The organism is Lentzea sp. NPDC036949 (assembly GCF_055608075.1).
This window is the reverse complement of the sequence record NZ_JBVJRA010000012.1, coordinates 1-112,088: the sequence shown is the minus strand read 5'-3', so window position 1 is coordinate 112,088 and position 112,088 is coordinate 1. Positions and strand designations below refer to the sequence as shown.

The 112,088-nt window shown below is 70.6% G+C and carries 108 protein-coding genes, 3 tRNA genes, 1 rRNA gene and 1 other RNA gene (1 of these 113 running past the window's edge); 48 read left to right on the top strand and 65 right to left on the bottom strand.

The window, feature by feature from the left end; genetic code table 11:
- Window positions 1-426, bottom strand: the 5' portion of a protein-coding gene (locus ACZ7CD_RS29935) for a DinB family protein (RefSeq protein ID WP_470380198.1). Its footprint begins 114 nt before the window's first position; 426 of the gene's 540 nt are visible here — the first part of the coding sequence; the start codon lies at window positions 424-426; the stop codon falls past the left edge of the window.
- A 56-nt stretch (window positions 427-482) separates the two neighbouring features.
- Here ACZ7CD_RS29935 and ACZ7CD_RS29930 point away from each other — a divergent pair, with 56 nt between their 5' ends.
- The 3 genes from ACZ7CD_RS29930 (at window position 483) to ACZ7CD_RS29920 (ending at window position 2,345) form a co-directional block, all read left to right on the top strand.
- Window positions 483-1,451, top strand: coding sequence for a peptidase (locus ACZ7CD_RS29930; RefSeq protein ID WP_470371367.1), 969 nt, complete (start codon window positions 483-485; stop codon window positions 1,449-1,451).
- A 35-nt stretch (window positions 1,452-1,486) separates the two neighbouring features.
- Window positions 1,487-1,681 carry a hypothetical protein gene (locus ACZ7CD_RS29925; protein ID WP_458434166.1) on the top strand — a complete coding sequence of 65 codons (195 nt, stop codon included), beginning with the start codon at window positions 1,487-1,489 and terminating at the stop codon, window positions 1,679-1,681.
- Window positions 1,682-1,826: 145 nt separating this feature from the next.
- The gene (locus tag ACZ7CD_RS29920; protein ID WP_360398020.1) at window positions 1,827-2,345 is read left to right on the top strand and encodes a DinB family protein; all 519 of its coding nucleotides are present in this window, start codon (window positions 1,827-1,829) and stop codon (window positions 2,343-2,345) included.
- Between the two features lie 81 nt (window positions 2,346-2,426).
- Here the strand turns inward: ACZ7CD_RS29920 and ACZ7CD_RS29915 are convergent, their stop codons facing one another.
- The gene (locus ACZ7CD_RS29915) at window positions 2,427-4,007 is read right to left on the bottom strand and encodes a sulfatase-like hydrolase/transferase (protein ID WP_470380197.1); all 1,581 of its coding nucleotides are present in this window, start codon (window positions 4,005-4,007) and stop codon (window positions 2,427-2,429) included.
- A 77-nt stretch (window positions 4,008-4,084) separates the two neighbouring features.
- Between ACZ7CD_RS29915 and ACZ7CD_RS29910 the strand changes: the two genes are divergently transcribed.
- Window positions 4,085-4,750 carry a RibD family protein gene (locus ACZ7CD_RS29910; protein ID WP_470371369.1) on the top strand — a complete coding sequence of 222 codons (666 nt, stop codon included), beginning with the start codon at window positions 4,085-4,087 and terminating at the stop codon, window positions 4,748-4,750.
- Here the strand turns inward: ACZ7CD_RS29910 and ACZ7CD_RS29905 are convergent.
- On the bottom strand, window positions 4,728-5,132 hold the full coding sequence (locus ACZ7CD_RS29905; protein WP_360398014.1) for a DoxX family protein: 405 nt from the start codon (window positions 5,130-5,132) through the stop codon (window positions 4,728-4,730). The two genes, ACZ7CD_RS29910 and ACZ7CD_RS29905, sit on opposite strands and share 23 nt — an antisense overlap.
- Window positions 5,125-5,940, bottom strand: a complete 816-nt coding sequence (locus ACZ7CD_RS29900) for a CDP-alcohol phosphatidyltransferase family protein (RefSeq protein WP_470380196.1) — start codon at window positions 5,938-5,940, stop codon at window positions 5,125-5,127. Before ACZ7CD_RS29900 ends, ACZ7CD_RS29905 begins: the two co-directional genes overlap by 8 nt.
- A 32-nt stretch (window positions 5,941-5,972) precedes the next feature.
- Here ACZ7CD_RS29900 and ACZ7CD_RS29895 point away from each other — a divergent pair, with 32 nt between their 5' ends.
- Window positions 5,973-6,956 carry a zinc-dependent alcohol dehydrogenase gene (locus ACZ7CD_RS29895; protein ID WP_360398012.1) on the top strand — a complete coding sequence of 328 codons (984 nt, stop codon included), beginning with the start codon at window positions 5,973-5,975 and terminating at the stop codon, window positions 6,954-6,956.
- Window positions 6,943-7,635 (top strand): creatininase family protein, encoded by a 693-nt coding sequence (locus ACZ7CD_RS29890; RefSeq protein ID WP_470380195.1) that lies wholly within the window; start codon window positions 6,943-6,945, stop codon window positions 7,633-7,635. The genes ACZ7CD_RS29895 and ACZ7CD_RS29890 overlap by 14 nt, the downstream gene beginning before the upstream one ends.
- On the opposite strand, the gene ACZ7CD_RS29885 is transcribed toward ACZ7CD_RS29890, so the two are convergent.
- From ACZ7CD_RS29885 to ACZ7CD_RS29870, 4 genes are read right to left on the bottom strand one after another with little or no spacing between them, the layout of a single operon-like run.
- Window positions 7,549-8,511: a lysylphosphatidylglycerol synthase transmembrane domain-containing protein gene (locus ACZ7CD_RS29885; RefSeq protein ID WP_470375551.1), complete on the bottom strand. Its 963-nt coding sequence runs from the start codon at window positions 8,509-8,511 to the stop codon at window positions 7,549-7,551. The genes ACZ7CD_RS29890 and ACZ7CD_RS29885 overlap by 87 nt on opposite strands.
- Window positions 8,511-9,293: a class I SAM-dependent methyltransferase gene (locus tag ACZ7CD_RS29880; protein WP_470380194.1), complete on the bottom strand. Its 783-nt coding sequence runs from the start codon at window positions 9,291-9,293 to the stop codon at window positions 8,511-8,513. The genes ACZ7CD_RS29885 and ACZ7CD_RS29880 overlap by 1 nt, the downstream gene beginning before the upstream one ends.
- The gene (locus ACZ7CD_RS29875; RefSeq protein ID WP_470380193.1) at window positions 9,290-10,261 is read right to left on the bottom strand and encodes a glycosyltransferase family 4 protein; all 972 of its coding nucleotides are present in this window, start codon (window positions 10,259-10,261) and stop codon (window positions 9,290-9,292) included. The genes ACZ7CD_RS29880 and ACZ7CD_RS29875 overlap by 4 nt, the downstream gene beginning before the upstream one ends.
- Entirely contained in the window at window positions 10,239-10,649 is a 411-nt protein-coding gene (locus ACZ7CD_RS29870; RefSeq protein WP_360398258.1) for a 6-pyruvoyl trahydropterin synthase family protein, read from the bottom strand. The genes ACZ7CD_RS29875 and ACZ7CD_RS29870 overlap by 23 nt, the downstream gene beginning before the upstream one ends.
- A gap of 75 nt (window positions 10,650-10,724) precedes the next feature.
- Between ACZ7CD_RS29870 and ribA the strand changes: the two genes are divergently transcribed.
- A complete protein-coding gene (gene ribA / locus ACZ7CD_RS29865) occupies window positions 10,725-11,375 on the top strand; it encodes a GTP cyclohydrolase II (protein WP_360398002.1) in 651 nt (216 codons plus the stop codon).
- Window positions 11,376-11,417: 42 nt separating this feature from the next.
- Here the strand turns inward: ribA and ACZ7CD_RS29860 are convergent, their stop codons facing one another.
- The 3 genes from ACZ7CD_RS29860 to ACZ7CD_RS29850 are packed head-to-tail and all read right to left on the bottom strand — an operon-like array spanning window position 11,418 to window position 13,005.
- A complete protein-coding gene (locus ACZ7CD_RS29860) occupies window positions 11,418-12,362 on the bottom strand; it encodes an NAD(P)-dependent alcohol dehydrogenase (RefSeq protein WP_470380192.1) in 945 nt (314 codons plus the stop codon).
- On the bottom strand, window positions 12,359-12,583 hold the full coding sequence (locus ACZ7CD_RS29855; protein ID WP_360397998.1) for a helix-turn-helix transcriptional regulator: 225 nt from the start codon (window positions 12,581-12,583) through the stop codon (window positions 12,359-12,361). Before ACZ7CD_RS29855 ends, ACZ7CD_RS29860 begins: the two co-directional genes overlap by 4 nt.
- Entirely contained in the window at window positions 12,580-13,005 is a 426-nt protein-coding gene (locus ACZ7CD_RS29850) for a hypothetical protein (protein WP_360397996.1), read from the bottom strand. Before ACZ7CD_RS29850 ends, ACZ7CD_RS29855 begins: the two co-directional genes overlap by 4 nt.
- A gap of 168 nt (window positions 13,006-13,173) precedes the next feature.
- Between ACZ7CD_RS29850 and ACZ7CD_RS29845 the strand changes: the two genes are divergently transcribed.
- Window positions 13,174-14,040: a serine hydrolase gene (locus ACZ7CD_RS29845; protein ID WP_360397994.1), complete on the top strand. Its 867-nt coding sequence runs from the start codon at window positions 13,174-13,176 to the stop codon at window positions 14,038-14,040.
- On the opposite strand, the gene ACZ7CD_RS29840 is transcribed toward ACZ7CD_RS29845, so the two are convergent.
- Window positions 14,037-14,396: an MmcQ/YjbR family DNA-binding protein gene (locus ACZ7CD_RS29840; protein ID WP_458434180.1), complete on the bottom strand. Its 360-nt coding sequence runs from the start codon at window positions 14,394-14,396 to the stop codon at window positions 14,037-14,039. The genes ACZ7CD_RS29845 and ACZ7CD_RS29840 overlap by 4 nt on opposite strands.
- A gap of 58 nt (window positions 14,397-14,454) precedes the next feature.
- Complete coding sequence (locus ACZ7CD_RS29835; protein ID WP_470380191.1) at window positions 14,455-15,345, bottom strand: DMT family transporter; 891 nt, start codon at window positions 15,343-15,345, stop codon at window positions 14,455-14,457.
- A gap of 43 nt (window positions 15,346-15,388) precedes the next feature.
- On the opposite strand from ACZ7CD_RS29835, the gene ACZ7CD_RS29830 reads away from it, so the two are divergent.
- The 3 genes from ACZ7CD_RS29830 to katG are packed head-to-tail and all read left to right on the top strand — an operon-like array spanning window position 15,389 to window position 19,505.
- Window positions 15,389-16,753, top strand: coding sequence for an aminotransferase-like domain-containing protein (locus ACZ7CD_RS29830; RefSeq protein ID WP_360397990.1), 1,365 nt, complete (start codon window positions 15,389-15,391; stop codon window positions 16,751-16,753).
- 37 nt (window positions 16,754-16,790) lie between these two features.
- The gene (locus ACZ7CD_RS29825; RefSeq protein WP_360397988.1) at window positions 16,791-17,225 is read left to right on the top strand and encodes a Fur family transcriptional regulator; all 435 of its coding nucleotides are present in this window, start codon (window positions 16,791-16,793) and stop codon (window positions 17,223-17,225) included.
- An 18-nt stretch (window positions 17,226-17,243) separates the two neighbouring features.
- Complete coding sequence (gene katG, locus ACZ7CD_RS29820) at window positions 17,244-19,505, top strand: catalase/peroxidase HPI (RefSeq protein ID WP_470380190.1); 2,262 nt, start codon at window positions 17,244-17,246, stop codon at window positions 19,503-19,505.
- A gap of 62 nt (window positions 19,506-19,567) precedes the next feature.
- On the opposite strand, the gene ACZ7CD_RS29815 is transcribed toward katG, so the two are convergent.
- Window positions 19,568-20,605 carry a DUF6461 domain-containing protein gene (locus ACZ7CD_RS29815; protein ID WP_470380189.1) on the bottom strand — a complete coding sequence of 346 codons (1,038 nt, stop codon included), beginning with the start codon at window positions 20,603-20,605 and terminating at the stop codon, window positions 19,568-19,570.
- A gap of 212 nt (window positions 20,606-20,817) precedes the next feature.
- Between ACZ7CD_RS29815 and ACZ7CD_RS29810 the strand changes: the two genes are divergently transcribed.
- Together ACZ7CD_RS29810 and ACZ7CD_RS29805 are read left to right on the top strand one after the other, a co-directional pair.
- Window positions 20,818-22,320, top strand: a complete 1,503-nt coding sequence (locus tag ACZ7CD_RS29810; RefSeq protein WP_470380188.1) for a glycoside hydrolase family protein — start codon at window positions 20,818-20,820, stop codon at window positions 22,318-22,320.
- A gap of 46 nt (window positions 22,321-22,366) precedes the next feature.
- The gene (locus ACZ7CD_RS29805) at window positions 22,367-23,668 is read left to right on the top strand and encodes a hypothetical protein (protein ID WP_470380187.1); all 1,302 of its coding nucleotides are present in this window, start codon (window positions 22,367-22,369) and stop codon (window positions 23,666-23,668) included.
- Between the two features lie 145 nt (window positions 23,669-23,813).
- Here the strand turns inward: ACZ7CD_RS29805 and ACZ7CD_RS29800 are convergent, their stop codons facing one another.
- The gene (locus ACZ7CD_RS29800; RefSeq protein WP_360397978.1) at window positions 23,814-24,854 is read right to left on the bottom strand and encodes an NAD(P)-dependent alcohol dehydrogenase; all 1,041 of its coding nucleotides are present in this window, start codon (window positions 24,852-24,854) and stop codon (window positions 23,814-23,816) included.
- Window positions 24,855-24,996: 142 nt separating this feature from the next.
- On the opposite strand from ACZ7CD_RS29800, the gene ACZ7CD_RS29795 reads away from it, so the two are divergent.
- Window positions 24,997-25,872, top strand: a complete 876-nt coding sequence (locus ACZ7CD_RS29795) for a helix-turn-helix transcriptional regulator (protein ID WP_360397976.1) — start codon at window positions 24,997-24,999, stop codon at window positions 25,870-25,872.
- Between the two features lie 50 nt (window positions 25,873-25,922).
- Here the strand turns inward: ACZ7CD_RS29795 and ACZ7CD_RS29790 are convergent, their stop codons facing one another.
- The gene (locus tag ACZ7CD_RS29790; protein WP_360397974.1) at window positions 25,923-26,699 is read right to left on the bottom strand and encodes an SDR family NAD(P)-dependent oxidoreductase; all 777 of its coding nucleotides are present in this window, start codon (window positions 26,697-26,699) and stop codon (window positions 25,923-25,925) included.
- A 76-nt stretch (window positions 26,700-26,775) separates the two neighbouring features.
- On the opposite strand from ACZ7CD_RS29790, the gene ACZ7CD_RS29785 reads away from it, so the two are divergent.
- The 6 genes from ACZ7CD_RS29785 (at window position 26,776) to ACZ7CD_RS29760 (ending at window position 34,618) form a co-directional block, all read left to right on the top strand.
- Complete coding sequence (locus ACZ7CD_RS29785; RefSeq protein ID WP_470380186.1) at window positions 26,776-27,363, top strand: TetR/AcrR family transcriptional regulator; 588 nt, start codon at window positions 26,776-26,778, stop codon at window positions 27,361-27,363.
- A 207-nt stretch (window positions 27,364-27,570) separates the two neighbouring features.
- Window positions 27,571-31,458, top strand: coding sequence for a non-ribosomal peptide synthetase family protein (locus tag ACZ7CD_RS29780; RefSeq protein ID WP_470380185.1), 3,888 nt, complete (start codon window positions 27,571-27,573; stop codon window positions 31,456-31,458).
- Window positions 31,455-32,375 (top strand): pseudouridine-5'-phosphate glycosidase, encoded by a 921-nt coding sequence (locus ACZ7CD_RS29775; protein WP_458434189.1) that lies wholly within the window; start codon window positions 31,455-31,457, stop codon window positions 32,373-32,375. Before ACZ7CD_RS29780 ends, ACZ7CD_RS29775 begins: the two co-directional genes overlap by 4 nt.
- Entirely contained in the window at window positions 32,372-33,037 is a 666-nt protein-coding gene (locus tag ACZ7CD_RS29770; protein WP_360397966.1) for an HAD family hydrolase, read from the top strand. The genes ACZ7CD_RS29775 and ACZ7CD_RS29770 overlap by 4 nt, the downstream gene beginning before the upstream one ends.
- Complete coding sequence (gene upp, locus ACZ7CD_RS29765) at window positions 33,034-33,699, top strand: uracil phosphoribosyltransferase (RefSeq protein ID WP_458434191.1); 666 nt, start codon at window positions 33,034-33,036, stop codon at window positions 33,697-33,699. Before ACZ7CD_RS29770 ends, upp begins: the two co-directional genes overlap by 4 nt.
- A 13-nt stretch (window positions 33,700-33,712) precedes the next feature.
- Complete coding sequence (locus tag ACZ7CD_RS29760) at window positions 33,713-34,618, top strand: EamA family transporter (protein WP_360397962.1); 906 nt, start codon at window positions 33,713-33,715, stop codon at window positions 34,616-34,618.
- Here the strand turns inward: ACZ7CD_RS29760 and ACZ7CD_RS29755 are convergent.
- Window positions 34,600-35,172, bottom strand: a complete 573-nt coding sequence (locus tag ACZ7CD_RS29755; protein WP_458434192.1) for a dihydrofolate reductase family protein — start codon at window positions 35,170-35,172, stop codon at window positions 34,600-34,602. The two genes, ACZ7CD_RS29760 and ACZ7CD_RS29755, sit on opposite strands and share 19 nt — an antisense overlap.
- 179 nt (window positions 35,173-35,351) lie before the next feature.
- Between ACZ7CD_RS29755 and ACZ7CD_RS29750 the strand changes: the two genes are divergently transcribed.
- Together ACZ7CD_RS29750 and ACZ7CD_RS29745 are read left to right on the top strand one after the other, a co-directional pair.
- Window positions 35,352-35,555, top strand: a complete 204-nt coding sequence (locus ACZ7CD_RS29750; protein ID WP_360397958.1) for a hypothetical protein — start codon at window positions 35,352-35,354, stop codon at window positions 35,553-35,555.
- A 69-nt stretch (window positions 35,556-35,624) separates the two neighbouring features.
- Window positions 35,625-36,248: a leucine-rich repeat domain-containing protein gene (locus ACZ7CD_RS29745; protein WP_470380184.1), complete on the top strand. Its 624-nt coding sequence runs from the start codon at window positions 35,625-35,627 to the stop codon at window positions 36,246-36,248.
- Between the two features lie 41 nt (window positions 36,249-36,289).
- On the opposite strand, the gene ACZ7CD_RS29740 is transcribed toward ACZ7CD_RS29745, so the two are convergent.
- From ACZ7CD_RS29740 to ACZ7CD_RS29720, 5 genes are read right to left on the bottom strand one after another with little or no spacing between them, the layout of a single operon-like run.
- On the bottom strand, window positions 36,290-36,907 hold the full coding sequence (locus tag ACZ7CD_RS29740) for a thioesterase II family protein (RefSeq protein ID WP_458434194.1): 618 nt from the start codon (window positions 36,905-36,907) through the stop codon (window positions 36,290-36,292).
- Window positions 36,885-38,642: an asparagine synthase (glutamine-hydrolyzing) gene (gene asnB / locus ACZ7CD_RS29735; protein WP_470380183.1), complete on the bottom strand. Its 1,758-nt coding sequence runs from the start codon at window positions 38,640-38,642 to the stop codon at window positions 36,885-36,887. The genes ACZ7CD_RS29740 and asnB overlap by 23 nt, the downstream gene beginning before the upstream one ends.
- The gene (locus ACZ7CD_RS29730) at window positions 38,642-40,234 is read right to left on the bottom strand and encodes a non-ribosomal peptide synthetase (protein ID WP_470380182.1); all 1,593 of its coding nucleotides are present in this window, start codon (window positions 40,232-40,234) and stop codon (window positions 38,642-38,644) included. The genes asnB and ACZ7CD_RS29730 overlap by 1 nt, the downstream gene beginning before the upstream one ends.
- 37 nt (window positions 40,235-40,271) lie before the next feature.
- Window positions 40,272-41,108, bottom strand: a complete 837-nt coding sequence (locus ACZ7CD_RS29725) for a fumarylacetoacetate hydrolase family protein (protein WP_470380181.1) — start codon at window positions 41,106-41,108, stop codon at window positions 40,272-40,274.
- Window positions 41,109-41,120: 12 nt separating this feature from the next.
- The gene (locus tag ACZ7CD_RS29720; protein WP_458434199.1) at window positions 41,121-42,158 is read right to left on the bottom strand and encodes a beta/alpha barrel domain-containing protein; all 1,038 of its coding nucleotides are present in this window, start codon (window positions 42,156-42,158) and stop codon (window positions 41,121-41,123) included.
- Window positions 42,159-42,352: 194 nt separating this feature from the next.
- Here ACZ7CD_RS29720 and ACZ7CD_RS29715 point away from each other — a divergent pair, with 194 nt between their 5' ends.
- Window positions 42,353-43,126 (top strand): SDR family oxidoreductase, encoded by a 774-nt coding sequence (locus tag ACZ7CD_RS29715; protein WP_470375534.1) that lies wholly within the window; start codon window positions 42,353-42,355, stop codon window positions 43,124-43,126.
- Between the two features lie 24 nt (window positions 43,127-43,150).
- Here ACZ7CD_RS29715 and ACZ7CD_RS29710 read toward each other — a convergent pair whose 3' ends face one another.
- A complete protein-coding gene (locus ACZ7CD_RS29710) occupies window positions 43,151-43,702 on the bottom strand; it encodes an LmbU family transcriptional regulator (protein WP_360398254.1) in 552 nt (183 codons plus the stop codon).
- Between the two features lie 576 nt (window positions 43,703-44,278).
- On the opposite strand from ACZ7CD_RS29710, the gene ACZ7CD_RS29705 reads away from it, so the two are divergent.
- On the top strand, window positions 44,279-46,384 hold the full coding sequence (locus ACZ7CD_RS29705; protein WP_470371391.1) for a M6 family metalloprotease domain-containing protein: 2,106 nt from the start codon (window positions 44,279-44,281) through the stop codon (window positions 46,382-46,384).
- A gap of 58 nt (window positions 46,385-46,442) precedes the next feature.
- The gene (locus ACZ7CD_RS29700; RefSeq protein WP_360397940.1) at window positions 46,443-47,102 is read left to right on the top strand and encodes a DNA alkylation repair protein; all 660 of its coding nucleotides are present in this window, start codon (window positions 46,443-46,445) and stop codon (window positions 47,100-47,102) included.
- Window positions 47,103-47,199: 97 nt separating this feature from the next.
- On the opposite strand, the gene ACZ7CD_RS29695 is transcribed toward ACZ7CD_RS29700, so the two are convergent.
- Complete coding sequence (locus tag ACZ7CD_RS29695) at window positions 47,200-48,087, bottom strand: VldE C-terminal domain-containing protein (RefSeq protein WP_360397938.1); 888 nt, start codon at window positions 48,085-48,087, stop codon at window positions 47,200-47,202.
- Between the two features lie 124 nt (window positions 48,088-48,211).
- Between ACZ7CD_RS29695 and ACZ7CD_RS29690 the strand changes: the two genes are divergently transcribed.
- A complete protein-coding gene (locus ACZ7CD_RS29690; protein WP_470380180.1) occupies window positions 48,212-51,022 on the top strand; it encodes a hypothetical protein in 2,811 nt (936 codons plus the stop codon).
- 11 nt (window positions 51,023-51,033) lie between these two features.
- Here the strand turns inward: ACZ7CD_RS29690 and ACZ7CD_RS29685 are convergent, their stop codons facing one another.
- A complete protein-coding gene (locus ACZ7CD_RS29685; protein ID WP_360397934.1) occupies window positions 51,034-51,780 on the bottom strand; it encodes an AfsR/SARP family transcriptional regulator in 747 nt (248 codons plus the stop codon).
- Between the two features lie 396 nt (window positions 51,781-52,176).
- On the opposite strand from ACZ7CD_RS29685, the gene ACZ7CD_RS29680 reads away from it, so the two are divergent.
- Together ACZ7CD_RS29680 and ACZ7CD_RS29675 are read left to right on the top strand one after the other, a co-directional pair.
- Window positions 52,177-53,115, top strand: coding sequence for a hypothetical protein (locus ACZ7CD_RS29680; RefSeq protein ID WP_360397932.1), 939 nt, complete (start codon window positions 52,177-52,179; stop codon window positions 53,113-53,115).
- Window positions 53,116-53,439: 324 nt separating this feature from the next.
- On the top strand, window positions 53,440-55,362 hold the full coding sequence (locus ACZ7CD_RS29675; protein WP_470371393.1) for an RICIN domain-containing protein: 1,923 nt from the start codon (window positions 53,440-53,442) through the stop codon (window positions 55,360-55,362).
- Window positions 55,363-55,499: 137 nt separating this feature from the next.
- On the opposite strand, the gene ACZ7CD_RS29670 is transcribed toward ACZ7CD_RS29675, so the two are convergent.
- Window positions 55,500-56,351 (bottom strand): HD domain-containing protein, encoded by an 852-nt coding sequence (locus ACZ7CD_RS29670; protein WP_470371394.1) that lies wholly within the window; start codon window positions 56,349-56,351, stop codon window positions 55,500-55,502.
- A gap of 248 nt (window positions 56,352-56,599) precedes the next feature.
- On the opposite strand from ACZ7CD_RS29670, the gene ACZ7CD_RS29665 reads away from it, so the two are divergent.
- Genes ACZ7CD_RS29665 through sufU form a run of 3 tightly spaced genes read left to right on the top strand, consistent with a single transcriptional unit; the run spans window position 56,600 to window position 59,099 of the window.
- A complete protein-coding gene (locus ACZ7CD_RS29665) occupies window positions 56,600-57,373 on the top strand; it encodes a hypothetical protein (protein ID WP_470371395.1) in 774 nt (257 codons plus the stop codon).
- Window positions 57,370-58,674, top strand: a complete 1,305-nt coding sequence (locus tag ACZ7CD_RS29660) for an aminotransferase class V-fold PLP-dependent enzyme (RefSeq protein ID WP_470380179.1) — start codon at window positions 57,370-57,372, stop codon at window positions 58,672-58,674. The genes ACZ7CD_RS29665 and ACZ7CD_RS29660 overlap by 4 nt, the downstream gene beginning before the upstream one ends.
- Window positions 58,671-59,099 (top strand): Fe-S cluster assembly sulfur transfer protein SufU, encoded by a 429-nt coding sequence (gene sufU / locus ACZ7CD_RS29655; RefSeq protein WP_470371397.1) that lies wholly within the window; start codon window positions 58,671-58,673, stop codon window positions 59,097-59,099. Before ACZ7CD_RS29660 ends, sufU begins: the two co-directional genes overlap by 4 nt.
- Window positions 59,100-59,333: 234 nt before the next feature.
- Here the strand turns inward: sufU and ACZ7CD_RS29650 are convergent.
- The 5 genes from ACZ7CD_RS29650 to ACZ7CD_RS29630 form a co-directional block, all read right to left on the bottom strand.
- Window positions 59,334-59,406, bottom strand: a tRNA-Ala gene (locus ACZ7CD_RS29650).
- Window positions 59,407-59,681: 275 nt separating this feature from the next.
- Window positions 59,682-60,458, bottom strand: coding sequence for a DsbA family protein (locus tag ACZ7CD_RS29645; RefSeq protein WP_360397920.1), 777 nt, complete (start codon window positions 60,456-60,458; stop codon window positions 59,682-59,684).
- Between the two features lie 46 nt (window positions 60,459-60,504).
- Entirely contained in the window at window positions 60,505-61,791 is a 1,287-nt protein-coding gene (locus ACZ7CD_RS29640) for an MFS transporter (RefSeq protein WP_360397918.1), read from the bottom strand.
- Window positions 61,792-61,843: 52 nt separating this feature from the next.
- A complete protein-coding gene (locus ACZ7CD_RS29635) occupies window positions 61,844-62,653 on the bottom strand; it encodes a GNAT family N-acetyltransferase (protein WP_360397916.1) in 810 nt (269 codons plus the stop codon).
- On the bottom strand, window positions 62,646-63,695 hold the full coding sequence (locus tag ACZ7CD_RS29630; RefSeq protein WP_470380178.1) for a glycosyltransferase family 2 protein: 1,050 nt from the start codon (window positions 63,693-63,695) through the stop codon (window positions 62,646-62,648). The genes ACZ7CD_RS29635 and ACZ7CD_RS29630 overlap by 8 nt, the downstream gene beginning before the upstream one ends.
- 26 nt (window positions 63,696-63,721) lie before the next feature.
- Between ACZ7CD_RS29630 and hrpB the strand changes: the two genes are divergently transcribed.
- Together hrpB and ACZ7CD_RS29620 are read left to right on the top strand one after the other, a co-directional pair.
- Entirely contained in the window at window positions 63,722-65,995 is a 2,274-nt protein-coding gene (gene hrpB, locus ACZ7CD_RS29625; protein ID WP_470375521.1) for an ATP-dependent helicase HrpB, read from the top strand.
- A 94-nt stretch (window positions 65,996-66,089) separates the two neighbouring features.
- A complete protein-coding gene (locus ACZ7CD_RS29620) occupies window positions 66,090-66,692 on the top strand; it encodes an HD domain-containing protein (RefSeq protein WP_458434218.1) in 603 nt (200 codons plus the stop codon).
- Here the strand turns inward: ACZ7CD_RS29620 and menC are convergent.
- Genes menC through ACZ7CD_RS29600 form a run of 4 tightly spaced genes read right to left on the bottom strand, consistent with a single transcriptional unit; the run spans window position 66,677 to window position 70,859 of the window.
- On the bottom strand, window positions 66,677-67,780 hold the full coding sequence (gene menC / locus ACZ7CD_RS29615) for an o-succinylbenzoate synthase (protein WP_470380177.1): 1,104 nt from the start codon (window positions 67,778-67,780) through the stop codon (window positions 66,677-66,679). The genes ACZ7CD_RS29620 and menC overlap by 16 nt on opposite strands.
- On the bottom strand, window positions 67,777-68,496 hold the full coding sequence (locus tag ACZ7CD_RS29610) for a hypothetical protein (protein WP_458434220.1): 720 nt from the start codon (window positions 68,494-68,496) through the stop codon (window positions 67,777-67,779). Before ACZ7CD_RS29610 ends, menC begins: the two co-directional genes overlap by 4 nt.
- On the bottom strand, window positions 68,474-69,886 hold the full coding sequence (locus tag ACZ7CD_RS29605) for an amino acid permease (protein ID WP_470380176.1): 1,413 nt from the start codon (window positions 69,884-69,886) through the stop codon (window positions 68,474-68,476). The genes ACZ7CD_RS29610 and ACZ7CD_RS29605 overlap by 23 nt, the downstream gene beginning before the upstream one ends.
- 28 nt (window positions 69,887-69,914) lie before the next feature.
- Window positions 69,915-70,859 (bottom strand): GlxA family transcriptional regulator, encoded by a 945-nt coding sequence (locus tag ACZ7CD_RS29600; protein WP_360397902.1) that lies wholly within the window; start codon window positions 70,857-70,859, stop codon window positions 69,915-69,917.
- Between the two features lie 53 nt (window positions 70,860-70,912).
- On the opposite strand from ACZ7CD_RS29600, the gene ACZ7CD_RS29595 reads away from it, so the two are divergent.
- Window positions 70,913-71,830 (top strand): saccharopine dehydrogenase NADP-binding domain-containing protein, encoded by a 918-nt coding sequence (locus tag ACZ7CD_RS29595; protein WP_470380175.1) that lies wholly within the window; start codon window positions 70,913-70,915, stop codon window positions 71,828-71,830.
- A 159-nt stretch (window positions 71,831-71,989) separates the two neighbouring features.
- Here ACZ7CD_RS29595 and ssrA read toward each other — a convergent pair.
- Window positions 71,990-72,362: a transfer-messenger RNA gene (ssrA, locus tag ACZ7CD_RS29590) on the bottom strand.
- Between the two features lie 121 nt (window positions 72,363-72,483).
- Here ssrA and ACZ7CD_RS29585 point away from each other — a divergent pair.
- Both ACZ7CD_RS29585 and ACZ7CD_RS29580 read left to right on the top strand, forming a co-directional pair.
- A complete protein-coding gene (locus ACZ7CD_RS29585) occupies window positions 72,484-73,722 on the top strand; it encodes a sensor histidine kinase (protein ID WP_470380245.1) in 1,239 nt (412 codons plus the stop codon).
- Entirely contained in the window at window positions 73,710-74,351 is a 642-nt protein-coding gene (locus tag ACZ7CD_RS29580; protein ID WP_360397896.1) for a response regulator transcription factor, read from the top strand. Before ACZ7CD_RS29585 ends, ACZ7CD_RS29580 begins: the two co-directional genes overlap by 13 nt.
- Window positions 74,352-74,424: 73 nt before the next feature.
- On the opposite strand, the gene smpB is transcribed toward ACZ7CD_RS29580, so the two are convergent.
- The 5 genes from smpB to ACZ7CD_RS29555 form a co-directional block, all read right to left on the bottom strand.
- Complete coding sequence (smpB, locus tag ACZ7CD_RS29575; RefSeq protein WP_360397894.1) at window positions 74,425-74,901, bottom strand: SsrA-binding protein SmpB; 477 nt, start codon at window positions 74,899-74,901, stop codon at window positions 74,425-74,427.
- Window positions 74,902-74,931: 30 nt separating this feature from the next.
- Entirely contained in the window at window positions 74,932-75,834 is a 903-nt protein-coding gene (ftsX, locus tag ACZ7CD_RS29570) for a permease-like cell division protein FtsX (protein WP_360397892.1), read from the bottom strand.
- Window positions 75,835-75,874: 40 nt separating this feature from the next.
- Window positions 75,875-76,564 carry a cell division ATP-binding protein FtsE gene (ftsE, locus tag ACZ7CD_RS29565; RefSeq protein ID WP_030470385.1) on the bottom strand — a complete coding sequence of 230 codons (690 nt, stop codon included), beginning with the start codon at window positions 76,562-76,564 and terminating at the stop codon, window positions 75,875-75,877.
- Between the two features lie 185 nt (window positions 76,565-76,749).
- Window positions 76,750-77,853 carry a peptide chain release factor 2 gene (gene prfB, locus ACZ7CD_RS29560; RefSeq protein WP_360397890.1) on the bottom strand — a complete coding sequence of 368 codons (1,104 nt, stop codon included), beginning with the start codon at window positions 77,851-77,853 and terminating at the stop codon, window positions 76,750-76,752.
- 118 nt (window positions 77,854-77,971) lie between these two features.
- Window positions 77,972-78,472, bottom strand: a complete 501-nt coding sequence (locus ACZ7CD_RS29555; RefSeq protein ID WP_360401364.1) for a PadR family transcriptional regulator — start codon at window positions 78,470-78,472, stop codon at window positions 77,972-77,974.
- A gap of 340 nt (window positions 78,473-78,812) precedes the next feature.
- On the opposite strand from ACZ7CD_RS29555, the gene ACZ7CD_RS29550 reads away from it, so the two are divergent.
- Window positions 78,813-79,073: a hypothetical protein gene (locus tag ACZ7CD_RS29550; RefSeq protein ID WP_360401367.1), complete on the top strand. Its 261-nt coding sequence runs from the start codon at window positions 78,813-78,815 to the stop codon at window positions 79,071-79,073.
- An 84-nt stretch (window positions 79,074-79,157) separates the two neighbouring features.
- Here ACZ7CD_RS29550 and ACZ7CD_RS29545 read toward each other — a convergent pair.
- From ACZ7CD_RS29545 to ACZ7CD_RS29535, 3 genes are all read right to left on the bottom strand, one after another.
- Window positions 79,158-79,231: transfer RNA gene (locus ACZ7CD_RS29545), tRNA-Met, on the bottom strand.
- A gap of 302 nt (window positions 79,232-79,533) precedes the next feature.
- Window positions 79,534-79,607, bottom strand: a tRNA-Met gene (locus ACZ7CD_RS29540).
- A gap of 53 nt (window positions 79,608-79,660) precedes the next feature.
- A complete protein-coding gene (locus ACZ7CD_RS29535; protein WP_360401370.1) occupies window positions 79,661-82,675 on the bottom strand; it encodes a UPF0182 family protein in 3,015 nt (1,004 codons plus the stop codon).
- 94 nt (window positions 82,676-82,769) lie between these two features.
- Between ACZ7CD_RS29535 and ACZ7CD_RS29530 the strand changes: the two genes are divergently transcribed.
- The gene (locus ACZ7CD_RS29530; protein WP_458434226.1) at window positions 82,770-83,309 is read left to right on the top strand and encodes a PPA1309 family protein; all 540 of its coding nucleotides are present in this window, start codon (window positions 82,770-82,772) and stop codon (window positions 83,307-83,309) included.
- Window positions 83,310-83,413: 104 nt separating this feature from the next.
- Here ACZ7CD_RS29530 and ACZ7CD_RS29525 read toward each other — a convergent pair whose 3' ends face one another.
- Window positions 83,414-84,493, bottom strand: a complete 1,080-nt coding sequence (locus tag ACZ7CD_RS29525; RefSeq protein WP_360401374.1) for a YlbL family protein — start codon at window positions 84,491-84,493, stop codon at window positions 83,414-83,416.
- A gap of 44 nt (window positions 84,494-84,537) precedes the next feature.
- On the opposite strand from ACZ7CD_RS29525, the gene ACZ7CD_RS29520 reads away from it, so the two are divergent.
- Window positions 84,538-85,881 (top strand): zinc-dependent metalloprotease, encoded by a 1,344-nt coding sequence (locus ACZ7CD_RS29520; protein WP_458434227.1) that lies wholly within the window; start codon window positions 84,538-84,540, stop codon window positions 85,879-85,881.
- Window positions 85,882-85,954: 73 nt separating this feature from the next.
- On the opposite strand, the gene ACZ7CD_RS29515 is transcribed toward ACZ7CD_RS29520, so the two are convergent.
- Window positions 85,955-86,482 carry a M48 family metallopeptidase gene (locus ACZ7CD_RS29515; RefSeq protein ID WP_360401378.1) on the bottom strand — a complete coding sequence of 176 codons (528 nt, stop codon included), beginning with the start codon at window positions 86,480-86,482 and terminating at the stop codon, window positions 85,955-85,957.
- Window positions 86,483-86,677: 195 nt separating this feature from the next.
- On the opposite strand from ACZ7CD_RS29515, the gene ACZ7CD_RS29510 reads away from it, so the two are divergent.
- The 4 genes from ACZ7CD_RS29510 to ACZ7CD_RS29495 all read left to right on the top strand — a co-directional run bounded on the left by ACZ7CD_RS29510 (window position 86,678) and on the right by ACZ7CD_RS29495 (window position 89,671).
- Window positions 86,678-86,833, top strand: coding sequence for a DUF5679 domain-containing protein (locus tag ACZ7CD_RS29510; protein ID WP_360401381.1), 156 nt, complete (start codon window positions 86,678-86,680; stop codon window positions 86,831-86,833).
- Between the two features lie 44 nt (window positions 86,834-86,877).
- Window positions 86,878-87,678 (top strand): TOMM precursor leader peptide-binding protein, encoded by an 801-nt coding sequence (locus tag ACZ7CD_RS29505; protein ID WP_470380174.1) that lies wholly within the window; start codon window positions 86,878-86,880, stop codon window positions 87,676-87,678.
- Window positions 87,675-88,988 (top strand): ABC1 kinase family protein, encoded by a 1,314-nt coding sequence (locus ACZ7CD_RS29500; protein ID WP_470380173.1) that lies wholly within the window; start codon window positions 87,675-87,677, stop codon window positions 88,986-88,988. The genes ACZ7CD_RS29505 and ACZ7CD_RS29500 overlap by 4 nt, the downstream gene beginning before the upstream one ends.
- Before the next feature lie 101 nt (window positions 88,989-89,089).
- Window positions 89,090-89,671, top strand: coding sequence for a type IV toxin-antitoxin system AbiEi family antitoxin (locus ACZ7CD_RS29495; RefSeq protein WP_360401390.1), 582 nt, complete (start codon window positions 89,090-89,092; stop codon window positions 89,669-89,671).
- Window positions 89,672-90,415: 744 nt separating this feature from the next.
- On the opposite strand, the gene ACZ7CD_RS29490 is transcribed toward ACZ7CD_RS29495, so the two are convergent.
- The 4 genes from ACZ7CD_RS29490 to ACZ7CD_RS29475 all read right to left on the bottom strand — a co-directional run bounded on the left by ACZ7CD_RS29490 (window position 90,416) and on the right by ACZ7CD_RS29475 (window position 94,458).
- Complete coding sequence (locus ACZ7CD_RS29490) at window positions 90,416-91,288, bottom strand: class I SAM-dependent methyltransferase (protein WP_470371457.1); 873 nt, start codon at window positions 91,286-91,288, stop codon at window positions 90,416-90,418.
- Between the two features lie 287 nt (window positions 91,289-91,575).
- Window positions 91,576-91,902, bottom strand: coding sequence for a WhiB family transcriptional regulator (locus ACZ7CD_RS29485; protein ID WP_360401396.1), 327 nt, complete (start codon window positions 91,900-91,902; stop codon window positions 91,576-91,578).
- Window positions 91,903-92,001: 99 nt separating this feature from the next.
- Complete coding sequence (locus tag ACZ7CD_RS29480; protein WP_360401399.1) at window positions 92,002-92,244, bottom strand: hypothetical protein; 243 nt, start codon at window positions 92,242-92,244, stop codon at window positions 92,002-92,004.
- Between the two features lie 138 nt (window positions 92,245-92,382).
- A complete protein-coding gene (locus tag ACZ7CD_RS29475; protein WP_470380172.1) occupies window positions 92,383-94,458 on the bottom strand; it encodes an ATP-dependent DNA helicase UvrD2 in 2,076 nt (691 codons plus the stop codon).
- A gap of 63 nt (window positions 94,459-94,521) precedes the next feature.
- On the opposite strand from ACZ7CD_RS29475, the gene ACZ7CD_RS29470 reads away from it, so the two are divergent.
- Entirely contained in the window at window positions 94,522-95,250 is a 729-nt protein-coding gene (locus ACZ7CD_RS29470) for a DUF4191 domain-containing protein (protein ID WP_360401405.1), read from the top strand.
- A 109-nt stretch (window positions 95,251-95,359) separates the two neighbouring features.
- Here the strand turns inward: ACZ7CD_RS29470 and ACZ7CD_RS29465 are convergent, their stop codons facing one another.
- On the bottom strand, window positions 95,360-95,833 hold the full coding sequence (locus ACZ7CD_RS29465; protein ID WP_360401408.1) for an RDD family protein: 474 nt from the start codon (window positions 95,831-95,833) through the stop codon (window positions 95,360-95,362).
- A gap of 169 nt (window positions 95,834-96,002) precedes the next feature.
- Here ACZ7CD_RS29465 and glnA point away from each other — a divergent pair, with 169 nt between their 5' ends.
- On the top strand, window positions 96,003-97,427 hold the full coding sequence (gene glnA, locus ACZ7CD_RS29460; protein ID WP_360401411.1) for a type I glutamate--ammonia ligase: 1,425 nt from the start codon (window positions 96,003-96,005) through the stop codon (window positions 97,425-97,427).
- Window positions 97,428-97,563: 136 nt separating this feature from the next.
- Here the strand turns inward: glnA and ACZ7CD_RS29455 are convergent, their stop codons facing one another.
- From ACZ7CD_RS29455 to ACZ7CD_RS29445, 3 genes are all read right to left on the bottom strand, one after another.
- Complete coding sequence (locus ACZ7CD_RS29455; protein WP_470380171.1) at window positions 97,564-97,848, bottom strand: hypothetical protein; 285 nt, start codon at window positions 97,846-97,848, stop codon at window positions 97,564-97,566.
- A gap of 88 nt (window positions 97,849-97,936) precedes the next feature.
- On the bottom strand, window positions 97,937-99,895 hold the full coding sequence (locus tag ACZ7CD_RS29450; RefSeq protein WP_470380170.1) for a hypothetical protein: 1,959 nt from the start codon (window positions 99,893-99,895) through the stop codon (window positions 97,937-97,939).
- Window positions 99,892-100,776, bottom strand: coding sequence for a 5'-methylthioadenosine/S-adenosylhomocysteine nucleosidase family protein (locus ACZ7CD_RS29445; protein WP_470380169.1), 885 nt, complete (start codon window positions 100,774-100,776; stop codon window positions 99,892-99,894). The genes ACZ7CD_RS29450 and ACZ7CD_RS29445 overlap by 4 nt, the downstream gene beginning before the upstream one ends.
- Before the next feature lie 210 nt (window positions 100,777-100,986).
- Between ACZ7CD_RS29445 and ACZ7CD_RS29440 the strand changes: the two genes are divergently transcribed.
- Entirely contained in the window at window positions 100,987-101,703 is a 717-nt protein-coding gene (locus ACZ7CD_RS29440; protein ID WP_470380168.1) for an NUDIX hydrolase, read from the top strand.
- A 31-nt stretch (window positions 101,704-101,734) separates the two neighbouring features.
- Here the strand turns inward: ACZ7CD_RS29440 and ACZ7CD_RS29435 are convergent, their stop codons facing one another.
- On the bottom strand, window positions 101,735-102,235 hold the full coding sequence (locus ACZ7CD_RS29435; protein WP_470380167.1) for an NADAR family protein: 501 nt from the start codon (window positions 102,233-102,235) through the stop codon (window positions 101,735-101,737).
- Window positions 102,236-102,285: 50 nt separating this feature from the next.
- On the bottom strand, window positions 102,286-102,825 hold the full coding sequence (locus ACZ7CD_RS29430; RefSeq protein ID WP_458434237.1) for a hypothetical protein: 540 nt from the start codon (window positions 102,823-102,825) through the stop codon (window positions 102,286-102,288).
- 137 nt (window positions 102,826-102,962) lie between these two features.
- Between ACZ7CD_RS29430 and ACZ7CD_RS29425 the strand changes: the two genes are divergently transcribed.
- The gene (locus ACZ7CD_RS29425) at window positions 102,963-103,196 is read left to right on the top strand and encodes a hypothetical protein (RefSeq protein ID WP_360401432.1); all 234 of its coding nucleotides are present in this window, start codon (window positions 102,963-102,965) and stop codon (window positions 103,194-103,196) included.
- A 67-nt stretch (window positions 103,197-103,263) separates the two neighbouring features.
- On the opposite strand, the gene ACZ7CD_RS29420 is transcribed toward ACZ7CD_RS29425, so the two are convergent.
- The 6 genes from ACZ7CD_RS29420 to ACZ7CD_RS29395 all read right to left on the bottom strand — a co-directional run bounded on the left by ACZ7CD_RS29420 (window position 103,264) and on the right by ACZ7CD_RS29395 (window position 109,734).
- Window positions 103,264-104,196: an NADP-dependent oxidoreductase gene (locus ACZ7CD_RS29420; RefSeq protein WP_458434238.1), complete on the bottom strand. Its 933-nt coding sequence runs from the start codon at window positions 104,194-104,196 to the stop codon at window positions 103,264-103,266.
- On the bottom strand, window positions 104,193-107,087 hold the full coding sequence (locus ACZ7CD_RS29415; RefSeq protein ID WP_470380166.1) for a bifunctional [glutamine synthetase] adenylyltransferase/[glutamine synthetase]-adenylyl-L-tyrosine phosphorylase: 2,895 nt from the start codon (window positions 107,085-107,087) through the stop codon (window positions 104,193-104,195). The genes ACZ7CD_RS29420 and ACZ7CD_RS29415 overlap by 4 nt, the downstream gene beginning before the upstream one ends.
- Before the next feature lie 32 nt (window positions 107,088-107,119).
- Window positions 107,120-107,305: a hypothetical protein gene (locus ACZ7CD_RS29410; RefSeq protein ID WP_360401441.1), complete on the bottom strand. Its 186-nt coding sequence runs from the start codon at window positions 107,303-107,305 to the stop codon at window positions 107,120-107,122.
- The gene (locus ACZ7CD_RS29405) at window positions 107,302-108,435 is read right to left on the bottom strand and encodes an inorganic phosphate transporter (RefSeq protein ID WP_360401444.1); all 1,134 of its coding nucleotides are present in this window, start codon (window positions 108,433-108,435) and stop codon (window positions 107,302-107,304) included. The genes ACZ7CD_RS29410 and ACZ7CD_RS29405 overlap by 4 nt, the downstream gene beginning before the upstream one ends.
- A gap of 86 nt (window positions 108,436-108,521) precedes the next feature.
- Window positions 108,522-109,277: a type 1 glutamine amidotransferase gene (locus tag ACZ7CD_RS29400; protein WP_470380165.1), complete on the bottom strand. Its 756-nt coding sequence runs from the start codon at window positions 109,275-109,277 to the stop codon at window positions 108,522-108,524.
- Window positions 109,278-109,302: 25 nt separating this feature from the next.
- A complete protein-coding gene (locus tag ACZ7CD_RS29395) occupies window positions 109,303-109,734 on the bottom strand; it encodes a rhodanese-like domain-containing protein (RefSeq protein ID WP_360401450.1) in 432 nt (143 codons plus the stop codon).
- Window positions 109,735-109,814: 80 nt separating this feature from the next.
- On the opposite strand from ACZ7CD_RS29395, the gene ACZ7CD_RS29390 reads away from it, so the two are divergent.
- The gene (locus ACZ7CD_RS29390; protein ID WP_470371473.1) at window positions 109,815-110,264 is read left to right on the top strand and encodes an Lrp/AsnC family transcriptional regulator; all 450 of its coding nucleotides are present in this window, start codon (window positions 109,815-109,817) and stop codon (window positions 110,262-110,264) included.
- On the opposite strand, the gene ACZ7CD_RS29385 is transcribed toward ACZ7CD_RS29390, so the two are convergent.
- From ACZ7CD_RS29385 to rrf, 3 genes are all read right to left on the bottom strand, one after another.
- Window positions 110,261-111,076 (bottom strand): GNAT family N-acetyltransferase, encoded by an 816-nt coding sequence (locus tag ACZ7CD_RS29385; protein ID WP_470380164.1) that lies wholly within the window; start codon window positions 111,074-111,076, stop codon window positions 110,261-110,263. The genes ACZ7CD_RS29390 and ACZ7CD_RS29385 overlap by 4 nt on opposite strands.
- The gene (locus ACZ7CD_RS29380) at window positions 111,064-111,891 is read right to left on the bottom strand and encodes a GNAT family N-acetyltransferase (RefSeq protein ID WP_470380163.1); all 828 of its coding nucleotides are present in this window, start codon (window positions 111,889-111,891) and stop codon (window positions 111,064-111,066) included. The genes ACZ7CD_RS29385 and ACZ7CD_RS29380 overlap by 13 nt, the downstream gene beginning before the upstream one ends.
- Window positions 111,892-111,997: 106 nt before the next feature.
- Window positions 111,998-112,088 (bottom strand): 5S ribosomal RNA (gene rrf / locus ACZ7CD_RS29375); the annotation flags it as partial.

Here is a 112,088-nt window from a genome sequence, read left to right as displayed (position 1 = left end):
GGCCGTCTCCGAGACCACGCGGACCAGCAGGTGCCCGAACGTGGTCTGCCGCTTGTGCTCGGCCCACCACGGCACGGAGGCGGGTGCGTCCAGCGGCAGCACGGCGATCGCCTCGTCGGTGTGGCGCCAGGCCGTGCGGTAGAGGTCGAGCAGGTACTCGCGGCTCTCGTCCGGTTTCGCCCACATGTCGGCGCCCTCCCAGATCGAACCGTCCTCGACCCACGGCAGCACGACCGGAGCGGGCCTGCCCACGCAGTCGCCGAGGTAGCCGAGCTCGATGCCGGCCAGGTGCTTGACGAGGCCGAGCAGGTTGGTGCCGCTGGGCACGAGCGGGCGGCGCACGTCGTACTCGGCCAGTCCGTCCAAAGAGGACACCACGGAGTCGCGGGTCTGCTGGAGGTAGTGGCGCAGGTCGTCGGCGATCATGCGACGAGTCTCGCAAAACCCGCCGGTGGGGCGCAGCGGGATGAGAGTGTCGGAGCGTGCAGAAACTCATCGTCGCCGCCGTCGTCGGCGTCTCGCTCGTCACCGCCGTCCCGGCCCACGCCGGCACCGCCCACCGCGTCGACGCCGCCGCGGGGTGGCTGGCCGCGCAACTGGTGGACGGCGAGCGGCTGGAGACCGACTTCGGTGGCGTGAAGTACCCGGACCAGGGCCTGACGATCGACGCGGTGCTCGCGTTCTCGGCCGCCCGCTCGGCCGACGGCCACGCCGACCGGGCCATCGCGTGGCTCGCGAAGCCCGAGATCGCCGGCGCCTACCTCGGCACGGACGGCGAGGCGTACGCCGGTGCGCACGCCAAGCTCGCCGTCGCCGCACGGGTGAAGGGCAAGGACCCGCGGGCGTTCGCCGGGCGTGACCTGCTCGCCGGGCTCACGGCCTTGCAGGCGCCCTCCGGCCGCTACACCGACCGGTCGCAGTTCGGCGACTTCTCCAACGCGTTCACGCAGTCGTACGGGGTCATCGCGCTGAAGGACGGCAAGGCCGCCGGGTACCTCGCGGCGAGCCAGTGCCCCGACGGCGGGTTCCCGGTGGCGTTCGAGACCTCGCCGTGCGTCAGCGACGTGGACGCGACCGCGATCGTCGTCCAGGCCCTGCGCTCGACCGGCAGGCCCACCGGCAGCGCCCTGACGTGGCTGCGGGGCCGGCAGCAGGCCGACGGCGGGTTCCCGAGCGCCCAGTCCGGTTCCAACGCCAACAGCACGGGCCTCGCCGCCCAGGTGCTGTCCGGTCAGAGCGCGGCGAAGGCCCGCGCGTACCTGCGGTCGCTGCAGGTCGGCTGCTCGGCACCGGTCGCGGACCGGGGCGCGATCGCGTTCGACGCGACCGGTTTCACCCCGGCGACGGCGACCCGTGCGACCGCCCAGGCCGTGCTCGGGCTGACCGGCGCGAACCTCGCCACGCTGCGCGGCGGCGGCCGGGACACGGCCGTGCGGCTGCACTGCCGATGAGTTTGCGGGCCCCGATCACCGGAAACCACCAGGGCATGACCGAACCCCAGCAGTTCACGACGCCCGAGGGCGGTGGCGAGCCCGTCGACGACGAGCCGGACGCGGTCGCGGTCGCGGCGGGCGAGGGCGGCCACGTCACCGCGCCCGAGGAGACCGCCATGCACGTCGAGGAGACCGAGGAGGGCGGCGGCCGGGTCGATCGCCCGGACGACGGTTACCTGAACCGGTGAACCACCGACGGTGACGACCACGTCACCGCCCTGTCGCTCGAACGCCGCTCAAGTTCCGCTTGAGCGGCGTTCGTCTAGGACACAAGCTGACCTCAAGTGGTCATAGAGTCCTTCGTGTCGGACAAACGAGCGAAGGACACAGGCGATGACCACCACCGAGATCCTCACCGGCGAGCGCGCGGACCTGCTCGAGAGCCTGCGGCAGCACCGCTGGTTCCTGACGTTCACCGCGCAGGGCCTCACCGACGAGCAGGCGGCGTCCAGCCCGACGGCCAGCGCGCTGTGCATCGGCGGCCTGATCAAGCACGTCGCGACGGTCGAGGAGAGCTGGGTCCGGTTCATCGAGCACGGCACGTCGGCCATGGAGGTCGACCACGAGTCGACGGACTACGAGAACCACGCCGCGAACTTCCGGATGGCGCCGGGCGAGACGCTGGAGGGCGTCCTGGCCCGCTACCAGGAGGTCGCGGCCTACACCGACCGGCTCGTCGAGACGGTCGACCTCGACCTGACGCACGCGCTGCCCACGGCGCCGTGGTTCCCCGAGGGCGCGACCCGGTCGGCGCGGCGGGTGCTGGTGCACATCGTCGCCGAGACCGCGCAGCACGCCGGCCACGCGGACATCATCCGCGAGACCATCGACGGCCAGAAGACGATGGGCTGAGCACGACGGTCCGGGGGACGACGGTCCGGGCTCGCGGTCGGCGCCGCGGCCCGGAGGAGCTTGAGTTCGGGCGCACCCCGGCTACGCCTCCGGCGGGGAGAACGTCGAGAGGAACTGGTCGCGGAAGTCGCTCATCCGCGACACCGGTGCCGTCGCGCCCGGACGGAGCCCGTCGTCCCACCCCCACTCCCCGACCCGCTCCAGCACGGCCGGGTCCCTGGCGACGACCGTGACCGGCACGTCCTTCGAGGCGCCCTCACCGGTCACCACCTGCGCGGGCTGGTGGTCGCCGAGGAACACGAACACCAGGTCGTCATCGCCGTAGCGCTCCAGGTAGGACACGACCGACTCCAGCGAGTACGACACCGAGTGCGCGTAGTCGGCGCGCACCGCGGCCGGGTCTCGGCCGAAGATCGACTCGGGCGGGTCGTCCGAGGCGGGCATGCCGGCGTAGACGGCGCCGTCGCCGAGGCGGTCCCAGTCGACGAGGTCCGGTGTGGGCGACCAGGGTGCGTGCGAGGACACCAGCGGGATCGCGGCCATCACCGGGCCCTGCCGCTTCCCGCGGACGTTGCGCTGGAACGACTCCAGCGTGAACTGGTCCGGTGTGGTCGCGTACCCGAAGCGCGGGCCGGTGTAGCCGAGGTCCTGCGCCGCGTAGACCTCGTCGTAGTGGAAGAAGCCGCCCTCCGGCCACGCCTGCGTGATGCCCGGCACGACGCCGGCCGAGTGCCACGACGCCTCGCGGAACGCGCGCGGCAGCGTGAGCCGGTCGCTCGCCACGAGGTTGCGGTAGCGCTGCTGGTTGTCGATCCACAGCCCGGACAGCAGCGTCGCCTGCGCCATCCAGCTGCCGCCGCCCGCGGTCGGCGAGGTCAGGTAGGCCGACTTCGCGGTGTACCCGCGGGCGTTCAGCCGCGCGCCGCCGTCGGCGAGCTTCGCGGCCACGTCGGGCAGGTCCAGCGCCGACCTGCCGTAGCTCTCCACGAAGGTGAACACGACGTCCTTGCCCTGCAACGCCGACAGCAGTCCCTGGCGGCCGCGGAACGCGTCGACCGCGGCCTCCCTCGCGAACACGTCCTGGTCGCGCAGCCCCGCCTGGAAGCGCCGCGCGTGGTCGGCCACCGAGGTCGCCGCCGCGTCGGAGTAGACCGGGACTCCCGGCACCGCAAGGGAAACGCACCCCACGACGGCGAGCGCGACGACCCGGACGACGACCGGGCGCCGTCCGGCGGCCACCGATCCCAGGCGCTGCACGGACACCGCGGCCAGCACCACGATCCCGGCGACCAGCGCGACCGCGAGCGCCACGGCCAGCACCGAGGCGAAGCGGCCGAACGTCACGTCCACGAAGTCGACCGCGGGCACCAGCAGCGGCCAGTCGAGCACGAGGTCGAACGGCCGGTACAGCACCGCGTCGAACCCGATGTCCATGACCTTCACGACGGTGAAGAGCCCCAGCGTCACACCGAGGACGAGCGCGGCGGGCCGGCGGAACCGGTCCGGCAGCAGCACGAGCAGCAGCACGCCGACGAGACCTTCGAGCGGCACCCGCAGGAACGCCTCGACCGTGAACCTCTCCAGGTCGCTCGGTGCGATGAGCACGAACAACACGAACAGCCCCGCCAGCACCGTGGCCGTCCGCCGCAACACCGTCCGCACCGAGTTTCCCCTTTCCCTGCTCCTGGGTTAAACGCGGCGCGACCCCGGACCGGTTCAACTGCACTAGCATCGGATGCGTGACCCGCCCGCACGTTCTGCTCAGCGTGGCCGTCAGCCTCGACGGCCACATCGACGACCGCGGCACCGAGCGCTTCCCGCTTTCCAACGCCGAGGACTTCGACCACGTCGACCGGATGCGCGCGGAGTCGGACGCGGTCCTGGTCGGGGCCGAGACGTTGCGGCGCGACAACGCGCGACTGCTCGTCTACAGCGAGGAGCGGCGCGCGCGCAGGGTTGCCGGGGGAAAGCCGGAGTTCCCGTTGCGGGTGACCGTGACCAGGAGCGGCCGGCTGGACCCCGGGCTGCGCTTCTGGCACTGCGGCGGGGAGCGCCTGGTGTACTCGCAGGCCCCGGTCACCACGGTCGGCCACCTGGCGGAGACGAAGACCTTCAGCGAACTCCCCGAGATCCTGGACGACCTCGGCGAACGCGGTGTGCGGAAGCTGATGGTCGAGGGCGGCACGAGCATCCACACGGCGTTCCTGAGCGCCGGGCTGGCCGACGAGGTCAGGGTGGCCGTCGCGCCGATGCTGATCGGGCAGGCGACGGCCCCGCGTTTCGTGAACCCCGCCGAGTTCCCCGGTGGACCGGCCCGCCGGTTCCACCTGGAGGACGTCGAGAAGGTCGGGGACGTCGCCGTGCTGCGCTACTTCCCGAAGGTCACTTCTTCTTCGCGAGGCTGAGCGCGCCGAGGACCTGCTCGCGGCGGTAGACCGCGATCACCAGCGCCCACACCATGAACAGGAGCGGCATCTTCGCGTCGTCGAGGCCGCCGTTGGTCACGAGGAACACCTCGGTCAGCGCGGCGCCGGCCATGATGCCCGCCAGCGCGAGCGCCGCGAGGCCGCAGATGCGCGGGACCAGCAGACCGACCGCGGTGGCGATCTCCAGCACGCCGGTGAAGTACCGGAACCACTGGCCGAGGCCGATGTCGTCGAACTTCGCGACGAACTGGTCGGTGAACAGCGAGTAGCCGTTCAGGAAGAACTGCACGGCGAGCGCGATCTGCAAGATCCAGACGACGACGTTGCCGACCTTCGCCGCGGTGGAGGTCTGCTCAGACATGGCGGGATTCTCCCACCACGGCAGCGCCGTTGTGCCACAGCCAGAGCACATCGCGACCGAACGACCACACCAGCGACACCAGCGCGAGACCGACGAGCACGCCCGCGAACGGCAGCAGCCCCGACGCCGCCACGACGAGGACGATGCCCTGCACCGCCGCCACGACCTTGCGCGCGTAGCTGGCCGGAAGTGGCGCGTTGAGCCAACGGAACTTCCACGACGCGGCGACGAACGCGTACCGCATGAGCCCGATCGCGAGCACCCACGGACCCGTGTGGACGGCCACGTACGCGCTCAGCACCAGGATCAGGAACGCGTCGACCTCCATGTCGAACCGGGCGCCCAGCGCGGTCGACGTGCCCGTGCGGCGCGCGACCTGGCCGTCCACCCAGTCCAGCGACAACGCGACCACCGCCAGCGCCACGACCAATGTGACCGGCACATCCTGCCCCGCGCGGTCGGCGACCAGCGCCGTGACCGCGCCGACCAGCAGGCCGCGCGCCAGCGTGACCCGGTCAGCGGGCCCGAGGGAGGCGATGCGGTGCCGCTGCACGCCATAGCCGAGGAACGCCCAGGTGGCGAACCCGTAGGCCAACCCTGCGGCCCACCCGAGCGGCCCGAGCCCGACCGCCGCCGCCACGACCACCAGCAACGCCACCTGCACCCCCGCCCACACCCCCGGTTCGAGGGGAACGCGGGACTCCCGCGTGCCCCTCAGGGGAACGTAGGACTCCCGCGTGCCCCTGAGGGGAACGCGGGGCCCCCGCGTGACAGCGGCGGAGGTGCGGGTGTGCTGGAGTGTGGTCATCAGTGGCCCCTAGCGCGGCGGAGGTGTTGTGAGTGACACGTACGGCGGATGCCTTTTGGCTCAATGAGTCCGGAAAAGGGGAGGTTCGGCCGGTCGAGCTGGCCGGACCGGGTCCGGGTGAGGTCGAGGTGCGCACGCTGTTCTCGGGGGTCAGCCGGGGCACGGAGACGCTCGTGCACCGCGGCGGGGTGCCGGAGAACCAGTACGCCACGATGCGGGCCCCCTTCCAGGACGGTGACTTCCCGTGGCCGGTCAAGTACGGGTACCTCAACGTGGGCGTCGTCGAACACGGACCGGCGGACCTGCGCGGGCGGACGGTGTTCTGCCTCTATCCACACCAGACCCGTTACGTGGTCCCGGAATCCGCGGTCACCCCGGTGCCGGACGGCGTTCCCGCCGCTCGCGCGGTGCTCGCGGGGACCGTGGAGACGGCCGTGAACGCCGTGTGGGACGCACGCCCGTTGATCGGCGACCGGATCGCGGTGGTCGGCGGTGGCATGGTCGGGTCGAGCATCGCGGCGGTGCTCGCGACGTTCCCCGGCGCGCGGGTCGAGCTCGTCGACGCCGACCCCGGCCGCGAGTCGGTCGCCCGGCGGCTCGGGGTCGGGTTCGCGCTGCCGGACGCCGCTCTCGACGGCTGTGACCTCGTCTTCCACGCGAGCGCGACGGAAGCCGGGCTCACCACGGCGTTGAACCTGCTGGCGCCGGAGGGCCGGGTGATCGAGCTGAGCTGGTACGGCGACCGGCGCGTCGCCGTGCCGCTGGGCGAGTTCTTCCACTCGAAGCGGCTCACGATCCGCAGCAGCCAGGTCGGCGTGGTCGGCCGGCCCGACCGGTCGTACGCCGAGCGCATGGCGCTCGCCCTGGACCTGCTCGCCGACGAGCGGTTCGACGCGCTGATCACGGGTTCCAGCGCGTTCGAGGAGCTGCCCGAGGTCATGCCGAAACTGGCCGCCGGGGAGATTCCTGCGCTGTGCCACCGGATTGACTACGGTCGGGGCCATGTTCCCCAGTGACACCACCGCCGACGTCCGCGGGCAGCGCGTGGCCGTGCTCCCGGTCGGCAGCACCGAGCAGCACGGCCCGTTCCTGCCGCTGGCCACGGACGCGGTGATCGCCTGGACGATCGCGTCGAGGATCGCCGAGGCGTACGACGTCCGGCTGCTCGCGCCGGTCCAGTTCTCCTGCTCACAGGAGCACGCCGACTGGCCGGGGACCGTCAGCATCTCCGCGCGCACGCTGGTGTCACTGGTCACGGACATCGCGGACTCGTTGCGGCGCAACGGGGTGGAGCACCTCGTGCTGGTGAACGCGCACGGCGGCAACTACGTGCTGTCGAACGTGGTGCAGGAGTCGACCGGGATGGCGCTGTTCCCCGGCCGCGACGACTGGGCGTTCGCGCGGGAGAAGGCGGGCATCGAGACCTCGGCGTACAGCGACATGCACGCGGGTGAGCTGGAGACCTCGATCCTGTTGCACGCCCACCCCGATCTGGTCCGTCCCGGCTTCGAGTCCGCCGACCACCTCGCGGAGGACCGGCGGCACATGCTCACCCTGGGCCTGAGGCCGTACACGTCCTCCGGTGTCGTCGGGCGGCCGTCACTGGCCTCAGCGCGCAAGGGCGAGCTGGTGCTCGCGGGGCTGGTCGAGTCGTTCCGGCACCACCTCGACCTGGCCGACGGCCTTGCGCCGTGAGGTGAGCAGGACGACCGCGCCGGGCAGGCTCGCGACGAGGGCGAGCACGCCGTAGACGATGCCGGTGGTGAACCCCTGCTGGGCGCCCAGCCCGGCGGCGCCGAACGCCACCGCGAGGAACGCCTCGCGCGGGCCGAACCCGCCGATGTTGACCGGGATCGCCATCACCAGCAGCGCGACGACCACGACCGGCGCGAGCTGCGTGACCGTGGCGTCCGACCCGGCGGCGCGAGCGGCGACGAGGAACAGCGCGACGTACCCGGCGACCGCTCCGGCGGAGAGCACGACGACCGCGGGCCAGGTCTTGAGCGACAGCAGCCGGATGCCGTCCGCGAGCGTGTCGACCAGCACCCTCTTGACCGGTCCGACGTGCCAGCCGAGGACGGCGAGCGCGGCCAGGCCGGTGAGCACGACGGCGACCGTGGTCACGTCCGGTGCGAAGCCGAGGCCGGGGGCGGGGTGGGTGAGGAACACCGCGACCCCGATCCCGATCAGCACGAACTGGCCAGCGAACCGTTCGAAGAACACGGCGCGCACGCCCCGTCCCACGTCACCGGACTCGCGCCCGTGGTGCACCGCGCGGTGCACGTCGCCGAGAACGCCCGCGGGCAGCACGGCGTTGACGAGCTGAGCGCGGTAGTAGTCGCCGACCGCGGTCCGCACGGTCAGCGGCAGGCCGAGGCGGCGCGCGACGAGCACCCAGCGACCCGCGCTGAGCAGCGTCGTCGCGAACCCGATCGCGAGGGCTGCGGCGACGGAGAACGCGTCGATCGCGCGCAGCCCGTCGAGGAACGCCCCGGTGCCCAGGCGCAGGCCCAGCCCCACGAGGATCGCCACCGCCACCAGCAGGCGGAGCCACGGCCAGAAACGTTTCATCACACAGCTCCAGGTAGGGCCAGCAGGTCGACGTGGTGGACCACCGCGGAGGCCTCCGACCTGCGGCGCAGGTACTCGGACGCGGCCGGGGCGAGTGCGGGTTCCTGCTCGACCGCCGCAGCGACCCAGCCCCTGAGCCATTCCCGCTGCAGGGCGTCACCACGCGTGCGCCACGGGCTCTGCGCCGTCCGCACCACCGCCCCGAGCGCCGCGAACGCCTCCTGCGCGGCGGCCGGTGCGTCCGGCCCGAGCAGCGCGCGCCCGTCCACCACCCGCCGCTGGTGCGCGTTGAACGCGTCCTGGAAGGCGGCGTCGAGCGGCTCGGCCGGGTCGAACTCGACCCGGCCGGCCACCGAGAGCGTGAACAGGGCGGGCACATGTGCTCCTACGCAGGCCGCGGCCAGAGCGTTCACCTCGGCGGCGGTGAGCAGGTCGAGCAGCGCGGAGCAGGTGACCAGGTCGGCACCCGCGAGGTCGGCGGCGGTGAGCGCGGTGAGGTCGCCCTCCCGCGTCTCGGCGGTGACGTTCTCGACGGCGTTCATGCTCGCCCGCGCAAGGCCGAGCAGCCGGGGGTCGCGGTCGTGCAGCACCCAGTGCTGCTGCACGCCGCTGAGCTTCCCTGCGAGCCACCGGCCCATCGATCCCGTTCCACACCCCAGGTCACGGATCGTCAGCGGGGTTCGGTTCACCCGAGTTCCGCGGAACACGTCCACGAGCTCCGTCGAACGTGCGCGTGCGTCGGCGGTTTCCCGCAGTGCCAGCCATTCCGGCGCGAAGGTCATGGCCGCAGACTAGCCAGCACCCTCCGCAGGCCCTGCGCAGATTCATCCCAAGTGGACAGATGAGCCCTTCTGGACCGCGCCCTGCGCCGGAGCTCCGCGCGGAACCGGTGATCTTCGAACCAGCGCGTCAGTGCAGCTGCGAAGGCGTTTTCGTCTCCCGGCGGGAGGAGCAGCCCGCCGGTGCCGAGCGCGTCCGGGACGGCGCTCGCGATGACCGGCAGGCCGTGCGCGAGGGCCTCGGTGACGACCATGCCCCAGGTCTCGTTCCTGCTCGCCAGCACGAACAGGTCGGCGTTGACGTAGGCGCTGGTCAGTGCCTCGCCGGTGAGCGGTCCGGGGAAGCTGACGCGGTCGTCGCGCGGGATCTGGTGCAGGAACGGGCGATGCGGGCCCACGCACGTCAGCCGCCAGTCGTGGTCCGTCCTCTGCAACGCTCTGACCAGGACGTCCTGGCCCTTGCGCGGTGTGATCGACGCGACGCAGAGCAGGTTCGCCTTGCCGTCCGTGCCGGTGGCCGGCGGCGCCGGGTCCGTGCCCGGGACGACGACGTGGACGTGCTCCAGCCCATGCCTGGTCTTGATGTCACGCGCCGCCGTCGGACTGGTCGCGATGACAGCTGCGGCGGCGCGCAGAACCTGTCGTTCCCGCTCGTTCAGGTCGTGCGCGGTCATCGGGTCGAGACCGGTCTCATCGGCCAACGGCAGGTGCACGAGCACGGCGAGCCGCAGCCGCCGTGCGTGCGGCACGACCACTTCGGGCACACCGCAGCTCACCAGTCCGTCGAGGAGGACCACCTCCCCGTCCGGAACGCCCGCAAGCGCTTGCTCAAGCGCTCCGCTGTCACGCGGACGCGGCCAGTCACCAGCGACGGCAATCTTGTGCAGGCCGTCGCCGACCCGGAGGTCGTAGACGTTGCCGCCGCTGGGACTGCCCGGATCGGCGACGTCAGCCGGCAGTACGAAGTGCACGTTCGTAGCTCGCCCACGCCACGTGCGACTCGTGGAGTGTGACGGTGATCCCATCGATGCCGTGAGCGCCCTCACCGAGCGCCCCCGCCGCGATGGCGTCGGCGAGCTGGTCGGCGATGTGCTTCGCGAGCCACTCCGTCGACGTGTTGATGCCCGCGAACTGCGGTTCTTCGTCGAGGTTGCGGTAGTTGAACGCGGCCAGGACCTTGCCCAGCTCCTGGGTGGCGAGTCCGATGTCGACGACGATGTTGTCGGCGTCGAGCTCAGCCCGTTTGAACGTTGCGTCCACCAGGAACGTTGCTCCGTGCAGACGTTGTGCCGGACCGAAGACCTCGCCGCGGAAGCTGTGGGCGATCATCACGTGATCGCGGACGGTGATGCTGAACAGGATGACCTCCGCTGTGCGGCCGGGTTACGGTGCGACGTCAGGCCCGAGCGTAGTTGACCGCCCGGGAGGAACCTGGTGACGAGGGGACCCGAGATGTTCGAGCAGGCCTTCACCGACGAAGACGTGGCGGAGTCCGACCTGGTGACCCGCCGCGGCACCTTCCGCGCGATCGCCTTCCGCGCGGACGGCCACGAACACATGGCACTCGTCTACGGCAAGACGAAGCTGCGCGAGAACGTCCTCGTCCGCATCCACTCCGAGTGCATGACCGGTGACATCTTCGGGGCCATGCGCTGCGAGTGCGGCGAACAACTCGACGCCGCGCTGAACACCATCGTCCGCGAGGGCAGCGGCGTGCTGGTTTACCTGCGTGGCCACGAAGGCCGCGGAATCGGTTTGGTGGCAAAGGTCCGCACCCACGTGCTGCAGGACGCCGGCATGGACACCCTCGACTCGGCCACCTCACTCGGCCTGCCCGTCGACGTCCGCGACTACTCCCCCGCCGCCCGCGTGCTGCGGCACCTGCGCGTGCGGTCCGTCCGCCTGATGTCCAACAACCCCGACAAGATCGCGGCCCTGGAGGACAACGGCATCGAGGTCGCCGCCCGCGTGCCGCTGCTGATGCCGCCCAACCCGCACAACATCGCGTACCTGACGGCGAAGCGGGACCGGCTCGGGCACGACCTGCCGCAGGTCGACTCGTTCACGCTGCCGCACGCGCGGTGAGCATGCGCGACGGCACCGCGTGACCACCGGCGGGATCGGCGGTCAGATCGTGACGACGACCTTGCCGGGTGACCGTCGCGAGTGGACGTGCTCGATCGCCTCGACCGCCGCCGCCAACGGGAAGGTGCGGCCGACGGCCGGTCTGACGTGGCCCGCCTCGACGAGCACGCGGAGCTCCTCGAAGACGTCGGCGCGTTCCGCGGAGGCCAGCGCGACGAGCTTCTGCGGGACGAACGCGTTCAGGGCCATGGCCCGCAGCGACCGGTCGAACCCGCCGAACAGCGGTTCGGCCGTCTCGGAACCGACGATCACCACCGTGCCGTGCCGTCCCACCGCCTTGCGCAGCCGGGACAGCGAACGGTGCCCGCCGCAGTCCAGCACCAGGTCGTAGGTTCCGGTGAAGTCCGCGACCGTGTAGTCCACGACCTCGTGCGCGCCCAACGAGCGCACCAGCTCCACCTTGCCCGTGCTGCACACACCCGTGACGTGCGCGCCGAGTGACCGGGCGATCTGCACGCCGTACGACCCGACGCCACCGCCGGCGCCCAGCACCAGGACCCGCTGGCCCGGTTGGACCGACCGCAGGCCCTGCACCGCGGTCCCGCCCGAGATCGGCAGGGCGGCCGCCTCCGTGAACGAGAGCCCCGCTGGTTTGCGCGCCAGCCGGGAGACGGGGGCGACGGCGTACTCGGCGTAGGCGCCGTCGCAGGTGCCGAACACCTCGTCGCCGACGGCGAACCCGCTCACGCCGGGGCCGGCCGCCGCGACCACACCGGACACGTCCCTGCCCGGCACCGGCGACTTCGGGCCGCGGAACCCGAACCCGATGACGCGCACCAGGTAGGGCTGGCCGGTGAGCAGGTGCCAGGTGCCCATGTCGACCCCCGCCGCCCGCACCTCCAGCAGCACCTCACCCCGCCCCGGCACCGGTACGTCCAGGTCACCGAACACCGCCGACCCGTATCTTCGCTGCACAACGGCTTTCACGTCGTCTCCTCCTCCGGGTACTGGAACACCTCTTCGAGCGGGACTCCGAACACGCGCGCTATCCGGAACGCGACCTCCAGCGAGGGCGAGTACCGCCCCTGCTCGACGGCGATCAGCGTCTGCCGGGTCACGCCGATCGCCGCCGCGAGGTCGGCCTGCGTCATCTCGCCGTGTGCGAACCGCAGCGCGCGGATGGAGTTCGTGACCTTCGTGGGCTTCACAGCACGCCCTGCCGGTAGGCGCCGAGCTTCGCCGCGGAGCCGAGCACCGCCGACAGCACGAAACCCAGGTACAGCACGTTCGCGATCCAGAAGTGCGGCGCTTCCACCATGGCGAGCACCAGCGCGGACATCCCGCCGATGACCACGAACGACTGGCCCACGTGGTCACCGAACCGGCCGATCTCCCGGTCCCGTTCGTCGACCTGGAGCCCGCCCTCGCGCCGGGACGCGATCCCGAACCAGATGCCCGCCACGATGCCGGCGACGATCCCCGACCCGATCGTCCACAACGCCGCGCCGACGTACGGCGCTTCGGCCAACGGCCGTCCATCGGCACCTGTCAGCACCAGCACCACGTACACCGCGTACCCGACCAGGGCGACGATCCCCATGGCCCACGCGCGCTTCTCCTCCACCGCCACGGTCCCGCTCCTGATGTCAAAGAAACCTGACATCACCAAGGTAAAACGAACCCGACACCGTGTCAAACATCTTTGACTCGAAGTCGGGTTCAGCCACAAAACGCGCAGATCGGACGGTCTGCCGTCCGGCGGTCGACGCCACCTGGCCGGGTGTCTAGGGTGCGGCTCATGCTCCGGCCGATCCTCGTTGCGTGCGCGCTCGCCCTGACGGCCTGCGGCGCTGCCGTGACGGCCGAGACCCCGCTCCCCGCTCCCCCGACCGGCGCCGCCCACACCCCTGCCGCGGCGCCGCTCGTGGCCACGCCCCCGGCGTGCCCGCTGCCCGACAGCGGCTTCGAATGCGCGTTCCAGCAGCGCATCCAGGCCGCTCAGCAGTACGCCGAGACCCGGCCCGGCACCGTCGGCATCGTCCTGCGCGACCGTGAGAAAGGTGTGGTCTGGCGCAACGACCACGCCGGTGACGAGGTGTGGACGGCCTCGACCATCAAGCTCGCGATGGCCGTGAACCTGCTCGAACGCCACCGCGCCGGCCAGATCCGCCTGAGCAGCGAGGACCGCCGCCTGATGACGGCGATGCTGCACAGCTCCGACGACGACGCGACCGACACGCTGTGGAAGCGCTACAGCGGCACGACCTTCAACGCCGCGTTCCCCCGGTACGGCATGACCGGCCTCGTCGCCCAACGCGGCTACACGAGCGCGTTCCCCTACTGGGGCTTCGAGAAGTGCACCGCCGACGACCTGGACCGCCTGGTCAACCACGTCCTCGACCAGGTGAACCCGGATGACCGCGCCTACCTCGTCGAGCAGATGCGCGGCGTCGGCCCCGAACAGCAGTGGGGCGTCTGGGGCCCCGACTCCGGCGCGAAGAACGGCTGGTCGGAGGAGGACAGCGGCTGGGTGATGAACTCCGTCGGCTTCGTCGGCCCCGGCCAGCGGTACACGCTGGCCATCATGAACGACCTCGGCCGCGAGGGCGGCTACGACGAGGGCCGCGCCACCGACACGGAGATCACCCGCATCCTGTTCCGCTAGCCCGCGCGGACACCGCCCGCGAGGTCGGGGACCTGCGCGACCAGCTCCTCCGGCGCGGACAGCCGCCACGCCTCGAAGACCAGCTCGGCCAGCTCGTCGGCCCCGACGCCCTCCAGGTGCACCACGACCCAGCCGAAGCCGCCCGAGGTGAACTGCACCTCGAACACGTCCGGGCGTTCGGCGACCAGCGCCTGCTGCTCGGACAGCGTCTGCCGCAGACCGGCGGTCCGCGTGCGCGGCCAGTAGTAGCCGAACACCTTGCCCCGCACGCGGAAGGTGTCGTACTGCTGCCCCTGCGAGCGGTGCGCCTCGGTGAGCGCGCCCGCGATGTCCAGGAACTCGTCCGGTGTAGCCACTGCCGACCCCCAAAGCCGAAGGGGTGCAGTATAGGGCCGCGGTATGACACCCAGGCGGTCAGCGGACCGCCGGCTCCGCCACGGACTCCGTTGACACCACACGGCTTCGTTGCGTCAGCACCACGCACACGAGCACCACCGCGGCGGTCACGAGCGCGGGCCAGCCGACCGGTTCGCCGAGCACCAGCGCGGCCCAGCCCAGCGACAGCACCGGCTGCGCCAGCTGGAGCTGGCCGATCTTCGCGACACCGCCCGCGGCCATCGCGGCGTACCAGGCGACGAAACCGAGGAACATCGAAACCGTTGTCACGTAACCGAAGTTGAACCACACGGTGCCGGTGGCACGGGAGAAGTCCGCTGTCCACACCGCGACCGGCATGGTCACGGGCAGCGCGACGACCAGCGCCCAGCAGATCGTGCGGGCGCCGCCGAGCTCACGGGACAACGCGCCGCCTTCCGCGTAGCCGAGGCCGCACACCACGACCGCGATCAGCAGGTACGCGTCGGCGGTGCCGAACGACCCGGAGAAACCACCGCCGGCCGCCAGGAACGCGAGCACGGCGAGCAGGCCAGCGCCGCTGGAGAGCCAGAACGCGACGGGTGGGCGTTCGTGGGCGCGCAGGACGGCCCAGATCGCGGTCGACATGGGCAGCACGGCGATGACGACGGCGCCGTGCGCGGAGGTCTGCGTGGTGAGGGCCAGGGACGTGAAGAGCGGGAAGCCGACGACGATGCCGGCGGCGACCACGGCGAGACGGCGCACCTGCGCCCTCGACGGCAGCGGCGCACGCGATAACGCGAGGTAGCCGATCGCGAGCAGGGCGGCACCGGCGGCACGGCCGAACGCGACGAACCACGGGTCGAGTCCCTGCACGGCCAGCCGGGTCGCGGGCAACGAGTAGCTGAAGCCCAGCACGGCGAGTGCGCCGAGTGTTACCCCCGGAGGCACGATAACGTTACTCTTGGCTCTCATGAATGAGGATAACGCAGCGATGCGCGTTATCGAGGACCTGAGGGCGGCGGCACGGTCCGGGCGCGCGGGCGACCGGATGCCGTCGGTGCGCGAGCTGATGGCGCGGCACCGGGCGTCGCCGGCGACCGTGCAGCAGGCCATCCAGCGCGTCGCGGCCGAAGGGCTCGTCGAGGTCCGGCCGGGCCGCGGCAGCTTCGTCGCCGCACGCGCGAGCGGGCCGGGCGGGCAGGACCTGTCGTGGCAGTCCGTGGCGCTGGGCGAGGGACGGCCGGGCGAGGACCTGGTGGCGAACCTGGTCGCGGTGCCGAGGCCCGAGGTCATCCAGCTCTCCAGCGGGTACCTCGACCCGGACCTGCAACCCGTGGAGGCGCTCGGCGCCGCGCTCACCAGGGCCGCGCGCCGGCCGGCCGCGTGGGGGCGGGTGCCGGTCGAGGGCAGGGAGGAGCTGCGCGCCTGGTTCGCCAGGGAGGCGGGCGGCGAGCTCAGGGCGGGCGACATGACGGTGTGCGCGGGCGCCCAGGAAGCGCTCGCCACGGTGTTCCGCGGGCTCGGCGGACGGGGTGACACGGTGCTCGTCGAGTCGCCCACCTACCTCGGTGCGATCGCGGCGGCCAGGGACGCGGGGCTGAAGGTCGTGCCGGTGCCCGCCGACGCGGACGGGGTGCGCCCGGACCTGCTCCAGGCCGCTTTCGCGCACACGGGCGCCAAGCTCTTCTACTGCCAGCCGTTGCACGCGAACCCGCACGGCGGCGTGCTGTCCGCCGAACGACGGCCCGAGGTCATGCGGATCGTGGCCGCGGCCGGGGCGTTCCTGGTCGAGGACGACTGGGCGCGCGGCTTCACCGTCGACGGCACGGCGCCGCCCACACTGGCCTCGCAGGACACCGACGGCCACGTCGTGCACGTCCGCTCGCTGACCAAGATCGCCGCACCGGGGCTGCGGGTCGCGGCGATCGGCGCGCGCGGACCGGCCGGGCGGCGGCTGCGGACCACCCGGTCGCGGCAGGACCTGTACGTCGCGGGACCGTTGCAGGAGGCGGCGATCGACTTCGTGACGTCCCCGGCGTGGCGCCGGCACCTGCGCTCGCTCCAGCAGTCGCTGCGGTCGAGGCGGGACGCCCTGCGGACCGCGCTCGCCACGCACCTGCCCGACTTCACGGTCGCGCCCTCGTCGGGCGGCTTGCACCTGTGGGTGGGGTTGCCGGAGGGGCTCGACGACGTGGAGCTGACGACCGCCGCCGCGGCCCGCGACGTGGTGGTCTTCCCCGGACGGCCGTGGTTCGCGGCTGAACCGCCCGGCAACTTCCTGCGTTTGACCTACGGGGGCGCACCGGAGCACGCGCTGGTCGAGGGCGTCCGGCGATTGTCTGACATCACTCAATAACTTGACTCATTCCAGAAAAGCGGGCAGGGTGGCGTTCGTGCCCACGGCTTCCGAATTCGAGCGCATGTTGCGCGGGGCGTCACTGCGGGTGACGGCTCCGCGGATGGCTGTGCTGTCCGCGGTGCACACCCACCCGCACGCCGACACGGACTCGATCATCGGTGTCGTGCGCCAGAACCTCGGCGCGGTCTCCCACCAGGCCGTGTACGACGTGCTCCGCGCGCTGACCGGAGCAGGACTGCTGCGGCGGATCGAGCCGCAGGGGTCAGTAGCGCGCTACGAGGCCCGCGTCGGGGACAACCACCACCACGTCGTATGCCGTTCCTGTGGCGCCATCGCCGACGTCGACTGCGCCGTCGGCCACGCGCCGTGCATGGACGCGTCCGACGACCACGGTTTCGTCATCGACGAGGCCGAGGTCATCTACTGGGGCACCTGCCCCGAGTGCACGACCGCCGCGAAGAGTTCCTGAACACCCGGAAGGATTCCTGTGTCAGACAGCACTGACGCCAAGGTGAGCGAGCTGAACGAGGAGGAGGCCGGCGGCTGTCCCGTCGCGCACAGCCGGCGCAGCCATCCCACCGAGGGCGGTGGCAACCGCGACTGGTGGCCCAAGCAGCTCAACCTGCGGATCCTGCGCAAGCACCCCGTGCAGGCCAACCCGATGGGCGGGGACTTCGACTACGCGAAGGAGTTCCTGACCGTCGACCTCGACGAGCTGGCGCGTGACGTCGACGCCGTGCTCACCGAGTCGAAGGACTGGTGGCCGGCCGACTTCGGCCACTACGGCCCGTTCATGATCCGCATGGCGTGGCACAGCGCCGGCACCTACCGCACGCACGACGGCCGCGGTGGCGCGGGCGCGGGCATGCAGCGCTTCGCCCCGCTGAACAGCTGGCCGGACAACGGCAACCTGGACAAGGCCCGCCGCATCCTGTGGCCGGTCAAGAAGAAGTGGGGCCGCAGGGTCTCGTGGGCCGACCTGATGATCTTCACGGGCAACCGCGCGCTGGAGACCATGGGCTTCCAGACCTTCGGCTTCGCCGGTGGCCGCGCGGACGTGTGGGAGCCGGACGAGGACGTCTACTGGGGCCCGGAGACCGAGTGGCTCGGCGGCGACACCCGCTACAGCGGTGAGCGCGACCTGGAGTCCCCGCTGGCCGCGGTCCAGATGGGTCTGATCTACGTCAACCCCGAGGGCCCGAACAGCAACCCGGACCCGTTAGCCGCCGCCCGCGACATCCGCGAGACGTTCGGCCGCATGGGCATGAACGACGAGGAGACCGTCGCGCTGATCGCCGGTGGCCACACCTTCGGCAAGGCGCACGGTGCCGGTGACCCGTCGCTCGTCGGCGCCGAGCCCGAGGGCTCGCTGATGGACGCGCAGGGCTTCGGCTGGATCAGCACGCACGGCACCGGCAAGGGCCGCGACGCCATCACCTCGGGCCTCGAGGTGACCTGGACGCAGCAGCCGACCAAGTGGACGAACCTGTTCTTCAAGAACCTGTTCGAGTTCGAGTGGGAGCTCACCAAGTCCCCGGCCGGCGCCCACCAGTGGAAGCCGAAGGGCGACGCGGGCGCCAACACCGTGCCCGACCCCGAGGACGGCACGCTCAACCGCCAGCCGATGATGCTGACCACGGACCTCTCGCTGCGGGTCGACCCGGTCTACGAGCCGATCTCGCGCCGGTTCGCCGAGGACCACGAGGCGTTCGCCGAGGCGTTCTCTCGTGCGTGGTTCAAGCTGACCCACCGCGACATGGGCCCGATCCAGCGCTACCTCGGCCCGCAGGTGCCGCAGGAGGAGCTGCTCTGGCAGGACCGCGTGCCGGTCCGCGACCACGAGCTGATCTCCGCCGAGGACGTCGCCGCGCTCAAGGCGAAGATTTTGGAGACCGGCCTGTCCGTCTCGCAGCTGGTCAAGACCGCGTGGGCCTCGGCCTCCACGTTCCGCCAGAGCGACAAGCGCGGTGGCGCCAACGGTGCCCGCATCCGCCTCGAGCCGCAGCGCGGCTGGGAGGTCAACGAGCCCGACCAGCTCGCGCAGGTCCTGCGCACGCTGGAAGGCGTGCAGGAGGCCTTCAACAGCTCCGCGACCGGCGGCAAGAAGGTCTCGCTGGCCGACCTGATCGTCCTCGGCGGTGCCGCGGCGATCGAGCAGGCCGCCAAGGCCGCCGGCCGCGACGTCGAGGTCCCGTTCCTCGCCGGCCGCACGGACGCCACGCAGGAGCAGACCGACGCCGAGTCGTTCGCCGTGCTGGAGCCCAAGGTCGACGGTTTCCGCAACTTCGGCAGCAAGGCCAACCCGCTGCCGTCGGAGTACCTGCTGATCGACAAGGCCAACCTGCTCGGCCTCTCCGCGCCGGAGCTGACCGTGCTGGTCGGCGGCCTGCGCGTGCTCGGCGCGAACCACGGTGGCTCGACGGCCGGTGTGCTCACCGCCAAGCCGGAGACGCTGACCAACGACTTCTTCGTCAACCTGCTCGACATGGAGACGGAGTGGAAGTCGGTCACCGAGGACGAGGAGAACTTCGAGGGCCGCGAGCGCGCCACCGGCGCGGTGCGCTGGACCGCGACCCGCAACGACCTCGTGTTCGGCTCGAACTCCGAGCTGCGCGCCGTGGCCGAGGTCTACGCCAGTGACGACGCCGCCGACAAGTTCGTCGCCGACTTCGTCGCCGCGTGGAACAAGGTCATGAACGCGGACCGCTACGACGTCCACGAGGGTGTCACCCAGCCCGAGAACGGCTGATCGCTCCCACCACCCGGTGCCCCCCGGCCGACTCCGGCCGGGGGGCACCGGCGTGTCCGGGGTCAGCCGGCGTGCTGCGGCGGCACCCGAGGCCGTGGCTGCCGCAACCGCACCGCTTGGTGGGCGTTGTAGCGGGCGCCGACCAGAGCCGCGAGCGGGTCGTCCGCCCGGAGTGCGACGACAGCGGCCCGTGCGTGGGCCCGCGCCTCGACCTCGCGTTCCGCCACGGGTTCGGTGTCGCGCTGACGGACCGCGGCCTGGAGGCGGGCGACCGGGTCGAGGTCCGGGTCCGGTGGTGCGGCGCGGTCCCAGCGCAGCTCCATGACCCGTCGGTGGTCCCGCAGCACGTCGTCGACCGTGGCCTCGGGTTCGACACCCGCCGCCGCGCAGGCGGTGCGCGCGACCTCCTCGGCCGCGGCGCGGACCTCGGCCTCCCGCGCGGTGGTGGCCCACGCCAGCAGGCCGGGTTCGTTGACGTCGAGCCACTGCCTCGGGTCGCTGGGCCGGAACCGCCGCAGGTCGACGACCACGGACGCGAAGTGCGGTCCGGCCGCCCACTGCTCGGTGAGCCGCACGCCCGACACCCGTTCCACGAACGCGAGCGACTCCGCGCACATGCGGTGCGCGTCGTCGAACTCCAGGCCTTCCAGGTACGGCACGAGCGCGGCGGGCCGTTCCTGCCGCAGGACGAAGTCGAACGCCCCGAGCAGCTCACCGTCGTGCGCGAGGCTCAGGGTGCTGTCGAAGTTGACGTTCCAGAACGCCGAGGCCGCCACCGTGCCGGCGGACAGACGTTCCAGCACCTCCCGATCCGCACCGTGCCACCCGTTGTCCTCGACCAGCAGCACCCAGCCGTCCACCTCGTCGGCGAGGACCACCGGCAGCTCGTCGGGGTGAGCGCCACCGGAGCGCGCGTTCACCTCGCCCAGGTCGGCCCTGCGTTCGCCGGGGAGGCCGTCGAAGCGGCGCAGTGCCTCGCCGACGGACAGGCCGCGCACCGCGGTGAGGCAAAGCGCATCGGACGGCAGCAGACCGCAGGACAGCACCCGGTCGTAGTGGTCGGTCGCGTCGGCGCGGACCACCGGCTCTGGCAACGACATGGGGGCCACGCTGGCACACCGGCGCGGCTCCCGGCTAACCCCGCTGCGCACCCGGTGGTCCCGCAGGCCGTCCGGATCACGGTGTTGCGCAGCGGCGTTGCCCGCGGAACACGGCCTCGCACCCGCTAACCGCAGGTGGACCGGCCGGGCGGGAAACAGCCCGCTACCAGGTTCTTCACCCGTCTGGAGGACTTGATCACTATGATGGGTGCGTGCCCCTGAGTCGCCGACCTCTTCCGCTGCTCGCTGCGCTGGCGCTCCTCGGCGCGGTCACCGCGTGCACCGATGCGGCCGCCGGCGACCCCGTGGCGGTCACGAGCGAGGGCAGGCCGACGCAGACCGGCGCGACGCGCAAGGCACCACCGCCGAGGAACCAGCTGGACCTGAAGACGGAGAACGCCCGGCAGAGCCCCGGTGTCGTGATCGCCGGCTCCGGTGACGCGCCGTACAACTACGGGCCGGCCGTGATGCTCGAAGGCGGCAAGGTGCGCGCGTGGTGGTGCAGCCAGCTCAGCGCCGCGCCCCCCGGCGGCGACGACGTCCTCTACAGCGAGGGCGGGGCGCTGGACGGGCCGATGAGCACCGCGGTCCCGGTGTTCTCCGGCAGCGGCACCAGCTTCGACGCCATGCACACGTGCGACCCGTCGCTGATCAAGATCGGCGGCACCTACTACATGTACTACACCGGGGCGGCGCGCGACAACCACGCGAACGGCAGCTCCGTCGGCGTCGCCACCAGCCCGGACGGCCTGAGCTGGTCACGTGCGAACAACGGCCAGTCGATCATCGGGCCGGCCGGTGACGTGATCCGGGAGAACACCTACGGCGCCGGCCAGCAGTCCGCCGTCTACCTCGACGGCTGGGTGTACCTGATGTTCACCGACACCACGGGCCTCGCCTCGCACCAGAACGGCGCGGGCCAGTACGTGCTGCGGTCGAAGGACCCGACGTTCGCCACCGGCGTCGAGGCGCTCGGCCAGTCCGGGTTCCAGCCGGTGCCGTCGACGAACAAGCCGCGCACCCGGTCGGTCGTCGAGGCGTTCAGCGCCGACTGGATGTGGATCGACGCGGCCTCGACGTGGGCCATCGCGCACTCCACCGACGACGGCACGACCGTGACGTTCTGGAACAAGGACTTCACCCGGCACCCGTTCAAGCCGGTGCTCATCCCCGGCATCTGGCGCGAGGGCCCCGGCCTGGTGCGCACGCCGCAGGGCCACGCACCGGTCAACGGCGCCGACCCGTGCGGCCGGGTGGCGCTGGACGTGCTGCGGTCCACGGTCGACGGTCCCGGGAACGCGCCCACGAACATCACCCGCTTCGGCCTCGACGCGGTCGGCCTCAAGGGCTGCACCACGGCGGACGAGGCGAGCGCGCTCAACGGCTTCGCGCTGCCGTCACCGGAACGCACGGTCGACGTGGTCATGGGCGGCAAGGTCGTGCGGTTCGAACGCCGCTCGGTCGCGGAGAAGTTCGCCCGCGCCGTGCTGCCGGACCGCCCGGTCGGCGTCGATCAGCTGAAGGTCGCGGCGCAGGTGCCCGCCGGTGCGCCCGCGGTCGCCAACCCAGAAGGCGTCGTCGGGCTGCTGCTCGAGAACAAGCTGTGGGTGATCGGCTCGGTGGAGGTGGCGACCCTCAACTCGTCGGCGGTCAAGCAGGTGTCCGCTGAGCAGTGGGAGCGCTACGAACGCCACCAGGACCTCGCCGCGCGCTGACCGGTACCTTCACCCCTGAATTCGGACATGGGGGACAAGAGTGACGGTGACGACGGACAGACCGCGGGCGCTCGCGGACAGCGTGTTCCCCGAACCGGAGGGAGATCGCGCCGTCACCGGGTACGTGGCCGGTTTCCTGGCCTCGGTGGCGTTCCTGCTGCTCGTCCCGGCCGGCTGGGCGCGCCTGGACCACCTGTGGGCCGAGGACGGCGCGCGGTTCGCCGTCGACGCCCTCCGCTCCCCCGCGCTGCAGAACCTGGTCGACCCGTACGGCGGCTACCTGCACGTGCTGCCCCGGCTGGTGGCCGAGCTGGTCGCGCTGCTGCCGCTGCCGTGGACGGCGGCCGGGTTCGCGGTCGCGGCGGCGGTGCTGCGGGCGGTCGTCGCGCTCGTCACGTTCGCGGCGTCCGGCGCGTACCTGCGGTCGACGGCGCTGCGGTTCGTGCTGGCCGCGCTCGTGGTCGTGGTGCCGGCGGGCAACTCCGAGACGTTGAACAACATGGCGAACCTGCACTGGTTCCTGCTGTACGGCGTGTTCTGGGCGCTGCTGTGGCGGACCGCGCCGCGCGTGCCGGTCGCGGTGTTCGTGGTCTTGTCGACGCTGTCGAGCCCGCTGGTCCTCCTGCTGGTCCCGATCGCGCTCGTACGGCTGTTCCTGCCGCGCCGGGAGGTTCCGGTCGTGTTCCTGGCCGGTGCGCTGGTGCAGGGCGCGGTGGTGCTGTCCGCTGAACGCACGCCGTACTCGCACGACCCGGTCGACACCGTGCAGGTGCTGCTCGCGGCCCTGCTGCGGGTGCCGGTGGTGGCGCTGACCGGGTCGGAACGGCTCGGCCTCTTCTACCCCGCGCACGGCAACCTGGTCGTCCTCGGCGCGCTGCTGGTGACCGGTCTGCCCGTCCTCGCCGCGCTGTGGTGGGGCGACCGCGCCGGACGGGCGCTGGCCGCGGTCGCCACCTGCTGCAGCGTGCTCCTGATCGGGCTGAGCCTGGTGCTGAACTGGAGCGCGGCGCTGCAGGTGCAGCAGCCGGGCGTGGTGCTCGCCGGGCAGCGCTACAGCGTCGCGCCGGTGCTGTTCCTGTTCACAGCGGTCGCGGTGGGGCTCGACGCGGCGCCTCCGGCCGCGTGGCAGCGGTTCGCCGTGCGGGCCGGGCAGTGGGTGCTCGGCATCCTGCTGGTGTCGAGCGTCATCGGACACCTCCAGGAGCCCGGCACGGTGCTGCGCGGTGTGCCGTGGGACGCGAGCGTGGAACAGGGCCGGGCGCAGTGCGCGGCGAACGCGCCGGAGGCACGGCTGGAGCACGAACCGGCGGGCTGGTTCTTCGTGCTGCCGTGCGACCGGCTGGGGTGAGGACGCCGGGGTTCAGTGCGCGCCGGCCTGAGCGCCTCCGGCCGGGAGTCTTGCCCGCCCCCGCACCCTCCTTGCTGCTCAGGTCACCCTCGAACAACGCACCCGACCATGAGGATGGAAAAGGCTCGGTACTCGCAGATGCCGGTCAGATCGTGGCGGCGTCGATCACGAACCGGTACCGCACGTCGCTGGCCTGCACCCGGTCGTAGGCCGTGTTGATCTCCTCGGCGGTGATCAGCTCGATCTCCGCGCCGAGGGAGTGCTCCGCGCAGAAGTCCAGCATCTCCTGGGTCTCCGCGATGCCGCCGATCATCGAGCCCGCGAGGGTCTTGCGACCGCCGAGCAGGCCGAACAGGTTGATCGAGACCGGCTCCTCGGGGGCACCGACGTTGACCAGCGCGCCGTCGGTCTTGAGCAGGCCGAGGTAGGCGGTGAGGTCGAGCGGCGCGGACACCGTGGAGACGATGACGTCGAACCGGCCCGCCAGCTCGGAGAACGTGGCCGGGTCGCTCGTGGCGCGGTAGTCGTGGGCACCGAGCTTGAGGCCGTCGTCCTTCTTGCGCAACGACTGCGACAGCACGGTCACCTCGGCGCCGAGCGCGGCGGCGATCTTCACGCCCATGTGGCCGAGACCGCCCAGGCCGACGATCGCGACCTTCTTGCCGGGCGCCACGCCCCAGTGCTTGAGCGGCGAGTACAGCGTGATGCCCGCGCACAGCAGCGGCGCGGCCACGTCCAGCGGCAGGGCGTCCGGGATGCGGACGACGAAGTTCTCGTCGACCACGATCTGCTGCGAGTAGCCGCCGTGGGTAGCCTGGCCGTCCCGGCCGATGGCGTTGTAGGTCATGGTGTTGCCGTTGGCGCAGTACTGCTCCAGGCCGCGCAGGCAGTAGTCGCACTCGCGGCACGAGTCGACCATGCAGCCGACGCCGACGCGGTCGCCGACGGCGTGCCGGGTGACCTCGGAGCCGACCTCGACGACGACACCCGCGATCTCGTGGCCGGGGACCATCGGGAAGATGGCCTCGCCCCAGCCCTCGTTGACCTGGTGGATGTCGGAGTGGCAGATGCCCGCGTACTTGATGTCGATCAGGACGTCGTGCGCGCCGACGGCGCGACGCTCGATCGTGGTGCGCTCCAGCGGTGCCTTGGGTGCCGCAGCGGCGTAGGCAGCGACGGTGCTCATCAGGTTCTCCTCGTCTCGTCGTGTCACCGAGAACACTGCCCCGGTCGCCGGTCGCTACCCAGACACCTGGTTTTCGTACGTCCGCTGTGCCTACCACTGGCAGTAGCAGGCACGGTTCACGCAGGTCAGGGATACTCGGGGCATGACAGTGGACCCACGCACCGAGCTGAGCGAGTTCCTGCGCAGCCGCCGGGCGCGGCTGTCACCCGACGACGTGGGGCTGCCGCGGTTCGGCCGCGCCCGCCGCGTCCCCGGTCTGCGCCGCGAGGAGCTGGCCCAGCTGGCGGGTGTCTCGGTCGCGTACTACACGCGGCTGGAACAGGGCAACGGCCGCAACGTCTCGGCCGAGGTCTGGGACTCGATCGCCCGCGCCCTGCGGCTGTCCGACGCCGAGCACGCGCACCTGCGCAACCTCACGCGCAGCCGCACCGGCACGAAGAAGAAGGCGCAGCGCTCGCACGTGCGCCCGGCGTTGCAGCACCTGCTCGACAACGTCGGCGTGCCCGCGTACATCGGCGGCCGGCGTTCGGACGTCCTCGCCTGGAACCCGATGGCCGCGGCGTTGTTCGGCGACTGGTCCGAGCTGGAGCCGCGCGAGCGCAACTGGGGCCGGCTGATCTTCCTGCACCCCTCCTACCAGGAGCTGTTCGCCGACTGGCAGAGCAAGGCCGCCGACGTCGTCGCCTTCCTGCGGATGGACGCCGGGTGCTACGCCGACGACCCGGAGCTGGCCGCGCTGGTCGGCGAGCTGTCGTTGAAGAGCGCGCTGTTCCGCAAGCTGTGGGCCAAGCACGACGTGAAGGAGAAGTCCTTCGGCACCAAGGTGTTGCGGCACCCGCTGGTGGGCGAGATGACACTGGCGTACGAGACGCTGCGGATGCCCAGCGAGCCGGAGCTGTTCTTCACCACCTACCACGCGGAACCGGGTTCGGCGTCCGCGGAGGCGTTGCAGCTGCTCGCGAACTGGGGCCGGGACGCGACCAGGGCGGGCACGTCGGTGCACAACCACCAGTCGTGAAAAGGCTGCCGCGCACCGGAACCGTCGCCTGGCCGCAGGGCACCTGAGCCTCAGGCCGACAGCGCGGCCATCGCCCTGACCGCCTGCCGCCTGCTGACCAGGCGCGACAAGCTGACCAGGACCCGGTTCGCCCGCCCGACCGCGATGCTCGGCGGCGGGTTGCGCCGGTCCAGCGTCCGCAACGCCGTGCGCACCACCAGCTCCGGCCCGACCTTGCGCGCACCGCCCGAGGCCTGCTCGCCGGCGACGGCGAAGAACTCCGTCTCGGTCGCGCCGGGTGAGAGCGCGAGCACCCGCAGGCCGCTGCGCCGGTGCTCCTGCCACAGCGCCTCGGTGAAGCTCAGCACGAACGCCTTGGCCGCGCCGTAGACCGCCATCCGCGGCGTCGGGTGGTAGGCGGCCATGCTCGCGACGTTGACCAGCACCCCGCGCCCGGACGCCACCAGCTCGCCGAGGAACGTCCTGGACAGCTCGACCACCGCGGAGACGTCGAGCGCGATCTCGGTGCGCAGCCGTTCCACGTCCTCCTGCGCGAACGGCCCGTACGTGCCGAACCCGGCGTTGTTGACCAGCCCGGTCAGCGTGAGCCCGCGCGCCCGCAGCCCGGCGGCCAGCTCCGGCACGGCGTCCGGCTGGGTGAGGTCGCACGGCAGCACGGTGACCTCGACGCCCTTCAGCTCGGCGGCCAGTGCCTCCAGCCGCTCCGCCCGGCGCGCCACCAGCACCAGGTCAGCGCCCCTGCGGGCGAGCTCACGGGCGAACTCCGCACCGATCCCGGCACTGGCACCGGTGACGAGGACGCGAGCACCTCGGTAGTCGATTGTCACTTCTGGGCCTCCCTGGCATCGAGTGCCAAGCTAGCACCAGATGCCAGAAGTGCGCCACGGCACTAGGGTTGGCGGCATGTCAGAGCGCCTGTGGGACCGCACCCGCCGCCGCGTCCAGGAGGAGGTCGTGGACGCCGCGCTGGCGTTGTTCCTGGAGCAGGGCTTCGAGGAGACGACGGTCGACCAGGTGGTGGCGGCGACCGGGATCTCCCGGCGCTCCTTCTTCCGCTACTTCGGCTCGAAGGAGGACATCGTCTTCGGCGACCTCGCCGAGCAGGGGCCGGTGATCCTGGCTGCGCTGCGCGCGCGTCCCGACGACGAGCCGATCTGGGAGGCGCTGGCGCACGCGTTCGAGGTGATCGGCGAGCACACGAGCCCCGAACGCGGCGCCGCGATCGGGCGGCTGGTCGCGACCACCCCCGCGTTGCGCGCCGCCCACCTGGAGAAGCACCTGCGCTGGCAGGAGGCGCTGGCCCCGGAGGTCGAACGCCGCGTCGGCACCGGTGGCGCCCCGGCCGGCCTCGTCGGCGAGGCGATCGTGGCGACCCTGCTGGCGTGCCTCGACGCGGCCAGCACGGTGTGGCTGCGCCAGGGCGGCGGCGACCTCGGCGAGCTGCGCCGGCTCACCTGGCAGGCGCTCGACGCAGTCCGAAGTGGACGATGACCGGGCCTTCCACGTCGGCTTGACGCCCTCACCGGCCCGCACGGGCCGGACCGACCGTCCTCAGTGGAACGACCCTGGGTCCGACGTGCCGTGACGGCCTCGTCTCGGCACGTCCTCCAGACGGATTCGAGGCGCCGTTCGTACGTTTTCCACCGCACTGGGCTCTCGTACCCATTGGTCACCACCGACGCCTTGGGGGCTTCTCGCATGCCGAACGCAGCTTCAGTCGACGGGACGCAGCGCGACGGCGGGTGCCTGCCCGACCTGCTGCGCAAGCAGGTCGAGGAGCACCCCGACCGCACGGCCGTGGTGTTCGGCGACAGCAGCCTCAGCTACGGCGAGCTGTTCGAGCAGAGCTCCGCGTTGGCGACGCACCTGCGCAGACTGGGCATCACGGCCGACGACTGCGTGGGCATGTTCGTCGAACCGTCGCTGGACCTCGTGGTCGGCGCGTGGGGCATCCTCTGCAGCGGTGGCGCGTACCTCCCGCTGAGCCCCGAGTACCCGGAGGAACGCCTGCGGTACATGATCGAGGACTCGCGCACGAAAGTCGTGCTGACCCAGCCGGGGCTCAAGGCCCGCCTCGCGGAGCTCGCGCCGAGCGGCACCAGGATCGTCACGCTCGCCGACTGCGACGAGGCGTTCGACGACGGCTTCAGCCCCGCGCACGACAGCCTCGCCTACATCATCTACACCTCCGGCAGCACCGGTAAGCCCAAGGGCGTGATGATCGAGCACCGCAGCATCGTCAACCAGATGCTGTGGCTGCACGACGCGCACGGCATCGACGGCACGAAGCGCGTGGTGCAGAAGACGCCGATGAGCTTCGACGCCGCGCAGTGGGAGATCCTCGCACCGGCGGTCGGTAGCACGGTGGTGATGGGACAGCCGGGCATCTACCGCGACCCCGAGATGCTGATCGGCACGATCCGCGAGCACGACGTCACCACGCTGCAGTGCGTGCCGACGTTGCTGCAGGCGCTGATCGACACCGAGGAGCTCCACACCTGCACGAGCCTGCGGCAGATCTTCAGCGGCGGTGAGGCGTTGTCCCGCACGCTCGCGGTCAGCGCGACCGCCACCATGCCGGACACGCAGCTCGTCAACCTCTACGGGCCGACCGAGACGACGATCAACTCGTCGTCGTTCACCGTCGACCCGGCGCAGCTGGCGAACGCCCCCAAGTCCATCTCCATCGGAGCGCCGGCCGCGAACACCACCTACCTGGTGCTCGACGAGAACCGCGACATGGTGCCGCTGGGCGAGATCGGCGAGCTGCACATCGGCGGCCTCCAGGTCGCCCGCGGGTACCTGCACCAGCCGGAGCTGACCGCGGAGCGGTTCGTGGACGGCATGTTCCGCACCGGCGACCTGGTCACGCAGAACCCGGACGGCACCGTGCAGTTCGCCGGCCGCGCCGACAGCCAGGTGAAGCTGCGCGGCTACCGGGTGGAGCTCGACGAGATCCGGCTCGCGATCGAGACGCACGACTGGGTGCGCAACGCGGCGGTCATCGTGAAGTCCGACGAGCGCACCGGGTTCCAGAACCTGATCGCGTGCGTCGAGCTGAACCCCAAGGAAGCCGCGCTGATGGACCAGGGCAACTCCGGTGCCCACCACCAGTCGAAGTCCTCCCGGTTGCAGGTCCGCGCGCAGCTGTCAAACCCCGGCGTGCGCGACGACCTCGGCGGGCGCGAGGCGTTCGAGCTGCCCGGTGAGGAGGCGTCCTGCCTGCAGCGCAAGGTCGTGTTCTCGCGCAAGTCCTACCGGTTCTACGAGGGCGGCGCGGTCACCGCGGCCGACCTCGCCGCGTTGCTGGGCCGCCAGGTCGACGCGACCGGCTCGAAGGACCCGAAGTCCGTGCGGTTCGCGGAGCTGGGCGAGATCCTGCGCTACTTCGGCGCGCACTACAGCGACCAGCGGCTGCTGCCCAAGTACGGCTACGCCTCGCCGGGTTCGCTCTACGCGACCCAGATCTACCTGGAGCTGCACCACATCGCGGGCCTGCCGGCGGGGTTGTACTACTACCACCCGCTGCGCCACCAGCTCGTCCGGATCGCCCAGGTCGAGGAGCAGGAGCCGCAGGTCAAGCTGCACTTCATCGGGCGGAGGGCCGCCATCGAGGGCGTGTACCAGAACAACGTCCAGGAGGTCCTGGAGATCGAGACCGGCCACATGGTCGGCCTCTTCGAGGAGGTCCTGCCCGGCTACGGCCTCGACCTGCGGGCCGCCGCGCACACCCCCGAGACCAAGGACCTGCTCGACGTCGCCGACGAGGACCACTACCTCGGCACGTTCCAGCTGACCGCCCACACCGGCCCGCGCACCGACGACGCCGTCGACGTCTACGTCCAGACCCACCCCGGCAAGGTCGCGGACCTGCCCGCGGGCCAGTACCGCTACCGCGACGGCGAGTTCGAGCGCGTCTCGGACGAGCTGGTGCTGCGCAAGCACGTCATCGCCATCAACCAGGCCGTGTACGAGCGGGCCAGCTTCGGCGTCACGGTCGTCAGCCGCACCACCGAGCCGTGGCGCGAGTACGTCGACCTCGGCCGGACCATGCACCGGCTGTCCGCCAACGACGTCGACCTCGGTTTCATGTCGTCGGGCTACAGCTCCAAGTCCGGCAACGACCTGCCGTCGGCCAAGCGCATCAACGGCGTGCTGGCCGAGCTCGGTGAGGCGCCCGGCCCGTCGTACTTCTTCCTGGGCGGCAAGGTCTCCTACGCCCAGCGGCGCAGCCCCGGCATGAACGAGGACGTCGTGCACATGAAGGGACCGGCCGAGCTGATCCGCGACGACCTGGTCAACTTCCTGCCCGACTACATGATCCCGAACAAGGTCGTGGTGCTGGACGCGTTGCCGGTCACCGCGAACGGCAAGATCGACGTCAAGGCGCTGGAGAAGTCCGACAAGACCAACGCCGACGACAACGACCGCCCGTTCGTCGCCCCGCGCACCACGACCGAACGCCGCGTCAGCGAGCTGTGGAAGAAGCTCATGAAGCGCGAGACCGTGTCGACGCACGACGACTTCTTCGAGACCGGCGGCAACTCGCTGATCGCGGTCGGCCTGGTCAACCGGATCAACAAGGACTTCGGCACCTCGCTGCCGTTGCAGGTGCTGTTCGAGTCGCCGACGATCGAGCAGCTGTCCCGCCGGGTCGACGGCGTCCACGAGGGACCGATCTCCCGGCTCGTGCCGATGAGTTCCGGCGGCACCGGCGCACCGGTGTTCTGCTGGCCCGGTCTGGGCGGCTACCCGATGAACCTGCGCACGCTGGCGAGCAAGTCGGAGAAGACGTTCTACGGCGTGCAGGCGCACGGCATCAACGAGGGCGAGACGCCGTACCGCACCATCCGCGAGATGGCCGCCGCCGACGTCGAGGCGATCAAGAAGGTCCAGCCGGAGGGCCCGTACACGCTGTGGGGCTACTCGTTCGGCGCGCGGGTCGCGTTCGAGACGGCGCACCAGCTGGAGCAGGCCGGGCACGAGGTGCGCACCCTGTTCCTGATCGCGCCGGGCTCGCCGAAAGTCCGCGACGAACGCGACAGCAACGAGGCCGCGTACGACAACAGGGCGTTCGTGACGATCCTGTTCTCGGTGTTCGCGGGCAGCATCACCGACCCGCGGCTGCAGCGGTGCCTGGAGGTGGCGCGCGACGAGGAGAGCTTCGCCGGGTTCGTCAGCGCCGAGTTCCGCGACCTCGACCCCGAGCTGGTGCGGCGGATCATCCGGATCGTCACCGAGACGTTCTCCTTCAAGTACACCTTCAGCGAGCTCGCCGAACGCACGATCACCGCGCCCATCACCATCTTCAAGGCGCGGGGCGACGACTACTCGTTCATCGAGGGCAGCGAAGGTTTCTCTGCAGTGCCCCCCGTCATCGTCGACCTGGAGGCGGACCACTACAGCCTGCTGCGCGAGCCCGACATCGACGAGCTGATGACCGCCATCGGCCAGTCGCAGGTGCGCCGGCAGGTCGAGCTGCACGCCGCCGCGCACGTGCCGGTGCTGCTCACCGACGAGCAGATGTCCGAGCTGATCGAGGCCGTGACCAAGGCGGTCACGCTGGCGATCGGAGGTAGTTCGTGAGCATTCCCCTGGTGTACAGCGAGGAAGTGGCCGAGGCGATCACCGCCGGACAGCCCGTGGTGGCGTTGGAGTCCAACGTCATCACGCACGGCCTGGACTACCCGGACAACGCCGAGACCGCCCGCAGCGTGCAGGACGCCGTGCGCGCGGGTGGCTCGGTGCCCGCGACGATCGGCATCGACGGCGGCCGCATCCTCGTCGGCATGACCGACACCGACATCGAGCGGTTCGCGTCCACACCGAAGATCCCGAAGGTCAGCAGCCGGGACCTGCCGATCGTGCTGGCCCGCGGCGGCATGGGCGCCACGACCGTCGCGTCGTCGGTGATCGCCGCCGAGCTCGCCGGGCTGAAGTTCTTCTCCTCCGCGGGGATCGGCGGTGTGCACCGCGGCGCCGAGCGGACGATGGACGTGTCGTCGGACCTGATCCAGTTCACCCGCTCGAAGGTCGCCGTGGTGTGCGCGGGCGCGAAGAACATCCTGGACCTCGGGCTCACCCTGGAGTTCCTGGAGACGCACTGCGTGCCGGTCGTGTCCTACCGCTCCGACGACTTCCCGGCGTTCTACTGCACCTCCAGCGGGTTCCGCAGCCCGCACCGGATCGACGACCCCGCGGTGCTGGCGCGCGCGGTCGAGAACCACTGGTGGCTCGGCGGCCCCGGCTCGTTCCTCGTCACCACACCAACGAAACCGGGGGACGCGATCGACGGCGGTGAGGTCGAGTCGGTGATCGCCGAGGCGGTCGAGCGCGCCGAACGCGAGGGCGTGACCGGACAGGCGATCACGAAGTACCTGATGAAGGCCGTCGAACGCGCCACGGAAGGCCGTTCCGCCAAGGCGAACACCGCGGTGCTGGTCAGCACCGCCGAGGTCGCCGGCGAGCTGGCCGCCGCCCACGCGAGGGAGTTCAGCCGATGAGCCGCCGCTGCGTGGTGTTCGACCTCGACGGCACGCTGGTCGACACCCCGACCGGGATCGTCACGACGTTCGCCGCCGTGTTCGCCCAGCTCGGACTGCCCACTGCGGACTCGGGCGCGATCCGGTCCACGATCGGGCTGCCGCTGCCGGCGGCGTTCGCGAAGCTGCTGGGCGTCGCGGCCGACGACCCGGTGGCCGCCGACTGCGTGGAGCTCTACCAGTCGACGTTCCGCCGGATCGTGCTGCCGATGGCCACCCGGCTCGTGTTCCCCGGCGTGCACGACGGGCTGGAGGAGCTGGCGGACGGCGGTGTCCTGCTCGCCGTGGCCACCAGCAAGTTCATCGCCAACGCCGAGGCGCTGCTCACCGCGGCCGGGCTGCGCGAGCACTTCGCCGTCGTCGTCGGCGCGGACCAGGTGCCCGCGCCGAAGCCCGACCCCGCCTCCGGGTTCGTGGTGCTCGACGCGCTCGACGTGGCCGCGGCGAACGCGGTGATGGTCGGCGACACCACCCACGACGTGCTGATGGCGCACGCCGCCGGGATGGCGTCGATCGGCGTGACCTACGGCGTGCACAGCGTCGAACAACTGCTCAGCGCCAACCCCACCTGGCTCGTCGACTCGTTCGCCGGGGTCGTGGCCGCTGCCAAGGAGTGCCCGTGATCTCCATCGAGGCCTACCTCGAGAAGAACGTCCACCTGTTGCCGCAGACCAACCAGCTGCGCGCGATGCACACGATCGTCCGCGACCGCGAGGTGTCGCGCGAGGAGTTCGTCTTCTACACCGAACGCATCATCCGGCTGCTCGTGGAGGCCGGGCTCGACCTGCTGCCGTTCACACCGCGCGACGTCACCACCCCGGTCGGCGCGACCTACCACGGGTTGCGGTTCGCGGAGGACCTCGTCGGCGTCCCGATCGTGCGGGCGGGCGAGAGCATGGAGGCCGGGCTGCGGGCGGTGGTCAGGGGCGTGCGGATCGGCAAGATCCTCATCCAGCGCGACAAGGTGACCAAGCTGCCGAAGCTGTACTACTCGGCGCTGCCGGAGGACATCGCGTCCCGCCAGGTGCTGCTGCTCGACCCGATGCTCGCGACCGGTGGCACCGCGCTGGCCGCGGTTCAAGTGCTGCTCGACCACGGGGTGCTAGAAGAGAACATCGTGTTCGTCACCTTCATCACGGTGCCCGAGGGCATCGAGGCGGTGTGCTCGCGCTACCCGCGGGTGCGGATCGTGACGTCCGCGATCGAGGAACGGCTCAACGAGAACGCCTACATGCTGCCCGGCATCGGTGACTTCGGGGATCGGTTCTTCGGCACCGACAAGTGACGGGGGCAGTGCCATGAAGGGCAACCGACTGCTGGCGGACTCGGCGACCACCGCGCTGGCACCGATGATCTGGGGCAGCACCTACCTCGTCACCACCCAGCTGCTGCCACCGGACCGGCCGCTGCTGGCCGCGGTGGTGCGCGCGTTGCCGGCGGGGCTGATCCTGTTGCTGTTCGGGCGCATCCTGCCCACCGGCATCTGGTGGTGGCGCGCGCTCGTGCTGGGCACGCTGAACATCGGCGCGTTCTTCTTCCTGCTCTTCGTCGCCGCCTACCGGCTGCCCGGCGGGGTCGCGGCGCTCGTCGGCTCGGTGCAGCCGATGGTCGTGCTGGTGCTCGCCGCGCTGCTGCTGGGCGACCGCGTCCGGCTCCCCCACCTGCTGGCGTGCCTGGCCGCTTCGGCGGGGGTGGCGCTGCTCGTGCTGAAGGCGACGGCGCAGCTGGACGTCGTCGGCGTGCTGGCGGCGCTGGGCGGCGCGGTCTGCATGGCGTCGGGCATCGTGCTGACCAAGCGGTGGCAGCGGCCGGCCGAGGTCAACGTGCTGCTGTTCACCGGCTGGCAGCTCACCGCGGGCGGGATCGTGCTGCTGCCGGCCCTGTTCCTGCTGGAGGGCCTGCCGAGCACGATCAACGGCACCAACGCGCTCGGCTTCGGCTACCTGATCGTGCTCGGGTCGCTCTTCGCCTACTCGGTCTGGTTCCGCGGCACCGACCGGGTGCCGGCGATCGGGCTGTCGTTCCTGGGGTTCTTCAGCCCGCTCGTCGCCACCCTGCTGGGGCTGGTGTTCCTCGGTCAGACGCTGTCGCTGCTCCAGCTCATCGGCGCGCTGGTGCTGATCGGCTCGATCGTCCTGGTCCAGCTCACCCCGGCACGACCGGTGGCCGTGCCGGAGCGCGAGCGTCAGCGCGTGACGTCGTAGACCAGCTTCTGGATGCCGTTGGAGTAGGACTCGCTCTCGACCAGCGTCAGCAGCTGCTTGTCCTTGTCGGTCTCGCTGAACAGCCGCTTGCCCGCGCCGAGCAGCACCGGGAACACCAGCAGGTGGTAGCGGTCGATCAGGCCGGCGTCGGACAGGCTGCGGTTCAGCGTCGCGCTGCCGTGGATCGAGATCGGGCCGCCGTCGGTCTCCTTGAGCGCGGCCACGTCGTCGAGGGAGCGCAGGATCGTGATGTCGCCCCAGTTGCCGACGAGCTGGTCCTCCTCCAACGTGCTGGAGACGACGTACTTCGGCATCGCGTTGTACCGCGGGAAGTAGTCGAGCGCCGGCCACACCGGGGAGAACGCCTCGTAGCTGACCCGGCCCATCATCATGGCCGCGGCCTCCTCCTGCTCACGTCCCTTGATCTCGTAGGCGGCCTCGTCGAACGCGATGTCCTTGAAGGTCCAGCCGGAGCTGCGGTGGCCCGGCTCGCCGCCGGGGGCCTCGACGACGCCGTCGAGCGAGACGAACGCGGTGGCGATCAGGGTGCGCATCGATCTTCTCCTCAGGTGCTCCGGTGTGCTCTCACCAGCACGTCGATCGGGAGCGGCCGCGATCGACACGCGCATCCTGCCTGATTTCCCCGTGAACGACCGGTCAGGAATCGAGAAGCGCGGACCGCACCCGTGCTCATACCGTTGACCTCGACAAACACCCGACTGGGAGGTTCGAGATGAGCAAGCGGATGCGCCGGTTCCACCGCGTCGTGAGCATGGTCTTCATGGTCACGGTCGTCTTCACGGCGGTCGCGCTGACGGTGGACAGCTCGGTGGTGTGGGTGTCGTACGTGCCGCTGCTGCCGTTGTTCGTGCTGATGGCCACCGGCGTCACCATGTGGTTCCGCCCGCGCCGCCGAGCCGCACAGGCCCAGGTCTAGCCGTTCGGCGTGCAGGGCAACCCGGTTGATCCCGACGGGCCGAACGGTGGCAGCGATACCCTGCCCGTCATGGGGGAGACCGAGGACGGGTGCCGGTGCGTCGACAGGACCCGGCAGCTCGTGCGCTTCCACCCGGACCGCCAGAACCCGGCGTCACCGGGCTGGCTGCACCTGCTGGAGGTGGTCGAGGAGGCCGCGGCAGACGGGCGCGCGTTGTTCCGGCCGTTGCGCGAGCTGAGTCCCGTGGAGCAGCACCAGATCATCACCCTGCCACCCACGATCGCGAAGCTGACGGCGGTCGAGGTGCTGGACCTGCGCGGGTCGAACCTGGTCCGCGTGCCGCCGGAGATCGGTGCCATGACGAGCCTGCGGCGGTTCGACCCGCACACCTCGCACCGGCTGCACTGGTTCCCGTACGAGCTGACCCGCTGCCGGAACCTCGCCGAGAGCCGGGTCAGCGCGGACGCGCTCTACGCCGGCCACGTGTTCCCGGTGCTGGTGCCGCCCACGACCGACCTCTCCCGCCTCGACCCCGGCACGCACGGCACCGAGCACGTCCGCGCGTGCAGCGTGTGCGACGGCCCCGTGACCGAGCTGCACCAGCGCTGGGTCGTGCGACACGTCGCCGAGGCCCTGGTGCCACTGCTGGCGAACACCTGCTCGCCCGCCTGCGCAGCCAAAACCTCCCCCTAGCCCCTCCCTTGCTGCCCAGGCAGATGCCAGGAGAGGGCTGGTCAGAGCAGGTCGGGGGCCTCCAGCAGGGCTGAGTGGCCGCCGGGGAACTCGGTGCGGGTGAACACGCCCGTGGTCACCTCGGCCCACGCGGCGACACCGGCCGGGGACGTCAGCGGGTCCTCCTCGCCGTGCGCGGCGAAGACCGGGCACCGCAGCACCGGGTGGTCCGACGGCCGGAACTCGCCCAGCAGCGTCATGTCCCGCGCCGCGGTCTCCACCACGACGTCGCGCCACTCCCCCGCGACGAGCCCCGGCGCCACCCGCTCCAGGTACGCCTCGGTGTCCGAAATGGACTCCGGTGCCACGGAATGCCGGGACGGCGCAACGGCTCCGAGCACCACCAGCCGTTCGACGGCGACACCGGACGTCTCCAGCACCCCGGCGACCGCATAGGCCACGTAGGCGCCGAAGCTGTGCCCGACGAGCACCGGCCGTTGTCCGGTCACCTGCTCCGCGCACGCCTCGACCAGCGCGCCGAACGACGCCGCCGGCGCGCTGCGCCCGAACCGCCCCGGGTACTTCACCAGCGTCCCCGAGCGCAGCAACGCCCGGCAGTCGCTGCCGTAGGACCCGGCACCGGGGAAGACGAACACCTCAGACCCGCAACCCGAGCTCATCCACCACCATCGCGATGCTGATCGCACTCAACCGGAAGTCGAACTTGTCCGTGCCCGGCGCGACGGTCAGGGACCCCGGCGCCAGCACCCCGCTGGCCACCACGAGCTCCTCCCACCGCGCCCACGTCACCGGGTCCACGACGGAGTCCAGGTCGTAGGCGGTGAACCCGTGCTTGCCCCGGTTCAGCACCGAGTCCGGCACGATCCCGCGGTAGGCCGACCGCAGGCACGCCTTGCCCTCGAAGTCCGCCACCTTCTCCGCGTCCGGGACCCGCAACGCCGCCGCCACCACGCCGTTGCCCAGGAACGGGTACCGCCCCTCGACCGAGTTCCGCATGACCATCGCGTCACCGTGGTCGCCGAGCAGGTGCCCGGACAGCTGCACGTGCACGTCCGCGACCGACCGCAGCTGCATGGGCGAGAGCGAGCGCACCTCGTCGTCGCTGAACGGGATCAGCCGCGAGCGCCAGAACTCCGCGCCCCGCAGGGCTTCCTGGACCTCCGGCGCGAGGAACACCGTGCGGCGCGAGGACACCTTGTCCCAGTTCACCTCCCACGCGAAGTCGGCCCTGCCCCAGGCCTGCTCGTTCTCGTCACGACCGGGCCGACGGCCGCGGCCCGCGCTGTCGAACGCGTAGGAGTCGTAGCCGAAGAACAGCTCGTCGGCGCCCTCACCGGACACCACGCCCTTGATCCCGGCGGACCGGACCGCGTCGGCGAGCATCATCGCGGCGACGTTGTAGGTCTCCCGCTGCGGGAAGCAGCAGTGCCGCACCATCTTCTCGAACGACGCGGTGATGTCGGAGACCCCGCACCGGATCTGCTCGTGCTTGGTGTCGGCGAGGGCGGCGACCTCGCGCTGGAACCGGCCCTCGTCGAGCGACGGGTCGTCGAACACCACCGAGAACGTCCTCATCGGACGGTCCACGAGCGACGCCGCCTCCAGCACGATCGCCGTGGAGTCGAAGCCACCGCTGAGGTACGCGCCGATCTCCACGTCCGCGTGCAGCCGCGCCGACACCGACTCGCGCAGTGCCGACCGCAGCTCCTCCGCGGGCACCGGGTCCTCGGTGAAGTCGCCGTAACGCCAGTACCGCACGGTCTCCACGCCGTCGGCCGAGATCCGGACGGCACATCCCGGCGGCACCGCGGACACACCGTGCACCAGCGTCCTGGGCGCGACGACGTTGCCGAGCGAGAAGTACTGGTCCACCGCGGTCACGTCGACCCGCCACGCCTGCCCCGCGCACTGCACCAGCGCCTTGAGCTCGGAGCAGAAGTGCACGGACGAGCCCACCGCCGTGTAGTACAGCGGGCAGACGCCGAACCGGTCGCGCGCCAGGTACAGCGCGTTCTCCGCCCGGTCGAACACCACCGACGCGAACTGCCCGTCGACCTCCGCCAGCCCCGCGATGCCGTGTGCCGCGACGAGGTCGGGGATCACGGCGACGTCCACGCCGTTGGCCGGGTCGGTGCCCAGCCGCGCCTTCAGCGCACGGGCGTTGTAGATCTCGCCGTTCGTCATCGCCACGAACCGGCCGCCGCGGTCCTCCGCCGGCTGCCAGCCGTCGACCAGTCCGGTCATGCCGAGCCGGCCCAGCTTCACCGCCAGCGTCGGCGTGTTCAGCGAGTACGTCTCGTCCGGGCCGCGGTGCACGAGCCGGGTGTGCATGGCCGCGGCGACACCGCGGTCGACCTGGCCGTCGGGCGCGAACGTCCCGCACACGCCGCACATCAGGCGCTCCGCTCGCGCAGCGCGGTGGTGAGCGACTTCAGGTTCTCGGCGCGCAGCACGTCCCGCACGCCCGCGTCCATCCAGCCGAGCCTGCGCAGCTCGTTCACCAGCACCACGGTCGAGGCCGAGTCGCCGCCGATGTCGAAGAAGTTGTCGTCCAGGGAGGCGTCGGAGACACCGGTGAGCTGCCGGGCCAGTGCGAGCACCCGGTCCTCCGGCAGATCGGTCACCGCCGCCGCCGTCGTCGTGCGCGCGGCCCGCAGGGCGTCCCGGTCGACCTTCCCGTTGGGCGTGTACGGCATCTGTTCGATGCGCGTGACCACCGACGGCACCTTGTAGGGGTCGAGCACCGCTTCCAGATGGGCGCGCACGGCCCGTTCGTCGACCGTGCCGACGAAGTAGCAGACCAAGGCGTCCGCGATCTCGGAACCGTCGTGCGACTCGGCCATCACGACCGCCTCGACCACGCCCGCCAACCGGCAGGCGGCGCTCTCGATCTCACCGGGGTCGAGCCGGTAGCCGCGGACCTTCAGCTGCCGGTCGGCGCGTTCGACGAAGTACAGCCGCCCGTCGCGTTCCTCGACCACGTCACCGGTCCGGTAGGCGCCCTCGAAGCGCTGCACGCCGTCGGCGGTCAGGTACCCGATCGCCACGCTGCGCCCGATGATCACCAGCTCGCCGCGGGAGGCCGGGTCGCCGGGGCGCGGCACGACCTCGTACCCGCAGTCGCCGACGACCTCGCCCAGCGGCACGGTCTCCGTGTGCAGCGCCGGGTCGAGCACGTCGCTCAGCAGGTTGCAGACGGTGGTCTCGGTCAGCCCGTAGGCGTTGTGGAACGCCGCCACCGCCGACCACTTGCCGACCAGCGCCGGACGGCACGCGCCACCGCCGTTCACCACGTGCCGCAACGACATCGAGCCGGTCGGCTCGGTCGCGGTCAGCGCGAACGGCGTGGTCTTCAGGTGCGTGATCCGCAGGTCCTCCAGCGTGGCCTGCAGCACCGGGCCCGGCGCCAGCCGCGACTCGTCCACCACGACCAGGCAGGCACCCGAGGTGAGGGTCCAGAGGATCTCGGTGACGCAGCCGTCGAACGTGAGCCGCGCGAACTGCAACGTCCGGCAGTCCGGTGTCAGCTCCAGCCGCCGCACGTGGTCGGCGATCATCCGCGCCAGCGGGTCCACCGCGACCAGCACGCACTTCGGCTCACCGGTCGAGCCGGAGGTGTGGATCGCGTAGGCGGCCCCGGTCTGCCCGACCGCCCGCTTCTCGCCGGGCACCTCGACGAGCTCACCGCCGCGGGCGAGCCACGCGACGCCGAGCGCGGCGACCTTCTCCGCGTTCGACGTGCTGTCGCGCGGGTCCAGCACCACGAACGGCCGGCCGGAGGTCAGCGCACCGGCCAGCGCGACGATCGTCGCGGCACCGCGCGCGGCCTCGACCCCGACGAACTCGCCGGGAGCGGTGCACGCTTCGAGCTGCCCCGCGAACGCCGCGACGCGGTCGCCGAGCTCGCGGTAGGTGATCGTCTCGGCCGCCGTCTCGACGGCGGCGCGATCGGCGTGCTCGACGAAGGCACGCCGGATCGCGTCCACGATGGAAAGCTGCTCAACCAACACGCCTGTCGCCCCTTCACGGTGCCTGTTTGACGGTGTGCACGAGCGTTCCGACCCCCTCGACCACCGCGCGGACGGAGTCGCCCGCGGAGATCACGGCGGCACCCGGAGTTCCCGTGCAGATGACCGTGCCGGGTGCGATCGTGCGGCCGGCGGTGAAGTACTCCACCAAATAGCCGAGGTCGTAGAGCATGTCGGAAACAGGTGCCGAAGACATGACTTCCCCGTTTCGCACGGTCGACACCTGAATTGTCGCGAAGTCGGCGATCTCGTCCACCGTGACGAGTTGCGGACCGACGCTGCAGAACGTGTCGAACCCCTTCGCCCACGGGATGTACCGCGGATTCTCCCGGATCACGTCCTCCGCGGTCATGTCGAGAACCGCGGTGACGCCGACGACGACGGAAAGCCATTCGTCGCGCCGCACGTTCTTGCACTCCGTGCCGATCACGAGACCCAGCTCGGCCTCGGCGGTGACGCGTTCGCTCTGCCTCGGCAGCTCGATCACACCGCCGTTGCCGATCAGCGCGTTGTCCGGGCGCAGGTAGGAGCCCGGACCGGACTTGGGCTGCTCGGTCAGCAGGTCCTGGGAGTGCTTGCGGTAGTTGAGCCCGGCGCCCCACACGGGGCCCTGCGCGATCGTGGCCGCGTCGCCCAGGTCGAGCTCGACTGCCTGGTCGGCGAGGGCTGCGACCTGCGCTTCGAGCTCCGGCCGGTGGTCGGGGACGAGCAGGTCGACCAGGCGCACCGGCTCCTCGTAGCCGGGGATGAGCGACAACGGCACCCAGCGCCCGTCGGGCAGGCCCGCGTGGACCTCGTGGCTGATGCCCGTGCTGAACCGCGCCAGCTTCACGGCGTCTCCCCCTCAGGCCCGAGCGCCGACGGTCGCGGGCGCGGACAACAGCTCGGCGGCGGCCCTGATGTCGGCGCCGTCGATGCTGCGGGTGGCCAGGCCGGCGGCCTTCTCCATCACCGACGCCGGGTCCAGCCGGTGCTGCTCGCACAGGTCCTCGACCAGCTGGTAGTAGTTCGAGTGCACGCCCAGCACACCGCCCAGGACCTGCATGTTCCGGTTGTCCGGCAGCACGTCGAGGTGCTCGCGGCAGAACTCGGCCATCCGGGACAGCTCGCGGTAGTCGTAGCGGTCGTCGCCCTTGACCTTGAGGATGCCGGCGAGCGACTCGGTCTCGGCGTTGCCGGAGCCGCGGCCGAAGCCGTGCAGGGTGCCGTCGACGATCGACGCGCCGGCCGTGAGCGCCGCGATGCTGTTGGCGTTGGCGAGGCCCAGGTTGTTGTGGCCGTGGAACCCGACGACGGGGAACGACCGCTGCACGACGGTGACGTAGCGGTGGACGTCGCTGGGCAGCATCGAGCCGTAGGAGTCGACGACGTAGACGCCCGCGACCTCCCGCGGCACGGCCTTGAGCAGGTCCGGCAGGGCCTCGTAGGGCGTGGAGCTGGACTTCATCAGGTTGAGGTAGACCTGCCCGCAGATCTCGGTGGCCCGGCGCAGGTAGTCGAGGTTGGCCGCGACCTTCTCGGCCTCCATGCCGACGCGCACGAAGCTCATGCCCGCCGCGACCAGCTCGGACATGGTCTCCAGGCGGCTGAACGACGGCTGCGCGAACACGCCCCACGTCGATGACCGCAGGTGGGTGCCCGCCAGCTCGCACCAGCGGCGCAGCGAGATGCTGCCCGGCCGGTTGCCCGCCCGTTCCGCCTCGTACCCGACCCCGTGCGCGATCTCGATCTTCTGGATCGGGGTCGCGTCCAGCCGGCACATCAGTTCGACGACGAAATTCTCGTCGAACTGGAAATCGACGGCGTAGGAGCCGTCCCGCAACGTCGTGTCGAGAATTTCACTGGTCAACGGCAGCAGCAGTGGGTCGTATTCGGCAGTCATATCCATTCCCATAATCAGGTCGGGTGGTGACAAATGCCTAGCACGCGTTATCGCGAGGCCGCAACAAATAGCGCTCGTTCCACACCTCTTCCGGTCCTGCCGGTTGTCCTGTCGGCAGGACGCCGGTTGCACGTACCCCGGCGCACTGATATTCAATCCAACAACTCGCCGATTTCATGTTTGGAGTGGAACCCATGGATCTCGGACTGACCGGGCGCACCGCACTCGTGTGTTCGTCGACCGGCGGAATCGGTGAGGCGGTGGCCCGTGCGCTCGCCGCGGAGGGGGCCGGCGTGGTGGTCTGCGGCCGCCGCGGCGACCGGGCGCGGGAGGTCGCCGCGTCGTTGCCCAGCGCGGTGGGCGTGGAGGTGGACCTGACGGCACCGGACGGCCCTGCCGCGCTGGTCGCCGCGACGACCGAGCGGTTCGGGCCACCGGACGTGCTGGTGCTCAACGGTCCCGGGCCGCGCCAGGGCCCTGCGCACGGGGTGGACGTGGCCGACGCCGACGGCGCGCTGGACGCCCTGCTGCGCCCGCACCTGCGGCTCGTCGCGCTGTGCCTGCCCGCGATGCGGGACCGCGGCTGGGGCCGGATCCTCGCGGTCGGCTCCAGCGGGGTCGCCGCGCCGCTCGCGAACATGGCGCTGTCGAACCTCGGCCGGGCCGCGCTCGCCGGGTACCTCAAGACGCTCGCCGGCGAGGTGGCCGCGGCCGGCGTCACCGTGAACATGCTGCTGCCCGGCCGCATCGAGACCGACCGGCTCGCCGCGGTCGACGCCGCGAACGCCGAGCGGTCCGGCCGCACCGTCGCCGAGGTCACCCGTGCCTCCCTCGCCACGATCCCGGCCGGCCGCTACGGGCGCCCGGAGGAGTTCGCCGCCGCGGCCGCGTTCCTGTGCGGTGAGCCGGCGTCCTACATCACCGGCACGGCGCTGCGCTGCGACGGCGGACTCGTCCGCAACCTGTGACAGCCGCCGGCGCCGGGCCGTCGCTCAGGAGACGACCCGCAGCCCCTGCCCCGAGCTCAGCGTGCGCTCGGCGGCCCGGTCGAGGTTCGTCACCAGCCACTGCTCGAAGTCCTGCCCGACCACGTCCGCCGCCTGCCGCCAGGTCTCGATCCGGTCCTGCGGCAGGCTGATGCGCGAGTCGGCCGAAACCTCATTTCCGGAGTCTTTTTCGCCGCGAATGGCGGAACGCAGCTGCCGGGTGGTCCAAGAATTCATCTCCGCTTGGCTGAGCAGGTATTCCTGGACATCAGCCGGCAGGGAGGCGACTTCCGCGTGGTGTTGAAAGGTCAACGCCGGACGCCGCCGGTGCAAATCGAACCGACCGGCCACCCAGGCGTAGTTGCGCAACGTCTGATAACTCAGACCGACCGCCCGCACCGCGTGCTGGTAGCGCTCGGAGTAGTGTTCTTTGCCGAACACGAGCCAGTCCCCCAGCGACCACGCCGAGGAGTCCACGAGCTCGGCCAGCCTGCGACCTGCCCGCTCCCACTCGTCGAAGCTCAACGCCGTGGGGATGCGCAGCCCGACCCGTGTCATCATCACCTGGTCATCGCTTCGACCTGCACGGTTGGCCGCAGCCCTGCGCCCTCGGACGTCTCCAGAGCCCATGACGTGTCCCCCTCCTCGTCACTTCCGCCGACCTCGTTGTCAACGCGCACCGACCACCGCCGCGGCCGTGCGGACCATGAAGGCGAACCGGACCGTTGACCGGTCAACCCGTAAATACAACTGCAGTAACGCGGCCGTGGCAGCCCGTCCGAATAGGCGAAACAATCCGACGAACTCCGCCCCAGCAGTCGTCAAAGCTCTTGGATCCGAGAGTAGAGGCTGCGCAGAACACTGACAAGGAAGCTCCGCCGGTGGTCAGAGGGCAAATTCCGCGTGGAGCGTCCGCATTCTTCAGGCCACTGATCGACGGGGCAACTCCAGCTTCAGTGAGCCGAAAAGGCTCTACTGTGGACGGCTTCCCACGAGCGGCTTCACCCCGGTCGTGCGGGGCCGAACCTCCCCTGTGGAGGGCGTCGGGCACCGTTCCGCTGTGTCAACTGGCAACGCGGCCACCCGACGCCAGGCCGTGGTGACGGCACCGCGGTCTGCACCACGGTGGGTGGTATGGACCGCACACCTGCACGTCGCCGGAACCGGCGTCCGTTACTGCTGGTCACCGCGTTGCTCTCGGTCGGCGGACTCGTCGCCGGCACCACCGGCGTGAGCGCTGCTCCGCCCGACGAACCCCTGCACCACTGGCAGTTCGACCACTGGCCGCAGCAGCAGCCGTGGCAGCAGTCGCGCGACGCCGCGAGAGTGGCCGCGCACGCCGGACTGCCCGGCCCGATCGACCCGCAGAACTGGGTCAACCCCGACCACATGACGTGGGAGGGGGACTACCGCAAGATCCCCGGCACCACCTGGGCCGACCCCTCGAAGCGGGGGTCGGTGCGCACGTTCAAGGGTGCCCTGGTGCTGCTGGACTACCCGAACCAGCCGTTCGTCGTGACGCAGCCCGAGCACTCCACGGTGTTCGGCAACCCCAGCGCGGAGGCCAGCGGCGTGCCGCGCGAGCAGGTCGCGCAGTTCTACCAGGACTTCCTCAACAAGCCGAACGGCCTCAACCGGGGCCACACCGTGCACGAGTACTGGATGGAGACCTCCGGCGGGCGCTACGGCGTCGACCTGAAGGCGTTCGGCCCGTACACGATGCCGGGCAAGGACCACGAGTACGCCATGGAGTTCCAGGGCGGCACCGGCTGCCCGGCCGGCGACACGTGCACCCGCGACATCCGCACCGACGGCCGTGCCGCGTGGGTGGCCGACGTCGGCGCGGAGGTGCCGGCGGGCTACGACTTCACCTACTACCTGTCGGCGGGCCAGGACGAGTCGGGCACCTGGCAGGAGTTCGGGATGATGAAGTTCCGCACCAGGGAGGACGTCACCGACGACTTCGGCCCGCCGGACCCCGCGCTGCCGAACTGGTCGCGCACCCGGTACGTGGACTGGACCTCGTGGGCGGCGGGCTCGTCGATCTGGCCGAACGCGGGCGGCGGCTCGTCGACCCAGGCCGAGAGCTCCGGCCAGGGCGTCTACGCGCACGAACTGAGCCACCTCCTCGGCATCGGCGACAACTACAGCAACCCCTACGGCAGCCCGCCGCGGCGTGACTACTCCGGCCCGTGGGACATGCTGTCGCGCGGCTCGTTCAATGGCCCCGGCGGCCCGCACTCGCGGTGGACCATCCCGGCCACCGGCGGTGCGTCGCTGGGCGCGCAGCAGACCCTGCGCAACAAGATCAAGCTCGGCATCGTCGACGAGCAGAACGTCCTGCGGCTGTCGCGGGAGGCGCTGGCCGGCTCCGGCACGGTCATCGCGAAGGTCACCGCCCGTTCCGTGCAGCCCGGCGCGACCGGCCTCACCGGCGTGAACATCGCGATGAACGCCGACCGGTCGCCGACCTGCACCGTGTCGGCGAACCCGTTCTGCGACGGCGGCGGCTACAACAACTACACGCTGGAAGTCGTCGACCGCATGGGCGCCGACTCGTTCACCCCTGACTCCGGTGTGCTGCTCGCGAAGACCAAGAACGCCGACGCCGCACCGTTCACGTGGGTCGTCGACGCCAACCCGCAGGACATCGGCATGACCGACTACGTCCTGCCGGACGGCACGAAGGTCCCCATCACCGTCGGCGACTACCGGCAGCTGTCGGACGCGTTGTTCCACGCGGGCACCAATTCCGGCAGCGAGTTCGAGTACGTGGACCAGGCCAACCGCCTGCACTTCTACGTCCTCGACGTGCAGCGCGACGCCGCGGGCGTGCTGTCCTACACCGTCGCCGTCCGCTCGCTGGACGGCACCGGCCCGCAGCAGCGCGGCGTGCGCGTGACGCCCACGGCGGCCCGCACGGGCTCGGACGGCGTGGCCACGTGCCGGTTCCCGTTGACCAACACCGGTCGCGCGGCCGCGGCGGGCGGCCACCCCGAGGACGTCACCCAGTACCTCGGCGGTGACGTCTACCGCGTGTCCGCCACGGTCGCGGACACCGGCTGGACCGTGTCGCTGCCGAACGCGCTCGCGACCGCGAAGTTCGGCGGCCGCGTGGACGTGCCGGTGCACGCCAAGCGCGACGGCGGCCCGATCACGTCCAAGGTGACGCTCAAGGCCACGTCCGAGAGCAACCCGGCCAGGACCGCGACCGCCACCTGCACGGTGGTCGGCCGCTAGCCGCACGACCCGTTCGTCACCGACGTATTCTGTTGTCGGTGACGAACGGGAGGCTGCGATGACGGTGACCGGGGTGCTCGACAGGCTGGCCGCACTGGAGGACCCGAAAGCCCGTGCCGTGAACGAGAAGCACGGCGACGACCACGGCGTGAACCTCGGCAGGCTCCGCGCTCTGGCCAAGGAGCTCAAGACCCAGCAGGACCTCGCCGTGCAGCTGTGGGCCACCGGCGACACGGCGGCGCGCCTGCTGGCGTTGCTGATCTGCCGCCCCAAGGCGTTCTCACGCGCCGAGCTCGACACGATGCTGCGCGAGGCGCGCAAGCCCAAGGTGCACGACTGGCTCGTGAACTACGTCGTCAAGAAGAGCGCTCACGCCGAAGACCTGCGCGTGACGTGGATCGACGACCCCGACCCGGTGGTGGCGAGCGCCGGCTGGGCGTTGACCGTCGACCGGGTGGCGAAGAAACCGGAGGGCCTCGACCTCGACGGGCTGCTGGACGTCGTCGAGGAGGAGCTGCGCGACGCCCCGGACCGGTTGCAGTGGGCGATGAACCACTGCCTGGCGCAGATCGGCATCGAGCACCCGGCGCTGCGGCAGCGGGCGATCGACATCGGCGAACGGCTGCAGGTGCTCAAGGACTACCCGACACCACCGAACTGCACGTCGCCGTTCGCACCGGTCTGGATCACCGAGGTGGTGCGCCGCCGGAACGCCTGAGCGACGCGGCAAGGGGAGCACCCGCGACGGGCACTCCCCTTGCACAGCGCCGGACCAGGTCGACGTCCCCCCTGCCGGACGTCAGCTGTCCGGCAGCTCAGTCACCGTGCGGGTTCTGCACGGAGACGTGGACGTGGTCGTAGTGACCGCCGGTGACACCGCTGCCCGCGGTGTAGTCGCGCCAGCCCTCGGACGAGCGGGCGACGCTCCAGATCTTGCCCTGCCAGATCACGTAGCGGACGTCGAGCTTCGCGGCGTGCTTCTGCAGCCAGCGGGCCAGCTTCCAGCCCTGCTCCTTCTGCGCCGCGCTCGGGTAGGAGCCGATGGCGTTGGAGATGGTGCAGTCGAGCGCGTTGCCGGTGTTGTGGTTGCTCGTCGACGGCTCGTAGCTGCGGTAGTCACCGACCCAGCAGTCCTTCTCGCCGGTCAGCGACCGGATCTGGTCGTCGATGAACTGCGTGCGCTTGGTGGCCTGCGGGGCCCGCGCGGTGGCCGACGGGTGCGGGTTGGTCGCCGGGGTGCCGTAGGAACCGCTCGGCGGCGGGGTGCCGCCACCGCCGTCACCCAGCTTGTGCGCGGCGTTCTCGTTCTTGAGCTCCGAGTTCAGGTTGACCTTGCCACCGGCGGCGATGGTCTGCCGGGGACCGGCGTAGCCGCTGTTGAAGTAGACGGTGACCGGGCCGCTGGTGCGGTTCCAGACCGAGGCGGCCTCGTTCTTCACGCACAGGCCCTTGCCGTTGCCCGCGCCCTTGAAGTCGTAGCAGCTCGGCTGTTCGTCGCCGTAGTCGGGAACGGAGGTGGCGAAGTCCGACACCGAACCGGCGTGGTCGCTGTTGTAGTACAGGCAGAACTCGCCCGCCTCGCAGGAGCCGTTGCGGGCGGTCGCCGCGTTGGCCGTGGCGGCGCCTGCGGACACGCCGACCAGCGCGCCCATCAACGCCACGAAAGTGATCCTCTTGAGCGCCGAGAGCGCTGACTTCCTCATGGCCATGAGAATTGCGACGCGCGCTGACACTTCCCTGACACCGCGTGCCAGCGCGGTGTCAGCGGGTCACCGGACGCGCTTCAGCCGGGAAAACGGGTGGCACGCGTGCGCGATGATGGTGCCGATGACGACTCGACTGGCATTCGGCGTGACGGCCGGACCGGGGCTCGGCTGCTGGCCGGTCCCGTCGGGCGGACCGCCCGTGCCCGGCGCACCGGTCGCACTCGGTCCCGCCGGTGCCGCTCCCGCGGCCGTCCGCGCCGCGACCGGCCGGCTCGACCGGCTGGTGCGCCAAGGCGGTGAGGTCGCGGCGGGTGCGGGCGTCGACCTCGGTGGCGGTTTCCACTCGGCCCGGCTCGCGGGGGCGCACGGCGACCGCCGCGACGCGGTGCTGGCCGCGCTGCGGTGCCTCGGTGCCGACGGCGCGCACCGGCTGGGTGACCGGACCGCTGTGCTGGTGGCGTTGTTCGGCGAGCAGGTCACCAAACGGGTCGGCGCGGCGGCGCACCGGGCGGTCACCGACGGGCGTTGGGCCGCGGTGCAGCTGGCCTCGGCGGCGTCCGACCTGCTCGGGCCGGAACAGCTGGAACGCGTGCTGGACCTGCGTGCGCCCGAGGACGTCGACCCGTTCCCGCGCGGCGCGGCGTCCACTGTGGCCGGTCACCTGTCCCGCGTGCTGGCCGCGTACCCGAAGCCGCGCAGGCTGAAGCTCGTCCTCGACCTGTGGGACCACGTGTGCGGGCTGCTGCTGGACCGGCAGCGTCGTGCCCGCCTGGTGGCGTCGCAGGTGCGGACGGAGCGGCTCGACGAGCTCCGCGAGCGCCACCGCGAGCACTTCGACGGCAAGATCGTGCAGCACCTGACCTGGGACCTCAGCGGACAGCCGGTGACGCTCGCCAACGCCGCGCGCTGGCAGCCGCCGAAGTGGTGGACCGCCAGCGAGCTCGAACACCTGCTGCACGACGCCATCGCGGCGACAGCGCTGCTGCGGTTCGCGCGGACGACGTCCGACGAGGGTTTCGCGGTCGCCGTGGACCGGCACCGGGCGGAGCTGGTCGCCGCCGACGCCTGTCTCAACGAGAGGAGCCGCACAGCGGCCACCCACCGGCCCGACGGCGCGTACAACCACCCGGCCCGGCCAGGCGCCTACGTCCACCGGATCGTGCTGGAAACCGGTCCCGACCGGACGGTCAACGCGCGGACCGAGGGCAGGGTGCGCACGTACACCGCCATGGCGCGCAACTACGGCGTGGTCGTGTTCGAGGCCGTGGAGAGGTTCCTCGACAGGCTGTTCCAGCCGCTGCACCACCCTGGCGAGGGCGATCCGGGGCGGTCGCCGCAGCTGGCCGGGTGGCGCCGGGAAGTGGGGTACCCGCGTGCGCCGCAGAGCTGGGAACAGCCGCCGCTGGCCGACACGCGCGAGGAGGCCCCGACCGCACCGCTGGCCCAGCGCCTCGCCGGCGCCGATCCGGCCGACGTCGAGCTGCCGCACGACCTGCTGTGGTTCGCGGACCTCGCCGACGCGCTGGCACCGTTCCACGGCGGCGACTCCGCGACCGTCCGGCACGAGCACCCCCACCCCACCGTCACCTACGACGACGCGCCGGCGAAGCCGGGCCACACCTCGCTGCCGCTCGCCGTGGCCGAGGTGGCGCAGCTCGTGATGTTCGGCGCGGTGCCACCACTGCGCTGCGGGAGCTGGGCGGAGCTGGTCACCGGCGTCACCTCCAGCGCCGTGATCGCCGAGGCCGACACCGGCGTGTTCCCCATCCCGCCCGGTGTGTCCGCTGTGGACGGTTCGACCGTCGCGGGGCTGACCGTGGAGCTGGGTCGCGAACCGCGGCAGCTGGCCGAGTGGTCCGGGTACATGGGCAACTGCATCGGCGAGTCCTGGTATGCCGACCAGGCGCGCAAGGGCCACTGCGTGCTCATGGCCCTGCGGGCTCCCGACGGCCGCATCGCCGCGAACCTCGACGTGCGCCGCCACACCGCGGGCTGGCACGTCCACGAACTGCGCGCGCGGTTCAACGACACCGTCGCGGACGAGCTGGAGCAGAAGGTCAGGAAGTGGGTGGAGCACCTGCCCGCGCCCCGGCCGCCGGAACCGGAGCCGGTGGTGCCCGTTGCCCCGGTGCGCGTGCGGGGCGGCTCCGCCCGCCGGTCCGCCGCGGGAAACCTGCCCGCCGAGCTCGTCCGCGCCCTGACCGCCGCCGTGGAACGGGAGCTGGCCGGCAAGCCGGTCGTGACCGCCCGGCGGGCCTACGCCGAGCTGGCCCGCGGTCTCGGCCGACCCGGTCCCGCCGACTTCGAACCGGACGCGGCCGTGGTGGCGTTGAAGCGCGTGGACGACCACGTGGACCTGGTCCGCGCGGCCCTCGCCGACGGCCTCGCCGCGACGACCCTGTGGCAGGCCACGCGCGTCCGCCCGCTGGCCGCCGCGGTGCACCGGCTCGACCAGGAGCTGCGCGACCACGAGCGGCTGCACGCCCTCACCGGCGGCGCACCGCTGCCGAGGACGTTGCGCGCTCTGGTGCGCCGCCCCGAGATCGCTCCCGCCCACGCCCTGGACGTCGTGGCGCGGTCGGTCCGCGCGGCCATGGGCGAGCTGCTCGGTGACGCCGCGCTGGCGCGTTCGGTGGCCCGTCGCCCGTCCACGGAACTGGTGTGCGCGCTGGCGATCGCGACCACCTGCTCGGAGTCCACAAAGGACACGGTCGTGGTGGCCGGGCCGAGGAAGACGACGGTGCCCGGCTTTCCCCCGAGCGACCTGGCCGACCCGCAGGGGCCCTGGCAGCAGGCGTTGCCCGCGGCCGCCGACCTCGGTGCGCCCGTGGACCTGTTCTGGTCGAAGATCGCCGAACACGGCCTGCTGATCCCGGCCGCGGTGCTGGGCAAGGGCGGCTGGCCCGCGCTGTGGGCCCGGCTGCACCGCTGACGGGTACCGGGTCACAACGCCGCCTGCGACGCCACCAACCGGGTCATGTGCGACGACGGCGCCACCCCCAGCTCGCGGTGCAGCAACGCCCGGTAGTGCTGGTAGTGCCGCAGCGCCGACCCGCAGTTGCCCTGGGCCAGGTGCGCCGCGACCACCGTGCGGTGCGCGGTCTCCCTCACCGGGTCGATCGAGATCGCCGTGAACGCCGCCTCCAGCGCCGCCAGGTGCGCACCGGCCGAGATGAGCCGGTGGGCGACCGCCTCCAGCGCGTGCAACCGGACCTGCTCCCAGCGCCGGCGTTCGGGTGCGAGCCACTCGTCGGCCCAGTACGGCAACAGGTCCCGCGACAGCGCGGCGACCAGGTCCCCCGCGGTCGCCGGGTCGACGGTCGCGGCGGGACCGACGACGCGGTGGGCCGCCTCGATCGCCCGGCAGAAGTCGACGGTCAGCGCGGGCGACGGGCGTAACCGGTCCACGGAGCACTCGACGACCGGCCGTTCCGTGGCCCTGCGCAGGTGCCACAGCGCCTGCCGCACGTTCGCGGTCGCCCGCTGCCTGCGGCACTCCGGCCACAGCTGCTCGGCGACGGCCTGCCGGCTCACCGCCTCGCCGTGGTGGATCGCGACGTAGGCCAGCAGCCGTTGCGCGCCTTTGGGCAACGGGACGTCCCCGCTTCCGGTGAGCAGCTCGAACCGGCCCAGCACCACCAGCCGCACCCCCGCGCCCCCGGCTCGTCTGCCACCTTCCGCTTCGGTCATCGTCGTCCTCCCCGCGAGCACCGGCGCCGTCGCCCCACGATCCGAGCATCGCCCGGAAGCGTCTCCGTGGCATCTCCCGCCCGACTGCCGCGGCGTCCGCCCCGGCGCCGCCGGACCGCCGTCACTCAGTCGTGCGCGGACTTGACCCATACCTTCGTGGTCACCCGTCCGGGTAAGAACGGCAACGGCGCGTCACCAGCCCCCGGGGACCCCCGTCGGCACCTGTACCGCCAATGGCCCAACGGAACCCGCCTGGCCCAGTCCAGCCCATCGAGTGACGGCGACGGCACGGCGACACCCCCTCGTGCGGCGCGGCGACCGGTCGGAGACGGCGGCGCCGGAGCGTGTGCCCCACGGGGTCGCACCGGCCCCGTCACCACGACCGAGGAGTGCACCATGGCCGACGGCCAGTTCAAGACGGTCTCGATCCACATCGCACCGGACGACCTCAAGACCCTGAAGGACAACAAGTACAACCTGTGCTTCGCGAAGAAGGTGAACGGCACCTACAACGTCGTGTGGCAGTCGGCCGACAGGTACCTCTCGAAGAACACCTTCTCGTGGCAGCCGCTCTACCGGCTCTTCGGCAGCAACGGCTTCCAGGGCGACGTGGCGGTGAGCGTCTCGACCAACGACGTCGCGATCGGCCTGGGCGACAAAGCGGTCCTGGACGACGACGGCCTGCTCCACGACGCCGTCACCGGCGGCCTGAGCACGGGGATCACGCTGGTCAACCAGTACGGCAAGATCCACCCCGGTCTGTCGTCGTACTCGACGGACATCCACGGCAACGGGTCGACGACCCCGATCTACGTCGCCGAGAAGGAGATCGTCCTCGGCGAGGACGTGCTCACGCCGGCGGAGGTGGTCCAGGTGTGGTTCGAGCAGAAGATCACCACGAGCACGATGTTCAGCGACGCGCGGTCCAACTCGGTGGAGGTCGACCTCAGCTCGGCCAACTCCGCGACCCGCCTGTACAGCGGGGGCAAGTGGACGACGCCGGCCCAGTCCCAGGCGTTCGGGGTGGACCCGAAGGTGATGCTGACGATCATCGCCGGTCTCACCGCGGCCGTGGTCGTGGCCGACCTGACGATGAAGATCGCCTCGAAGCTCACCGGCGTCTACCGGGACGTCAAGGTGAACGTCACGACCACCGGCGGGAACAGCGTCAAGATCGAGTACAGCGAGCAGCCGCGCCTCTCCGGCGCCAGCCTGGTCCAGACGCAACAGCTGCTGCTGAACCCGACGGTGGTCGACCAGCTCACCGAGTTCGCCGTCGAGGCGTTCGCGCAGTCCGGGGTCGGCTACTCGTCGCTGCAGGCGCACGCGGCCTGACCCCCGGCAGCCGGCCCCTCCGCCCGCCCCGGCGCGGGGGCCGGCTGCCCGGCGCCGTCAGGTCCGCTCCAGGTGGTGCTGCCGGTGCGGCGTGGTCAGGACGTCCTGTCACTGCGCCAGGGCTTGTGCGAGCACGTCGAAAACGGCTCGGTCAACGCGTCCCAGAGGTCACTCCGGGTTGTTCGGCGGTGCAGCCGATCCCGCTGTCCCCGGCAGGCAGGTGTGACAAGGGGAGGTGACACACCTCCGGGTGACCCTTCTGGTGGGGCAGGGGCGAACGTGTTGCCATCGGTCGGGTAGTCCAGCCGTGGGAAGTGGGCAGTCATGCAGAACTGGCACTCGTTCGTGGTGAGCGACCTGTCCGAGCCGACCGGCACGAAGTTCGTCCTGGACCTGGCCAACGCCGACGGCCAGCCGTTGACGCCGCTGGTGCTCAACCCGCTGACCTCGACGCCGGCGCCGCAGGGTCCACGGCCCAACCAGCTGTGGTGCGTCGACGGCAACCTCCTGGTCAACCGGCTGAACGGCCTCTACGCGAACGTCACCGCGAACCTGACCGCGCCGGGCACGCAGGTCATCGCCTGGCACGGGAACGGAGGGGTCAACGAGGTCTTCACCCTGACCGACGGCGCGTTCATGAGCTCGCTGGGCAACGGGACGCTCGCGCTCACCGTTCAAGGCGGGTCGACCGCGGCGGGCACCCCCGTGGTGGTGGACAGCTGCACCGGGTCGCCCGCGCAGACCTGGACGCTGTGGCCGGCCTACCCGGTGCAGGGCATCCTGGGGCTGCCGACAGGGCAGTTCCCCGCCTACACCGGCGGCCAGGGCACCGCCTACGACTCGATCAACGAACAGCTCCAGCAAGCCGAGCTGCTGCCGCGCACGATGACCGTCGAGCAGTCCTACAGCAACCTCACCATCAGCCCGCTCACGCTGTCGCTGTTCATCAGCTCCTCGGCCACGTGCCCGACGGGGGTGTCGGCGACCGACTGGAGCGCGGTGGTCACCTCGCTGCAGCAGCAGCTCAGCCTGGCCGACGACATCCAGCGCCTGTTCGGCGAGCTGACCGGGTTCATCAACTCGTTCTTCATCAACAGCGAGGCGTTGCTGGACGAGCTGGGCGCGGACGTGGGCCTGGGGTCCCAGTCGCACACCGCCGCCACGGTCCTCGCCCTGGTCGAGGGCACCGTCTACACCGCGCTGTCGGCGCTGGGGCCGGTGGCCTCGGTGGTGGCGAACCTGATGAGCACGGCCTACAACGTCTACGAGACGACCACGAAGAACCCCCTGGCGACGTTCGAGGGCGCGTTCGCCGACCTGTGGGGCGCGCTGAGCGAGGCCTACACCGGCATCCTGGCGGCGGCCGGGTCCACGGAGACCTCGGTCCTGCAGAGCTGGGCCCAGATGCAGGCCTTCCAGTCGGGCATCGCCGACGGCGAGCTGAACTGGTCGGCCGAGCTGACCGGGCAACTGGTGGAAGCGGCCACGCCCGGCTACTCGCTCGCGATCATGCAGGCGCTGGTCCCGTCCCGGTACGGCAACCAGCTGTGGGCGCAGTACCCGCGGTCGCAGGGCCCGGTCGACGGTCCGCAGGGCGCGCAGTACAGCGTCGCCCTGCCCGGCGGGGTCTACGACGTGAACCTGCTGGCCTCGGGCGCCTCCTCCGGCGACTGCCCCAGCGAGGCGGCGCTGGCCGACATCTGGAACAACGGCGCGGTGCCGCAGGACGTGTTCGGCAACCAGAACGGGTGGAACCTGTACACGCACTACCAGGACTGCGACGCCAACACGCTGTACACGACGATCTGGAACCAGACCCCCGACGACCTGTCGGTGACGGCGTGGACCTGGAACCAGACGAGCTTCGTCGCCGGTGCGGCGACCCGGCCGTTGGCGGCGTGGTCGAGCATCACCTACGGAACCACCAACGAGACCACGAACACCGATGTGGGCTTCAACGTCTTCAACCCGGCCGTGTCGACGTCCACCCCGGTCGCGACCTTCCACGGGCACATGGACGTGGCGGTGCTCAAGGCGGGGAACGTGTCGGTGACGGCACAGTCCACAACAGACGACTACCAGCTGGTGAACACCCAGTGCGCCAACGGTTCTTTCCACAGCGCGCAACCGGGCCTGATCCAGATCACCGTCACCACCGACACGGTGACCAACGGCACGCCTCCGGCTGTGCAGTTGGTGACGCACCACGGCGATCGACGTGCCCCGGTAGGGTCGCCGACCCCGTAGCGCCGCTGAACCTGCTCACGGGCCGGAAGCCTTCCCGCGGACCCCGGAAAGCCTGCCGCAGGACCAGTTGACCCTTGCAGAACAGAAATTCCCGGCTCATCACACCGATTCCACTTCAAATTCGACAAAAACGCAGACTAAGCGCCCTTGACGACGAACTGCCCGTTTTCGACCGCAGCCGCGCGAACCCGCTGATACAGCTCGGTGAGCGTCGCACTCACCGACACCCGCGGGAGCTGCAGGTTGTCCAGGTCCTCAGCGGTAGCGCTCACATCCGACCACCCCTGCCCCGTCAGGTGCCGCATCAGCGCCGGGTTCAACCGGTCCACCGCCCGCACGAGCCGCGCCTCCACCGTTTCCGCTGCCTCGTGCTCGTGCCACACCGCGAGCATTTCGGAGGCAATGGGTTCCGGGAGGGAACCGAATCGTTCCTGAGCCGACTGCTCCTCCGCCAACGCCTTCTGCCGCTTGGCTTCCGCGCTGCCCTCGGCGGCACCGTCGGTGCGCCAGGCGGAGGGGTCGCCGGTGTCGATCTCGACGAGGTCGTGCAGGAGGCACATCTTGATCATCTTGTCCAGGTCGACGGGTGCGTTGAACTCGCGCTCGAACTCGTCGCGCAGGAGCCAGCAGATCAGGGCGAGGTGCCAGGAGTGCTCGGCCACCGACTCGGGCCGGTCGGGGGTCGCCAGGTTGTGCCGCTCGACCTCCCGCAGGCGCGCGGAGAACTGGATGAACGAGTACAGGCGATCAAGGGTGGAGGTCACCGGGCCGAGCGTAGAGCAATGCCGGCCACCGCGTGTTTTCTCCTGACGAGGAATGGCATAGCCCCGGTTTCCTCGATCAGCATCGGAGAGTAGTGCAGAAGACCACCCTTCCGGGGCAACGGCGTGAGAAATTCCTCGTGCACATGAATCAAGAATCACGCTGAGTCGCAAGATGGATTTCAGGCTTACCTGTTCTGACCGGAAGAAGCGGTCGGCCCAACTCAAGAACTCACTCGTCCAGCCCTATGCACATAACGGACGACAAGGACAACACAACCGCTCGTTCACAGGTCGCGCTAGCTTGGGGGAGAGCGCCTCGGTGCGCCACCAGCCTCCACTGGAGGGCAGGCGGCGAGAACGCATGCTGCCGTGGATGACAACACGAAACCGTGTCACCACGAGGGGGAATTCGAATGGCCAAGGTTTATGACGCTGAGTTTCTGCGCGCCCACTTGCCGGGTGTGTCCAACCGGGTGACGACGCTGCGCGAGTGCCTGGAGCCCGGGAGCCTGTGGCAGCCGGTGCTGCAGCTGACCATCGTCACCGACATCGACGGGGAGCCGCACGTCCTCAACGGCACGCGCCGCGCCTCGGCGAACCGGACGCACCCGAACGTGGTCAGCACGCCGACGAGCATGCTGCCGGTGCCGCTGGCCTCGGCGATCCTCGACGACAGCAAGGGCTCGCTGGAGGAGGAGCTGCCCCTGCTGCTCGACGAGGTGCGCTCCGACGACCTGCGGGTGGTCGCCCGCTACGCCGAGAACGACGTGCGCCCGGTGCCGCGCACCGCGGAGGCGCTGCCCTACGCCGTGGCCGACCTGTTGGCCCGCAAGCTGGGCTGCGGCACCGCGCTCGAGCACGCCACCGCCGAGGAACCGCTGGCCACCTGCTCGCTGTCCATGGTCGGCGGCGGGTTCAGCTACGCCGCGGACGGCGACCTGGACGAGGACGGCCTGGCCGAGCCGCTGTTCGAACCGCTGCTGATGTTCGGCGTCGTGGTGCGCTGGCAGGACCCGGCGGTCTTCCCGGAGCGGACCGAGTCCTACGACGGCATCGTCTGGACCCGGCTGCCGGACTACCAGGAGGGTGTGCGGACCAAGCGGATCGAGGCGTTCAACCCGAAGTTCGCCGAACCCGACTACATCGCCGACGCCGACGAGATCAGCGTGTGCGTGCGGGGCCTGTGCCTGCAGACGGCGAACATCATCATCGAGTCCGGCACCGTTGACCACAGGACGGTCTCATGACCGCCGTCGACCGGACACCCGCCCTCCCCCGCCTGGACTCCCGGAGCGTCCGGGCCGACTTCCCGCTGCTGACCGCCTCGGACGCGAGCTCGCTGGTCTACCTCGACTCCGCGGCGACGACCCAGCGCCCGCGCGCCGTGCTCGACGCCGAGCGCGAGTTCCTGGAGCACTCCAACGCCGCGTGCCACCGCGGCGCGCACCGGCTCGCGGAGCAAGCGACAGCCGCGTACGAGGACGCCCGCACCACCGTCGCCGCCTACCTGGGCGGGGACCCCTCCGAGGTCGTGTTCACCAAGAGCGCCACCGAAGCGATCAACCTGCTCGCGTTCTCCCTCGGCTCACCCGGCACCGGCGCGGACAGCCTGTCGATCAGGCCCGGCGACGAGGTCGTCGTCAGCGAGCTGGAGCACCACGCCAACCTCGTGCCGTGGCAGGAGCTGTGCAGGCGCACCGACGCCACCCTGCGGTACATCCCCAGCACCACGAACGGTTGTCTCGACCTCACCGTGCTCGACGAGGTGATCGGCGAGCGGACCGCGCTGGTGTCGGTGACCCTCCAGAGCAACGTCACCGGCGCGGTCACCGACACCGCTCCGATCGTGCGCGCCGCCCGCCGAGCGGGGGCCCTCGTCGCGGTGGACGCCTGCCAGGCCGCAGGCCGGATCCCGATCGACGTGCGCGCGCTCGACGTGGACTTCCTCGTGCTGTCGAGCCACAAGATGCTCGGGCCGAGCGGCATCGGCGTGCTGTGGGGCCGGTTCGACCTGCTGGAGCGGATGCCGCCGTTCCTCACCGGCGGCTCCATGATCGAGACGGTCACGCTCACCGGCGCCACCTACGCCGACCCGCCGCGCCGCTTCGAACCCGGCGTGCCACCGGTGTCGCAGGCCGTCGGGTTCGCCGCGGCCATCGGCTACCTGCAGGGCCTGGGCGAACAGCGGGTGCTCGACCACGAGGTCGAGCTGACCGGATACGCGCTCGCCGAGCTGCGGGCGCTCCCCGGCGTGCGGACCCTCGGTCCCGACGACCCAGCGCGCCGGCCCGGCATCGTCAGCTTCGTCGTCGACGGGGTGCACGCGCACGACGTGGCGCAGATCCTCGACGACGACGACATCGCGGTGCGGGCAGGTCACCAGTGCGCGTGGCCGCTGCACCGGGCCCTCGGCGTCACAGCGACCGTCCGCGCCAGCGTGCACGTCTACAACGGACACGACGACATCGACCGCTTGGTCAGCGGCGTGCGGCGGGCCCGCGAGTTCTTCGCCGCGCAGGGGTTCATCGACCTGGAGGAGCACGCGTGAAGCTCGACGACCTCTACCGGGACGTCATCGCCAAGCACTACCGCCTGCGCAGCGGCCACGGCCTGCAGGACGAGTTCACCGCGGAGGTGCACAAGGTCAACCCGTCCTGCGGCGACGAGATCACCCTGCGCCTGCGCCACCACGACGACATCGTCGACGAGCTGAGCCACGAGGTCGCCGGCTGCACGCTGAGCCAGGCGTCGGCGTCGGTCATGCACACCCTGGTGATGGAGGCGAAGACCGCGGACAGGGTCGCTGAACTGCACGACGCGGTCCGCGACTTCCTGCGAGGCACGACTCCGGAGCCGCCGGCCTCGGTCGGCGCGATGGGCGCTTTCGAGGCCGTGCGGTCCACCGGAAGCCGCGTACGTTGCGTCCTGCTTCCGTGGCAGGCCCTCACCGCTGCGCTCAAGAGCGTCAGGTAGCTGGTTCGTGGCCACGACTTGGGCGTGCCTTGTGGACGGCGAGGTGGAGGTCAGCTCGCAGGCGGTGATTGACGTGTTGCGCGAGCTGCCGACCAAGTTGGGTGTGCGCGGTCGCTGACCAAAGGACTCGTCGTGGAGCTCACGGTGAGGCGGCGTCCACTTAGGACAGAAAACAAGATCGCCCGCCGAACCTGTTTGCGCAGGTCAGCGGGCGATTCTTATGCTATCCAATTGTGGAGCTGAGGGGACTCGAACCCCTGACCCTCACACTGCCAGTGTGATGCGCTACCAGCTGCGCCACAGCCCCTTGAAGGTCCACGTTCCCGGCTGGTTTCCCTGCCGTTCTCGTGTGCCAATACCGTACAACATCGGTGCCACAAGATGAAAATCGGGGGTCCCGAACCCCCATCCGCCCTGGTAGACCCCGGTCCAACCCACCCGCAAACCCCAGTTTCACCCCAGCTCCCGACCCCCGAAGACCGAAGTGACTCGCAGCACACCCACGAACAGCCGAAGGCCAGCGAGAACGAAGACGCCCGGCCCCCACGAACGAACGGGGACCGGGCGCTGTTAGCGAGGGGCTTACTTGAGCAGGTCGGCCAGCCAGTTGTCGTTGGCCGCCATGTCCACGCGGGAACCGTTGTGCGCCACGGTCGGCGTGCCGAAGCCGCCGTTGTTCTTCAGGGCGTCGTTGGCGCTCGTCTTCGACATGAGGTCGGTGAGCGGGGCCTTGTAGGTGTCGTTCTGCACGCACGTCTCGAAGGCCGGGTCGGTGATGCCGAGGTCCTTGCCGAGTTTGATCAGCTGGTCCTTGGTGTAGCCGGGGCCGCCCTCCTCTGGCTGCTTCGAGTACAGGGCCGCGTGGAACTCGTTGAACTTGCCGGCGTCGGCGGCGCAGAGGCCCGCGTTGGCCGACAGCGAGGAGTAGCCGGCCGGCTTGGAGAGGCGGTCCAGCATCGGGAGGATGTTGTAGCGGATCTTGAGCTTGCCGTCCTCGACCGCGGTCTTGAGGTCCTTGCCGTAGATCTCCTCGAACTGGCCGCAGGCCGGGCAGAGGAAGTCCTCGTAGACGTCGATGGTGGTGGTGGCGCTGTCCTTGCCCACGACCACGACGTTGTTGTCCCGCACCGACGGCGCCGAGATGACCTTCTCGGCGGGGGCGGCGGGGATCGCGCCGTCCGTCGTCGAGTCGCCGGACTGCTGCTGGTAGATCACGTAACCGATCACGGCGACCGCCAGCACGGCCACCACGGCGATGCCGGCGATGACCTTCGTCCTGTCCCCGCCCGACTTGCGAGCCTGGGTCACCGCACGCGCGGCCTGCTTCCGTTTCCGCGCACTGCGCTCTGCTCCACCCACGGGGGCGAGGGTAGCGATCCAGGCTGAAAAGAACCTGAGTACGCGCTCACGCTTCCGGGTGGCGTGGTTTGCCGCCGACGCGTTCGCCCAGTGGGACCTCGGCCGTTTCGTCGAGGGCGCCGCACTCCGGTGCCACGGCCGCGGCCGTGTGCTCCTCCTCGTGTGTGGGCAGGGTCTCGGGGGCGATGAGCCAGAAGACGACCGACAGCAGCAGTGCCGCGCCGGTGACGGCGAACGAGGCCTCGAAGCCGAAAGTGTCGGCGAGGACGCCCGCGGAGATCGGGCCGATGATGGCGCCCAGGTCGGTCACCATCTGGAAGCCGGCGAGCACGGGGCCGCCGCGGCCGCGGGCGCCCATCACGTCGGCGACGACGGCGTTCTGCGGCGGGTTCAGCAGGCCCGCGCCCATGCCCGCGATCAGCGAGGCGGCCATGAAGTCCCAGGTGCCGGTGGTGAAGCCCATCCAGATCGTGGTGACGCCGCTGACCAGGAGGCCCGCGATGGCGACCGGCTTGCGGCCGCGGGTGTCGGCGATGCGGCCGGAGAGGAACAGCATCGCGGCGTTGCCGGCGGCGAACACCGACATCGAGATGCCGGCGACGGCGGGGCTCTGCTCCAGCGCCTCGATCACGAAGACCGGCACCAGCGAGATGCGCACGCCGAACACGGCCCAGCCGTTGGCGAAACCGGAGGCCAGTGCGGCGTGGTAGGCGCGGTGGCGCATGGCGTCCATGAACGGCATGTGGTCGGCGCCGCCGGACTTGTCCAGTGCCGCCAGCGTCGACTTCCGCAGGAAGAACCAGACCACGAACGCCGCGACGCACAGCAACGCGCCGTACGACACGAACGGCACCCAGAGACCCAACGGCACGAGACCGGCGCCGACGATCGGGCCCGCCACGTTGCCGACGAGGAACCCGGCCGCCCACATGCCGGAGGCCCGCCCGCGCATGGGCGCCGGGGTGATCCGGATGAGCAGCGCGAGCGCGGCGACGGTGAACATCGTCGACCCGATGCCCGCGAGGGCCCGCCAGCCGAGCATCTCGAAGTAGCTGCCGGAGAACCCGGCCATGGTGGTGCCGGCCGCCACGATCAGGATGCCGACGATGTAGATGCGCGGCTCGCCGAACTTGTTGACGAGGATGCCGCTCAGCGGCGCGAACGCCAGCCTGACCCCCGCGAACACGCTGATCAGGATCGCGATGGCGGTGTGCCCGACCCCGAACGTCGCCGCGAACACCGGCAGTACCGGTGCCACGATCCCGAACCCGATGGCGATGATGAAACTGGCCGCGACCAGTACCCAGACCTCTACCGGCAAGCGCTCGCGCACCCCATGCCTCCCTTAGCCCCGCTAAGGATATGTCACGCGGCAACTAAACACTTCAATCGAGCAGCTCATCCACCCTGCGTACGTATGCCGTCACGGGATACATCGCGACGAACCCGCACGCCTCGGCGAAGCGCTCCCCCGGACCCTCGTCGACCTGGGAGGCCACCAGCGCCGCACCGGCCGAGCGCAGCGCGGCGACCGCGGAGACCACCAGCGACCGCCCCACGCCCCGGCGGCGACGGGCCGGTCGCACCACGCACTGCTCGACCAGGCCCACGCCGCGCTCGGCGAAGCCGGAGGCGAACCCGCCGATCCGCTCGCCGTCGTCCACGACCAGCAGCAGGCACCGCGGGTCGTCCAGCCGGTGGCCGAGCCACTTCTGCAGCCGCGCCCGGTTGCCCACCAGCTCGTCGGACAGCAGCTCGACGATCCCCGGCAGGTCCGCGTCCTCCGCCCGCCGCACCCCCTCGGCGACGACGGCACGGCCGCGGTGCACCACGGTCTGCAGCTCCTCGACCGCGTACCAGCCGGAGTCGTCGGCGATGCCCTCGATCTCGTCCACTGTCGTCGGTGACGCGTAGACCACGGCCTCGGCCCGCCCGACGTCCGCGAACGTCTGCTCCAGCCGCAGCAGCGTCGAGGCGACCTCCACCGAGGACCCGTCGAGCGCGCAGCCGAAGTTGCCGGTGGGCAGCGGGTTCTCCCGATTGATCACGACGGCGGCGCAGCCGACCCGCCCGACCTTGCCGTACCGGACGGCACCGGACGCGAGCCGCGCGCCCTCGACGAGGATCGCGAGCGACCGCGACTGGTACGGGTCGAGCAGGTCCGGGTCGTCCGGGTCGCGCAACGGGTCAACCAACGCGGCGGTCCTTCCACCTCGCGCCGGGTCGCAGCGCACAGTCCAGCAGGAACACCCCGATCGTCGCCCATGCCAGCGGTGCCAGCACGGCGGAGGCCTCCGGCTGCCCGACGCGCTTCACGAACTCGCGGTGCGACGCGGCCTGCGCGGCCCAGGCGAGCCACGACCACGGCGAGCGCCACCGCAGCACCGGGACCAGCCCGTACGCGAGGTGCAGCAGCCCGGCGGCGGCCAGCAGCGGCCGTGCCCGCGCCCCGAACATGTCGCGGAACGCCGGCTGGATGCTCTTGCGCAGCGACCGCCAGGTGTCCCCGAACGTGTCCAGGCCCGAGGTCGTGAGCAGTGCCGACGCGTCGACGAACCGCACGAACCCGCCGGTGTCCCTGATCAGCGTCGCCATGCCGACGTCGTCCGCGTGGTTCCCGGCCAGCGCCTCCCAGCCACCGGCCTTCTCGAACGCGGGCCGCCGCACGAGGACGCAGTGCCCGACCGCGAGCGCCGTCGGGCCCTTGCCGTCCGGCGGCGAGCCCTCGAACACCAGCGTGTTGAACGCGGGCAGCAGGAACCACCACGCCGGCCCGGTCCCCCGCCCGGACGACGAGATCAGGTCCGCGCCCAGCTCGGACGCCGTGGCCACGAGCCGGCCAGTGAGGTCAGGTGCGCAGGTCATGTCCGCGTCGACGAACAGCAGCCACTCTTCGTCCCGCACGGCCTGCGCGCCCAGGTGCATCGCGTGCACCTTGCCCGCCCACCCGGAGGGCGGTCCCGGCGACGTGACGACCTCGGCGCCGTGCGCGAGCGCGACCTTCGCGGTCGCATCCGCGGAGGCGTCGTCCACGACCACCACGCGCACCCCCGGCTGTCCGACCAGGCCGGGCAGCAGCGACGGGAGGGTGGCCTCCTCGTCGCGCGCGGGGACCACGGCCAGCACGGAGGCGGTCTTCGAGGACTCCGACACCATCGGCACGTGCTTCCACTGCGCCACGTTCCGCGCGGATCGCAGTGCGGACAGCACTCCGGACACCACACCCAACAGCACCATGCCACCACCCTGACACACTCAGGAACGTGCACCTGCCCGATCTCCCGGTGAAGTCCGTCCTGCCCGAGCTCCTGCGCACGCTGGAGGACCACGGGTCGGCGGTCCTCGTCGCACCGCCGGGCACCGGCAAGACCACGCTGGTGCCGCTCGCCCTGCCCGGCAAGGTCGTCGTCGCCGAGCCGCGCCGCATCGCCGCCCGCGCCGCCGCCGCGCGCATGGCGAGCCTGCTGGGCGAACCGGTGGGCCACACCGTCGGCTACTCGGTCCGCGGTGACCGCAAGACCAGCAGGCACACCCGCATCGAGGTCGTGACCAGCGGCCTGCTCGTCCGCCGCCTGCAGCACGACCAGGAGCTCACCGGCGTCGGCACGGTGCTGCTCGACGAGGTCCACGAGCGCCACCTCGACGCCGACCTGCTGCTCGCGCTGCTGCTGGACGCCAAGGCGGGCCTGCGGCCGGACCTGAAGCTGCTCGCCACGTCCGCGACCGTTGCCGCTCAACGGCTCGCGGACCTGCTCGGCGACGCACCCGTCCTGCACACCGCTGCCCGCACGTTCGACACGGCGATCACCTACGTGCCGCCGAACCGCAACGAGCGCATCGAGAACACCGTCGCACGCGCGATCAACAAGGCCTTGTCCGAAGTGGACGGTGACGTGCTCGCGTTCCTGCCCGGCGTGCGCGAGATCAACCGCACCGCGAGCCTGCTGAACGCCGACACGGTGATCTTGCACGGCCAGCTCAAGGCAGCGGTCCAGGACGCCGCCCTCACACCGGGTCAGCGGCAACGGGTCGTGCTCGCCACCAGCATCGCCGAGTCCAGCCTGACCGTCCCCGGCGTCCGCGCCGTGGTCGACGCGGGGCTGGCCCGCGTCCCCCGCGTCGACCACCGCCGCGGTCTCGCCGGTCTCGCCACGATCCGGGTGTCGCAGGCCGTCGCCGACCAACGCGCCGGTCGCGCCGGGCGTGAGGCTCCCGGCCGGGTCTACCGCTGCTGGCCGGAGCACGAGCACTCGACGCTCCCCCGCTACCCCGAACCGGAGATCCGCACCGCCGACCTGACCCGGCTCGCGCTGGAACTGGCGGTGTGGGGCACCCCGGACGGCTCCGGCCTGAACTGGTGGGACGCCCCGCCGGAGGGTGCGCTGAAGGCCGCCCAGGAGACGTTGCACTCCATCGGCGCGCTGGAGGACACCGAGCGCCGGGACCGCATCGCGAGCGCCGGCCTGCACCCGCGCCTGGGCCGGGCGTTGATCGACGGCAGCGCGCTCGCGGGCAACCGGACCGCCGCCGAGGTCGTGGCGCTGCTCGACGACAGCTCCCACCCGAGCACGACCGACCTGGCGACCGCCCTCAAAGCCCCGGGAAAGTGGCGCCAGGAGGCCAAGAAGCTCGAAAAGCTCGGCACGAACCCGCACGGCAACGGCGATCCCGCCCTCGTGGTCGCCCTCGCCTACCCGGAACGGCTCGCGAAGCGCCGGTCCAAGAACAGCACCGTCTACCTGATGGCCAACGGCACGGCGGTCGAGCACGACAACGCGCACTCCCAGTGGCTCGCGGTCGCGATCGCCGACCGCGAACCGGGCAGCAAGCACGGCCGCATCCGCCTCGCCGCGCCCGCCGACGAGGAGCTCGCCGTCACGGCCGCCCAAGCCCTCGTGCACACCGAGGACGACATCCGGTGGGAACGCGACGTCGTCGCGAACAGCGTCCGCAAGCTCGGCGCGATCACCCTGGACGAACGCCCGCTCAACGACCTGGCCAAGTCGCAGCAGGCACTGCGCATGGGCCTCGAAGCCGAGGGGCTCGGCCTGCTGAAGTGGACCGACGCCGCCAAGCGCCTGCGCGAACGCATGGCGTTCCTGCACCGCACCCGCGACTGGCCGAGCGTCGACGACGAGAGCCTGATCGGATCGCTCGACCTGGGGAAGGCGAAGAAGCGCTCCGACCTGGCCAAGATCGACACCGTGCAGGTGCTGCGGAACCTGCTGCCGTGGCCGGAGGCGGCGGAGCTCGACCAGCTCGCCCCGGAGCGCATCGGGCAGGGCAAGGTCGACTACACCCAGGACACGCCCGCGCTGCACGTCCGCATCCAGGACGCGATGAAGTGGGCCGACACCCCGAAGATCGCGGGCGTCCCGGTGGTCGTGCACCTGCTGTCCCCCGCCGGCCGCCCGACCGCGGTGACCAGCGACCTCAGGTCGTTCTGGCGCAACGGCTACCTGCGCGTGCGCAGTGAGCTCAAGGGCCGCTACCCCAAGCACCACTGGCCGGAACGCCCCTACGACAAGAGCAGGTGACCGTGGCGCACACAGCGATCTTCCCGCTGCCGGAGTTCCAGCCAGAGGGCGGCAGCAGCGCCGCCGCGGACGTCGTCGAAGAGGAGCTGGCGCGGTGAGGCGGATCTGGGACGACGCGGTCCGGGCACTGGGCGGCACACCGGACGCGGGTGACCTGGTCGAACGCTACGCCGAGCCGCACAGGGCCTACCACAACACGTTCCACGTGGCGTCCGTCGTGCGCGACTCGTCGGAGCTCGCGGACGCCTTCGCGTTCTCCGTCGAGGAACGGGCGGTCCTCACCCTCGCCGCGTGCGCGCACGACGTGATCTACGACGGGCGACCGGGCGAGGACGAACGGGCCAGCGCGCTGTGGGCCCGCGAACGCCTCGCGGGGCTGGCGGAGGAGCACGTCACGCGCGTGGAAGCGTTGGTGCTGGCCACGATCACGCACTCGTCCGACGACCCGCTGGCGCACGTGCTGCTGGACGCCGACCTGGCGATCCTCGGTTCCGAGCCCGAGCACTACGAGCGCTACCGGCAGGCCGTGCGCCGCGAGTACGCGCGCTACGACGAACCGGCGTGGCGCGCGGGCCGGGCGAAGGTGCTGAAGGCGTTGCTGGAGCGCGAGGACCTGTACGTCACCGAGCCCGCGCGGCAGCGGTGGGACGCCGCCGCGCGGAGCAACCTGGCCCGCGAGCTTCAGTCCCTGGCGTAGAGCACGCGGGTCGCGGTGGTGAAGCGCCGCAGCACCTCTCGAACCGGCTCGACCCCGATGCCCGGCCCGCTCGGCACCTGCATGAACCCGTTCCGCAGCTCGAACGGTTCCGTCACGTCCTCCGCGAAGTAGCGGCGCGACGCCGACACGTCACCGGGCAGCGTGAAGCCGGGCAACGCGGCCAGCGCGAGGTTCGGCCCGCGCCCGACACCGGTCTCCAGCATCCCGCCGCACCACACCGGGACCCCGTTCGCCACGGCGACGTCGTGGATGCGCCGGGCTTCGAGGTAGCCGCCGACGCGGGCGGGTTTGACGTTGACGATCCGGCACGCGCCGAGCGCGATGGCGGTGGCCGCGTCCCTGGCCGAGGTGATCGACTCGTCGAGGCAGATCGGTGTGCGGAACCGTTGTGCCAGCAGGGCGTGGCCGCGGAGGTCGTCTTCTTCCAGCGGCTGTTCGATGAGCAGCAGGTCGAACTCGTCGAGCCGGCGCAGGTGGTCGGCGTCGGCGAGGGTGTACGCGGTGTTCGCGTCGACCTGCAGCAGGACGTCGCCGAAGCGCTCGCGGACCGCGCGGACCGGGTCGACGTCCCAGCCGGGCTCGATCTTGAGCTTGATCCGCGCGTAGCCCTCCGCCAGGTAGCCCTCGACGTCGTCGAGCAGCTCGGGGACCGAGTCCTTGATCCCGACCGAGACACCGGCGGGCACCCTGTCGGTGGTGGCGCCCAGGAACGTGCCGATCGGCATCCCGAACGAGCGCAGCTCGGCGTCCAGGACGGCGGTCTCCAGCGCGGCCTTGGCGAGCTTGTGGCCCTTGACCGCGTGCGTCCTCGGCCCGACCTCGGCGGCGGTGACCTCCGGTGTCACGCGGGGCACGAGGTGGTCGGCCAGCACCAGCTCCGCCGCGGCGACGAACTCCGAGCAGTACAGCGGTTCCGGATCGGCGGCGAACTCCGACCAGCCCTCCGCGGTGTCCGTGACGACCCGCAGCAGGAACGTGTCCTTCGTCGTCATCGTGCCGAACGACGTGCGGAACGGCGACACCAGCGGGATCGCGACGTGCAGCAGCTCGACCCGCTCGATCCTCATCCGGCCACCTCCAGCTCGTACCAGCCGTCGCGGGACATCGAGGTCGCGACGTACCCGCGGTCGAAGGCGTCCAGGAACACGTCCCGCACCGCCGCGCGCCACTCCTGCGCCTGCTCCGGCGCTTCCTTGCGCACCCGCACGACGTCGGCCGGCACCCGGCACCAGATCCGGTCGCCGTCGGTGCGCCGCAGCGGCCCGCCGTCCGGGGCGGTCGCCGTGACCTCGCCGCGCGGTTCGGACTCGTGCGGCTCCCGCGCGCCGGTCAGGTCCCACCGCACGGTGAGCCGGTCGGACTCACCGGTGTTCACGCCGTCGTTCATCGGCCCGTAGAAGTCCACCGCGTACTCGGTGACGACGGCGCCGAGCTTCACCAGGTTGAACCGGGCGTTGCGCGCCACCAGCGGGTCGTAGGTCCAGCGCATTGACCGCGCGCCCAGGCCGACCGCCCAGTCGCGTTGCGCGAGCTTCAACGGCAGCCCGGCACCGGGGCGGGCCGCGGCGATCATCGAGTACACCGACCCGTCCGGGCAGAACAGCCCGGTCGTGGCACCGACCAGCTCGTCGCCGTCGAACGCGCCGATCGTCGCGCCGCCCGCGTGCCGGATGCAGTGCAGCGTCTCGGTGGACAGCACGTCGAGGCTCGTCTCCCAGACGTCGGCGTAGTACCGCGCGACGCGGGCGATGCCCGGGACGTCAGTGATCGCTCGAAACCTCAAGGCGGGCCTTCCGGACGCTGTAAGCGAAGTAGATGACGAACCCGAGCGCCATCCAGGCGAGGAACGCGACCCAGGTGTCCAGGCCGAGGCTGAACATCATGTAGACGCAGAACGCGAGCCCCAGCAGCGGCGTGACCGGCGAGAACGGCACCCGGAAGCTGCGCGGCCGGTCGGGCTCGGTGCGCCGCAGGATGATCACGGCGATGTTGACCAGCGCGAACGCGAACAGCGTGCCGATGCTCGTGGCGTCGGCCAGCGACCCCAGCGGCACGAGCGCGGCGAGCACCGCGATGAACAGGCCGACGACGACGGTGTTGATGAACGGCACCCCGGTGCGCGGGCTGAGCTTCGCGAAGATCGACGGCACCAGCCCGTCGCGCGACATGGCGTACAGGATGCGCGTCTGTCCGTAGAGGACGGTCAGCACCACGGACGTCGTCGCCACCACGGCGCCGATCGAGAGCAGGATCGGCCAGATGGCACCGTCGACGTTGTCGGTCAGCACCCGGCTGAGCGCCGCCTCGGTGCCCTCGAACGCCTGCCACGGCATGGCGCCGACGGCGGCGAGCGCGACGGCGCAGTACAGCGCGGTGATCACGACGAGCGAGATGATGATCGCGCGCGGCAGGTCGCGCTGCGGGTTCTCCGCCTCCTCACCGGCGGTGGAGGCGGCGTCGAACCCGATGTAGGAGAAGAACAGGGTGGCCGCGCCCGCGCTCATGCCGGCGAGCCCCAGCGGGAACAGCGGCTGCAGGTTGCCCGCCTTCAACGCCGTGAACGCCACCGCGCAGAACATGACCAGCGCGCCGATCTTCACGTACACCAGGACCGTGTTCGTCCGGGCGCTGCCGCGCGCCCCGCCCAGCAGCACCAGCATCGAGATGACGACGACGAGCACGGCCGGGACGTTGACGATCCCGCCGTCACCCGGCGGCTGGCTGAGCACGTCCGGAATCCGCAGCCCGGTGACCAGGTGCAGCAGCTCGTTGACGTATTGGCCCCAGCCGACCGCGACCGCCGCGACGGACACGCCGTACTCCAGCACGAGGCACCAGCCGCAGACCCAGGCGACGATCTCGCCGAGCGTGGCGTAGGTGTAGGAGTAGGAGGAGCCGGACGCCGGGATGAGCCCGGCCAGCTCGGCGTAGGACAGCGCGGAGAACAACGCGGTGATGCCCGCGAGCACGAACGAGACGACGATCGCCGGTCCCGCCAGCGGCACGGCCTCGCCGAGGACGACGAAGATGCCGGTGCCCAGCGTCGCGCCGATGCTGATCATGGTGAGGTGGCCGACGCCGAGCGTGCGCCGCATCTCGCTGCCGGGATGGGTCAGCTGGTCGATCGGCTTGCGCCGCAACACCCGCGCCCCGATGCGCTGTCCGTTGCTCATCCGGCCAACATAACGCCCTGCTCGGGGACTACCTGCCACCCACCGGCCGGAACGTGCGGCGGTATGTGTCCGGCGGCACACCCACGGTGCGGTGGAAGTGCCGGCGCAACGTCGTCGCCGTCCCCATCCCCGCCGCCTCCGCGATCAGGTCGACGCTGTCGTCGGTCAGCTCCAGCAGCTCCTGCGCGCGCCGGATCCGCCGCATGTGCAGCCACTGCAACGGGGTGGTGCCGGTGACGGTGCGGAACAACCGGGTGAGGTGCCGCGAGCTCATACCGGCCTGCCTGGCCAGGTCCTCGACGGTGAGCACCTGGTCGAGCCGTTCGCTCGCCCAGTCGAACAGCTCGGTCAGCGGGTGGCCCTCCTCGGCGGGCACCGGGGCGAGCACGAACTGCGCCTGACCACCGTCGCGGTGCGGTGGGACGACCAGCCTGCGCGCCGCCGTGTTCGCCGCCGCCGCACCGTGGTCGCGGCGGATCAGGTGCAGGCTCAGGTCGATCGCCGCCGCCTTGCCCGCCGCGGTGAGCACCTGGCCGTTGTCGACGTAGAGCACGTCCGGTGCGACCTCCACCCGCGGGTACCGGCGGGCGAGCTCGTCGGCGTGCGCCCAGTGCGTGGTGGCGCGGAGCCCGTCGAGCAACCCCGCCTCCGCGAGCACGAACGCGCCCGTGCACAGCGAGGCGATCCGCGCGCCCTTCGCGTGCGCCACCCGGACCGCCTCGATCAGCCGCCGGTCGACCGGCCCCTCCCAGTCGGCTACCGCAGGCACGATGACGGTGTCCGCCTCGTGGAGCCGGTCGAGCGGCAGGTCGGGCTCCAGCGTGAACCGGCCGACGCGCACCGGCCCGTCACCGCAGACGACCACCCGGTAGCCGAGCTGCGGCGCGGTGAAGATCTCGTAGGTAGCGGTCAGCTCGAAGTGCAGCATCCCGTCGGTCACGGCGAACGCGAGCATGTCCGGAATTGTACGCATCGTGTCGTTCCAGACACTGGGCAGCGAGCGCCGCCCTGGCTTGAATTGCCGTCATGGGACACCACATCGCGGTCTACGGCGCCTCCGGCCTCACGGGCCGGTTCATCCAGGCGGAGCTGGAGAAGCGCGGCTTCACGCCACTGCCGTTCGGCCGCGCGCAGGCCACCGCCGACGACCCCGCCGCTCTCGACCGGGCGCTGACCGGTGCGGACGCGGTGGTCAACGCGGCCGGTCCGTTCGCCGTGACGGCGCTGCCGCTGATCGCCGCCGCCGAACGCGCCGGCATCCCGTACGTGGACGTGGCCGCCGAGATCGAGGCGAACGCCGACACGTTCGCCCGCGGTGCCGCGGTCCCGGTCGTGCCCGCGATGGCGTTCTTCGGCGGCTTGGCGGACCTGCTGGTCACCGCCGCGATGGCGGACTGGCCCGACGCGTCCGAGGCGCACGTCGCCTACGGCCTGAGCGGCTGGCAGCCGACGCCCGGCACGCTCGCCGCCGGTGCGGTCTCCCACGACCGCCGGGGTGGTCGGCGGGTCCGGTTCCGCGACGGCCGGCTCGAGCACCACGACACCGCGCCGCTCACGTCGACCTGGGACTTCCCCAGCGGGCCGCGGGAGGTGGTCGGTGAGTTCTCGATGGCCGACATCGTGACCGTGCCCAGCCACCTGGCGATCCCGTCGGTGACCTCGTACATGTCCGTCACCGCGGCCCAGGCCCTGGCCGCCGCCACTCCCCGCTCCGAACCGGAAACCTTCGAGGTGGACGTACGCGTACGCCGGGGTTCGGAGGAACGCCGCTTGTCAGTCGCAGGCCGCGACATCTACGCCGTCAGCGCCCCTCTGGCCGTGGAGGCGGTAGACCGCCTGCTCACCGGCCGCTTCCACGTCACCGGCGTCGCCTCGGCCGGCGCAATGTTCGACGCCGAGGACTTCCTGTCCACACTCTCCGACGTCTTGCCGCTGTCGGCCTAAGGCCACTCAGCGCCGACCCTGCTCGGGAGCCTGCGCGATGGCACTCGGGGTGTGCGTGAGGGCGCTCAGCGCCCGAACTGCTCGGGGGTCTGGGGGTCGCCCCCAGATGAACACCCGGAACGAGAAACGGCGAGTGCTCTCCACGAGCACTCGCCGTCCGAGTGGAGGTGCCGGGAATCGAACCCGGGTCCTGTGGCGGTTCATCAGGGCTTCTCCGTGCGCAGTCCGCTCTGCCTCTGCTTGACCCCATCAGTCACGCGGACGAGCTGATGTGACGGGCCCAGTCGCTGTGAGTTTCCCGAACAGTCCCCGCGACCGGGAATGCAGGTAAGCCCTCTAGCTGATGCCGGACTCTAGGCCGAAGGCACTCCTAGGCCGACAGCGTTGCTACTCGCCTCAGGCGGCGAGAGCGAACGCGCGCTTGTCGTTAGACGTGGCGCTTATTGGTTTGCGATGACGCTTGCGGTGGTCTCTCGCCTGCACCGGCACGCTTCCCCTGAATCAACGTCCACAGTCGAAACCGTTCACCCCCTCGTCGTGGTGCACCTAGCATAACGGCCGCTGCCACCGAGTTCTTCCCGAGGCAGGTAGGGCTGTCCCCACCACCGGCTGACTGGTTGGCCGCATGGTCCCTGACCAGCGACAACGACAACATGGACGTCATGAGGAAACCGAACGCGCTCGCAGCCGGGTTCTACTTGCTGACCAACCTGGTGACCGGCATCTTCTGGTTCACCCTCACCGTCGTGCTCACGGTCGTCGGGTTCTCCCTGTCCGTGCTGTGGGTGGGCCTGCCGATCCTCTGGCTCGCGATGCAGGCGGTGCGGGCCGGCGCGACGGTGGAACGGGCGTGGGTCGGTGCGGCGCTGCGCACGGACATCCCGGTGCCCTACCGGGCCCGGCAGCCGGGCACGCTGTGGCAGCGGTGGAAGGCCCAGTTCACCGACCCCGCCACCTGGCGCGACTTCGGTTACCTGCTGCTCCTGCTGCCGGTGGGGGTCCTGGAGTTCGGCGCGGTCCTCACGCTCTGGACGGTCGTGGCGGCGTTGGTCGCGGTGCCGTTCTGGATCAGCTACGCGCCGTTCGCGGTCGTCGTCGGCGAGCTCTGGACCATCGACTCGTTCGCCTCGGCGTTGCCGATCGCGGTGCTCGGGCTGGTGTTGGTCCCGTTCGCGGTCATGGGCACGAAGGCGCTCGGCGCGCTGCACGGCCGGTTCGCCCGCGCCATGCTCGGACCGACCCGTGCCGACGAGCTGGCGGTCGAGGCGGAACGGCTGCAGTCGAGCCGGGCGCGCGGGGTGGAGGCGGCCGAGGCGGAGCGCCGGCGCATCGAACGCGACCTGCACGACGGCGCGCAGCAGCGGCTCGTGGCCGTGGCGATGGGGCTGGGCCGGGCGAAGTCGAAGCTGGACAGCGACCCGGAGGGCGCGGCCGAGCTGATCGCGGAGGCCCACGCGGACGCCAAGCTCGCCATCAAGGAGCTGCGGGACCTGGCACGCGGCATCTACCCGTCGGTGCTCGGCGACCGCGGTCTCGACGCGGCGCTGTCCGCGCTGGCCGCCCGCGTGCCGATCGAGGTGGACCTGCAGGTGGACGTCGACCCGCGGCCGCCGACGGCGGTGGAGAGCGCCGCGTACTTCACCGTCGGCGAGGCGCTCACCAACATCACCAAGCACTCCACCGGCACCAGGGCGACCGTGCGGGTCAACCGGATCGACACGGGCGTGCTGGTCGAGGTCACCGACAACGGTCAGGGCGGTGCGGAGCTGAAGGCGGGTGGCGGGCTCGCCGGGCTCGCGGACCGGGCTGCGACCATCGACGGTGTGGTTGTCGTCGTCAGCCCCGCTGGAGGGCCGACCGTGATTCGAGCGGAGTTGCCGTGCGCGTGGTGATCGCCGAGGACTCGGTGCTGCTGAGGGAGGGCGTGCAGCGGCTGCTCGCCGACGAGGGCATCGACACCGTGGCGGCGGTGGAGAACGGGACCGACCTGCTGGACGCCGTGACCGAGCACCGGCCCGACCTGTGCGTGGTGGACGTCCGCATGCCGCCGACGTTCACCGACGAGGGGCTGCGCGCGGCCATCGAGTGCCGCCGCCGCCACCCCGGGCTGCCGGTGCTGGTGCTGTCGCAGTACGTGGAGGAGCGCTACGCCGTCGAGCTCCTCGCGGGCGGTGCGAGCGGGGTCGGCTACCTGCTGAAGGAACGGGTGGCCGACGTGAAGGAGTTCGTCGACGCGGTGCGGCGGGTCGCCGACGGCGGCACGAGCATCGACCACGAGGTGATCACGCAGCTCATGGTGCGCAGCAAGAAGAGCCCGGTCGACTCGTTGACTCCGCGCGAACGCGAGGTGCTCGGCCTGATGGCGCAGGGCCTGTCGAACACGGCCATCGCCGGCACGCTCGTGGTGTCCGACGGCGCGGTGGAGAAGCACGTCGGCAACATCTTCGCGAAGCTCGGCCTGGAACCGTCGAACTCCGAGCACCGGCGGGTCCGCGCCGTCCTCGCCTACCTCGACAGCTGAGGCGAACGCCGGAACGCCCGGCTCCCGCGGTGCGGTGGGCCGGGCGTTCTCGTCGGTGCGGTGGTGGACGGCGTCAGTAGCGGCCCTTCAACGCCCGCCCGTGCGCCCGTGCGATCTCACGGTTCGCGTCGCGCTTGGCGATGTCCTGGCGCTTGTCGTAGGACTTCTTGCCCTTGGCGAGGGCGAGCTCGACCTTGACGTAGCCGTCCTTGAAGTACATCTGCAACGGGACGAGCGACAGACCGGACTCCTTGGTCTTGCCGATCAGCCGTTCGATCTCGTGCTTGTGCAGCAGGAGCTTCCGCTTGCGCCGGACCTCGTGGTTCGTCCAGGTGCCCGCGACGTACTCCGGGATGTGCAGCGCGTGCAGCCAGATCTCGCCGTCGTCGACCTGGGCGAAGGCGTCCACGAGGGACGCCCGTCCCATGCGCAGGCTCTTCACCTCGGTGCCGACGAGCTGAATGCCCGCCTCGTAGGTGTCCAGAATGGCCCAGTCGTGCCGAGCCTTGCGGTTCGACGCGATGACCTTCTGCCCGCGTTCCTTGACCATGGCGACAACTCTACGTGGTCGGTAAAACTCTTAAAGCCGCACGTAGAGCCGCAGCGTGACGTAGCCGGTCGTGGCCGAGATGAGGATCGCGACCAGGAACAGCCACGGCGAGACTATGAGGATGTCCAGGTAGCCGACCGGCGGGATGATGCCCGACTCGGTGAGGTTGCGGGTGATGCGGTCGAGGAAGAACGCCTTGAACAGCACCAGGCCGGCGACCGCGGTGACCGCGCCGATGATGCCCGCGACGACCGCCTCGATGAGGAACGGCAGCTGCGTGTACCAGCGGGTCGCGCCGACCAGGCGCATGATGCCGACCTCGACGCGGCGGGTGAACGCCGACACCTGGATGGTGTTCGAGATCAGCAGCAGTGCCGCGAACGCCTGGATGAGCGCCAGGATCAGCGCCACGTCGCGGAAGCCGTTGAGGCCGTCGAAGAACCGCTCCAGGAACTTGCCCTGGTCGTCGACGCCCTTCACGCCCGGCTTGCCCTCGAAGGCGTTCTTGATGACCTCGGTGCGTTCCGGGTCTTCGAGCTTCACCCGGAACGTGGCCGGGATGGCCTCCGGCCGGGCGAGCTTGAGCAGCTCCGGCTGGGCCTCGAAGATCTGCTTGAAGCGCTCGAAGCCCTCGTCGCGGTTCTGGTACACCACGGACTCGACGCCGGAGGTCTGGTCGAGCTGGGACCTCAGCCCCGCGCACGGCTGCTGGGTGCAGTCCTTGTCGTTGGCGCTGACGTCGTTGGTCAGCAGGACCGAGACCTCGAGCTTGCCCGCGTAGTTGGCCTGCATCTTGTCGACCATGCGGACGACGAGCAGGCCACCGCCGAGCAGCCCGAGCGAGATGGCGGTCGTGAGGATCATCGCGATCGTCATCGTGACGTTCCGGCGAAGTCCGGTGACGACCTCGCTGAACACGAAGCTGGTACGCATCGGGGGCGGGGTTCCTTGGGGGGTCGGGGATTAGGAGCGCTTAGCGGCCGACGCCGTAAACGCCGCGCGCGTCATCACGGACGACCTTGCCGTACGACAGCTCCACGACCCGGCGGCGCATCGAGTCGACGATGCCGTGGTCGTGGGTGGCCATGATGACGGTCGTGCCGGTGCGGTTGATCCGCTCCAGCAGCAACATGATGTCCTGGCTCGTGTCGGGGTCCAGGTTTCCGGTGGGCTCGTCGGCGATCAGCACCAGCGGGCGGTTCACGAACGCGCGAGCGATCGCGACGCGCTGCTGCTCACCACCGGAGAGCTCGGTGGGGAACCGGTCCTCCTTGCCGTCGAGGCCGACCAGCTGCAGCACCTCCGGCACCACCTTGACGATGGTGTTGCGGGGCTTGCCGATGACCTCGAGGGCGAACGCGACGTTCTCGGCGACCGTCTTCGTCGGCAGCAGGCGGAAGTCCTGGAACACGCAGCCGATGGACTGGCGCAGGCGGGGGACCCTGCGCCGCGACATCTTGGCGACGTCGAAGTTGGAGACGTAGACGCGTCCCCTGGTCGGCACCTCTTCGCGCAGCAGCAGGCGCAGGAACGTCGACTTGCCGGACCCGGAGGGCCCGATCAGGAAGACGAACTCGCCCTTCTCCATCTCGACGGACACGTCGTCGAGCGCGGGACGCGTGGAGGTCTTGTAGACCTTGGAAACGTGTTCGAGACGAATCACGAGGCGCGAGTCTACCCATGGCCGCGGTAAAGCCCCCGTTCCGGTTAACTTCCAGCCCCGGAAAGGCGGTTCTCCTCCCCCACACGGCGTGGTCGGTTCAGCACAACCGGTGGACGAAAGGGCACGTTCGGACCATCGGACGGCCCGGACGTGCCCTTCGCCTCAGCTCACACCGCGGCTGCGGCTCACGCTTGCTGGGACTGCTTGCGCCAGCGGATGCCGGCTTCGAGGAAGTCGTCGATCTCACCGTCGAGCACCGCGGACGGGTTGCCGACCTCGTGGTTGTTCCGCAGGTCCTTGACCATCTGGTACGGGTGCAGCACGTAGGAGCGCATCTGGTTGCCCCAGCTGGAGCCGGAGTCCTTGAGCGCGTCCATCTTCGCCTGCTCCTCCTGGCGGCGCCGTTCGAGCAGCTTCGCCTGCAGGACGTTCATGGCCGTGGCCTTGTTCTGCAGCTGCGAGCGCTCGTTCTGGCAGGACACGACGATGCCGGTCGGGATGTGCGTGAGGCGCACCGCCGAGTCGGTCGTGTTGACGCCCTGGCCACCGGGGCCGGACGAGCGGTACACGTCGACGCGCAGGTCCTTCTCGTCGATCTCGACGTGGTCGGTCTGCTCGACGACGGGCACGACCTCGACGCCGGCGAACGACGTCTGGCGGCGGCCCTGGTTGTCGAACGGCGAGATGCGCACGAGGCGGTGCGTTCCCTGCTCGACGCTCAGCGTGCCGTAGGCGTAGGGGGCGGTGACGCGGAAGGTGGCGGACTTGATGCCGGCCTCTTCCGCGTAGGAGGTGTCGAAGACCTCGACGCCGTAGTTGTGCCGCTCGGCCCAGCGGGAGTACATGCGCAGGAGCATCTCGGCGAAGTCGGCGGCGTCGACGCCACCGGCTTCGGCGCGGATGGTGACCAGCGCGTTGCGCTCGTCGTACTCGCCGGAGAGCAGTGTGCGCACTTCGAGGCTCGCGATCTCGTCGCGCAGCTTCGCCCTGTCGGTGTCCGCGTCGGCGGCGGCGTCCGCGTCCTCGGCCTCCTCCGCGAGCTCGTAGAGCAGCGGCAGGTCGTCGAGGCGTTCCCGCAGGCCGGTGATGCGGCGCAGCTCACCCTGCTTGTGCGAGAGCTGGCTGGTGACCTTCTGCGCCTTCTCCTGGTCGTCCCAGAGGTCGGGGCGGGCTGCCTGCTCCTCCAGATCCGCGACCTGGGCACGCAGGGCATCGAGGTCCATCACCGCCTCGATGCTGCTCAGGGTGGCGGAGAGGTCCTTGATGTCTGCTTCGACGTCCGGATTCACAGCAGAAGATTACGCCAATACCGGTCACCAGCAGCGACCGGCCGTGGAACTGGTGCAGGTAGTGGCGTCTGCAAGTACCACCGACCCGTTGTCGGTGGTACTTGCAGACGCCCCGACCTCAGCCCGTGGGGATCGCGTCCAGGAACTTGAGGACGGCCTTCGCGTGGGCCAGGCCGAACTCGGCCACCGCCTTCGCGTAGGGGTCCTCCGCGGTCTTGGCGGCGCTGCGGGCGCTCTCCTGCTCGGCCCCGTACGTGGTGCGCGCCGTGGCGACCAGCGACTCGCGCTGCTTCGCCGTCAACGAGCCGGCGTGCACGAGGCGCAGGATCAGCGGGCTGCGCAGGTGGTCGGGGCCGGGCTCGGACAGCAGCCAGTTCTTGAAGGCCTTCTTGCCCGCCGCGGTGAGCACGTACTGCTGGCTGGAGCGCGGCCCTTGCTTGCCGAGTCGCAGCAGGCCCTGGTCGGCCAGCGCGGGCAGCTCGCGGTACACCTGGCTGCGGGTGACGCTGAAGAACGCTCCGAAGCGCTCCCCGGCCTCCGCAACCAACTGGCCACCGGTCTTGGGTCCGTCGTGCAGCAGCCCGAGCAGGGCGGCTGCGGTCGCATTCAGGTCTGACACAACGACAACGTTCCCACGTCCGGGGGAGGCTGTCCACAATGGTCAGCCGTTCTGTCCACTGTGGCTGATCACCGGGCTAGTCCGATGGGCCATGCGGAGCAACGAAAAGTCTCGCTGAGTAAGCGGCAGTTTTGGCGCCTCACGCGTTTGGCCGCTTGACCGTCCGTGTCCATCCCGGATGGAAAAAGCCTTTCGCACAAGCGAAACTTCCCCGGCCTCACCCGATCGGCGGCACTGCTCTCACCGGCCGAAGCCACCCGAATGGACGGACGTGGGCTGCCGTCGCACGACCCGGTGATGTCGGCTCCGGGGTCTTTCCTCCGGCGGGAAGCCTGGAAAAATGATCATCGCCCTCAGCGGGCGTCAGCGGCTGGACAGCGGAGGTCGGGGAACCATGGGCATGAAGATGAAGTGGCTGGACCACAAGAAGGTCGCCATGCACACGCGTGCGTGGGTGACGGGTGGGATCCCGGAGCAGGCGGGCAAGGACGAGTGCATGGTGTGCGGGAAGCAGATCCGCAAGCACCGCACGGTGAGCGGCGAGGGCCGGATCTGTTCCAGCATGCTGTGCGCCCAGTACTGGGCGGAGAACATGACCTGAACCGCCCGGCCCGCTCGGCCGGATCGACCCACTCGGAAATACGAAGAAGGCCCGGAGTCCTAGGACTCCGGGCCTTCCATCTAGTAGCGGGGACAGGATTTGAACCTGCGACCTCTGGGTTATGAGCCCAGCGAGCTACCGAGCTGCTCCACCCCGCGCTGCTTCTAGCTTGTCTTGCTGTCTTGCTGTCTTGCTGTTGTAGGTAGAACTCTACACCCTCGAAAAACCCCTTTTCCACCACCCCCCTCTAACCGTATTTCCCCAGCTCAGCCCCAGTGTCGGCCCGTCCCGGCTCAATCCCGACTCAATCCTGGTCCCGCGCCCACCCTCTCAAGGCGCCGCCTCGGGGTTCGGGGGTCCGGGGGCGAAGCCCTCCGGGTGGGGTTTGGGGGCTTCGCCCCCAATGAAAATGCGAAAAAGCCCTGTCTGCGTCTTCCGCAGACAGGGCTTTCCCACTTTGTAGCGGGGACAGGATTTGAACCTGCGACCTCTGGGTTATGAGCCCAGCGAGCTACCGAGCTGCTCCACCCCGCGTCGGTATGAACAGAACCTTACGCGGGGTGGAGCGGGAAATGCAAATCGGGTGGTCAGCCGGACGGTGTGGGGCTGGGCACAACCGAGGACTGGCCGGTGGGCGGCGGTGAGGCCGACCCGGTGCTGTACTGCTTGAACCTCTTCGAGGCGTCGTCGAGGCGCTGGTAGGCCTGGCCGAGCTCGGCGAAGTTGCTGTTCTGCTGCGCCCGCTTGATGTCGGCGAGCGCCGCGTCGATGTCGTTGACCGCCTTCTGCAGCTCCGGGCTGAACGTTCCGCCGGTGTTGCCGGGTGTGGTCGACGTCGGCGGCGGCGTGGAGGTCTGGCCGTTGCCGTTGTTGTTGTCGCTCGGCGGCGGCACCACGGCCCCCGCCCCGCTGAGGACCTGTTCGAGCGCCTCGTTGAGCGTGGACGCGTAGCCGACCCGGTCGCCGTACCAGACGAGGACCTTCGACAGCTGCGGGAACGACGTGTTGTTCGACGCGCGTTCGATGTAGACGGGTTCGACGTAGAGCAGCGCGCCGCCGACCGGGAGGGTCAGCAGGTTGCCGTAGACGACGGTCGTCTTCTGCTGGGTGAGCAGGTTGAGCTCGCGGCTGACGTTGTCCGAGGTGAGGAACTGCGTCTGGATCTGCTGCGGGCCCTTGGCGTCGGTGTTGAGCTGCAACACGCTGATCTTGCCGTAGTTGTCGGGGTCGGAGGACGCCGAGACGTAGGCGGCCATGAACTCCCGGTTCTCGCGCACGAGCGGGCTGGTCAGCTGGAAGCTGACCTTGCCCTGGTTGGCCGGGTCACCGGCCAGCACGTAGAACGGCGGCTGGGCGTCGCGGCGTTTCTTCGCCTCGGCCTGCTGGGCGTCGGCCGAGGTCACGTTGTCGATCGTCGGGTCCTGCGCCGGCGCCCAGTAGGAGACACCGGAGTAGAAGTCCGACGGCGACGAGACGTGGTACTTCGACAGGATCTGCCGCTGCACCTTGAACAGGTCCTCGGGGTAGCGGAAGTGCTCGCGCAGCTCCGGCTTGATCTCGCCGGCCGGCTTGACCGTGCCGGGGAAGACGCCCATCCACGCCTTGAGGACGGGGTCCTTCTCGTCGATCGCGTACAGCGACACCGTGCCGTCGTAGGCGTCCACAGTGGCCTTGACCGAGTTGCGGATGTAGTTGACGGGCTTGTTGACCTGCGAGATCACCACGCCGTCCGCCGTGAGCGAGTCGTTGGTGGCGTCACCCAGCGGCGTGCGCTGCGCGTACGGGTAGTTCTCCAGCGTGGTGTAGCCGTCGACGATCCAGGTGATGCGGCCGTTGATGACGGCGGGGTACGGGTCGCTGTCGACGGTCAGCCACGGCGCGACGGCCTGCACGCGGTCACGCGGCGTGCGCTTGAACAGGATCTTCGACTCGTCGGCGATCGACTGGTTGAAGAGGATGTTCCGCTCGCCGTAGTAGGCCGCGAACGCGAGCTTGTTGAACAGGCTGCCGATGGGCACGCCGCCGCTGCCGGTGTAGGTGTAGGACTTGGCGTCGGTGTCGTACTCGGCCGCGGAACCGGCGGGCCGGCCGCCGACGATCGAGTAGTCGTTCGTGCCGAACAGCTCGCCGTAGTACGTGCGCGGCTGGTCGACCTTGATGCCGTTGGCGACGTTGCCGACCTCGCCGTTGGGCTTGACCTCACCGGTCTTGAAGTCGGGGTAGCCGCCGTTGGACTGGTCGGCGATCTCGTTGACCTTGTTCGCCTCTGCGTAGACGAAGCCGTTGCCGTGGGTGTAGATGAGGTGCTGGTTGATCCAGTCGCGCTGGCCCTGCGGCAGGCTGTCGAGCTTCAGCTCGCGGACCGCCACGATGTAGTCGCGCAGCTTGCCGTCCACTGTGTACCGGTCGACGTCGAGCTTGCTCGGGAACCCGTAGAACGGCCGCAGCTGCTGGAACTGGGTGAACGTGCGGCCGAGGACCGCCGGGTCGAGCAGGCGGATGTTGCCGAGGGTGGCGGCGTCGTTGGTCTTGATCTGGTCGTTGGCGACGTTCTGCTTGCCCTCGTAGGGCTTCGTCTCGACCTTGTCGTCGGTCAGCCCGAAGGCCTGCCGGGTCGCCGCGATGTTGCGGGTGATCGACTCGGCCTCCTTCTGGATGGCGTTCGGCTTGACCGAGAACTGCTCCAGGACCGCGGGCCACGCCGCGCCGACCAGGACGCTGGACAGCACCAGCAGCACGGTCGCGATGGCGGGCAGCTGCACGTTGCGCATGAACGCGCCCGCGAAGAACGCCACGGCGCAGAACACGGCGATGCACAGCAGGATCAGCTTGGCCGGCAGGACCGCGTTGAGGTCGGTGTAGCTGGCGCCGACGAACTTCTCGTTCTCGTGCAGCAGCAGCTCGTACCGGTCGAAGAAGTACGCGACCGCCTTCAGCAGCACGAACGTGCCGGCGACCAGTGCCAGGTGCAGCCGCGCCGGACCCGAGAGTTGCCCGCCGCGACCGGCCAGCCGGATGCCGCCGAAGAGGTAGTGCGCGATCACCGCGCCGATGAACGACACGGCCGTGGTGATGAACAGCCACGACAGCAGCCACTCGTAGAACGGCAGCTGGAAGGCGTAGAAGCCGATGTCGTGGCCGAACTGCGGGTCGGTGATGCCGAACGGCTGACCGTTGAGGAACAGCTGGACCTGCTGCCACTCGGCCTGCGCCGACGCGCCCGCGATCAGCCCGACGAACACCGGGATGCCGATCGAGAACAACCGCATCCGCCGCATGACGACGGTGCGGTAGCGCGCCACCGGGTCGTCCGGCCCCGACACCGGGACGAACACCGGCCGCGCCCGGTAGGCGAGCCAGAGGTTCAGCCCGACGATGCCGCCGACCACGACCCCCACGGCCAGGAACAACCCCAGCCTGGTGAGCAGCACTGTGCTGTAGACGTTGCGGAATTGGACCTCGCCGAACCACAGCCAGTTCACGTAGGTGTCGAGCAGCCGCGATCCCGTGATGAGACCGAACAGGAGCACGACACCCACGATGAGCAGTATTCGGCTGCGCCGGGACAGTTTCGGCAGTCCGACCGGAGGCCGTGTGGCCACGAGGCACGCTCCTGGATCGCGGTAAATCGATACGTACGTTTAGTCCAACTCTACGGACGACGCCCTGGGTTCCCGTGAAGTGCGCCGTCTTACGATGACACGCGTGTCAGCGAGTGAAACGCCAGCGGTCGTCCTCCCGACGGTCGCCCGCGAGGTAGAAGAGTTCGTAGCGGCCGGCGGCTGGGAGCAGCCCCCGCAGCTCTTCGCCCTCGTGGCGACGTCCGACCTGATCGCCCAGCAGCCAGAGCTCCGCGCCCAGCTCGACCCGGCGGCCTCCCCGCTGACGCCGATCGCCCAGGACGCCCTCGAAGGCGACCTGGCCGACGCGCTCGCGGGCATCGAGTGGCCCCCGGCCGTCACCGGGTGCGCACTGGCCCAGGAGATCGTCGTCCTGCCCCCGGAAGCCGAGACCGAGCTGCACCACGGCGAGCTCGACGACGAGGCGGCCCGCAGGTTCGCGGCCGAGCACCCGTCCCGCCGCGAGGCGCGCCTGGTCGCGGCCGTGCTCAGGGACGGCACGGTCTCCTGCGTGCTGCGCCTGCGCGGCACGGTCGAGGTCCCCGAGGAGTTCGTCGAACACCCCGAGCTGGCCCCGAACCTCACCGACGCGCTGCTCGCCACGCTGCGGCCCTAGTCGTCACGCCTCCAGGCTGGCACAGCCCCGCCGTGTGATCACGGCGGGGCTGCGTTCGTGCTGTTCGCCCGTGGCTGAAACCGTCAGGTCAGCGGGCCCGCGGGTCAGCAGCCCGGCGTCGGCTGGCCCTTGTTCAGCGCCTCCAGCGACGAGACCGCGTCCTTCAGGTTCTCGACCTTGATCAGCGTGAGGCCCTCCGGCGCCTGCTGCTTGGCGTCCGTGCAGTTCTGGGCGGGCACGAGGAACGCGGTCGCCCCCGCCTCCTTCGCCGCCACCATCTTGAACGCGATGCCGCCGATGGGCTTCACCGCGCCGTCGCCCTGGATCTCGCCGGTGCCCGCGATGGCCTTGCCGCCGTTGAGCTCACCGGGGGTCAGCTTGTCGACGATCGCCAGCGCGAAGATCAGGCCGGCCGAGGGGCCGCCGACGTCCGACAGGCTGATCTTGATCTTGAACGGCACGTCGGCGCGGTCGACGGGCGAGATGCCGATGAAGCCGGACGGGCGGTCGTCGGGGCGCTGGCCGAGGGTGAGCTGGGTCGACTTCGAGGTGCCGTCCTGCTCGAAGGCGACCTCGATGCGGTCGCCCGGCTTGGTGTTCTCCAGCGCGGCGCTCACGTCGGCGGCGCTCTGCACCTGCTTGCCGTTCACCGCGATGATGCGGGCGCCGAGCGGGATGACGTTCTCCGCGGGGCTGCCCTTGGTGACCTGGTTCGCGACCACCTTGCCCGGGTAGCCGAGGTAGTGCAGCGCGGCGACCTCGGCGGAGGTCTGCGACTCGCTGAACGCCTGCTCGTTGTCGCGCTGGACGTCCTCCTCGGTCTGGCCGGGCTTGATGAAGTCCTCCTTCGGCGCGAGGGCGTAGCGGCCGGACAGCCACAGGCCCAGCGCGCCGAAGAGCGACAGGTCGTTGGTGAGCGAGACCGTCGTCATCCGCAGGGTGCCCTGCGTGGGGAAGGTGTTCTGGCCGTCGATGGACACGACGTCGGCGTCCTTGACCTTGCCGAGCACGTCGTAGGTGGGGCCGGGGCCCAGCGCGACGTACGGAACCTGGGCGAACCCGCCCGCTGTTCCGAGGATCGCCACGACCAGGAAGCTGGCGATCAGCGTCCACGTCCGGCGGGTCAGTCCGCGTTCCCTCGGCGGGGGCGCGGGAGCGGGTGCGGTCGTGACGGTTTCACTCACGGCTGAACAGCGTACGACCATGTCGATCCGCGTACGGTAGAGGCATGAGTGACGTGCCGTTCGGGTTCAGCCCGCACAACCCCGACGACAAGGACGGGCAACCGGGGGACAACCCGTTCGACTTCAACCAGCTGGGCAACATGCTGAGCCAGCTGGGCGCGATGCTGAGCAGCGCAGGGACGTCGAGCGGGCCGGTGAACTACGACCTCGCGAAGCAGATCGCGTTCCAGCAGCTGTCCTCCTCGCAGACCACCGTCGGGTTCGCCGCCGACCAGTCGGGCGCGGTCACCGACGCCGTGCACCTGGCCGAGATGTGGCTCGACCCCGTCACCTCGCTGCCCGCGGGCACCCGCACCACGCAGGCGTGGACCGCCCGCGACTGGATCGAGCGCACCATCCCGACCTGGCAGCGGCTGTGCGACCCGGTCGCGCAGCGCATGTCCGGCGCGTGGGTCGAGGCGATGCCGGCCGAGGCCAAGCAGGCCGCGGGCCCGTTGCTGTCGATGCTCGGGCAGATGGGCGGCATGGCGTTCGGGTCCCAGCTCGGCAACGCACTGGCGCAGCTCGGCGCCGAGGTCCTCACCTCGACCGACGTCGGCCTGCCGCTCGGCCCTGAGGGCACGGCCGCGCTGCTGCCGGCGAACATCGAGAAGTTCACCGAGGGCCTGGAGCGCCCCGCCTCCGAGGTGATGGTGTTCCTCGCCGCCCGCGAGGCCGCGCACCAGCGCCTGTTCACGCACGTGCCGTGGCTGCGGCAGCGCCTGCTCGACACCGTCGAGGAGTTCGCCAAGGGCATCAAGGTCGACACGTCGGCGCTGGAGCAGCTCGCCGGCCAGATCGACCCGTCGAACCCGGCTTCCATCGAGGAGGCCATGGGCTCCGGTCTGCTCGAACCGCAGACGACCCCGGAGCAGAAGGCCGCGCTGAACCGGCTGGAGACCCTCCTCGCCCTCGTCGAGGGCTGGGTGGACGTCGTAGTCGACGCCGCTGTGGCCGACCGGCTGCCCGGTGCGCCCGCACTGCGCGAGACGCTGCGCCGCCGCCGTGCCTCCGGTGGCCCGGCCGAGCAGACGTTCGCGACGCTCGTCGGCCTGGAGCTGCGGCCGCGGCGCCTGCGGGCCGCCTCCGCGCTGTGGAAGCTCGTCGGCGACCAGCACGGCGTCGAGGTCCGCGACGGCGTGTGGGAGCACGCCGAGCTGATCCCGACCACCGAGGACCTGGACGACCCGCTGGAGTTCGCCGAGCGGCTCGCCAACACCCGCAAGGCGCTCGAGGACCCGATCGCCGAGCTCGAGCGCACCATGCGCGCCGAGGACGGCGAGAAGGCCACCGAGGCGACCCCGGAGTCGGACGAGCCGCAGGACGGCGACAAGCCCAAGGACAGCTGAGCCCGATGGCACCGGTCAGACGTGCGAAGCGCCCGGCGGGCACACCCCGCCGGGCGCTTCGCGTTGCTGAAGATCAGTCTTCCGAGAGGCCCAGTCCGGCCGCGGCCGAGATGCCCTCCAGGTAGCCCATGGCCCGCTCGGACTTCGGGTAGCGGTGCACCCACTCCCAGAAGTCCTTGCCGTGCCCTGGGACCAGCAGGTGCGCGAGCTCGTGCACCAGCACGTAGTCGAGCACCCACGGCGGCACGTCGCGCAACCGCTCGGACACGCGGATCGTGCCCTCGGTCGGTGTGCACGACGCCCACCTCGTGCGCATGGGCGGCACCCAGCGCACGCTCACCGGGTCGGCGAGCGAGTCCAGGTATCGCACCGACAGCTCGGCGCACCGCGCCATCAGCGCCTCGTCGGACGTCCGCGCAGGCGACTTCCTGCGCGTCTCACTGCGCTGGAGGCGGCTCAACATCTCCGCCACCCAGTGCTTCTCTTCCCCCTTGGTCATCCGTGCCGGCAGAAGGACGACGACGGTGTCGCCCTCCCGGTACGCGCTGACCATGCGGCGGCGCCGGGAGCTCCGCCGCACCTCCACCCGCGGTTCGGCCATGCAGTAACCGTAATCGGCGGCACCGACAATTTTGGGCCCCCAACCGGCCGCAGGCGGGCACCCGGCGGGTGAAGTTCCACCGAACGGCGGCTGGACACGCGCGAGATCGACATGCGCGGGATCACCGCCTCGCAGAGGTACCGTCGCGCCAAGGTCCCCGAGTGTGTCCGCACTCACAACTGCAAGGGAGGGGCTGTGGCCGAGAAGTACAACGGCTACTGCGTCAAGTGCCGGGAGAAGCGCGACTTCGACGGCAATGTCGAGGAGACCAACGGCCGGCGCATGGCGAAGGGCACCTGCCCTGTCTGCGGAACGAAGATGACGCGGATCCTCGGCAAGTCCAAGGTCTGACGTTTCCGCTGGCAGGGGGCACCGCCCCCTGCCAGTCTTCCGTTGTGGACACACGCCCCCGAGTGCGCAGCGGCCTGCCCGTGGTGCGCCGCGGCCCCGGCGTCGTGCAGGTCGGCACCGACCCGAAGCACGCCGTGGTGATCGACGAGCTGCCCGACGCCCTGGTCGACGAGCTGCTCGTCCTCGACGGCCGCCACACCCTCGCTGAACTGGGTGAAAGACTCCGCAGCCGCGGTGAGGACCCGGCCCTGCTGACCACCGTCCTGGAATCACTCGACCAGGTGGGACTGCTGGAGTCCCCCTCCCCGTCCAGGGGTGCCACGGCCGCCGTGTTCGGCTCCACCCACCTCTCCCTCGCGATGACGTCGCTGCTCGCCGAGTCCGGTGTCCGGCTCGCCCACCACGCCGACCTCGTGGTGCTCGCCGCGACCCTCGTCCCCGATCCGGCCGTCGTCTCCGGCCTGATGGCCGCCCGCACACCTCATCTGGCCGTGCGCGTCCGTGAGGGCGTGGGCATCGTCGGCCCGCTCGTGCTGCCCGGCCGCACCAGCTGCCTGAACTGCGCGGACCTGCACCGCACCGACCACGACGAGGCGTGGCCGGCCATCGCCGCGCAGCTCGTGGGCAAACCCGCCTCCTACGACGTCCTGTTCGCCTCCGGCACCGCCGCGCTCGCCGTCGCGCAGGTGCTGGAGTCGCTGCGCCACGTCCGCGGACCCGAGCAGGCACCGCCACCAGTGCTCAACGCCACTCTCGAGCTGGACCTGGTCACGGGGGTTGCTGAGAGGCGGAGCTGGTATCCGCACCCTGACTGTCAGTGCAACGCACATACCATGGCCGGGTGACCGAGATTCCGCGCAAGGCCGTGCAGCGCACCGCCAAGCTGGCGAGCCTCCCGCTCGGGGTGGCGGGCCGGGTGGTCGGCGGCTGGGGCAAGCGACTGACCGGACGCGCAGCCGACGAGGTCAACGCCGAGGTCACCGCCAAGACCGCCGAGCAGGTGTTCGCCGTCCTGGGCCAGCTCAAGGGCGGCGCCATGAAGTTCGGCCAAGCGCTCAGCGTGTTCGAGGCGGCCGTGCCCGACGAGCTCGCCGCCCCGTACCGCGAGGCGTTGACGAAGCTGCAGACCGCCGCCCCGCCGATGCCCGCCCGCACCACCCACCGCGTGCTCGCCGAACAGCTCGGCGCCTCCTGGACCAAGCGCTTCCAGTCGTTCGACGACGACCCGGCGGCCTCGGCCTCGATCGGCCAGGTGCACCGCGCCGTGTGGCACGACGGCCGCGACGTGGCCGTGAAGGTCCAGTACCCCGGCGCCGACGAGGCCCTGCGCGCCGACCTGAAGCAGCTGCTGCGCTTCTCCCGCCTGTTGCAGGCGGTCATGCCCGGCACCGACGTGCGCCCCCTGCTGGAGGAGCTGCGCGACCGGTACCTGGAGGAGCTCGACTACCGCGACGAGGCCGCCAACCAGCGCGCCTTCGCCAAGGCCTTCGACAACGACCCGCACGTCGTCGTCCCCCGCGTCATCGCCTCGTCCCCGAAGGTGATGGTCACCGAGTGGACCGAGGGCGTGGGCCTCGCGAAGATCATCCGCGAGGGCTCACCCGAGGACCGCGACCGCGCGGGCCAACTGCTGTCGGAGTTCCACTTCTCGGCCCCGTCCCGCTCCGGCCTGCTGCACGCCGACCCGCACCCCGGCAACTTCATGCTGGGCGCCGACGGCCGCCTTCGCGTGATCGACTTCGGCGCCGTGGCCCGCCTCCCCGACGGCCTCCCGAAAACCCTCGGCCGCATGACCCGCCTGGCCCTCGACGGCCGCCCCGACGACCTGGTCGACCTCCTGCGCACCGAGAACTTCATCCGCGAGGGCATGTCCCTCGACGGCGAGGACGTCCTGGGCTACCTGGCCCCGTTCGTCGAACCGCTGCGCACCGAGTCGTTCCACTTCACCCGCCGCTGGCTGCAGTCGCAGGCCGAACGGGTCGGCGACCTGCGCAGCCCCGACTCCCAGACGGGCCGCTCGCTGAACCTGCCGCCGCAGTACCTGCTGATCCACCGCGTGACGCTGGGCGCGACCGGCATCCTCTGCCAGCTCGACGCCCACGTGACCGCGCGCGAGATCGTGGCGCGGTGGCAGCCGGGCTTCGAGGAGCCGTGAGCCGACGGCCTCTTCACTCCGTCGAGTGAACATGGCGGAAGTTGTCCACAGCTTGCCTCCGAGGTCCCTTCCCTCGTCGGTGTCTGCCCCAAGCTTGTCCCATGCCCATCACCACGACCGCTGACCTGCGCAAATCCGGCCTCTCCTCGCGGGAGATCCTCCGCCGCTGCCTCCCGTCCGGCCCCTGGCAGTTCCTCCTGCCCGGCGTAGTCCTCCAAAAGCCCTCACCGCCCACCCGCCTGGACCGCCTGCACGCAGCCCTGTCCTACGCCGGCCCGTCCTCCGTGATCACCGGCACCGACGCCCTGACCCGCCAGGGCGCCCGCCTCCCCCTACCCCGCCACATCCACGTGCTGGGCACCCAGAACACCCGCCGCTCCCACCCGAACCTGCTCCTCGAACGCACAACCCGCCCACCCACCGTCATCCACCACGACGGCCTCCGCCTGGCCTCCCCGGCCCGCGCAACCCTGGACCTCACGCGCCGCGAACAAGACGCCCGCGCGGTCGTGGCCGCACTCGACGCCGTGGTGGCCGCGGGCCTGTGCACGCCGCGCGATCTGCACGAGGAGCTGGAGCTGAGCCCCCGCCGCGGAACGGCGCTGGTCAGGCAGGCCTTACAGCACCTGTACCCGCTCCCCCTCAGCGCGCCCACTTCTGACTGCCCGGATGGGTCGCGTTGACCTGCCTGGTCGAAGGTCTGCGTCGCTCGTGACCTGCGTTGCTTATGGCCTGCGTTGCTCGCGGTCGTGCCTTGCCGCGACCGCTGCAAGCCGGCTCTCGATCTCTGCCTCACCGCTGCCAGCACCTATCCGGCCACTCTTTCGAGTGAAGCCGGTCCGGATTCCCGTTCTCGCTCGCCCGCAATGGGGAAGCGCGCGTGAGGCGGCCAGCCCCCGCAGGAACGGAGACAGCACCCGACACGCCTCAAGCCGACACGAACCAGCCAAGCCCGAATACGACCGCCGAACCCGCAACGCCCACGCCGACGCCCACCACTCAGCTCGAACAGCCGTCCCTACAGCCCGCCCGCGCGAACCGACCAAGCTCGCTCAAGGCAGCGAGCCTCATGCAAGCCGGCCAAGCCCACCCGTACCGACCCAGCCAACGCCAGCCCAGCCAACGGCCAGCCCAGCCCACGCCAGGCCGGCCCAGTCCAGCCCACGCAAGCCAACCCACGCAAGCCAACCCACTCAAGCCAGCCCGGCTCACGCAAGCCAGCCCACCACCAAGCCAGCCAGCCTCACCCGCACCAGCCGTTCACCGCCAGTACTCGTCCGGCAACTTCCCCTCGATGTCCCGCACATGCGCCTTGGCGCACGCGTGACACAACCACCGAACCGTCCCCCCGACCCGCTCCGACGACCAGGCCAACAGCTCCAGCTCAGAAACGGACGCCCGCGACCGCCCGCACCTGTGGCACGCCGTCACCGCCGCCGTCCCACGTGGACGGTATCGGTCTCCAGCAGGAAGACGTCCTCCCGAGCACCGACGTACTCGGAGTCCGCCGGGTTGAGCAGGCGGCGCAGGGCATCGCGGTCCGCGGGGTGCAGGTACGGGCCGGTGATCTCGGCCAGCCACGTCAGGCGGTCCACCGCCCAGTCGCGGACCTGCTGCTTCGCCGGGGCCGGGTGGTCGACGACGAAGCTGAAGGAGCCGATGTCGCCGAGGCCGGCGTCGGCCAGGGCGACGTTCCAGCCGACCGGCAGGCGGACGGAGCCGGCCATGTTCTCGCGCATCGAGACGAACCACTCGGCGCGGGCCGCGGCCATGCGGTCCGGGAGGCCGGGGTCGCCGACGCCGAGGTCCCAGGGCAGGAAACGGGTTTCGAGGCCGCCCTCGGCCAAGGCCAGCCAGCCGCCGGGGGCCAACGCGGAGGCCAGGCGGCGCATGCCGCGCAGCTGGTCGGGGAGGTGGTGGATGACGCGGGAGGCCCAGATGAGCTCGACCGGGCCCGTGAAGGAGAGGGGGTCTTCCGCGGCGAGGTCGGCGAGGACCGGCTTCACCGAGACCACGCCCTCGCCCTCGGTGCGGGCGGCGGCGCAGGCGGCGTCGAGGAGTTCGGGGGTGGCGTCGACCAGGACCAGGACGCCGCCGCCGTGGTCGCGGAGTGCGGCGACCAGGGGGACGGACATCGAGCCGGCGCCGCAGCCGACGTCCATCACGACGGGTGAGTCCGGGAGTGGTGCGACGAGTCTGCGGGCGACCGCGGACAGCGCTTCGGCCTGCAGTGCGCCGTAGCGCCTCATGCCCGAGAGGCGGGACGACCAGTCGATTCCGTCGTGGGTGTGGTGCGGCACAAAGGAAGACGGTACGGAGGAACGGCCGAGGCCGCCATCCACCTTCTCGTGGATGACGGCCTCGGCTCGTGACTGTCAGAGGTCGAAGCGAGCCGCTCTGCGTCCCGCCCATCGCGACACCCTGCGCCAACGTTGCGCTGACGCGAGGCGGTTCGCCAGGCGTTGCTCTTCCGCGAACCTCTGGGCTTCTTGTATTCGTATCCGCACGAGTTCTTCTTGCAGAGACATGGGGTGCAGTCCTTCGTTCGTGTACGCGGGCATTGCGTCGAGATTGATCACCGAGGTGTTCACGCTGCCGCCTCCGTCTTGTCCGAAGAAGCCACTGCCGCCGCCGCGTCCTTGCGCGGACGGCCACGGGGCCGCTTGCGAGCGATGACGACACCGCGCTCGAAGATCTCGCCACCCCACACACCCCACGGCTCGTGCCGCGCGAGGGCTCCCGCGAGGCACTCGGCGAGCACCGGGCAGGTCCCGCAGAAGGTCTTCGCCTTCTCGAGCTCCGCCGGGGCGTCCGCGAACCAGAGGTCGGGGTTGTGGGTGCGGCAGGGCAGGTCAAGCCCCTCCGCGAGGTCCGGAAGTGTCTCGCCGGTGAGCGGGACAGTCGCGGTCAACATCAGGTTTTTCTCCTTGTGTGGGGTACAGCAAAAAACACGAAGGCCGCGGACTCTGTGCGAGTCCGCGGCCTTCGTGAGCCTGGTGGTCCTACGACCCCTCTATGGGGTCGGCAGGAGCCTTCTCACTTGATGCGCGGACAGCGCATTCGTGTAGTTGGGAACGTCATCGACGGTCGGGCGCAGGACCGGCTGCTCCACGAGCAGTCCGGTGGCGCGCTCACGGCCCAGCAGTTCCGCCGACCTGTGGGCAGACTTCTGCCACATGGCCGGAGCGGTTGCGGGCGCACAGAAGTGCTCGGTCACGGGGAGGCCGAGTGCGCGCGAAATTTCGAACTTCTTCACGATCGGCACCTCCCTCGGAGAGCTCTCTGCGAGCTGAGTAGTAGTTCTTCTTCCCCAGACGGGTCCTCCGGACCCGGCATGAGCAGGTTATGACCCCGTACCTGGGGCGTGCAACCTATTTAACGAAACTTGTCCCGATCAGGTGGCCGAGTCGCCCACACCGGCCCTCACCAGGCCCAACACGTCGTTGCCGAACCTGTCGAGCTTCGAGGCGCCGATGCCCGAGATCGCGACGAGCCCGGCCGAATCCGTGGGTCGTTGCTCCGCGATCGCCATCAGGGTCGCGTCGGTGAAGACGACGTACGCGGGCACTTTCAGCTCGCGCGCCCGGCCGGCCCGCCACCGGCGCAGCGCTTCGAGGAGTTCTTCGTCCACATCGGACGGACAGGAGCGGCAGCGGCCGAGCTTGATGGCCTGCGCTTCGTTGAGCGTCGAGGAGCACAGCCGGCAGGTCGGCTTCTCCTTCTTCATCAACGGAGGCCGTTGGGATGCGGCACCGGCCGGTACGCGTGCCGCGGGGTGGCTCTCCGGCACGAGGTTGTAGAGGAAACGGGAACGGCGTCGGTACTTACGGCCGCCCGCTGCGCGCGACAACGCCCACGACATCCAAAGGTGTTCACGTGCTCGCGTGACGCCCACATACAGAAGGCGGCGTTCTTCTTCGATCTTCGCCTCGTCGCCGTCGGCGTATTGGATCGGCATAGTGCCCTCGACGAGTCCGACGAGGAACACGGCGTCCCACTCCAGGCCCTTCGACGCGTGCAGCGACGCCAGCGTCACGCCTTCGACGGTCGGCGGGTGCTGTGCCTCGGCGCGCATGTCCAGTTCCGCGCAGAACCGCGGCAGGTCGGCGTCGGGCACGGCGGAGGCCAGTTCCTCGGCGAGCTCCACGAGGGCGAGCAGCGACTCCCAGCGTTCGCGCGCGGACCCGCCCGTGGGCGGCTCGTCGGTGAGGCCGACCTTCTCCAGCAGCGAGCGCGTCACGTCGGGCAGGCTGCCGCTCACCTCGCCGGCCGAGCGCAGCGTGATCATCGCCTGGCGCACCTCTGCGCGTTCGAAGAACCGCTCGCCGCCGCGCACCAGGTACGGGATGCCCTGCGCGGCGAGCGCCTGCTCGTAGACCTCGGACTGGGCGTTGACCCGGTAGAGGATCGCGATCTCGGACGCCGCCACGCCCTCGTCGAGCAGCGTCTTGACGCGCCGCGCGACCGCGTCCGCCTCGGCGGGTTCGTCGTCGAACTCGTGGAACCGCGGTGCCGGGCCCTCCGGTCGCTGCCCGATGAGGTTGAGGCGGGAGCCGGCCGGGCGTCCACGGGCCCACTTGATGACTTCGTTGGCCAGTCCCACGACCTGGGGCGTGGAGCGGTAGTCGCGCTCCAGCCGCACCACCACGGCCTCGGGGAAGCGGCGGGGGAAGTTGAGCAACGGCTGCGGCGAGGCGCCCGCGAACGAGTAGATGGTCTGGTTCGCGTCACCGACGACGGTCAGGTCGTCGCGGCTGCCGAGCCACGCGTCGAGCACGCGCTGTTGCAGCGGCGTCACGTCCTGGTACTCGTCGACGACGAAGCAGCGGTAGCGGTCGCGGAACTCCTGGGCGACCTCCGCGTTGTCCTCCAGCGCGGCCGCGGTGTGCAGCAGCAGGTCGTCGAAGTCGAGCAGCATCGCCTCGTTCTTGAGCTGCTCGTAGGTCAGGTAGAGCTTCACGACCTGCTCGGCGGGCGCCGGGATGTCGCGTGCGGCGCGGGAGGCCGCGAGCGGGTAGTCCTCGGGGGTCAGCAGCGACGCCTTCGCCCACTCGATCTCGCTGGTGAGGTCGCGCAGCGCGTCGGTCTCGGTCGGCAGGCCCAGGCGTGCGGCGGCGCGGGCGACGACGCGGATCTTCTGGTCGACGAGCTCCCAGCGCGGCCCGCCGATGACGCGCGGCCAGAAGTAGCGCAGCTGACGGGAGGCGGCGGCGTGGAACGTCACGGCCTGCGCGCCGTGCACGTCGAGCGAGCGCAGCCGGGTGCGCATCTCCCCCGCGGCGCGCTTGGTGAACGTGACGGCGAGGACCTGCGACGGGGCGACGTGGCCGCGTTGGCACAGGTAGGCGATCCGGTGGGTGATGGTGCGCGTTTTGCCGGTGCCGGCACCCGCGAGCACGCACACCGGGCCGCGTGGAGCCTCGACCGCTGCACGCTGTTCCGGATCAAGACCCTCCAGCAACGCGTCCATAGCCGGGCAGTCTCGCAGACGGCCGATGCAACTCCGAGACCAGCGCGCCGTATCCTGGTGAGCATGGCTGGTAAGCAGGACAAGGCGGCTGCCAAGGAAGCGGCGAAGGTTCGCCGCGCGGCATCACGCGAGCGGCGCAAGCAGATCTTCGAGGCGTTCAAGATGCAACGCCGCGAGGACAAGGCGCTCATCCCGCTGATGCTCGGTGCGCTGCTGGGCGTCACCGCGATCGCCGTGGTCCTGGGCCTGGTCTTCGACGCGGTCTGGATGTTCGTGCCGCTGGGCATCGCGATCGGCGCGCTGCTGGCCGTGATCATCTTCGGCCGCCGGGTGCAGAGCAACGTCTTCCGCAAGGCCGACGGCCAGCCCGGCGCCGGTGCGTGGGCGCTCGAGAACCTGCGCGGCCGCTGGCGGGTCACCCCCGCCGTCGTCGGCACCACCCAGCTCGACGCCGTGCACCGCGTGCTCGGCCGTCCGGGTGTGGTCCTGGTCGCCGAGGGCGCGCCGCACCGGGTGAAGCCGCTCCTCGCGCAGGAGAAGAAGCGCATCGCCCGCGTCGTCGGCGAGACCCCGATCTACGACTTCATCATCGGCTCCGCCGAGGGCCAGGTGCCGCTCAAGAAGCTGCAGTCGACGCTGATGAAGCTCCCGCGCAACATCACGACGGCCCAGGTCGAGACGCTCGACGCCCGTCTCGCGGCGCTCGCGAGCCGCGGTGCCGCGCTGCCCAAGGGCCCGATGCCGCAGGGCGCGAAGATGCGCAACGTCCAGCGCACGCTGCGCCGCCGCTGACCCCGGTCACCACGCCACGCACCGCATCACCAGCACAGCACCAGCACGCGACAAGGCCCGGCACACCTCGTGCGCCGGGCCTTGTCGCTGTTCAGGGGTGTCTTGCGGGCTATCTGACCTTGATGACGACGGTGCCGGCGGCCTTGTCGTGCAGGCAGCGGCCGTCCGAGTCCCAGACCAGCGCCGGGATCAGCGGGAAGATGAGGACCGTCCGCAGCAGCGCGCGCGGCAGGTGCACGAACGCCTTGCCGTCGATGCGCGCCACCCGCAGGCCGAACACGGCGTGACCAGGGGTGAAGCCGAAGAACGCCACGGCGACGACCGTGATGACGAACCAGGCGAGCAGGCTCCAGTTGCGCGGCAGCTCCGGGCGCGTGAACAGCGCCGCGACCCCCGCGGACAGGAAGAAGTCGAGCAGGATGGCGAACGTGCGCCGCCCGACCGAGGCGATGGAGCCCGGCCCCTTCTCCGGGAAGCCGTGCCGCTCGCCACGCCAACGCTGCTGCTTGCCGTCGTTCGAGTCCTCACCCGGTTCGAGTACCGAGCGGGGTCCTGACAGCCACGAACCGGTCCACCTGCTCACCCCTCCAGAGTAAGGCCGTGCTCAACGGGTGAGGACCGGCAGGTCGTCTTGCCCACTCGGACGGCCCCGTTAACACTGGCGAAACATCCGAGTGACGGACGGGCAACACCGCCGACATACGGTCGCTCGTGATGGCCAGCCGTATTCCATAGCCAAGGAGTCGACGAGGGTGTTCAAGAATTCCGACGAGGTGCTGAAGTTCATCACCGACGAGGGTGTCAAGTTCGTCGACGTGCGGTTCAGCGACCTGCCCGGCGTGATGCAGCACTTCACGCTGCCGGCCAAGGCGTTCGACGCCGACGCGATCGAAGAGGGTCTTGCCTTCGACGGCTCCTCCGTGCGTGGCTTCCAGTCGATCCACGAGTCGGACATGCTGCTGCTGCCCGACCTGTACACGGCGCGTGTGGACCCGTTCCGCATCGAGAAGACGCTGATCGTCAACTTCTTCGTGCACGACCCGTTCACGCGTGAGGCGTACAGCCGTGACCCGCGCAACATCGCGCGCAAGGCCGAGCAGTACATCACCGACTCGGGCATCGCGGACACCGCGTACTTCGGTGCCGAGGCCGAGTTCTACATCTTCGACTCGATCCAGTTCGACACCACCGGGAACTCCTCGTTCCACAAGATCGACGCGGTCTCCGGCTGGTGGAACACCGGCCGTGAGGAAGAGGGCGGCAACCTCGGCTACAAGGTCAAGTACAAGGGCGGGTACTTCCCGGTCACCCCGAACGACCACTACGCCGACCTGCGCGACCAGATGGTCCTCAACATGGAGGCCCAGGGCTTCACGGTCGAGCGCGCCCACCACGAGGTCGGCACCGGCGGCCAGGCCGAGATCAACTACAAGTTCAACACGCTGCTGCACGCCGCGGACGACCTGATGCTGTTCAAGTACATCATCAAGAACACCGCCTGGCAGGCCGGCAAGACCGTCACCTTCATGCCGAAGCCGCTGTTCGGCGACAACGGCTCGGGCATGCACACGCACCAGTCGCTGTGGAAGGACGGCGCGCCGCTGTTCCACGACGAGAGCGGCTACGCGGGCCTGTCCGACACCGCCCGCCACTACATCGGCGGCATCCTGCACCACGCGCCGTCGCTGCTGGCGTTCACCAACCCCACGGTGAACTCCTACCACCGCCTGGTCCCCGGCTACGAGGCCCCGGTGTCGCTGGTCTACTCCCAGCGCAACCGCTCGGCGTGCGTGCGCATCCCGATCACGGGCAACAACCCGAAGGCCAAGCGCATCGAGTTCCGCTGCCCCGACTCCTCGGGCAACCCGTACCTCGCGTTCTCGGCGATGGTCATGGCGGGCCTCGACGGCGTGAAGAACAAGATCGAGCCGCCGGCCCCGATCGACAAGGACCTCTACGAGCTGCCGCCCGAGGAGGCCCGCGACGTCAAGCAGGTCCCGGCCACCCTCGACGCGGTGCTGGACAACCTGGAGGCCGACCACGAGTTCCTGCTCGAGGGCGGCGTGTTCACGCCGGACGTGATCGACACCTGGATCTCGTACAAGCGCTCCGAGGAGATCGACCCGCTGCGCCTGCGCCCGAACCCCTACGAGTTCGCGCTGTACTACGACGTGTGATCGGCGCGGGGTTTTGACCAGCAGTTTCACCGGTTGAAGCCCCAGCCGGGCCGCCTGATCGAACGAAGGCCGAGGGCCGGGTGACTGTGACAGTCACCCGGCCCTCGGCCTTGGTCGTGCAGTTCGCCCCATCTCATCACGCCGTTACCGGCGGCGGAGCCTCGGAGCTGAGCAACGTCACACTGCACGACAGCCCACGTGCACCGTTGCTCATCCGCACGTTGGACACCACGACGTCGGCCTCGCCCCCGGTCACCAGTTTGATCCGGGCCTCACCACCGCTGAGCTCCTCCGCGGCCGTGCCCGCACCGGACAACTGCCAGAAACCACCGGTCACCGTTTCGATCAGGTCCACCCGGTCCAGCTCTGCCGACCTGCCGTCCGCGTAGATGAGCCGGGCCGGTCCTGTGTAGCTGAACATCTTCTCTCCCTCTGGCGAGGTCGTGCAGACCGCATCCAGGTCGTCGGTACACACCGACACACGTCGAGGGCGAGCGAGCGGTTCAGGCTCAGCGGCTCCAGTTGCGCGCCCAGCGCCGTTTGCGTTCCTCGTCTCGCACGATCCAGTCGCGTCCCTCCGACGCCACGGCCTCCAGCACGCGAAGAGCGCTGTCGAAGCCTGCGTTCCGGTTGGCCGGCAGGTCGAGGTCGTCGGCGCCGTCCTGCTCCACGTCCACCGCGTTCCTGCGGTTCTCCTTCACTTCCGCGATCTTCGTCCCGTTGACGAGGGTCAGCTCGAACACCCGGCTCCCAGGGCCGTCCTTCTCGTCGATGGACGCCGAGGCCACCGCGTCGTACGGGAACATCTCGCGTTTCTCGTTGCGAGTGGTGCCGTCTTTGAAGTTCAGCAGCGTCCGCACCGAGCGCATGCCGTAGCGGGTGAGCAGGAAGATCTGCACGTGGTAGCGCTCGTAGCGGGGTGGCCCCTTGGTGACCCGGCTGCGGCGCGCGAAGTCGACCCGTTCGGTGAGGACCACGTGGGTCACCAGGTCCCGTTCGTTGAGATCGGCGTGACGCAGGGCCTTGTCCTTGAGGTGGAGCTTGTCCAACGCCAACCAGCGGGCCATCTCCGCGTCCGAGGGCCGGTCGGCCAAGGTGCGCTGCCAGTCCTCGTAGACCGCGAGCTCCTGCTCGAGGAGCGCTTCGGCGCGCCGGGCGAGGAGGATCCGCGCCTCGGGTCGTGCGCGCAGCTGGGCAGCGCCCACCGCGGCGAAGTAGGCGGCGCCCAGCAACAGCGCCTGCGCATGGCCGTCCCGCACCAGCAGGAACAAGCCGACGCCCCCTGCCATCAGGCCGAGAGCCCGGAGCAGGCGCGCACGACCCGTCCCGGGCGGAAGCGGCACGCGGTCGTACGGCTCGCGGGACGTGAATGCGGCCGCGATGCGCTTGACGTGCCAGTCGACCAGCCAGGTCACCTCGCCGTGGTGCATGGTCGTGTCGGAGTACTGGGCGTGCAGCCTGCGTTTGAGGTGCTCGCGATATCCAGCGGTGAAGCCGAGCCAGTCAGCGGTCTTGTCGTGCAGGCGGAAGCGGTGTTCGACGAGGTCGTCGAGCTTCGTGCTCGGCTCCTCGACCCCTTCCTCGTGCCGGGCGGAGAACTCGGCCCGCGTAGTCGCGGCGTCCAGGAGGTAGGTCTCGTGGGTCACCGTTCCGCGGAACGTCGCCCAGAGGCCGAACAACCACAACGCGATGCCGAGCCACCCGAGCGGCAGGACGGGGTCGTCCACGATGGACATCGAGGTCAGTACCGTCACCGCGGATCCGGCCAGGGCGTACCGCCAGGGCAACGCGTTCGAGCGGGACGGCACCGGCCGGTACGCCTTCGGTGGCTGGGGGTTGGCCTCGAAGAACTTCCACGCGCGGTCCACCCTGCCACCGCCCATCCGCTCGTCAGCGATCTTCCGCTTGCGTTGTGCCGCGAGCCTCTCCTGCGCCGCGCCGCTGAGGATGAGGTCGAGGTGGCGGTCGATCTCCAGCTGCCGCTCGCTGTCGAGCGCGCGGTAGGAGTCCAGCTCCCGCTCATCGGTGTCGCCGTCGAACGTCGCGTGTGCGTGTCCGAGCACCGTCAACACGACCTCGAACGCGGCGGTCCACCGGTCGGCCGGCAATGAGGCGCAGAGCTTCTGCACGTGGTGGATCTCATCGGTGAGCTCGGCGGTGATCTCGATGAACGAGCGTTCGCTGAGAATGGACAGGACGTACAGGTAAGCGCGCCGGGAGGTGAGGTCGCCGCCTTTGACAAGGCTGCGGAACAACACTTCCGCCTCGCGCGGATTGCCGCCCTCCAGCAACTGCACAGCCACCTCGTGCTTGCGCTCGGGCGGATCGTCCCAGCTGTAGTTGTAGATCGTCGTGTACAGCTTCACCGATTCCTGGAACTGCACACCGATCTGCTGACCGACCTGGGCATCACCGGACGCCTGGTTCTGGTTCTCGAACCGGGGGGAACCGCTGCCGCCGGCGGTCATCCCCTTCCCCTGTTCCAGTTGACGGCGCCGAAGCTCACGCCGATCTGCTGGCCGACTTGTGCGTTGTCCCGCGCGACGTTGCGGTTGTGGATCGCCGGCAGACCGGGCTGCGTCGCGTCGGAGTGCACGTCCGCCGGTTCCGGGTCGAGCGCGGCTGCCAGTGCCACGGCGAAAGCGGCGGCGTTGCGAGCGGCGGTCGGCTGGTTGTCCTCGCGGTCGGTGGCTCGCTTGGTGCCGTCGGCGCGGTCGCTGATCCCCCGCACCACGACAACGGGCAACTGGTCGCTCAACGCTGCGGCATGCGCGAATCCGGAGCCCTCCATCTCCACGGCGATCGCGTCGTTGTAGGACTCGTCGATCCGGCGGGCGATCTCCGACGTGGTGGAGTCCAGGACGACGTCGCCCACCGCGATGGGACCGAATGCCACCTTCGGGCGTTGATCGCGGGCGTCCTCCGGCAGGAAGCGGTACCAGGCGTCCTGCCGCAGCAGCCTGCGGGCGGTCTGGTCGAGCCGGTGCGAGATCTCCCAGGACCGCGGCCGCACCTTGAACCCGTCGTCCTGGCTGCGGCCGCCCTGGTAGGAGTAGACCTTCGTTCCCACGACCACGTCGCCGATGGCGAGCTTGCCGCTGCGTCCGCCGGCCACTCCCACGAACATCATCGCGGCGGGCGCGAACTCGGCTTTCGCCCGTTCGGTGAGCACCGCCGCGGTCGTGGTGCCCGGTCCGGTGATGCCCACCGCGATGCGGTGCTCCGGGTGGCCGGCAAGCGTGCCCACGTCGAAGACCGTGCCTGACGCGTGCCGACGCACCTCGAGATCGATCAGATGTTCCAGCACGGCGTCCTGCTCGACGTTGAGCGCGGTCAGGATGACGATCATGGTTCCCCCAGCACGAGCCGGTCGCGGTGATGCGCGAGGTGACTCCACCAGCGGTGGATTGGAAGTGCGGCGCCGCGACTGACGCTAGCCACCCGGATCCGTTTACGTCAACCTGACGTAAATAGCCTTCACACGAATGGACCCATGCGCGGAGTTATCATCCTGCGCACGTTTGCGCAGGTCAGACCACTCTGAGAGGAAGGGCCAAGCATGTCCGACCGCACGAGGCCGATACCGACGGTTGCCATCGCGGTCGACCTCGCGGTGCTGACCGTCCGGAACGGCTCGTTGCAGATCTTGCTGGTCGAACGCGGCATCGAACCGTGGCTCGGGTTGCAGGCACTGCCGGGAGGCTTCCTCGACGACGAGGAGGAGGACCTCGACACCGCGGCGGCGCGGGAGCTCGCCGAGGAGACGGGACTCGACCTCGACCAGGTGCACCTGGAACAGATGCGCACCTACGGCACGCCAGGTCGTGACCCGCGCGGACGGGTGGTCGCGGTGTGCTACCTGGCGTTCATCCCGGACCTGCCCTGGCCGAGCGCGGGCGGAGACGCGCGGGCAGCGGCGTGGGTGCCCACGAAGGATGTTCTCGATCCGCGCACCGAGCTCGCCTTCGACCACAAGCGGATCGTCGCCGACGCGGTCGAGCAGGCCAGGAGCAAGCTCGAGTACACGACGCTCGCGACGCGGTTCTGCCCGCCGGAGTTCACCGTCGCCGAGCTGCGTCAGGTGTACGAGATCGTCTGGGGCGAACCACTCGACCAGCGCAACTTCCACCGCAAGATCACCGGCGCCGACGGCGTGCTCGTTCCCACCGGCGAGCAGACCACCCGGCAGGGCGGCCGACCGGCGGGGCTGTTCAGGGCTGGTCCGGTGACCACGCTGCACCCCGCCATGCTGCGACCGGCCACGGCCTCCCGGTGAGCCGTCTCGTCCGAAGTGGACTGGTTCGACGTCACGCCGCGGCGAGCTGGGTGCGCACCTCCATCAGGGCCTCGCCGAGCAGGTTCAGCCCCCGCCACGACGACGGGTCCGCCGTGCGCGGGTCGTCCGCGGCCAGGCCGATGCCCCACACGCGGTCCAGCGGGCTGGCCTCGACGAGCACGCGGGTGCCGGTGCCCAGCAGGTACGCGGACAGGGCGGGGTCCTGGGAGAACTTCGCCAGGTTGCCGGTGACGACGATCTCCATCCGGGTCGCGACCCACTCGTCGTCGGAGAAACCGGTGACGACACGGCCCAGGGCCTTGGCCTCGGCGGGGGAAGCGGCCTGGAGGACTCGGGTGGCGACACCGGAGTCCCCGAACAGCAACGCTTTGCGCCACATCATGTAGTGCTCGGCGGACGCAAAGCGTTGCCCGTCAACGACGAACGAGCACGGCCACCACTGGGAGAGGCAGCCGCGGCCGATCGTGCCGTCGCGTTCGGGCTGGTGGCCCCAGAAGAACAGGTACTTCACGTGGCCACGGTAGCCCGGTCAGCGGTCCGGGTCGCCGGGGTTTTCGGCAATCACTTCGGGAGCGGGATACCGGCGACGGAGACGGCGGCGCCGGTCGGGGCGAACTGGCCGGAGATCGACGAGAACGTCAGCGTGAGCGAGTTCACGCCGGCGCCGAGCTTCTCGTCGAGGACGACGGTGCCCGAGGTGGAGCTGCCCTGGGTGACGGGGCCTTCCCACTTGCTGCTCGCGGCGGTGTAGGTGCGCTTCAGGTCGTCGAGCACGGCGATGCCGTCGACGGGGAGGGTCATGCGGGCCTGGGAGGCGTTCGTTGCCGTCACGAAGAGTTTGATGCGGCCGTTCGCGGCTTCTACTCGAGTGACCTCGATCGTGAGCATGCCGCGCTGCTGTTTGAACGAGCCGGTGGTGACCTTGACGTCGGCGGACGGCTCGGTGGTGTCCAGTGCGGCGTCCGGGGTGGAGAGGTCGTCCGCGGTGGTCGTCGTGGTCGTGACGTTGGGGTGCGCCGCGGAGTTCTCGCCGCTCAGCATGAACTGGATCACTCCGAGCAGTGCGAGCACGACGGCAGCGACCGACCCGATGGCGATCACCGTCTTACCTCGGCGCGTGACCCTGCGATGCTGCATGACTTCCTCTGTTCAACCCCCGCGACAAGGCACAGCTCCCCCACTGAGCGCAGCCAGTCTCATCTCGATCGGGTGAAACGTCAATGCGCTAGGGTCCGCGCGTGTCTGAAGATGTCGCCGAGTTCACGGCCCCGCAGCTGCTCACCACGCAAATCGTCGACTCCGCCGCCGAGGCGATCGAAGCGGTCCAGGCCGCTGACGTGCTCGATCTCGGTGTCCGGGTCTACAACCGCCTCGTGCCCGACGCCGAAGACGGCGAGTCGCTGGAGGAGGAGTGGGTGGTCGAGGTCTACAGCAACGCTCCCGCAGTCGACCCCGACGAGGACGAGGACTGAGCAGCACGAAGGGGGCACGCCGCCCCGGCGTGCCCCCACACCTCGTTCTCCTGCCCGCACCGCCGGGCTAGACCGTCAGCACGACCTTGCCGCGCACGTGGCCGCCGTCCAGCAACCGGTGTGCCGCAACCGCTTCCGCCAGCGGGAACGTCCGCTGCACCTCGACCTCCAGCGCGCCGGCGGCGACCAGGTCGACCAGCCACTGCGTCTGTTCCGCGTTCGGCCGCGCCCACGTGTTCGTCACACCGTGTTCCAGTGCCCGCGGCCCATCCACAATGGACGTCATCCGCGCCCGGTCGCGCACCAGCCGCAACGACTGGTCGAACGCCACCCCGCCGACGTTGTCGAGCACCGCGTCGACCTTGCCGTCACCGCCTACGAGCTCGGCCACCGCGTCGACCAGCGCGTCTCCGTACGCGACCGGTTCGGCGCCCAGTGACCGCACGAAGTCGTGGTTGCGCGGTGACGCCGTGCCGAGCACCCGCGCGGCACCCAGCTCACGGGCGAGCTGCACCTGCAGGTGGCCGACACCGCCCGCGGCCGCGTGCACCAGCACGACATCTTCCTCGCCGGCGCCGACGGCCTTGAGCGACTGCAACGCCGTCAGCCCGGCCAGCGGCAGCGCGGCCGCCGTCACGAAGTCCACAGTGGATGGCTTGCGCGCGACCACGCGGTCCGGCAGCGAGATCAGCTCGGCGTAGGCACCGAACTGCACGTGGTCCTTGCGGGCGTAGGCGAGGACCTCGTCGCCGGGTTGCCAGTCCCGCACGCCGATCCCGACGGCGCGCACCACACCGGCCACGTCCCAGCCGGGGATCAACGGCGTGTGGTGCGGCATCAGCCCCCGCAGGTACCCGGCGCGGATCTTGGAGTCCACCGGGTTCACCCCCGCCGCTTTGACCTCCACCAGCACCTGGTCGGGGCCGAGCAGCGGATCGGGCAGGTCCTGCCACGTCATGACCTCGGGGTCACCGAACTCGGTGAGCGCAATCGCCTTCACAGTCCCTCACCGTAGAAGACACGCTCCGCCACCGCACGGGCACGGCGGGTGGTGCGGCGGTACTCCTCCAGGAACTCGCCGGGGTCACCGCCGGGCGGGTACCCCATGACGGAGGCGACGGCGACCAGGTCGCGGCCCGAGGTCGGCAGCTGGTCGGAGGCCTTGCCGCGCACCAGCGTCACGGCGTTGCGGGCGCGCGTCGCGAGGTTCCACGCCGTGGTCAGCTCGGTCGCGTCGTCCTGGGTCAGCAGTCCCGCCTCCACCGCGGCCGCCATCGCCGCCATCGTGGACGGTGTGCGCAGGCCGGGCACGGCACCGGAGTGCTGCAGCTGCAACAGCTGCACGGTCCACTCGACGTCGGCGAGCCCGCCGCGGCCGAGCTTGGTGTGGGTGCTGGGGTCGGCGCCGCGCGGCAGCCGTTCGGCGTCGACCCGCGCCTTGATGCGCCGGACCTCCCGCACCGATGCCGCGTCGAGCCCGTCGGCCGGGTACCGCAGCGGTTCGATCAACGCCTCGAACTCCGCCCCCAGTGCGGTGTCACCCGCGATGAACCTGGCCCGCAGCAGCGCCTGCTTCTCCCACACCTCGGCCCACTTGTCGTAGTAGGCGCGGTAGGAGTCGAACGTCCGCACGAGCGGTCCCTGCCGCCCCTCCGGCCGCAGGTCGGCGTCCACCTGCAGCGGCGGGTCCTGCGAGGAGGCGCCGAGCAGCCGCCGGATGTTCTCGACGACGCCGCTGGCCCACTTCGCGGCCTCGGCGTCGGTCACGCCCTCGAACGGCCGGCACACGAACAGCACGTCCGCGTCCGAGCCGTACCCGAGCTCCCGGCCGCCGAGCCGGCCCATGCCGATCACGGCCAGCGCCGCCAGCGGTTCACCGGCGGACCGCACGGCCGCGTCGAGCGCGCTCTGCAGCACCGCCACCCACACCTCGGACAGCGACACGCACACCGTCTCCAGCGGCATCAGGCCCAGCAGGTCGGCCGCGGCGATGCGCAGCAGCTCGTGGCGCCGCAACGACCGCGCGGCCGCCACCGCCCGCGCCAGCTCGGGGTGCCGCGACACGGCGCTGCGCAGCGGGTTGCCGACGGTCAGCGGGTCGCGTCCGACCAGCGCCTCGGTGTCGGCGAGCAGCCGCAGCACCTCCGGTGCGCGCACCAGCAGGTCCGGCACCAGCCGGGACGTGCCGAGCAGCACCGCGAGCCGTTCGACGACGGCACCCTCGTCCCGCAGCAGCCGCAGGTACCAGGGTGTCTCCGCGAGCGCCTCGGACACCTTGCGGTAGGCGAGCAGCCCGCCGTCCGGGTCGGGTGTGCCGGCGAACAGGTCGAGCAGCACGGGCAGCAGAGCGCCCTGGATGCGCGCCCGCCGGGACATGCCGTGGGTCAGCGCCTGGATGTGCCGCAACGCGCCGTCGGGTGAGGTGTAGCCGAGCGCGGCGAGCCGGGCCACTGCCTCCTTCGTGGTGAGCCGCAGCGCCTCGGTCGGCACGCCCGCCACGGCCTGCAGCAGCGGACGGTAGAACAGCTTCTCGTGCAGCCGCCGGACCTGGTTCGCGTGCCTGCGGAACTCCGCGAGCAGCACCTGGCCCTCCGAGCGCTGCCCGTCGGCGGCCAGCCCGATGGACCGGGCGAGCCAGCGCAACGCCGCCGTGTCGTCGTCGGCGGGGAAGAGGTGGGTGCGCAGCAGCCGTTGCAGCTGCAGCCGGTGCTCCAGGGTGCGCAGGAAACGGTACGAGCGGCCGAAGTCCGCGGCGTCGTTGCGCCCGACGTACCCGCCCTTGCCGAGCGCGGCCAGCGCGGCGGTCGTCGCCTGGATCCGCAGCTCCTCGTCCGAGCGCCCGTGCACGAGCTGCAGCAGCTGCACGGCGAACTCGACGTCGCGCAGCCCGCCGCGGCCGAGCTTCAGCTCCCGTTCGGCGAGCCCGGTCGGGACGTGGTCCTCGACGCGGCGGCGCATGGCCTGCACGTCCTCGACGAAGTTCTCCCGCTCAGCCGCCGTCCACACGTACGGGCGCACGACGTCCAGGTAGGACTGGCCGAGCTCGGCGTCACCCGCGACCGGGCGGGCCTTCAGCAGCGCCTGGAACTCCCAGGTCCGCGCCCACTTCCTGTAGTAGGAGGCGTGCCCGTCGAGGGTGCGGACCAGCGCGCCCGCCTTGCCCTCCGGGCGCAGCGCCGCGTCGACCTCGAAGCACGAGTGGCCTGCAATCTGCATCATCGTGCTGGCCAGCCGGGTCGCCACGCCGAGGTCGCCCTCGGCGACGAACACCACGTCGACGTCGCTGACGTAGTTCAGCTCGTTCGCACCGCACTTGCCCATCGCGATCACCGCGAGCCGGCACTTCTCGACGCCGCTCACCTTCTCCCCGGCCAGCTCCAGCGACCGCCGCAGCGCCGACACCGCGAGGTCGGACAGCTGCTCGGCAACGGTGTCGTACGGCACGTACGGCAGGTCCGGTTCGACCACGTGCGCCACGTCGTTGGCCGCGATGAGCAGCAGCTTCGCCCGGTACTCGGTGCGCAGGACGCCCTCGGCGGGCAACGTCACGTCCACCGGTCCGGTGAGCGAACGCCACCGGTCCGGGTTCACGACGAGGAAGTCCGACAGGGCCGTCGAGGAGCCGAGCACCGCGAGCAGCCGGCCGCGCACGACGACGTCGGTGTGCAGCGCCTCCGACAGCGGGGCCCAGTCGGCGACCTCCCGCAGCCGTTCCAGCCCGCGCAACGCGAGGTCGGGGTCGGGGCAGCGGGAGAGCGCGGCGAGCACCGGTTCGGCACCGTCCGCGGGACGGCGGTCGGCGTACAGGCCGAGGCCGCGCAGCACTTCCTCGCTGCGCGGCTCGGTGAGCCCGAATCTGGCTGGTGAGGCGGCGCGACCTGGTTCGCTCATCACGAACCAACCTAGTCGTCGCGCGGCTGGAACTAGAACACGATCAGGGAGAGCCCGTAGAGCACCACGGCGACACAACCGGCGAAGCTCGCGTACGCACCGGCCTTGCGGTTGCCCGACAACGCCCGGATGCCCACGACGAACAACGTCACCACGAGCACGGTGACCAGCAGCGTGGCACCGAAGACCTGCAGCAGCGCGACCCAGTTGACGGTCATGCCGCCACCTTGTGCAGCTCGGCCTGCGCGGCGACCTCGTCGACGATGTGCTCGGGCTTGACCGGCTCACGCCGCGACAGCACCCAGATGCCGATCGACACCGCGCCACCGATCACGGCGACGCCGATGACACCCGCGGTGCCGCTGGAGGCCCACTTGCCGGCGATGGCGCCGACGATGCCCGCGGCGGGCAGCGTGAGCAGCCAGCCACCGGCCATCTTGCCCATGGTGCCCCACTTGACGCCGCGGCGGTCGCGGCCGAGACCGGAGCCCATGATGCCGCCGGACGCGACGTGCGTGGTGGACAGCGCGAACCCGAGGTGCGACGACGCGAGGATCGCGGTCGCGGTCGACGTCTGCGCCGCGAAGCCCTGCGCGGGCTCGATGGTGGTCAGGCCGCGGCCCAGGGTGTGGGTGATGCGCCAGCCGCCGAGGTAGGTGCCGAGTGCGATCGCGACACCGGCGCTGATGATGACCCAGGTGGGAGGGGCCGAGCCGGGGGCGAGCGAGCCGGACGTGATCAGCGCCAGCGTGATGATGCCCATCGTCTTCTGGGCGTCGTTCGTGCCGTGCGCGAGGGACACCAGTGACGCCGAGGCGACCTGCCCGACCTTGAAGCCGGTGTGCGAGACACGCGGGTCCGCCGCCTTCTTGAGCCGGTAGACGACGATCGTGGCGATGGCCGCGACGAGACCCGCGACCAGCGGCGCGACGATCGCGGGGACCAGCACCTTGTCGACGACCTTGGCGAAGTGGATGGCGTCCACGCCGGAGGAGACCCAGGCCGCGCCGATCAGTCCGCCGAACAGCGCGTGCGACGAGCTCGACGGCAGGCCGACGTACCAGGTGACGAGGTTCCACATGATCGCGCCGACCAGCCCGCCGAAGATGATCGCGGGCGTGATCTTGGCGTCGTCGACGATGCCACCGGAGATGGTCTTGGCGACCTCAACGGACAGAAAAGCGCCGACGAGGTTGAGCACCGCCGACAACGCGACCGCCGTGCGGGGCTTCAGCGCACCCGTGGCGATGGAGGTGGCCATGGCGTTGGCCGTGTCGTGGAACCCGTTGGTGAAGTCGAAGATGAGAGCAGTGACAACGACGATGATCACTACAAGAGCGGGATCCACAATGATCCTCCGGCTGGATCGAACAAGCTGTCCAGGAGGTTACGGTACCGCCAACGGAGGAAGTCTTAAAACCTACGAAAGTAACGTCACACCAACGGAAGTTGTGTCCTCAAACCGCCCACGGGCGACAGTTCTCCCCGCACCAACATGGCGAATCTGCGCACGAACGGGTGCCAGACCTCCTCGAAGTCGCGGTGCGCCTCGGCGAGAAACTCGGGGTCGAAGTGGTGTGATCGTGCACACGCCGCGGATTCAGGGTCTTTGGCCGCCCAGTTCAAGACGATTTCCGGAGTCGTCTCGATGTGGAACTGCAGGCCATAGGCACTCGTTCCGACCCGAAAGGCTTGGTTCGGGTATTTCGGGGACGCCGCGAGCAGTTCCGCGCCGGGCGGCAGCAGGTGCACCTCGTCGTTGTGGAACTGCAGCACGTCCGGGGTGAACGGCAGGTCCGCGAACAGCGGATCGTTCGCCGCCACGTCCCGCTTGGCCACCAGCAGGACCCCGACCTCCGGCCCCTTCGGGCCCTTGCGCACCTGCCCGCCGGTGGCCGCCGCGAGCAGCTGCGCCCCCAGGCAGATGGCGAGGGTCGGCAGCCGCTTCGCGACGGCGCTCGACAGCAGTTTCCGCACGTCGGCGAGCCACGGGTGGTCGAGGTCGTCCAGTGCGCCCATCTCACCGCCGAGGCAGATCACGCCCTGGTAGCCGTCGAGGTTCGCCGGTGCCGACGCCTCCGGCAGCATGACCAGGTCGAGCTCGACGCCGTCGGCCAGGAGCCAGTCGCCCAGCTTGGCCAGCGGGTCGGACTTCGAGGGCTGCAGCACGAGCAAACGCGGAGACGTCACACCGGTGAGCCTATGTCGGCTGGGCTCAGCAATGACACGCGACCTTCGAAACACCTGCCGCGACCTGACCGTCTCCCTCGACCGGGTATCCCGCCTGCTCCCACGCGGTGATGCCGCCGGAGAGCCGCTTGACCCGGTAGCCGCGCCGGGCGAGGGCGAGCGCGCCCTTGGTGGCGGCGTTGCACTGGAAGCTCTCGCAGTAGCAGACGTAGACCAGGCCCGGGTCGAGGTCGAGCTGCTCGGGCAGGTCCCGGTGGGGCAGGTTGATGGCGCCGGGGATGCGCTTGCGCGCGAACGCCTCCGGGGCGCGGGTCTCGACGAGCACGAACCCGTGTGCGGTGCCGTCCACCAAGTCGCGGTGCACGTCGTCGGGGTCGGCCTCGAACGCGAGCTCGGCGGCGAAGAACGCGGCGGCGGCCTGCGGGTCGGCGGCGGGGAAGCGCAGTGCGTTGGTCATGGTGGTGATCCTGCTGGTCAGCGCCACCGGTGGACATGCGGAAGTCCAGGCGTTGCGGGCGTTGTGCCTATGATTTCCAGGTGGAACTCGACGTCCTGGACTGGAAGATCCTCGCGTTGTTGCAGCAGGACGGGCGGATGTCGTTCACCGCGCTGGCCCGTGAGGTGTCGCTGTCCGCGCCCGCGGTGACCGAACGGGTGCGCCGGCTGGAGGCGCTCGGGGTGATCACCGGGTACACGGCGGTCGTGTCGCCGGCCCGGCTGGGACTGCCGATCGAGTCGATCGTGCGGGTGCGGGTGCGGTCGCTCGACACGCCGCGGTTCCGCTCGCACGTGCTGGCGCTGCCGCAGGTCCGCGACGCCGACCACGTGACCGGTGACGACTGCTGGCTGCTGCGCGTGGTGTGCCGCTCGATGATCGAGCTGGAGGGGCTCGTCGAGGTCATGCAGCGCTACGGCGACACGACCACGTCGCTGGTGTTCTCTTCCCACGTGCGCAACCGGCCCGTGGAGTCGGCGCTGTTCGGCTAGTCCCAGCTGTGCTCGGACCAATCGGAGACGTGCCGGAAGCCGATGCCCCGGTAGACGGAGTTCGCCGTCGGGTCGTGGACATCCGCGGTCAGCACCACGTGGTCGGCGCCCTCTTGCCGTGCCCACCGGCTGATCGCGGCGGTGGCGGCGGCCGCGTAGCCGTGCCTGCGGTGCTCGCGCGGGGTGAAGACCGGTCCGACGCGTGACACGCCACCGACCGGGGTGGTGCTCGCCGCCCAGGACACCGGGACACCGTCGACGAGCCACAGCACGTGGCCCGCGGACATCCACCGGCTGTCCAGCGCCCGTTGCGCCGCCACCTCGCGGGGCAGCCCGTCGAGCTCCTCGACGAAGTCGGTCCACCAGCCGGTGACGAGGTCGTCGTCCGCGGCGGTGGCGAGGCGGGCCGCACCGGGGACGTCCGGTTCGACGAGCTCGCCCAGCCGGTAGAGCCGCAGCACGTAGACCTCACGACCGCCGGGACGCCACAGCGCGCGGAACGCGTCGACCCGGTCCCGGGGGCCGGTGACCTGACTGACCTCCGGGTCGTGCTCGCGCACTGCGGCGACCACCGCAGGGGCGGCGGCCGGCGGCATCGCGGCGACGTGCAGCGGGCGACCGGCCATCCTGGTCACCGCGCCGACCACCGTTCCGTTCTCGTGCAGGGAGAGGAGCGTGGCGGCACGGCGGTGGCCGCGGAGGGCGGCGTCGACGGCGGTGAGGTGCACGCTGTGGTTGACGGGGTCGGCTTCGAGGAAGGCGCCGGCCGTGGCCACGAAACCGGTGATGTCCTGGTGGCTCAACGCTTCCACGTGTGCTCCGTCCAGTACTCGACCGGCGCGTAGCCGATCCGCTGGTAGATCGAGTTCGACGTCGGGTTGGCGAGGTCGGCGAAGAGGACGACCGCGGTCGCACCCCGACCGGTCGCCCACTGCGTGATCATGGCGGTCACGGCAGCGCCGTAGCCGTGGCGGCGGTGTCCGGGTGGCGTGTAGACGGGTGCGACGCGGGTCATGCCGGCGATCGGGGCGCCCGCCGCCGCCCACGCGACGGGTGTGCCGCCGGCCTCCCAGACTGCATGACCGTTGCCGAGCCGCACTGAGCTCCGCATGATCTCCTCGGCCGGCTGCGCGGGCGCGTTCGGTGACGCCTCCTCGGCGAACGCCTTCCGCCACCGCGCGAGGAGCGGCACGTCGTCCTCGGTCGCCATCCGGCCGGAGCCCGCGACCGCCGGGGGCGCCAGGGTGCCCAAGCGGTAGAGGCGGGTGGACATCGTGACGCGGAACGGCCGTCCCCACGCTGTGGCGAACGCCTCGGACTTCTCGCTGGGCCCGGTGACGCCGGGGAGGTCCGGGTCGACCTCCCGCAGCCGGTCGACCGCGAGCTCCAGCGCTTCGAGCGGCAGGTCCGCGGTCTGCACCACCCACGGCGGGGTGCGGATGACGGAGCCGACGAGCTCGCCGCAGTCGTGGAAGGTGATCAGGGTCGGCGGCCGGTTCGGGTCGGGGTGCCGGCGGGCCCAGTGGAGTGAGGTGAGAGCGACGGTGTTCCGCACCGGATCGGCTGCGAGCCGATCGTGCGCGATGGCGTCGAACGACGCCTGGTCTGGGTGCACGACCGCGTCCATGGCTCCATGAGACCAGGGCCCGCAACCGAAAAAGATGCGGACATGGCAGAAGACCCCTGCGGGGAGCACTCGAGGTGCTCGACCCGCAGGGGTCTTCTGTACGTAAGTTCGGCGGCGACCTACTCTCCCACACCGTAACCAGTGCAGTACCATCGGCGCAGAAGGGCTTAACTACCGGGTTCGGAATGGGACCGGGT

Coding starts and splice junctions, on each gene's coding strand:
- ACZ7CD_RS29925 (WP_458434166.1), top strand. CDS start 1,487: ATGACCGAACCCCAGCAGTTCACGACGCCCGAGGGCGGTGGCGAGCCC.
- ACZ7CD_RS29920 (WP_360398020.1), top strand. CDS start 1,827: ATGACCACCACCGAGATCCTCACCGGCGAGCGCGCGGACCTGCTCGAG.
- ACZ7CD_RS29905 (WP_360398014.1), bottom strand. CDS start 5,132: ATGTCTGAGCAGACCTCCACCGCGGCGAAGGTCGGCAACGTCGTCGTC.
- ACZ7CD_RS29900 (WP_470380196.1), bottom strand. CDS start 5,940: ATGACCACACTCCAGCACACCCGCACCTCCGCCGCTGTCACGCGGGGG.
- ACZ7CD_RS29890 (WP_470380195.1), top strand. CDS start 6,943: ATGTTCCCCAGTGACACCACCGCCGACGTCCGCGGGCAGCGCGTGGCC.
- ACZ7CD_RS29885 (WP_470375551.1), bottom strand. CDS start 8,511: ATGAAACGTTTCTGGCCGTGGCTCCGCCTGCTGGTGGCGGTGGCGATC.
- ACZ7CD_RS29880 (WP_470380194.1), bottom strand. CDS start 9,293: ATGACCTTCGCGCCGGAATGGCTGGCACTGCGGGAAACCGCCGACGCA.
- ACZ7CD_RS29845 (WP_360397994.1), top strand. CDS start 13,174: ATGCTCCGGCCGATCCTCGTTGCGTGCGCGCTCGCCCTGACGGCCTGC.
- ACZ7CD_RS29830 (WP_360397990.1), top strand. CDS start 15,389: ATGCGCGTTATCGAGGACCTGAGGGCGGCGGCACGGTCCGGGCGCGCG.
- ACZ7CD_RS29815 (WP_470380189.1), bottom strand. CDS start 20,605: ATGTCGTTGCCAGAGCCGGTGGTCCGCGCCGACGCGACCGACCACTAC.
- ACZ7CD_RS29800 (WP_360397978.1), bottom strand. CDS start 24,854: ATGAGCACCGTCGCTGCCTACGCCGCTGCGGCACCCAAGGCACCGCTG.
- ACZ7CD_RS29795 (WP_360397976.1), top strand. CDS start 24,997: ATGACAGTGGACCCACGCACCGAGCTGAGCGAGTTCCTGCGCAGCCGC.
- ACZ7CD_RS29785 (WP_470380186.1), top strand. CDS start 26,776: ATGTCAGAGCGCCTGTGGGACCGCACCCGCCGCCGCGTCCAGGAGGAG.
- ACZ7CD_RS29780 (WP_470380185.1), top strand. CDS start 27,571: ATGCCGAACGCAGCTTCAGTCGACGGGACGCAGCGCGACGGCGGGTGC.
- ACZ7CD_RS29770 (WP_360397966.1), top strand. CDS start 32,372: ATGAGCCGCCGCTGCGTGGTGTTCGACCTCGACGGCACGCTGGTCGAC.
- ACZ7CD_RS29760 (WP_360397962.1), top strand. CDS start 33,713: ATGAAGGGCAACCGACTGCTGGCGGACTCGGCGACCACCGCGCTGGCA.
- ACZ7CD_RS29755 (WP_458434192.1), bottom strand. CDS start 35,172: ATGCGCACCCTGATCGCCACCGCGTTCGTCTCGCTCGACGGCGTCGTC.
- ACZ7CD_RS29750 (WP_360397958.1), top strand. CDS start 35,352: ATGAGCAAGCGGATGCGCCGGTTCCACCGCGTCGTGAGCATGGTCTTC.
- ACZ7CD_RS29745 (WP_470380184.1), top strand. CDS start 35,625: ATGGGGGAGACCGAGGACGGGTGCCGGTGCGTCGACAGGACCCGGCAG.
- ACZ7CD_RS29740 (WP_458434194.1), bottom strand. CDS start 36,907: ATGAGCTCGGGTTGCGGGTCTGAGGTGTTCGTCTTCCCCGGTGCCGGG.
- asnB (WP_470380183.1), bottom strand. CDS start 38,642: ATGTGCGGCGTGTGCGGGACGTTCGCGCCCGACGGCCAGGTCGACCGC.
- ACZ7CD_RS29720 (WP_458434199.1), bottom strand. CDS start 42,158: ATGACTGCCGAATACGACCCACTGCTGCTGCCGTTGACCAGTGAAATT.
- ACZ7CD_RS29715 (WP_470375534.1), top strand. CDS start 42,353: ATGGATCTCGGACTGACCGGGCGCACCGCACTCGTGTGTTCGTCGACC.
- ACZ7CD_RS29710 (WP_360398254.1), bottom strand. CDS start 43,702: ATGACACGGGTCGGGCTGCGCATCCCCACGGCGTTGAGCTTCGACGAG.
- ACZ7CD_RS29705 (WP_470371391.1), top strand. CDS start 44,279: ATGGACCGCACACCTGCACGTCGCCGGAACCGGCGTCCGTTACTGCTG.
- ACZ7CD_RS29700 (WP_360397940.1), top strand. CDS start 46,443: ATGACGGTGACCGGGGTGCTCGACAGGCTGGCCGCACTGGAGGACCCG.
- ACZ7CD_RS29695 (WP_360397938.1), bottom strand. CDS start 48,087: ATGAGGAAGTCAGCGCTCTCGGCGCTCAAGAGGATCACTTTCGTGGCG.
- ACZ7CD_RS29690 (WP_470380180.1), top strand. CDS start 48,212: ATGACGACTCGACTGGCATTCGGCGTGACGGCCGGACCGGGGCTCGGC.
- ACZ7CD_RS29685 (WP_360397934.1), bottom strand. CDS start 51,780: ATGACCGAAGCGGAAGGTGGCAGACGAGCCGGGGGCGCGGGGGTGCGG.
- ACZ7CD_RS29680 (WP_360397932.1), top strand. CDS start 52,177: ATGGCCGACGGCCAGTTCAAGACGGTCTCGATCCACATCGCACCGGAC.
- ACZ7CD_RS29675 (WP_470371393.1), top strand. CDS start 53,440: ATGCAGAACTGGCACTCGTTCGTGGTGAGCGACCTGTCCGAGCCGACC.
- ACZ7CD_RS29660 (WP_470380179.1), top strand. CDS start 57,370: ATGACCGCCGTCGACCGGACACCCGCCCTCCCCCGCCTGGACTCCCGG.
- ACZ7CD_RS29630 (WP_470380178.1), bottom strand. CDS start 63,695: ATGGTGCTGTTGGGTGTGGTGTCCGGAGTGCTGTCCGCACTGCGATCC.
- menC (WP_470380177.1), bottom strand. CDS start 67,780: ATGAGGATCGAGCGGGTCGAGCTGCTGCACGTCGCGATCCCGCTGGTG.
- ACZ7CD_RS29605 (WP_470380176.1), bottom strand. CDS start 69,886: ATGAGCAACGGACAGCGCATCGGGGCGCGGGTGTTGCGGCGCAAGCCG.
- ACZ7CD_RS29600 (WP_360397902.1), bottom strand. CDS start 70,859: ATGCGTACAATTCCGGACATGCTCGCGTTCGCCGTGACCGACGGGATG.
- ACZ7CD_RS29595 (WP_470380175.1), top strand. CDS start 70,913: ATGGGACACCACATCGCGGTCTACGGCGCCTCCGGCCTCACGGGCCGG.
- ACZ7CD_RS29585 (WP_470380245.1), top strand. CDS start 72,484: ATGGACGTCATGAGGAAACCGAACGCGCTCGCAGCCGGGTTCTACTTG.
- smpB (WP_360397894.1), bottom strand. CDS start 74,901: ATGGTCAAGGAACGCGGGCAGAAGGTCATCGCGTCGAACCGCAAGGCT.
- ftsX (WP_360397892.1), bottom strand. CDS start 75,834: ATGCGTACCAGCTTCGTGTTCAGCGAGGTCGTCACCGGACTTCGCCGG.
- ACZ7CD_RS29550 (WP_360401367.1), top strand. CDS start 78,813: ATGATCATCGCCCTCAGCGGGCGTCAGCGGCTGGACAGCGGAGGTCGG.
- ACZ7CD_RS29530 (WP_458434226.1), top strand. CDS start 82,770: ATGACACGCGTGTCAGCGAGTGAAACGCCAGCGGTCGTCCTCCCGACG.
- ACZ7CD_RS29520 (WP_458434227.1), top strand. CDS start 84,538: ATGAGTGACGTGCCGTTCGGGTTCAGCCCGCACAACCCCGACGACAAG.
- ACZ7CD_RS29515 (WP_360401378.1), bottom strand. CDS start 86,482: ATGGCCGAACCGCGGGTGGAGGTGCGGCGGAGCTCCCGGCGCCGCCGC.
- ACZ7CD_RS29495 (WP_360401390.1), top strand. CDS start 89,090: ATGCCCATCACCACGACCGCTGACCTGCGCAAATCCGGCCTCTCCTCG.
- ACZ7CD_RS29485 (WP_360401396.1), bottom strand. CDS start 91,902: ATGTTGACCGCGACTGTCCCGCTCACCGGCGAGACACTTCCGGACCTC.
- ACZ7CD_RS29475 (WP_470380172.1), bottom strand. CDS start 94,458: ATGGACGCGTTGCTGGAGGGTCTTGATCCGGAACAGCGTGCAGCGGTC.
- ACZ7CD_RS29470 (WP_360401405.1), top strand. CDS start 94,522: ATGGCTGGTAAGCAGGACAAGGCGGCTGCCAAGGAAGCGGCGAAGGTT.
- ACZ7CD_RS29455 (WP_470380171.1), bottom strand. CDS start 97,848: ATGTTCAGCTACACAGGACCGGCCCGGCTCATCTACGCGGACGGCAGG.
- ACZ7CD_RS29450 (WP_470380170.1), bottom strand. CDS start 99,895: ATGACCGCCGGCGGCAGCGGTTCCCCCCGGTTCGAGAACCAGAACCAG.
- ACZ7CD_RS29445 (WP_470380169.1), bottom strand. CDS start 100,776: ATGATCGTCATCCTGACCGCGCTCAACGTCGAGCAGGACGCCGTGCTG.
- ACZ7CD_RS29440 (WP_470380168.1), top strand. CDS start 100,987: ATGTCCGACCGCACGAGGCCGATACCGACGGTTGCCATCGCGGTCGAC.
- ACZ7CD_RS29415 (WP_470380166.1), bottom strand. CDS start 107,087: ATGAGCGAACCAGGTCGCGCCGCCTCACCAGCCAGATTCGGGCTCACC.
- ACZ7CD_RS29410 (WP_360401441.1), bottom strand. CDS start 107,305: ATGACCGTCAACTGGGTCGCGCTGCTGCAGGTCTTCGGTGCCACGCTG.
- ACZ7CD_RS29395 (WP_360401450.1), bottom strand. CDS start 109,734: ATGACCAACGCACTGCGCTTCCCCGCCGCCGACCCGCAGGCCGCCGCC.
- ACZ7CD_RS29380 (WP_470380163.1), bottom strand. CDS start 111,891: ATGGACGCGGTCGTGCACCCAGACCAGGCGTCGTTCGACGCCATCGCG.